Origin of the sequence: Pseudomonas sp. Irchel 3A5 (assembly GCF_900187575.1) — a bacterium.
Classification (GTDB): domain Bacteria; phylum Pseudomonadota; class Gammaproteobacteria; order Pseudomonadales; family Pseudomonadaceae; genus Aquipseudomonas; species Aquipseudomonas folii.
Map to the genome: position 1 here is coordinate 230,687 of NZ_FYDU01000006.1, position 115,343 is coordinate 346,029.

At 56.5% G+C, this 115,343-nt stretch carries 105 protein-coding genes, 1 pseudogene and 1 riboswitch (1 of these 107 cut by a window edge); of the genes and pseudogenes, 45 read left to right on the forward strand and 61 right to left on the reverse strand.

Features of this window, described 5'->3' with window-relative positions:
- From CKW31_RS12015 to CKW31_RS12025, 3 genes are all read right to left on the reverse strand, one after another.
- On the reverse strand, nucleotides 1-69 hold the start of the coding sequence (locus tag CKW31_RS12015; protein ID WP_095095184.1) for a nucleoside-diphosphate sugar epimerase/dehydratase. 1,926 nt of this gene lie to the left of the window's left edge; the window shows 69 of its 1,995 coding nt (coding positions 1-69); its start codon is at nucleotides 67-69; the stop codon falls past the left edge of the window.
- A gap of 91 nt (nucleotides 70-160) precedes the next feature.
- On the reverse strand, nucleotides 161-1,195 hold the full coding sequence (locus CKW31_RS12020; RefSeq protein ID WP_095094801.1) for a glycosyltransferase family 4 protein: 1,035 nt from the start codon (nucleotides 1,193-1,195) through the stop codon (nucleotides 161-163).
- Between the two features lie 47 nt (nucleotides 1,196-1,242).
- Nucleotides 1,243-2,199 (reverse strand): NAD-dependent epimerase/dehydratase family protein, encoded by a 957-nt coding sequence (locus tag CKW31_RS12025; RefSeq protein ID WP_095094803.1) that lies wholly within the window; start codon nucleotides 2,197-2,199, stop codon nucleotides 1,243-1,245.
- A gap of 327 nt (nucleotides 2,200-2,526) precedes the next feature.
- Between CKW31_RS12025 and CKW31_RS12030 the strand changes: the two genes are divergently transcribed.
- From CKW31_RS12030 to CKW31_RS12095, 14 genes are all read left to right on the forward strand, one after another.
- The gene (locus tag CKW31_RS12030; RefSeq protein WP_095095187.1) at nucleotides 2,527-3,351 is read left to right on the forward strand and encodes a 2OG-Fe(II) oxygenase; all 825 of its coding nucleotides are present in this window, start codon (nucleotides 2,527-2,529) and stop codon (nucleotides 3,349-3,351) included.
- Nucleotides 3,352-3,561: 210 nt separating this feature from the next.
- Nucleotides 3,562-4,545: a glycosyltransferase family 2 protein gene (locus CKW31_RS12035; protein ID WP_256582580.1), complete on the forward strand. Its 984-nt coding sequence runs from the start codon at nucleotides 3,562-3,564 to the stop codon at nucleotides 4,543-4,545.
- 43 nt (nucleotides 4,546-4,588) lie between these two features.
- Nucleotides 4,589-5,515: a glycosyltransferase gene (locus CKW31_RS12040; protein WP_095094807.1), complete on the forward strand. Its 927-nt coding sequence runs from the start codon at nucleotides 4,589-4,591 to the stop codon at nucleotides 5,513-5,515.
- 675 nt (nucleotides 5,516-6,190) lie between these two features.
- Nucleotides 6,191-6,739, forward strand: a complete 549-nt coding sequence (gene rfbC, locus CKW31_RS12045; RefSeq protein WP_095094809.1) for a dTDP-4-dehydrorhamnose 3,5-epimerase — start codon at nucleotides 6,191-6,193, stop codon at nucleotides 6,737-6,739.
- Entirely contained in the window at nucleotides 6,736-7,563 is an 828-nt protein-coding gene (locus tag CKW31_RS12050; RefSeq protein WP_095094812.1) for an ABC transporter permease, read from the forward strand. Before rfbC ends, CKW31_RS12050 begins: the two co-directional genes overlap by 4 nt.
- Nucleotides 7,553-8,911 (forward strand): ABC transporter ATP-binding protein, encoded by a 1,359-nt coding sequence (locus tag CKW31_RS12055; RefSeq protein ID WP_095094813.1) that lies wholly within the window; start codon nucleotides 7,553-7,555, stop codon nucleotides 8,909-8,911. Before CKW31_RS12050 ends, CKW31_RS12055 begins: the two co-directional genes overlap by 11 nt.
- Nucleotides 8,904-13,352: a glycosyltransferase gene (locus tag CKW31_RS12060; protein ID WP_095094815.1), complete on the forward strand. Its 4,449-nt coding sequence runs from the start codon at nucleotides 8,904-8,906 to the stop codon at nucleotides 13,350-13,352. Before CKW31_RS12055 ends, CKW31_RS12060 begins: the two co-directional genes overlap by 8 nt.
- Before the next feature lie 97 nt (nucleotides 13,353-13,449).
- Nucleotides 13,450-15,327, forward strand: coding sequence for a hypothetical protein (locus CKW31_RS12065; protein ID WP_095094818.1), 1,878 nt, complete (start codon nucleotides 13,450-13,452; stop codon nucleotides 15,325-15,327).
- A gap of 17 nt (nucleotides 15,328-15,344) precedes the next feature.
- Complete coding sequence (locus CKW31_RS12070; protein ID WP_176469865.1) at nucleotides 15,345-16,433, forward strand: DegT/DnrJ/EryC1/StrS aminotransferase family protein; 1,089 nt, start codon at nucleotides 15,345-15,347, stop codon at nucleotides 16,431-16,433.
- A 4-nt stretch (nucleotides 16,434-16,437) separates the two neighbouring features.
- A complete protein-coding gene (locus tag CKW31_RS12075) occupies nucleotides 16,438-17,379 on the forward strand; it encodes a glycosyltransferase family 2 protein (RefSeq protein WP_095095190.1) in 942 nt (313 codons plus the stop codon).
- Nucleotides 17,376-18,326 carry a WxcM-like domain-containing protein gene (locus CKW31_RS30210; RefSeq protein ID WP_095094820.1) on the forward strand — a complete coding sequence of 317 codons (951 nt, stop codon included), beginning with the start codon at nucleotides 17,376-17,378 and terminating at the stop codon, nucleotides 18,324-18,326. Before CKW31_RS12075 ends, CKW31_RS30210 begins: the two co-directional genes overlap by 4 nt.
- Nucleotides 18,323-18,730, forward strand: coding sequence for a GtrA family protein (locus CKW31_RS12085; protein WP_371856729.1), 408 nt, complete (start codon nucleotides 18,323-18,325; stop codon nucleotides 18,728-18,730). The genes CKW31_RS30210 and CKW31_RS12085 overlap by 4 nt, the downstream gene beginning before the upstream one ends.
- Nucleotides 18,731-18,923: 193 nt before the next feature.
- Entirely contained in the window at nucleotides 18,924-20,225 is a 1,302-nt protein-coding gene (locus tag CKW31_RS12090; protein ID WP_095094822.1) for a DUF2142 domain-containing protein, read from the forward strand.
- Nucleotides 20,225-20,803 (forward strand): hypothetical protein, encoded by a 579-nt coding sequence (locus CKW31_RS12095; RefSeq protein ID WP_095094824.1) that lies wholly within the window; start codon nucleotides 20,225-20,227, stop codon nucleotides 20,801-20,803. Before CKW31_RS12090 ends, CKW31_RS12095 begins: the two co-directional genes overlap by 1 nt.
- Before the next feature lie 860 nt (nucleotides 20,804-21,663).
- On the opposite strand, the gene CKW31_RS12100 is transcribed toward CKW31_RS12095, so the two are convergent.
- The 14 genes from CKW31_RS12100 to mtnA form a co-directional block, all read right to left on the reverse strand.
- Nucleotides 21,664-23,079, reverse strand: a complete 1,416-nt coding sequence (locus CKW31_RS12100) for a hypothetical protein (protein WP_218192150.1) — start codon at nucleotides 23,077-23,079, stop codon at nucleotides 21,664-21,666.
- A gap of 386 nt (nucleotides 23,080-23,465) precedes the next feature.
- The gene (gene rfbA / locus CKW31_RS12105) at nucleotides 23,466-24,356 is read right to left on the reverse strand and encodes a glucose-1-phosphate thymidylyltransferase RfbA (RefSeq protein WP_095094826.1); all 891 of its coding nucleotides are present in this window, start codon (nucleotides 24,354-24,356) and stop codon (nucleotides 23,466-23,468) included.
- A 200-nt stretch (nucleotides 24,357-24,556) separates the two neighbouring features.
- Nucleotides 24,557-25,633: a dTDP-glucose 4,6-dehydratase gene (rfbB, locus tag CKW31_RS12110; protein WP_095094828.1), complete on the reverse strand. Its 1,077-nt coding sequence runs from the start codon at nucleotides 25,631-25,633 to the stop codon at nucleotides 24,557-24,559.
- Between the two features lie 365 nt (nucleotides 25,634-25,998).
- Nucleotides 25,999-27,450 carry an MBL fold metallo-hydrolase gene (locus tag CKW31_RS12115; RefSeq protein WP_095094830.1) on the reverse strand — a complete coding sequence of 484 codons (1,452 nt, stop codon included), beginning with the start codon at nucleotides 27,448-27,450 and terminating at the stop codon, nucleotides 25,999-26,001.
- A gap of 413 nt (nucleotides 27,451-27,863) precedes the next feature.
- Complete coding sequence (locus CKW31_RS12120) at nucleotides 27,864-28,106, reverse strand: lipopolysaccharide assembly protein LapA domain-containing protein (RefSeq protein WP_095094832.1); 243 nt, start codon at nucleotides 28,104-28,106, stop codon at nucleotides 27,864-27,866.
- A gap of 9 nt (nucleotides 28,107-28,115) precedes the next feature.
- On the reverse strand, nucleotides 28,116-28,424 hold the full coding sequence (gene ihfB, locus CKW31_RS12125) for an integration host factor subunit beta (protein ID WP_087270849.1): 309 nt from the start codon (nucleotides 28,422-28,424) through the stop codon (nucleotides 28,116-28,118).
- Nucleotides 28,425-29,068: 644 nt separating this feature from the next.
- Nucleotides 29,069-30,760: a 30S ribosomal protein S1 gene (gene rpsA / locus CKW31_RS12130; protein ID WP_027902857.1), complete on the reverse strand. Its 1,692-nt coding sequence runs from the start codon at nucleotides 30,758-30,760 to the stop codon at nucleotides 29,069-29,071.
- A gap of 121 nt (nucleotides 30,761-30,881) precedes the next feature.
- Nucleotides 30,882-31,571: a (d)CMP kinase gene (gene cmk / locus CKW31_RS12135; RefSeq protein WP_027902856.1), complete on the reverse strand. Its 690-nt coding sequence runs from the start codon at nucleotides 31,569-31,571 to the stop codon at nucleotides 30,882-30,884.
- Nucleotides 31,568-33,775 carry a bifunctional prephenate dehydrogenase/3-phosphoshikimate 1-carboxyvinyltransferase gene (locus CKW31_RS12140; RefSeq protein ID WP_095094834.1) on the reverse strand — a complete coding sequence of 736 codons (2,208 nt, stop codon included), beginning with the start codon at nucleotides 33,773-33,775 and terminating at the stop codon, nucleotides 31,568-31,570. Before CKW31_RS12140 ends, cmk begins: the two co-directional genes overlap by 4 nt.
- A 28-nt stretch (nucleotides 33,776-33,803) precedes the next feature.
- Nucleotides 33,804-34,916 carry a histidinol-phosphate transaminase gene (hisC, locus tag CKW31_RS12145; protein WP_095094836.1) on the reverse strand — a complete coding sequence of 371 codons (1,113 nt, stop codon included), beginning with the start codon at nucleotides 34,914-34,916 and terminating at the stop codon, nucleotides 33,804-33,806.
- 328 nt (nucleotides 34,917-35,244) lie between these two features.
- On the reverse strand, nucleotides 35,245-36,339 hold the full coding sequence (pheA, locus tag CKW31_RS12150; protein WP_027902853.1) for a prephenate dehydratase: 1,095 nt from the start codon (nucleotides 36,337-36,339) through the stop codon (nucleotides 35,245-35,247).
- A complete protein-coding gene (gene serC / locus CKW31_RS12155; protein ID WP_095094838.1) occupies nucleotides 36,339-37,424 on the reverse strand; it encodes a 3-phosphoserine/phosphohydroxythreonine transaminase in 1,086 nt (361 codons plus the stop codon). The genes pheA and serC overlap by 1 nt, the downstream gene beginning before the upstream one ends.
- Before the next feature lie 224 nt (nucleotides 37,425-37,648).
- Nucleotides 37,649-40,441 carry a DNA gyrase subunit A gene (gyrA, locus tag CKW31_RS12160; protein WP_095094840.1) on the reverse strand — a complete coding sequence of 931 codons (2,793 nt, stop codon included), beginning with the start codon at nucleotides 40,439-40,441 and terminating at the stop codon, nucleotides 37,649-37,651.
- 306 nt (nucleotides 40,442-40,747) lie between these two features.
- Nucleotides 40,748-41,824 (reverse strand): S-methyl-5-thioribose-1-phosphate isomerase, encoded by a 1,077-nt coding sequence (gene mtnA, locus CKW31_RS12165; protein ID WP_095094842.1) that lies wholly within the window; start codon nucleotides 41,822-41,824, stop codon nucleotides 40,748-40,750.
- Between the two features lie 121 nt (nucleotides 41,825-41,945).
- On the opposite strand from mtnA, the gene CKW31_RS12170 reads away from it, so the two are divergent.
- The 5 genes from CKW31_RS12170 to CKW31_RS12190 all read left to right on the forward strand — a co-directional run bounded on the left by CKW31_RS12170 (nucleotide 41,946) and on the right by CKW31_RS12190 (nucleotide 46,810).
- Entirely contained in the window at nucleotides 41,946-43,277 is a 1,332-nt protein-coding gene (locus CKW31_RS12170) for a TRZ/ATZ family hydrolase (RefSeq protein ID WP_095094844.1), read from the forward strand.
- Nucleotides 43,278-43,340: 63 nt separating this feature from the next.
- Complete coding sequence (gene ubiG / locus CKW31_RS12175; protein ID WP_095094846.1) at nucleotides 43,341-44,039, forward strand: bifunctional 2-polyprenyl-6-hydroxyphenol methylase/3-demethylubiquinol 3-O-methyltransferase UbiG; 699 nt, start codon at nucleotides 43,341-43,343, stop codon at nucleotides 44,037-44,039.
- Between the two features lie 3 nt (nucleotides 44,040-44,042).
- On the forward strand, nucleotides 44,043-44,714 hold the full coding sequence (gene mupP, locus CKW31_RS12180) for an N-acetylmuramic acid 6-phosphate phosphatase MupP (RefSeq protein WP_095094848.1): 672 nt from the start codon (nucleotides 44,043-44,045) through the stop codon (nucleotides 44,712-44,714).
- Between the two features lie 214 nt (nucleotides 44,715-44,928).
- The gene (locus tag CKW31_RS12185) at nucleotides 44,929-45,669 is read left to right on the forward strand and encodes a YciK family oxidoreductase (RefSeq protein ID WP_095094850.1); all 741 of its coding nucleotides are present in this window, start codon (nucleotides 44,929-44,931) and stop codon (nucleotides 45,667-45,669) included.
- 208 nt (nucleotides 45,670-45,877) lie between these two features.
- On the forward strand, nucleotides 45,878-46,810 hold the full coding sequence (locus CKW31_RS12190; protein WP_095094852.1) for a GGDEF domain-containing protein: 933 nt from the start codon (nucleotides 45,878-45,880) through the stop codon (nucleotides 46,808-46,810).
- 2 nt (nucleotides 46,811-46,812) lie between these two features.
- Here the strand turns inward: CKW31_RS12190 and CKW31_RS12195 are convergent, their stop codons facing one another.
- From CKW31_RS12195 to CKW31_RS12230, 7 genes are all read right to left on the reverse strand, one after another.
- Nucleotides 46,813-47,565, reverse strand: coding sequence for a TenA family transcriptional regulator (locus CKW31_RS12195; protein ID WP_371856736.1), 753 nt, complete (start codon nucleotides 47,563-47,565; stop codon nucleotides 46,813-46,815).
- A gap of 65 nt (nucleotides 47,566-47,630) precedes the next feature.
- Complete coding sequence (locus CKW31_RS12200) at nucleotides 47,631-50,096, reverse strand: EAL domain-containing protein (protein ID WP_095094856.1); 2,466 nt, start codon at nucleotides 50,094-50,096, stop codon at nucleotides 47,631-47,633.
- 263 nt (nucleotides 50,097-50,359) lie between these two features.
- On the reverse strand, nucleotides 50,360-52,246 hold the full coding sequence (locus CKW31_RS12205; RefSeq protein ID WP_256582584.1) for an ABC transporter ATP-binding protein: 1,887 nt from the start codon (nucleotides 52,244-52,246) through the stop codon (nucleotides 50,360-50,362).
- Nucleotides 52,176-52,778: a DsbA family protein gene (locus CKW31_RS12210; protein ID WP_176469872.1), complete on the reverse strand. Its 603-nt coding sequence runs from the start codon at nucleotides 52,776-52,778 to the stop codon at nucleotides 52,176-52,178. Before CKW31_RS12210 ends, CKW31_RS12205 begins: the two co-directional genes overlap by 71 nt.
- Nucleotides 52,779-52,814: 36 nt before the next feature.
- Entirely contained in the window at nucleotides 52,815-53,780 is a 966-nt protein-coding gene (locus CKW31_RS12215) for a rhodanese-related sulfurtransferase (RefSeq protein WP_095094860.1), read from the reverse strand.
- Between the two features lie 984 nt (nucleotides 53,781-54,764).
- Nucleotides 54,765-55,058, reverse strand: coding sequence for a BolA family transcriptional regulator (locus tag CKW31_RS12225; RefSeq protein WP_095094864.1), 294 nt, complete (start codon nucleotides 55,056-55,058; stop codon nucleotides 54,765-54,767).
- Between the two features lie 12 nt (nucleotides 55,059-55,070).
- Nucleotides 55,071-55,598 (reverse strand): DUF2059 domain-containing protein, encoded by a 528-nt coding sequence (locus CKW31_RS12230; RefSeq protein ID WP_087272298.1) that lies wholly within the window; start codon nucleotides 55,596-55,598, stop codon nucleotides 55,071-55,073.
- A 169-nt stretch (nucleotides 55,599-55,767) separates the two neighbouring features.
- On the opposite strand from CKW31_RS12230, the gene CKW31_RS12235 reads away from it, so the two are divergent.
- Together CKW31_RS12235 and CKW31_RS12240 are read left to right on the forward strand one after the other, a co-directional pair.
- Nucleotides 55,768-57,162 carry a class II fumarate hydratase gene (locus CKW31_RS12235; protein ID WP_095094866.1) on the forward strand — a complete coding sequence of 465 codons (1,395 nt, stop codon included), beginning with the start codon at nucleotides 55,768-55,770 and terminating at the stop codon, nucleotides 57,160-57,162.
- Nucleotides 57,155-57,769 (forward strand): NAD(P)H-dependent oxidoreductase, encoded by a 615-nt coding sequence (locus CKW31_RS12240; RefSeq protein WP_095094868.1) that lies wholly within the window; start codon nucleotides 57,155-57,157, stop codon nucleotides 57,767-57,769. The genes CKW31_RS12235 and CKW31_RS12240 overlap by 8 nt, the downstream gene beginning before the upstream one ends.
- Here CKW31_RS12240 and CKW31_RS12245 read toward each other — a convergent pair.
- The 3 genes from CKW31_RS12245 to CKW31_RS12255 form a co-directional block, all read right to left on the reverse strand.
- The gene (locus CKW31_RS12245; RefSeq protein ID WP_095094870.1) at nucleotides 57,766-58,728 is read right to left on the reverse strand and encodes a DMT family transporter; all 963 of its coding nucleotides are present in this window, start codon (nucleotides 58,726-58,728) and stop codon (nucleotides 57,766-57,768) included. The two genes, CKW31_RS12240 and CKW31_RS12245, sit on opposite strands and share 4 nt — an antisense overlap.
- Before the next feature lie 94 nt (nucleotides 58,729-58,822).
- Nucleotides 58,823-59,437, reverse strand: a complete 615-nt coding sequence (locus tag CKW31_RS12250) for a tRNA-uridine aminocarboxypropyltransferase (RefSeq protein ID WP_095094872.1) — start codon at nucleotides 59,435-59,437, stop codon at nucleotides 58,823-58,825.
- Between the two features lie 9 nt (nucleotides 59,438-59,446).
- Nucleotides 59,447-60,340 (reverse strand): LysR family transcriptional regulator, encoded by an 894-nt coding sequence (locus CKW31_RS12255; protein WP_027902059.1) that lies wholly within the window; start codon nucleotides 60,338-60,340, stop codon nucleotides 59,447-59,449.
- 289 nt (nucleotides 60,341-60,629) lie between these two features.
- Between CKW31_RS12255 and speB the strand changes: the two genes are divergently transcribed.
- Together speB and CKW31_RS12265 are read left to right on the forward strand one after the other, a co-directional pair.
- A complete protein-coding gene (speB, locus tag CKW31_RS12260; protein ID WP_087272316.1) occupies nucleotides 60,630-61,580 on the forward strand; it encodes an agmatinase in 951 nt (316 codons plus the stop codon).
- A gap of 178 nt (nucleotides 61,581-61,758) precedes the next feature.
- Nucleotides 61,759-62,013 (forward strand): hypothetical protein, encoded by a 255-nt coding sequence (locus CKW31_RS12265; RefSeq protein ID WP_095094875.1) that lies wholly within the window; start codon nucleotides 61,759-61,761, stop codon nucleotides 62,011-62,013.
- Between the two features lie 115 nt (nucleotides 62,014-62,128).
- Here the strand turns inward: CKW31_RS12265 and CKW31_RS30215 are convergent, their stop codons facing one another.
- From CKW31_RS30215 to CKW31_RS12275, 3 genes are all read right to left on the reverse strand, one after another.
- On the reverse strand, nucleotides 62,129-62,260 hold the full coding sequence (locus CKW31_RS30215) for a PA1414 family protein (RefSeq protein WP_141230148.1): 132 nt from the start codon (nucleotides 62,258-62,260) through the stop codon (nucleotides 62,129-62,131).
- 572 nt (nucleotides 62,261-62,832) lie between these two features.
- Nucleotides 62,833-64,197, reverse strand: coding sequence for a DNA recombination protein RmuC (rmuC, locus tag CKW31_RS12270; RefSeq protein ID WP_176469873.1), 1,365 nt, complete (start codon nucleotides 64,195-64,197; stop codon nucleotides 62,833-62,835).
- A gap of 189 nt (nucleotides 64,198-64,386) precedes the next feature.
- A complete protein-coding gene (locus CKW31_RS12275) occupies nucleotides 64,387-64,809 on the reverse strand; it encodes a tetratricopeptide repeat protein (RefSeq protein ID WP_095094882.1) in 423 nt (140 codons plus the stop codon).
- A gap of 920 nt (nucleotides 64,810-65,729) precedes the next feature.
- Here CKW31_RS12275 and CKW31_RS12280 point away from each other — a divergent pair.
- From CKW31_RS12280 to CKW31_RS12290, 3 genes are all read left to right on the forward strand, one after another.
- Nucleotides 65,730-65,954 carry a hypothetical protein gene (locus CKW31_RS12280; protein ID WP_027902063.1) on the forward strand — a complete coding sequence of 75 codons (225 nt, stop codon included), beginning with the start codon at nucleotides 65,730-65,732 and terminating at the stop codon, nucleotides 65,952-65,954.
- A gap of 261 nt (nucleotides 65,955-66,215) precedes the next feature.
- Nucleotides 66,216-66,695, forward strand: a complete 480-nt coding sequence (locus CKW31_RS12285) for a hypothetical protein (RefSeq protein WP_095094885.1) — start codon at nucleotides 66,216-66,218, stop codon at nucleotides 66,693-66,695.
- 151 nt (nucleotides 66,696-66,846) lie between these two features.
- Nucleotides 66,847-68,112 (forward strand): OmpP1/FadL family transporter, encoded by a 1,266-nt coding sequence (locus CKW31_RS12290; protein ID WP_095094888.1) that lies wholly within the window; start codon nucleotides 66,847-66,849, stop codon nucleotides 68,110-68,112.
- A 94-nt stretch (nucleotides 68,113-68,206) separates the two neighbouring features.
- On the opposite strand, the gene CKW31_RS12295 is transcribed toward CKW31_RS12290, so the two are convergent.
- From CKW31_RS12295 to cobO, 13 genes are all read right to left on the reverse strand, one after another.
- Nucleotides 68,207-68,758 carry a glutathione peroxidase gene (locus CKW31_RS12295; RefSeq protein ID WP_095094890.1) on the reverse strand — a complete coding sequence of 184 codons (552 nt, stop codon included), beginning with the start codon at nucleotides 68,756-68,758 and terminating at the stop codon, nucleotides 68,207-68,209.
- A 74-nt stretch (nucleotides 68,759-68,832) separates the two neighbouring features.
- Complete coding sequence (locus CKW31_RS30065; RefSeq protein WP_256582585.1) at nucleotides 68,833-68,955, reverse strand: hypothetical protein; 123 nt, start codon at nucleotides 68,953-68,955, stop codon at nucleotides 68,833-68,835.
- Nucleotides 68,952-70,154, reverse strand: a complete 1,203-nt coding sequence (locus CKW31_RS12300) for an MFS transporter (RefSeq protein ID WP_095094893.1) — start codon at nucleotides 70,152-70,154, stop codon at nucleotides 68,952-68,954. Before CKW31_RS12300 ends, CKW31_RS30065 begins: the two co-directional genes overlap by 4 nt.
- Nucleotides 70,155-70,426: 272 nt before the next feature.
- Nucleotides 70,427-71,170 carry an adenosylcobinamide-GDP ribazoletransferase gene (locus CKW31_RS12305; RefSeq protein ID WP_095094896.1) on the reverse strand — a complete coding sequence of 248 codons (744 nt, stop codon included), beginning with the start codon at nucleotides 71,168-71,170 and terminating at the stop codon, nucleotides 70,427-70,429.
- Nucleotides 71,171-71,419: 249 nt separating this feature from the next.
- Nucleotides 71,420-71,995: an alpha-ribazole phosphatase family protein gene (gene cobC, locus CKW31_RS12310; protein WP_095094899.1), complete on the reverse strand. Its 576-nt coding sequence runs from the start codon at nucleotides 71,993-71,995 to the stop codon at nucleotides 71,420-71,422.
- A complete protein-coding gene (cobT, locus tag CKW31_RS12315; protein ID WP_095094902.1) occupies nucleotides 71,992-73,044 on the reverse strand; it encodes a nicotinate-nucleotide--dimethylbenzimidazole phosphoribosyltransferase in 1,053 nt (350 codons plus the stop codon). The genes cobC and cobT overlap by 4 nt, the downstream gene beginning before the upstream one ends.
- Nucleotides 73,041-73,562 (reverse strand): bifunctional adenosylcobinamide kinase/adenosylcobinamide-phosphate guanylyltransferase, encoded by a 522-nt coding sequence (cobU, locus tag CKW31_RS12320; protein WP_095094905.1) that lies wholly within the window; start codon nucleotides 73,560-73,562, stop codon nucleotides 73,041-73,043. The genes cobT and cobU overlap by 4 nt, the downstream gene beginning before the upstream one ends.
- A 191-nt stretch (nucleotides 73,563-73,753) precedes the next feature.
- Nucleotides 73,754-75,220 (reverse strand): cobyric acid synthase, encoded by a 1,467-nt coding sequence (locus tag CKW31_RS12325; protein WP_095094908.1) that lies wholly within the window; start codon nucleotides 75,218-75,220, stop codon nucleotides 73,754-73,756.
- Nucleotides 75,217-76,236: a threonine-phosphate decarboxylase CobD gene (gene cobD / locus CKW31_RS12330; protein ID WP_095094911.1), complete on the reverse strand. Its 1,020-nt coding sequence runs from the start codon at nucleotides 76,234-76,236 to the stop codon at nucleotides 75,217-75,219. Before cobD ends, CKW31_RS12325 begins: the two co-directional genes overlap by 4 nt.
- Nucleotides 76,229-77,137: an adenosylcobinamide-phosphate synthase CbiB gene (gene cbiB / locus CKW31_RS12335; RefSeq protein WP_095094914.1), complete on the reverse strand. Its 909-nt coding sequence runs from the start codon at nucleotides 77,135-77,137 to the stop codon at nucleotides 76,229-76,231. Before cbiB ends, cobD begins: the two co-directional genes overlap by 8 nt.
- Nucleotides 77,134-77,784 (reverse strand): 5,6-dimethylbenzimidazole synthase, encoded by a 651-nt coding sequence (gene bluB / locus CKW31_RS12340; protein ID WP_095094917.1) that lies wholly within the window; start codon nucleotides 77,782-77,784, stop codon nucleotides 77,134-77,136. The genes cbiB and bluB overlap by 4 nt, the downstream gene beginning before the upstream one ends.
- Nucleotides 77,781-79,076, reverse strand: a complete 1,296-nt coding sequence (locus CKW31_RS12345) for a cobyrinate a,c-diamide synthase (RefSeq protein WP_095094919.1) — start codon at nucleotides 79,074-79,076, stop codon at nucleotides 77,781-77,783. The genes bluB and CKW31_RS12345 overlap by 4 nt, the downstream gene beginning before the upstream one ends.
- Before the next feature lie 10 nt (nucleotides 79,077-79,086).
- Nucleotides 79,087-79,698 (reverse strand): cob(I)yrinic acid a,c-diamide adenosyltransferase, encoded by a 612-nt coding sequence (cobO, locus tag CKW31_RS12350; RefSeq protein ID WP_095094921.1) that lies wholly within the window; start codon nucleotides 79,696-79,698, stop codon nucleotides 79,087-79,089.
- 97 nt (nucleotides 79,699-79,795) lie between these two features.
- Nucleotides 79,796-80,014: riboswitch (cobalamin riboswitch) on the reverse strand.
- Nucleotides 80,015-80,116: 102 nt separating this feature from the next.
- Between cobO and CKW31_RS12355 the strand changes: the two genes are divergently transcribed.
- The 3 genes from CKW31_RS12355 (at nucleotide 80,117) to CKW31_RS12365 (ending at nucleotide 82,283) form a co-directional block, all read left to right on the forward strand.
- Complete coding sequence (locus CKW31_RS12355; RefSeq protein WP_095094924.1) at nucleotides 80,117-81,439, forward strand: sorbosone dehydrogenase family protein; 1,323 nt, start codon at nucleotides 80,117-80,119, stop codon at nucleotides 81,437-81,439.
- A 239-nt stretch (nucleotides 81,440-81,678) separates the two neighbouring features.
- On the forward strand, nucleotides 81,679-82,005 hold the full coding sequence (locus CKW31_RS12360; RefSeq protein WP_095094927.1) for a type II toxin-antitoxin system RelE/ParE family toxin: 327 nt from the start codon (nucleotides 81,679-81,681) through the stop codon (nucleotides 82,003-82,005).
- Complete coding sequence (locus CKW31_RS12365; protein WP_095094930.1) at nucleotides 82,002-82,283, forward strand: helix-turn-helix domain-containing protein; 282 nt, start codon at nucleotides 82,002-82,004, stop codon at nucleotides 82,281-82,283. Before CKW31_RS12360 ends, CKW31_RS12365 begins: the two co-directional genes overlap by 4 nt.
- A 17-nt stretch (nucleotides 82,284-82,300) precedes the next feature.
- Here the strand turns inward: CKW31_RS12365 and CKW31_RS12370 are convergent, their stop codons facing one another.
- From CKW31_RS12370 to CKW31_RS12395, 6 genes are all read right to left on the reverse strand, one after another.
- Nucleotides 82,301-82,837 (reverse strand): C40 family peptidase, encoded by a 537-nt coding sequence (locus CKW31_RS12370; RefSeq protein WP_095094933.1) that lies wholly within the window; start codon nucleotides 82,835-82,837, stop codon nucleotides 82,301-82,303.
- Between the two features lie 93 nt (nucleotides 82,838-82,930).
- Nucleotides 82,931-83,632 (reverse strand): C40 family peptidase, encoded by a 702-nt coding sequence (locus CKW31_RS12375; protein ID WP_095094936.1) that lies wholly within the window; start codon nucleotides 83,630-83,632, stop codon nucleotides 82,931-82,933.
- A gap of 77 nt (nucleotides 83,633-83,709) precedes the next feature.
- Nucleotides 83,710-84,474 (reverse strand): NAD-dependent deacylase, encoded by a 765-nt coding sequence (locus CKW31_RS12380; RefSeq protein WP_176469867.1) that lies wholly within the window; start codon nucleotides 84,472-84,474, stop codon nucleotides 83,710-83,712.
- On the reverse strand, nucleotides 84,468-85,172 hold the full coding sequence (hda, locus tag CKW31_RS12385; protein ID WP_027902380.1) for a DnaA regulatory inactivator Hda: 705 nt from the start codon (nucleotides 85,170-85,172) through the stop codon (nucleotides 84,468-84,470). The genes CKW31_RS12380 and hda overlap by 7 nt, the downstream gene beginning before the upstream one ends.
- Before the next feature lie 322 nt (nucleotides 85,173-85,494).
- Entirely contained in the window at nucleotides 85,495-86,568 is a 1,074-nt protein-coding gene (locus CKW31_RS12390; protein WP_095094940.1) for an AI-2E family transporter, read from the reverse strand.
- 38 nt (nucleotides 86,569-86,606) lie between these two features.
- Entirely contained in the window at nucleotides 86,607-87,674 is a 1,068-nt protein-coding gene (locus CKW31_RS12395; RefSeq protein ID WP_095094943.1) for a DUF2066 domain-containing protein, read from the reverse strand.
- Between the two features lie 330 nt (nucleotides 87,675-88,004).
- Between CKW31_RS12395 and purM the strand changes: the two genes are divergently transcribed.
- The 4 genes from purM to CKW31_RS12415 all read left to right on the forward strand — a co-directional run bounded on the left by purM (nucleotide 88,005) and on the right by CKW31_RS12415 (nucleotide 90,998).
- The gene (gene purM, locus CKW31_RS12400) at nucleotides 88,005-89,063 is read left to right on the forward strand and encodes a phosphoribosylformylglycinamidine cyclo-ligase (protein WP_095094947.1); all 1,059 of its coding nucleotides are present in this window, start codon (nucleotides 88,005-88,007) and stop codon (nucleotides 89,061-89,063) included.
- Nucleotides 89,063-89,713 carry a phosphoribosylglycinamide formyltransferase gene (purN, locus tag CKW31_RS12405; RefSeq protein WP_095094950.1) on the forward strand — a complete coding sequence of 217 codons (651 nt, stop codon included), beginning with the start codon at nucleotides 89,063-89,065 and terminating at the stop codon, nucleotides 89,711-89,713. Before purM ends, purN begins: the two co-directional genes overlap by 1 nt.
- A gap of 8 nt (nucleotides 89,714-89,721) precedes the next feature.
- Complete coding sequence (locus CKW31_RS12410; RefSeq protein WP_027899227.1) at nucleotides 89,722-90,435, forward strand: DUF3108 domain-containing protein; 714 nt, start codon at nucleotides 89,722-89,724, stop codon at nucleotides 90,433-90,435.
- A gap of 383 nt (nucleotides 90,436-90,818) precedes the next feature.
- Complete coding sequence (locus CKW31_RS12415; protein WP_095094953.1) at nucleotides 90,819-90,998, forward strand: hypothetical protein; 180 nt, start codon at nucleotides 90,819-90,821, stop codon at nucleotides 90,996-90,998.
- An 82-nt stretch (nucleotides 90,999-91,080) separates the two neighbouring features.
- Here the strand turns inward: CKW31_RS12415 and CKW31_RS12420 are convergent, their stop codons facing one another.
- From CKW31_RS12420 to cysM, 5 genes are all read right to left on the reverse strand, one after another.
- Nucleotides 91,081-91,623, reverse strand: a complete 543-nt coding sequence (locus CKW31_RS12420; protein ID WP_027899229.1) for a DUF2058 domain-containing protein — start codon at nucleotides 91,621-91,623, stop codon at nucleotides 91,081-91,083.
- A 30-nt stretch (nucleotides 91,624-91,653) separates the two neighbouring features.
- A complete protein-coding gene (gene mazG / locus CKW31_RS12425; RefSeq protein WP_095094956.1) occupies nucleotides 91,654-92,487 on the reverse strand; it encodes a nucleoside triphosphate pyrophosphohydrolase in 834 nt (277 codons plus the stop codon).
- 97 nt (nucleotides 92,488-92,584) lie between these two features.
- Nucleotides 92,585-94,828 (reverse strand): GTP diphosphokinase, encoded by a 2,244-nt coding sequence (relA, locus tag CKW31_RS12430; RefSeq protein WP_095094959.1) that lies wholly within the window; start codon nucleotides 94,826-94,828, stop codon nucleotides 92,585-92,587.
- A 158-nt stretch (nucleotides 94,829-94,986) separates the two neighbouring features.
- On the reverse strand, nucleotides 94,987-96,342 hold the full coding sequence (rlmD, locus tag CKW31_RS12435; RefSeq protein ID WP_095094962.1) for a 23S rRNA (uracil(1939)-C(5))-methyltransferase RlmD: 1,356 nt from the start codon (nucleotides 96,340-96,342) through the stop codon (nucleotides 94,987-94,989).
- Complete coding sequence (gene cysM, locus CKW31_RS12440) at nucleotides 96,342-97,244, reverse strand: cysteine synthase CysM (RefSeq protein WP_095094965.1); 903 nt, start codon at nucleotides 97,242-97,244, stop codon at nucleotides 96,342-96,344. Before cysM ends, rlmD begins: the two co-directional genes overlap by 1 nt.
- A 255-nt stretch (nucleotides 97,245-97,499) precedes the next feature.
- Here cysM and CKW31_RS12445 point away from each other — a divergent pair, with 255 nt between their 5' ends.
- The 4 genes and pseudogenes from CKW31_RS12445 to CKW31_RS12460 all read left to right on the forward strand — a co-directional run bounded on the left by CKW31_RS12445 (nucleotide 97,500) and on the right by CKW31_RS12460 (nucleotide 102,321).
- On the forward strand, nucleotides 97,500-100,253 hold the full coding sequence (locus CKW31_RS12445; protein WP_095094968.1) for a response regulator: 2,754 nt from the start codon (nucleotides 97,500-97,502) through the stop codon (nucleotides 100,251-100,253).
- A gap of 184 nt (nucleotides 100,254-100,437) precedes the next feature.
- On the forward strand, nucleotides 100,438-101,427 hold the full coding sequence (locus CKW31_RS12450; RefSeq protein WP_095094971.1) for a 2-hydroxyacid dehydrogenase: 990 nt from the start codon (nucleotides 100,438-100,440) through the stop codon (nucleotides 101,425-101,427).
- A gap of 55 nt (nucleotides 101,428-101,482) precedes the next feature.
- Nucleotides 101,483-101,920: a hypothetical protein gene (locus CKW31_RS12455; protein ID WP_087272417.1), complete on the forward strand. Its 438-nt coding sequence runs from the start codon at nucleotides 101,483-101,485 to the stop codon at nucleotides 101,918-101,920.
- Nucleotides 101,917-102,321, forward strand: a pseudogene (locus CKW31_RS12460) (META domain-containing protein). The gene CKW31_RS12455 and the pseudogene CKW31_RS12460 overlap by 4 nt, the downstream one beginning before the upstream one ends.
- 294 nt (nucleotides 102,322-102,615) lie before the next feature.
- Here the strand turns inward: CKW31_RS12460 and CKW31_RS12470 are convergent.
- Nucleotides 102,616-103,083, reverse strand: coding sequence for a TlpA disulfide reductase family protein (locus CKW31_RS12470; protein WP_095094977.1), 468 nt, complete (start codon nucleotides 103,081-103,083; stop codon nucleotides 102,616-102,618).
- Between the two features lie 116 nt (nucleotides 103,084-103,199).
- Here CKW31_RS12470 and arsC point away from each other — a divergent pair, with 116 nt between their 5' ends.
- The 4 genes from arsC to CKW31_RS12490 are packed head-to-tail and all read left to right on the forward strand — an operon-like array spanning nucleotide 103,200 to nucleotide 105,265.
- On the forward strand, nucleotides 103,200-103,553 hold the full coding sequence (arsC, locus tag CKW31_RS12475) for an arsenate reductase (glutaredoxin) (protein WP_027901857.1): 354 nt from the start codon (nucleotides 103,200-103,202) through the stop codon (nucleotides 103,551-103,553).
- Nucleotides 103,550-104,155, forward strand: coding sequence for an NAD(P)H:quinone oxidoreductase (gene wrbA, locus CKW31_RS12480; RefSeq protein ID WP_095094980.1), 606 nt, complete (start codon nucleotides 103,550-103,552; stop codon nucleotides 104,153-104,155). Before arsC ends, wrbA begins: the two co-directional genes overlap by 4 nt.
- Nucleotides 104,148-104,564: a DUF2069 domain-containing protein gene (locus tag CKW31_RS12485; protein WP_095094983.1), complete on the forward strand. Its 417-nt coding sequence runs from the start codon at nucleotides 104,148-104,150 to the stop codon at nucleotides 104,562-104,564. Before wrbA ends, CKW31_RS12485 begins: the two co-directional genes overlap by 8 nt.
- A 29-nt stretch (nucleotides 104,565-104,593) precedes the next feature.
- Nucleotides 104,594-105,265 carry a DNA-3-methyladenine glycosylase I gene (locus CKW31_RS12490; RefSeq protein WP_095094986.1) on the forward strand — a complete coding sequence of 224 codons (672 nt, stop codon included), beginning with the start codon at nucleotides 104,594-104,596 and terminating at the stop codon, nucleotides 105,263-105,265.
- A gap of 126 nt (nucleotides 105,266-105,391) precedes the next feature.
- On the opposite strand, the gene ttcA is transcribed toward CKW31_RS12490, so the two are convergent.
- Complete coding sequence (ttcA, locus tag CKW31_RS12495; protein WP_087272440.1) at nucleotides 105,392-106,216, reverse strand: tRNA 2-thiocytidine(32) synthetase TtcA; 825 nt, start codon at nucleotides 106,214-106,216, stop codon at nucleotides 105,392-105,394.
- Between the two features lie 303 nt (nucleotides 106,217-106,519).
- Here ttcA and CKW31_RS12500 point away from each other — a divergent pair, with 303 nt between their 5' ends.
- Together CKW31_RS12500 and CKW31_RS12505 are read left to right on the forward strand one after the other, a co-directional pair.
- Nucleotides 106,520-107,122: a Yip1 family protein gene (locus CKW31_RS12500; RefSeq protein WP_095094990.1), complete on the forward strand. Its 603-nt coding sequence runs from the start codon at nucleotides 106,520-106,522 to the stop codon at nucleotides 107,120-107,122.
- 180 nt (nucleotides 107,123-107,302) lie between these two features.
- Complete coding sequence (locus CKW31_RS12505; protein WP_027901851.1) at nucleotides 107,303-107,797, forward strand: SprT family zinc-dependent metalloprotease; 495 nt, start codon at nucleotides 107,303-107,305, stop codon at nucleotides 107,795-107,797.
- A 240-nt stretch (nucleotides 107,798-108,037) separates the two neighbouring features.
- Here CKW31_RS12505 and CKW31_RS12510 read toward each other — a convergent pair whose 3' ends face one another.
- The 4 genes from CKW31_RS12510 to CKW31_RS12525 form a co-directional block, all read right to left on the reverse strand.
- Nucleotides 108,038-109,396, reverse strand: a complete 1,359-nt coding sequence (locus tag CKW31_RS12510; protein ID WP_095095210.1) for a dicarboxylate/amino acid:cation symporter — start codon at nucleotides 109,394-109,396, stop codon at nucleotides 108,038-108,040.
- 444 nt (nucleotides 109,397-109,840) lie between these two features.
- Entirely contained in the window at nucleotides 109,841-111,187 is a 1,347-nt protein-coding gene (locus CKW31_RS12515; RefSeq protein ID WP_095094993.1) for an ATP-binding protein, read from the reverse strand.
- Nucleotides 111,184-111,861: a response regulator transcription factor gene (locus tag CKW31_RS12520; RefSeq protein WP_095094996.1), complete on the reverse strand. Its 678-nt coding sequence runs from the start codon at nucleotides 111,859-111,861 to the stop codon at nucleotides 111,184-111,186. The genes CKW31_RS12515 and CKW31_RS12520 overlap by 4 nt, the downstream gene beginning before the upstream one ends.
- 183 nt (nucleotides 111,862-112,044) lie before the next feature.
- Nucleotides 112,045-112,428: a hypothetical protein gene (locus tag CKW31_RS12525; RefSeq protein WP_095094999.1), complete on the reverse strand. Its 384-nt coding sequence runs from the start codon at nucleotides 112,426-112,428 to the stop codon at nucleotides 112,045-112,047.
- A gap of 186 nt (nucleotides 112,429-112,614) precedes the next feature.
- Between CKW31_RS12525 and CKW31_RS12530 the strand changes: the two genes are divergently transcribed.
- On the forward strand, nucleotides 112,615-113,409 hold the full coding sequence (locus tag CKW31_RS12530) for a dienelactone hydrolase family protein (RefSeq protein WP_095095002.1): 795 nt from the start codon (nucleotides 112,615-112,617) through the stop codon (nucleotides 113,407-113,409).
- A 194-nt stretch (nucleotides 113,410-113,603) separates the two neighbouring features.
- Nucleotides 113,604-114,347, forward strand: coding sequence for a 4'-phosphopantetheinyl transferase (locus CKW31_RS12535; RefSeq protein WP_218192151.1), 744 nt, complete (start codon nucleotides 113,604-113,606; stop codon nucleotides 114,345-114,347).
- Nucleotides 114,348-114,425: 78 nt separating this feature from the next.
- On the opposite strand, the gene fhuF is transcribed toward CKW31_RS12535, so the two are convergent.
- On the reverse strand, nucleotides 114,426-115,103 hold the full coding sequence (gene fhuF / locus CKW31_RS12540) for a siderophore-iron reductase FhuF (protein ID WP_095095007.1): 678 nt from the start codon (nucleotides 115,101-115,103) through the stop codon (nucleotides 114,426-114,428).
- Nucleotides 115,104-115,343 lie beyond the last annotated feature (240 nt).

A 115,343-nucleotide genomic window follows, 5' to 3' on the forward strand; every position in this document is an offset into this window, starting at 1 on the left:
GTCGGCACCGACTTGCAGCATTCGTTTGTTTTGGCGCGAAAGACCGAGCATTCGCGAGCGCAACGACATTTTCATCCCTCAACCACACTAAATCCATACGCTATTGTACGGACTGTCGTTGGACAGCGCTTAGTTGAAAACGACCTTTGTAGCATTTTTATTACAGACGGTTGGCATCACTCGATTCAAGCCCCCCCGCCCCTAGCACTAAAGCCAGTACCAACAACGGTACATATGCAATGACCAACAGGGTAGCGCCATCAAATCCCCAGACGCCTGTCGCCATGGCCAGCGGGAGCAGCCAGAGCACGTTGATAGCCATCACCCCCAAGGTAACCGGCAGATGCCGACCAAAACGACGTGACGCAAACTGGTAGGCATGGGAGCGATGCGCTTCGTATACCTTGTCACCGCGTACGAGGCGGCGAATGAGTGTTGCCGTTGCATCGACAATGAATACGCCCAGCAAAATCAGCCAGCTCCATAACAAGGACGGCTCAGCCCATGCGGCTTGCAGCGAAAGCAGCCCGACGATGACGCCGAGAAAGCCGCTACCGGCATCGCCCATGAAAATACGCGCAGGTGGGAAATTCCAGAACAGAAAGCCTGCCACGGCAGCAGCCAGCAACAGCGGTGAAGCGATCAATGACCCATGACCTGAAAGTACATAGATCAGACAGGCGCCCAGGCAAACGCAAATCGCCTCGACACTGGCGATGCCGTCGATGCCATCCATGAAGTTATAAAGGTTGAGCATCCAGACCAGATAGAACAACGTCAGGACATGCCCTACCCAACCGAGGTCGAACGTGGCGCCGAACAGGCTGAACGGTGGCAGGCCGCCCAACCAGTAAAGCCCCCAGACAGCAGCACCGAAATGCCCAAGCAACCGCCAGCGCGCCGCAATGTGGCCGTGGTCATCGAGGAAACCCAGAATTGCAACGGCCAGGCCGGCACCGCCCAAGGCCAGCGTTGCATGCCAGGCCCCGGGGCTTTCAATCTGCATAACCAGCAGCGCCAATAGAAAGCTCAGGACAATGGCGACGCCCCCGCCCCGAGGCGTGGGCAAACTATGGGAGCTTCGCGCGTTGGGAATGTCCATGAGGCTACGTGCCAATGCGTAACGCCGTAATACCCAGGTAAGCCCCGCCGATAACAAAACGATCGCAGGCACCCACCAGAAACTCAAGTCCATCAAACGCTTACATCCTTCGAAAAATGGCCATTCTATACGGTTCGGACTCAAGAACGGGACTGCAGCCATTGCCTGGCACTGTCGCGCAATGCATCGGCCGTACCAATCTCGGGCTGCCACCCCAACAAGTGACGTGCCTTACTGGCGTCTACCTGCAACGACCCGCACAGTTGCTGGCCCAGCCCTTTGCGGCCAAGCAAAGCAAGACCGCTACGCAATGCGGAGACCGGAACAGGAAGAAGCTTTGCGCGATGCCCCATGCCCTGCGCCAGAAACTCAACCAATTGGGTCGTCGAAACATCCTGCCCATCGGCGATCACAAACGTCTCATTGGCAGCCGCCGGATGCGTAAGACAAAGCTCAAGAAACCCCACCAGATTTTGCAGCGCGATCATGCTCCGGGCATTGCGAATGCGGCCCAGGGGCAGCGGAAACCGCTTGCCAACAAGTCCCAACAGGCGGGCGAAGTTACCGGGCGCATGAGCCGCGTAGACCAGCGGCGGACGAACTATTACCAATTCCATGGATTGCCCTGCCACCAGATCACGCAATGCCAGCTCGGCTTCAAGCTTCGACTGGGCATAAGCCTGCTGCGGGTCCGGAGTGGAAAGCTCAGTGAAAGGCTGACCCAGTGGGGTTTCAGGACCGTTAACACCAATGGAACTGATGAATACAAATCGTCGAACACCCGCGTCCATTGCCTGACGGGCCAAGGCCAAACTGCCTTCGACGTTGACCTTGCGAAATTGCTCAAGCGGATCCGCTTCTTGCTCGCGCAGAACGTGCGCTCTGCCTGCGGTGTGAACAACCACGTCACAATGGGTTAGCGCGGCAGCCCAATTGGTGTTGCGATCGATACTGGCGACTTGTATCCAGCCTTCAGCGCCGTTATCTGCGCGACGTGATGTACCGCGCACCGCCGCGCCTTGGTTACACAGGTAATCGAACAGAGCTCGGCCAATGAAACCGGTGGCGCCAGTGATTAGGTAAACGAGAGATTTCAAGGTAAGCCCGGTGACTGTATGAGTATTTTCAACAACAAAAGCACCTACCTGCGCAGGGGAAATTGGCTGTCAATGAAGTACTCAGAATACACAGCGTATCCGTAAAAAACTTCTATCTGTTTGGCCTGCCGGTTAACATTGGCCACATCACGCCAAAGACAGCGTTGGCACAAGCCGCGGTGATTAGTTAAAGGACCGTTCAAGGCAAGCCCCGCAGAGGGAATCGTGGACGCGACGACCATCTAATCCGACTGACGAAGACGGAGATGTCGACCTCTTCGAACCTTAGGGTAGTGCCCTGAATTCATGATGCGCATGGGAGTACTGATGGAAGTTGCGGAAATAGCAGAGATCATAGTCAAACGACTGGACAGCCTCAGCGATAAAATTCAGCTGCAATGGGATAATCCTGAAGGCACGCCCACGCGTCATTTTGTTGTTGATGACCTTCTGCCGAAGGAGACGGTGCAAGCTATTTATGCAGCCTTCCCACGCAATACCGAAGCTTTTCTGGATCGCGCGACTTTTCGCGAACAGAAGAAGACGCTGACGGATCTTTCCCAGCTCCCGCCGATTCTCGCGGCAATCACCTACGCAATGCAGCATCCGTCGGTCGTTTCAAAAGTCGCGGAGCTGACCCGATTCGAGCACATCGAGCCTGACCCGAGCCTTTACGCGGGCGGGTTGTCCATGATGTTCAAAGGCGGCTTTCTGAACCCGCACATTGACAACAGCCATGGCGCAGATCGTGACCTGTACCGACGCCTCAACCTTCTCTACTACGTAACCCCAGACTGGGCAATGGAAAACGGTGGGAATTTTGAGCTGTGGGACGAAAACGTGAAAACGCCTAAGACCATCGTATCGGCCTGCAACCGAATGGTGGTCATGGAAACCAACAAAGCGTCCTGGCATTCCGTCAGCGGGGTCGTCACGGACGACGTGCGCTGCTGCGTCTCGAACTACTATTTTTCCAAACAATCGCCAGACCACACTGACTATTTTCACGTCACCTCGTTCAGTGGCAGACCGGAAGAAACAGGACGACGCGTACTGGGCTTCTTCGACAACAGACTGCGTAACTTTGTCGCCAAGACACTGCGTATTGGTCGTAACCGCTCACTTGTGAACAAACAACCGTTAAAGAAGTGACAGATAGCGCGTAGGAAAAGGCGAATGTAGGGGTAGGAAAGTGATGAAAATTGATCGAGCTCAGCCTTAGTCGGTATCGCAAGGATAATATTGCCATTGCCCTAACGCCACCGGCAGCGGTCAAAGCCCCCTATGCTCGTACCGCATCGTTGCCTGGAACGGACACGATACTCACAGTAGCTTTCATTTAAAACGGCAGCATTGGTAACCATGGTAGATCAGTCACCTCCTCACTCAATCAAAGATCATCGCACCGCGCCATCCGATCTACTGAAGCCTCCGATGGTTGGGATATTGCTCTGCACCTACAATGGTGAAACTTACCTGAAGGGGCAAATTGAATCTTTTATTGCCCAAAGCTATGAGCATTGGCAATTGTTCGTGTCGGATGACGGCTCTACAGATGGTACGGGCAGAATTCTGCAGGACTACCAAGCGCTACTGGGCGAGGGCATGCTCGTTTTCAATGGACCCAGGATGGGTTTCGCTCAGAATTTCATGTCGTTGATTCGCAATAAAACGATCAATTGCGATTACTACGCCTTCAGCGATCAAGACGATATATGGCTGCCAGACAAGCTGGAAAGAAGCCTCGCTGCGCTGGCAAATAATGAGCAGAACGCTCCTTCTTTGTACTGCTCTAGAACACAGCACATCGACTCAGAAGGAAATTTGACGAGCGTAAGCCCTTCGTTCATTAAGCCCCCAAGCTTTAGCAATGCGTTGGTGCAAAGCCTTGCTGGCGCAAACACAATGTTAATCAACGAGTCGGCCCGAAAACTACTGGCACGAACAGATTTACAAGCCACCGTTATCGCCCATGACTGGCTCGCCTACTTAATCGTGAGTGGCTGCGGCGGGCTCATAGTTTTCGATCAGGAACCGACCCTGCTCTACCGTCAGCACGGCGCCAATATAATTGGTGCAAACACCGGCATCCAAAATCGTATCCGCCGTGTACGCGACATGCTAGGTGGCATGTCCAAATACTGGAATGAAAAAAACCTGCTTATCCTGAGAGAATACACATCCGAACTGACACCTCACAATCGCCTGCTTCTGGGCTATTTCGAGCAACTGCGGAAAAGTAATCTCTGGACGAGACTGTTCCTGGTTAAAAAGGCGCGTCTTTACAGGCAGACGCTTGCGGGGACCATTAGTCTTTACGTTGCGGTAGCACTGAATCAGCTCTGACAGAGCGATTGAATTCTCATCTTTATTTCGACGCAGAGGCAAGATGCCAGCCCCCCAGATTAAGATAGCAGTGCTGCTCGCAGCGTATAACGGCATGCAGTGGATCGAGGAGCAGATTGCCAGCATTCAGGCCCAAACGGGTGTCAAGGTCCATATCTTCATCAGCGTCGATGCCTCATCGGATGCTACACAGGCTTGGTGCGCCGACTATGCAGCAGGTCATGCGAATATCTCATTGCTGCCACCGGCTGAAGGAAATGGTGGAGCGAGTCGCAATTTTTTTCATCTCCTTCGTACTGTTGATATAGACGAGTTCGACTTCATAGCACTTGCAGATCAGGACGATCGGTGGCATCCCGATAAACTTTTACGCGCAGCTTATTATCTGTCCACATACCCGGTGAATTGTTATTCAGGCAACGTCACCGCTTTTTGGCCGGACGGCAATAGGCAGCTTCTCGATAAAGCGCAGCCGCAAGTCCGTTGGGATCACTACTTTGAAGCAGCAGGGCCTGGTTGCACCTACGTCATGCAAAAGGCATTCGTTCTCCACTTGCAGAGCCAAATTCGTCGCCAGTGGGACGCACTACAAAACGTTACGCTACATGACTGGTACATCTATGCATTTGCGCGTAGCAACGGATATCGCTGGTACATCGACCCCGCCCCCGGGATGGACTACCGGCAACATCAAGATAACCAGGTGGGTGCGAACGTAGGGGTACAGGCGCTGTTCGTGCGGTATCGGATGATTCGTAACGGCTGGTGGTTTGGGCAGGTAAAGCTGATTGAAGCACTGGTTAACGACCAAAAAGAATCGTCGACCAGACCCCATTGGCGAGCGCTCAATCGTATTGATTTGATGGCACTGGGGCTGGGCCCAAGTCAATGCCGACGACGTCTACGCGACCGATGCCTGTTCAGAATACTGTGCATCATCACCGCGATCATAGGTGCGCCAATCAAATGAATGAGCTCCTGCTATCTAGCGCATATGGCGACGAAGTAGCGTTTACACGTGGCCTCTCCATGATCGAAAGGGTGACGGGGCGAAAGAGCTCATGGCGACACCTCGGCCCCATGCCCTTAAACGCCTTAACCAAGGTGACGCCGTGCCGCGGGCATACATGGCTCATTCACCGGAATTCGATCAAATTCACCACTTCTTAGGCCTCGCCAGCATATGCCACGCTTTCGAAACATCCCCTGCAGGCATCCCTATCCAAGCTTTATCAGGTATTTCAAAACGACCGAAATCCACCTTTTGTGATAAGGTTGGCCGCTAATTTTTCGGTGGTCGAAATGCTCCTCCAGCGCGCTGCTTGTCAGCTCTCGCCGCTCCCAATACCTGGTGCTGGTCGTAATTGAATAACAAGAGTCCTGAATGAACGCGATACCCAGCCAGGCTTACTCGTCACAAACCAACTGCGGTGCTCCGTCAAAACCATCGACAGGGAACCCATTGAACATGACGTACCTGCCAACAACCAGGGCATGGGCGATAAGCCTTGACACCGCGACCATAGCGAAGCGTCGAGCTGCAGCCTTTGACGAATAATCTGAAAAATCGTCTGTCACTCCTGTGCTCCCTACCGCGTGGATTCGCGCCAACCACTCTGAATTTTTTCGTGGAGACAATGCGTTAATGAATGCGACACCTCTTGCGATACCTGAAGTCATTCTCTTCGAACCAAAGATTTTTGGCGATGACCGAGGGTTCTTCTACGAAAGCTTCAATCAGAAAGTATTTGAAGAAGCGGTGGGACGACCAATCAACTTCGTCCAGGACAACCACTCGAGCTCAATGCGTGGGGTGCTGCGAGGACTGCATTACCAGATCAAGCAGCCGCAGGGGAAACTCGTTCGGGTTTCCCAAGGTGAAGTCCTTGATGTCGCTGTAGACCTCAGAAAAAAATCACCTACCTTTGGCAAATGGGTCGCGGCGAAGCTCAGCGCGGCCAATCGACACCAGCTTTGGGTACCAGAAGGGTTTGCACACGGTTTTCTGGTGTTGTCCGAAAAAGCCGAATTCTTATACAAGACGACCGATTATTATGCCCCACAGTTTGAGCGAAGCCTGGCTTGGAATGATCCGGAATTGGGTATCGACTGGCAGCTTGACGGGCTGCCGACGTTATCGTCCAAGGACCAACTGGCCAGTTTGCTGAGTGACGCGGAGGTATTCGATCAGTGAATCCGCATTTGGCACCTTCTGCTGGCCCTCTGAGCATGGTCCGCAGCCTTTGGCACAATAAACAATTAATTGTTCAGATGACCAAAAGAGAAGTGATCGGCCGTTATCGCGGTTCGGTCATGGGTCTTGCGTGGTCATTTTTCAATCCGGTCCTGATGCTGGCGGTTTACACTTTTGTTTTTTCTGAAATTTTCAAAGCAAGGTGGGTGGGGCAGGACTTGGGGAAAGGTGGTTTCGCGATTCAGTTATTCGTCGGAATGATCGTCCACGGGATTTTCGCCGAGTGCGCAAACAGAGCCCCATCATTAATCATGTCCAACGCGAACTACGTTAAGAAGGTTCTTTTTCCGGTAGAAATCCTCCCTGCTATCTCGCTCGGCTCGGCGATTTTTCACGGGATCATAAGCCTGATTGTACTGCTACTCGCGCAATTGCTTCTTACCCACACGCTGTATTGGTCGGCGATTTTTTTCCCGTTGATAATGGTGCCGATGATTTTGGGAACCCTGGGGATCAGTTGGCTACTTGCGTCGCTGGGTGTCTACCTCCGTGACGTAGGTCAGATAATTGGTGTGCTTACCACGGTCTTGATGTTCCTTTCTCCCGTTCTTTACCCCACGGCAGCGTTGCCGGAAATCTACCGTCCCTGGATACAACTCAATCCACTGACATACATTATTGAGGAAAGCCGCAGCGTGTTGCTTATGGGGAATATGCCTCAGTGGGATCACCTCGGGATTGCCATGATCGTAGGGGTACTGATTGCGACATCAGGCTTCTGGCTTTTCCAAAAAACTCGTAAGGGATTTGCTGATGTCCTCTGATGAAATTGCAATCAGCGTGCAGGACGTCTCCAAGTGTTTTTACACTTACGAGAAGCCCTCGGACCGTCTGAAACAGTCATTTGTCCCTCGGCTACAGCGCCTTGTGGGCGACAGGATATCCACCTATGGGAAGGAGTTCTGGGCACTCAACAACGTCAGCTTCAGTGTCAAAAAAGGCGAGACCGTCGGGATTGTCGGACGCAATGGTTCAGGCAAATCGACGTTGCTGCAAATTATTTGCGGCACACTGATGCCTACGTCAGGGCAAATCGAAACCCAAGGCCGTATCGCCGCCCTGCTCGAACTGGGTTCAGGCTTCAATCCTGAGTTCTCCGGCCGAGAGAATGTCTACCTGAATGGCGCGGTGCTGGGATTGAGCAAAGACGAAATTGACGATCGGTTCGACGCCATCGCAGGATTCGCCGATATAGGTGAGTTTATCGATCAACCCGTCAAATTGTATTCCAGTGGTATGGCCGTTCGGTTAGCGTTTGCCGTACAGGCACAAGTAGACCCCGATATCCTCATTGTCGATGAGGCCTTATCGGTAGGCGATGCCCGGTTTCAAGCCAAATGCTTCGAACGGCTACGCCAACTGAAAGAAAATGGAACCAGTATTTTGCTGGTGACACATGCCAGTGAACAAGTCGTGACTCATTGCAACCGAGCGATCTTGCTGGAGCGCAGTCGTGTCGAGATGATCGGCAGCTCCCGGCCTGTTGTTAACCGTTATCTCGATATTCTGTTCGGCCGTGAAAAGCGGCCTGAAGAATCTGCCGCCCCGGATACAGCCCAATTGCCTGCCAATGTTCAGGAACCAGCTGCTGATGAGCTGCTGGATTTCGGGTCAGAAATGTTCCATACCCGCATCGGATACAACCCCCATGAGTACCGCTGGGGGGACGGCGGCGCTACGTTGCTCGACTACCACTACACAGCAGGAGGTAAGGCGTTCCCCCATAGCGTCGAATCTGGCGAAGAAGTCGTGCTCAATGTTGCAGTGCGTTTTAACCGCCTGATTGTCAATCCAATCCTGGGCTTTACCATCAAGACAAAAGAAGGGGTGACCGTTTATGGCACCAACTCCTTCATGCTTGAGTGCGAGGGTATGCAGAGCGTAGGTGGCGCTGGCACGTTCGCGCGCGGCAGTCTCAAATTCATCGCTCGCCTCGCGGCTGGCGACTATTTTATATCTCTGGGCATCGCGTCCCGTGAAGGTGAAGAAATTTTGCCCCATGACCGTCGTTATGACTCATTACATCTTGTAGTAGCCCCTACTCCGAAACTGCTTGGCCTGATTGATCTGGCTGTTTCAATGGAAATTGATCAGGTAAATAAAAATGTTTGATCTTGAACAGCAAGGTTATGCCCTTGATGAATCCACGAAGGTCTGGGGTCGCCCCAACTTTGCAGGAATCGCATACAGCGACGGCGATGCATCAGAAGTCAAGTTGGCCAAAATAATTCGTGAAGCCAATGATGTTTCGGTCTTGTCTCAAGAGCTGAGCCAGCACTGCACCGACTGGGCTACGCTTTACCACCTGAGTTCATCACGTGGCAACATCCTGCGCCCGTTCGAGTCTTACCTCGGCGGTAGCACCCTCGAAATCGGCGCCGGTTGTGGCGCAATTTCTCGTTATCTGGGTGAATGCGGTGGACAAGTCCTGAGTTTGGAAGGAAGCCCCAGGCGCGCGAAAATGGCCGCCAGCCGCACTCGAGATCTCGATAACGTTGTAGTGCTCGCCGAACGCTTCGATGATTTCAAAACTGAGCACAAGTTCGATGTCATAACCTTGATCGGCGTCCTTGAGTACGCGAGCATGTTTAGCTCGGCTGAAGACCCGGCACTTGGGATGCTGCAACGGATTCGAAGCCTGCTGAAGCCTGGCGGTCACCTGTTCATCGCCATCGAGAACCAGCTGGGTCTGAAATATTTTGCCGGTGCGCCCGAGGATCATTTGGGCGTCCCCATGTACGGGATTGAAGGCCGCTACATCAAAGGGCAGCCAAAAACGTTCGGCCGTCTGGAAATTGCTGCGCTAATCAAAAAGGCAGGGTTCAGCAGAACTGACTTTCTGTCACCAAGCCCCGACTACAAACTGCCCAACTCGATTACCACCGAGCGCGGACTCGCGTCCAAGTCTTTCGATGCGTCTGCGCTGGCATGGCAGAATGTCAAAAAAGATCCACAACTACCTGCCGAAACTTTCTTCAAGCTTGAACAGGCCTGGCCAGTCGTTATCGATAATGGTCTTGGCATGGACATGGCCAACTCATTTTTGATTTCGGCCGCGCTGGATGATAAACCAGCTTTACCCGCTGAAATATTGGCTTTTCATTACAGTACCGGCAGGAAGCCTGCGTACTGTAAGGAATCCTCGTTCGTCGAAACAGCTTCGGGTATTGAAGTTCAATATAGTCGCATACAACGCGCCTCCGCCGAGAAAGAGACAGGCGAGTTCAGATACATTCTCCCGGAGCGAGCATCTTATATTCGTGGTCACGTATTAAGTGGAGACTTTCTGAAAGTCGCGGCGACGCCTGACTGGACAATCCAGGATTTTGGAGAGTTCCTCAAGCGCTACGTTGATTGCTTGCAAGCATTACTGCTTGAACAGGGTATCGATACGCCGCTAGATAACGTATCCCAAATACTTCCAGGGTATTTTCTCGATGCAGTTCCGCAAAACATCGTCATCCAGGAAGATCAGACGCCGGCACTGATTGATATAGAGTGGGAGATGACCTCGGGATTACCTCTGGGTCACCTGCTCATGAGAGCGCTGCTACTTCTGATCGCTTCGGCAACCCCAGAGGTTACAAGCTCAGTGCCTTACAGCCGTCGTCAATTCATCATCGAAATTTTTGGCAGCGGTGGTCTACAGGTTACGAGCACCGAGCTCGATGGTTACATTGCCACAGAAGCTCAATTCCAAGAGCAAGTGACAGGCAGATCTGCCGAAACATTTCTGAACTGGGCGCCTGATGAGCCTATCAACCAGAAAAAACAGTCCGGTCGCGCTGATATGCAGGCGAAAATTTACTATAGTGATGAGCACGGTAATTTTTCTGAAGAATCTACTGAAGCAATAAAAATTGCTCCTGGAGTTCAGACAATCAGTTTTGACTTCCCGGACTTTGAGCAGGTGCCGAAGCATATCAGGATAGATCCGGTCGATACCCGCATATCTTTTTCCATCAATCATATGCGTTTGTTAAGCAATGGCCAGGTAGTCTGGACATGGAGCGGGCGATTGGATGAGCTGCGTAATACCTCCGGCCTGCTGCAGTTAGCTCGTCCTGATTGCTCCGGTTTTTTGCTGAGCATGGACGACGATCCTAGCTTTCAGCTGCCGGTAGATTTGACGAATCTGCAAACCAATGCGCAGTTTGCACTGGAGTTGGAGATCGTACTTCATACTGACGAGCGTGTAGCTCAGGAACTGAAGCTGGATAGCCAGATTGCCCCCCAAGAAATTATGCATGAGCCTCTGCAACTTCTACTGGGCATCAACAAGAAGCTCAACCACCTTCTCACAGACAAAGAGGCACGACTCAAGGAAGCGGCAGAAGAGATTGAAGCTTGCAGAGAGCATAATGACCAAGCGCTTAAAATGCAGGAAGAGCTGAATCTAAAAGCCACGCAACTGGAGCAGGCTCTTCAGAAAAAAATCATGGAAGACCAGGTGCTAAGCATCAGTGAGACTCACCTAGGCCAGTTGAATGATAAGGAGGTGCACATACAGAACCTTATCAGTGACCACGCCAGGCAATTGGCCGAGAAAGACACGCACATCCATAATCTGAATTTGCAGGCCATCGCGTGGCATTCATCCCTGAGTTTCAAGATAACCCGGCCGTTACGCTCTGCAGCTCGGGCTTTGCGAATGGCGAAACGCGCTACAACATTGCTAAGAAGCATAGTTCAGCGTAATGGTGGCCTAAGTAACGCGCTGAAAAAAGCCCTGAAGACACTTCGGTCTGGTGGGATTTCAGAGCTTAAAGCCAGAATTCTGAATTCACGCATCGGCTACGGTCAGACTGCGACAGCCAACAACCTGGACGAAACGCCAGAAGAAGGCTACGCCGCATGGGTGAGGGCTTTTGACACCCTTACAAATGAAGACAGAGACAAAGCGCGTACTGATATTGCGCAATGGCATAATGCACCACTGATTTCAATTTTGATGCCTGTCTACAACCCACCACTTGAGATGCTCGAAGAAGCAGTCAAGAGTGTGCAGACCCAGCTTTATACCAACTGGCAGTTGTGCATCGCAGACGACGCTTCGACCAACCCGCAAGTGAAGGCTTGTCTTAAACGCCTGAGCAAGACGGACAAACGCATCAACGTTGTGTACCGTGAAAAGAACGGTCATATCTGCAACGCTACCAACTCCACCCTTGATATTGCCAAAGGGGAGTATGTGGCACTTATGGATAACGATGACCTTCTGCCCGAGCATGCCCTCTACTGGATAGCCCGCACAGTCGTGGAAAATCCGGGGGTGGCGCTGATTTACTCCGACGAAGATAAAATCGACGTTCACGGCAACCGGTCCGCGCCTTATTTCAAAACAGACTGGAATATGTACCTCTTCCGCTCTCACAATATGATCAGCCACCTGGGCGCTTATCGCCGTGATCTGGTTGAACAGGTTGGCCGCTTCCGCTTAGGTATGGAGGGTTCTCAGGACTACGACCTCGCACTGCGTTGCGTCGAAAAGGTCAAAGACGAACAAATTGTACATATCCCCCGCGTCCTTTATCACTGGCGCATTCACGCTGGTAGCACTGCCCTGTCACCGGGTGAGAAACCCTACGCGCAACTGGCAGGCCAAAAGGCACTGGACGAGCATCTGCAACGTATTGGCGTAGCTGGAAATACTGAACTTCTGGACTTCGGCATGTACCGCGTCCACTACGACCTGCCACCGGCCGAACCGCTGGTAAGTCTGATTATTCCGACGCGCAACGCGCACGGGCTGGTCAAGCAATGCATCGACAGCATTGCTCAAAAAACCGCCTATAAGAACTATGAAATTATTCTCGTTGACAATGGTTCGGACGAAGTAGAAAGCCTCAACTATTTCAGTGAATTGGATCAGCAACCCAATATTCGGGTGATTCGTGACGATGGCCCATTCAATTACTCGGCACTGAATAACCGGGCAGTTGCAGTAGCCAACGGCGAACTGATTGGCTTGGTCAACAACGATATCGAGGTAATCAACGCTGAATGGCTCGGTGAAATGGTCTCCCTTGCGCTACAGCCCGGTGCAGGTGCTGTAGGCGCACGTCTATGGTATCCGGATGATACCCTGCAACACGGCGGCATTATTATGGGTCCGCTGACCCTCGCGGGGCACGCTCACAAACACATGCCTCGGGGACACCACGGATATTTCGGTCGTGCCTCTCTCATACAAGGCATGTCTGCCGTGACCGCTGCGTGCCTGGTCGTTCGCAAGGCAGTGTTCCAAGAGGTTGGCGGGCTAAATGAAAACGAGCTGAAAATCGCGTTCAACGACGTGGACCTTTGCCTCAAGATCAAAGGGGCTGGTTACCAGAACATCTGGACGCCCAATGCCGACCTCTATCATCATGAATCCGCAACGAGAGGGGTAGAAGACACTCCGGATAAACGCGAGCGGTTTATGAGTGAGGTACATTACATGCAGCAAAAGTGGAAGGACATCATTGCATGGGATCCGGTTTATAATCCGAACTTGAGCTTTGAGACAGAGGATTTTGGCATAGCCTCGGTTCCTCGGATCAGCAGGGTTTGAAGCGCCGCTACGGGGGGCAGTGCATACGCAGCCGCCCGTAGTGCACCCTGATGAGTTATAGGACTGAAAATCAGAAATTGCGAAACGGAATTAGTCAGTGAACGATACTATTAGCCATAAAGAAAATAACCGCAGAAGCGTAGTCCTTAGACTCATAACTATATTTTTAATCGCTATACCGGTTATAAGTCTGGCATTGAACATTGGCTCGTGGCTGAAGTATGGTATGGACATCCCCCTCTACGACGACTGGCGCCAGTACGATCACAACGACATGGGCCGCCTCGCCATTGGTTATCTCTTTACTCCTGTAAATGACACCATTTACGCCGTGGGCCTCTTTCTAGACTCACTAAATTTCAGATTATTTAACGGCAACACCGTTGTTTATCAGCTTTTATCACTTACTGCCGTGTTGGGAAGCGTACTAACCCTGCAATGGAAGCTAATTAAAAAAAGTACTGACAACCCAACCATAATTGCCGCATCATTTGCAATAACCGTATTTTTTGTGCAGCCGGACACTTACTGGGGATGGTCAAACCTTGCGTACCACCAAGGCTTACCTATTGTATTTTCTCTCGCAATCTTAATGATTACCTTTTCAGAAAACCTGCGATTAAAGCGAGCAATTCCTTTGGTTGTGGCGATGACATTTTTGTCAGGCTTTTCATATATCAGCGGGGCATTCGCTAATCTGACAGTGCTTTTAACCTTTACACTAATGCAACACCTTATATCCACCCCCTTAAAAGTAAGACTTAGGTGGATGATAATAGCGATGCTACCAGGCACCGCTATAACGACGGCGGCGCAGGCGTGGGTTATCATAGGAATACAGCATGGTACACATCGAGCCGATGCGCCGATGGCTTTCCCATGGCAGATAGATTTCTGGTTATTTTTCCTTGGCAAAATTGCAAGATCATTAATGTTACCTGCGGGACATCTGAAGCTGTCCTTGGTTATCACTGTGCTGGTCGTTTTGTTGACGGGCATCATGGCAGTTCGCGGACTTGTGAAAGTTTACAAGAATGAGACGACCGACCAGGAAAACAAAAATATCGCTATTTTTGTGGCGTTGATTACAACCGTCTTCGTGTACCTTTTGCTGATCTCAGCAGGCCGAACCAATTTACGGCCAGACAACATGAATGAACCATTGGATATTTTCGCAGCGGGATTTCAGCGATTTCATTTCATCTGGGTGACTTTATTATGGCCTTGGCTAGCACTCTCGATCATGAAGGCAATTCCAGATCAGTGGAGCCATAAAGGTACCGCGATTTTTTCTGCGATGATAGCCGCTTTGTTAGTGGGTGCGATCATGTATACACCCTTGATGGCCCACCCTGCGTTTTACCGAGCGACTCTAAACTACAGAACCACCGGTCTAACCTGCATTCTTCCGAAATTTCAAACGGGGGAAGCTATAAATTGTGAAACAATATACTTATCAGATCTCAGAAAGGGCTTGCACAACGGTCTCGCTGTTGGAGCGTCCTTCTCGCGCATCATACCGTTCCTTCCTATTGCTCTTGGCACGGATAACCCGGCTCCCCTCTTCAGGTTAAGCAATCAGTTAGCAAATATTAAACTCGTCAACATGTCCACCATACCAGGATCGGGCACCGAACTTTCCTATCTTTCAGGCAATGATCCAATGATGATTTTACCGCTAACAGGTAATTCCAGCATTGAAAACTGCAGCCACTTGACAGTGGTGGCAAAAATTCGAAGCACGACAGATAGTTTGGCCCAAGTTTTTTTTCTAACAAAAGAATCAAGTGGCTACGCGCAGGAGAACTCGCAAACCGTGGCTATCCATAATCAGGCTACATCACAGTTACTCCAATTTGATTTAAATAGCTCCAGCGGCTTCAAGAACGAAATAAGGTTCGACCCAGTCACTGAGCCTCAGAAATTCACAATAGATGATCTAGAAATTAGATGCCGGGCAGCGACAGCACGTTAATTTTTCAGGAGATGAACATGAACACTACAATTCCACTTTTTTCGGCTGTCAAGGTCAATCATGGTATTGACTTGATGAGCGCAATTGGCAATGTTTTGTCGCGCCACTGGTATGTGATGGGTGAAGAAGTAAACGGCTTTGAAACTGAGTTTGCCGAATACTTGAACGCCAAACACTGCGTGTCAGTGGCCAATGGTTCCGATGCACTTGAGCTTGCGCTCAAAGCCTTGGGCATCAACGAGACGTCCAAAGTAGTGGCCGTAGCCAACGCAGGATTTTATGGGAGCACCGCTATTCATGCCTTGGGTGCGTCTCCCATCTACGTTGATATTGACCCCCAATCACTAACAATGTGTCCTGTAGCGTTGAGCGAAGCTATAAGTCAGAAACCTGATGCAATTATTGTTACTCACTTGTACGGCCAATTGGCGAACATTGAAGAGATTGTCAGAATAAGCACCGCCGCGAACATACCGGTATTAGAAGACTGCGCTCAGTCTCACGGGGCCCGTAAGGACGGAAAACAAGCAGGCAGCTTCGGCACAGTCGCATGCTTTAGTTTCTATCCGACCAAAAATCTGGGAGCCTTAGGCGACGGAGGCGCGATCGTGACTGACGATGAGCAGTTAGCCTCAACCATACGTCAATTGCGCCAGTACGGTTGGTCTTCGAAGTACACCGTGGCAATCCCAGGAGGACGAAATAGCCGTCTGGACGAGATTCAGGCCGCCGTACTTCGGCTTAAGTTGCCACTGCTAGACAAGTGCAACGAGCAACGTCGCTCAATAGCGCAGCGTTACAATAATGCGTTTTCCAAGCTGCCTTTGCAGCTCCCACACTCAGTAGATGTGGACTACGTGGCCCACCTGTATGTGGTGCGCACCGATGATCGCGCAAAATTTTCAGCGTTCCTGAAAGATCAAGGGGTAACTACCGACATACACTACCCCATTTCGGACCATCATCAGCCTGCGTATCCAGTTAGCTTTGATCTGCCTGTTACCGAAAAAGCGTGTGATCAGGTAATATCGCTGCCTTGCTTCCCTGGCCTCACTGATGAGGAAGTGGACCGAGTTATCGCTGCGGTCACAAAGTATTTTTCATAAGGAGATAAGCTTGCTCACCCTCGTCATACCGGTATACAAAAATGAAGGATCAATCCCGGACCTGCTTAAGGCGGTTACGGGGCTGAACACCCAACTCGACGGTGAGCTTGAGGTAGTGTTTGTCGTGGACGGCAGTCCCGACCGGTGTTTTGAGCTGCTGAGCAGCGCCTTACCCACGCAGAGCTTTGTATCAAAGCTCATACTGCTTTCGCGCAATTTTGGCTCGTTCATGGCGATCCGTACTGGCCTTCAACATGGGACCGGTAGCCGTTTCGCTGTGATGGCCGCGGATCTGCAAGAACCTCCGTCGCTCGTCGCAGAGATGGATCGAATCCTGCGCACTGAACCTGTAGACGTAGTCGTTGGCGCTCGTGAAGGCCGCAAAGACCCTTTATTATCGCGAACTGCATCGCGCATTTTCTGGGGCTTTTATCGCCGCTATGTCGTCCCTGAGATTCCTCCTGGGGGCGTCGATATGTTCGGCTGCAATGTCGCGTTCCGGGACACTCTGCTAACGCTGGACGAACGTCATAGTTCATTGATTGCTCAGATCTTCTGGCTGGGTTATCGGCGCAAATGCATCACCTATTCGCGCAATGAGCGCGAACATGGCACATCCGCGTGGACCTTCCGCAAGAAGGTTAATTATTTGATGGACAGTGTCTTCTCATTCACCGACCTCCCGATTCGTCTTCTGATCCGTGTAGGCGGCGTAGGTGCAGGTTTGGCAGCAATGATGGGGATAATTGTGGCCATCGCGAAATTAAACGGAATGATCGAAGTGCCGGGTTATGCAATGATCATGCTGACCACTACCTTCCTGGGGTGTGCAAACCTCATGGGGCTGGGAATCGTAGGGTCGTATGCTTGGCGGACTTACGAGAATACTAAAAATCGCCCATTGGCTATTCCAATGCGCGTAGAGAGTTATGGGGTTAAGCAATGACTGAGTTGGCGCGTGATTTTTTCGTCCATTCCCATGCTCTGTGTGAGAGCAAGAATATTGGCAAGGGAACACGAGTCTGGGCGTTCGCTCATATTTTGCCGTCTGCAAAGCTAGGCGAAGAGTGCAATGTCTGTGATCAGGTCTTCATCGAGAACGACGTGATCATTGGCAATCGTGTAACCATCAAGTGCGGTGTGCAGATCTGGGACGGGATTGAAATCGAAGACGATGTCTTCATCGGTCCGAACGTCACATTCACCAATGATCGCTTTCCGAGAAGCAAGGTATACCCGGAAACCTTCTCAAGAACAGTGATACGCAAAGGCGCTTCGCTTGGCGCTAATTGCACTATCTTGCCCGGGATCACCATTGATACCAACGCGATGGTGGGCGCAGGTGCGGTAGTAACCCGGTCAGTACCCCCTAACGCGATTGTGGTGGGGAACCCCGCAAAAATCATAGGCTACGTTAATGCCAAGCCTGGCACTACCAAACAAGACACTTCCGCGCCAGCTAATCAGTCGTCACAGAACACCTCTGTTTCGGGTGTGACACTGAACTCACTGACGGAAGTCACCGATATACGCGGCAGCTTGTCTGTGGGTGAATTTGACCGCTCAATACCTTTCAAGGCTGAACGATATTTTCTCGTGTATGACGTACCCACTGCGGAAACACGTGGAGAGCATGCTCATCGTGTTTGCCACCAATTTCTCATCGCGGTTAAGGGAACAGTCCACGTAGTCGCAGACGACGGCACCAATCGGGAGGAGTTCATTCTGGATAAACCCAACGTCGGCATCCACCTGCCGCCGATGACTTGGGGCATCCAGTATCGATATTCAAGTGATGCCGTGCTTCTAGTCTTCGCATCCCACTACTACGACTCGTCAGACTATATACGCAACTATGACGAGTTCGTTGCATTGAAAAAATACCAATTGTGAAGATCAGCGGTGCTTTCGGGAAGCTGAGTCAGATCAGCTTCCTCCGTTTTTTGATGTCTGGCGGAGTTAATACCGCCGTAACCTACCTCGTCTACCTTTTAATGCTTCAGATGTTTAGTTATGCCGTAGCGTATAGCATTGCTTATGGCTTCGGTATCCTGCTCGCATTTGTACTGAACCGCTACTTTGTTTTTCAAAGTCACAGAGGTGCGAAAGCAGCTATCCTGTTTCCTTTCATATATCTGATTCAATACCTCGCGAGCCTTATGATTATCTGGCTGTGGGTTGAGAAGCTTGATCTAAATGCAATGCTGGCCCCCTTGGCATCAATTATTCTAACGATCCCAATCACGTACTCCCTTTCAAAGCTGCTATTCTCGCCCAAAAAAGTGGAGCGCATCTGAATAACTCGGAAAAGGAAGTATGTAGCTCGCGGGGGAGTTTGGGGCCTTGCTACTATGTTCTTACGTTCACGAATTCATGAATTCTTGCAACGTATCAGTTCATGCGAAAGAGAGACGCCCCCCCTTGCAGAGATGATAGAGGCTAAAGAATCAGCGGGGCGAGAGCCAGAAACTTAACGAGATGGTACACTAAATGATTGCAACCCCACATAGAACAGACAATGCCATCCTGACGAGTGTGGCAGCTACACAACAGGATGCGCGTTACAAGATAATGCTGGGGGTGAGCTACATATTACTGGTGATTATCTGGTCTTTCACTATTCCATTCAGTGGGGCACCTGATGAGTCCACCCACTTTTATCTTCTGGACTACATTTTCACGCTGCATGAATTCCCAACCACTATAAACACACCACAAGCCTTTTCAGGCGAATTGACACATCACACATGGCGAGCCGGTTCGTTCTGGTATCACGGCTTACCTTTCCCACATGTTGTCGGCGGTTTGATCACAACGACAATTGCTTCATATCTGTTACCTGAGAATCTACTGTATCTTGGTGCGAGAATATTTAACTGGACTTTGGCTGGACTGTTCATCACCGCACTTTACAGAATAGCGCGCGCCCACGAACTCCTGCCGCGGACGTCCGCTCTAATTGCTGTTGCAGTATCGTTAATACCACAAGTTAGCTTTATTTTTTCTTACTTTAATAGTGACGCATATGGCATCACCGTAATAGCTATGAGTTTGGCGGCACTTTTAGATCTAAATAGCAGGCCAACACTCAATAATGCGATACAGCTAGGAGCTTGCGTTGGCCTACTTTTACTTGCCAAGCTATATTTTTTACCGAGCATTGTCTTTATCGTCGCCATTATAATTTCCAGGCTATATTTTAAGGGGATCAATTTAAAATTAATGGCCGCTTTGCTGGCATCAGCCCTAATAGTAGCGGCGCCGATGCTCATATTTACCTATAGCACTTTTGGTGAAATCACTGGAGTATCAGGTCAAGTTGCATTTGTCGAAATGCATCGAAACGATCCGGGCTCAACTGCCGGCACATGCTATCTGATATGCGGTGATAAACTGATCAACTTTCAAACGCTCGCCCCTTGGCTTCGTATGTCCGCGATGAGCTATTTCTCCGTCACGGGATGGATGAATATCTATATTCAGTCATGGCAATATATGATCGCCGAGGTGGTTGGCTGCACGGCAATCGCAACAGCGCTTCTCTCTACTATCTTCAGCTATAAAAAACTTGAAAAGAAAGATTTTTATCTGGAGCATGCATTACCTTTAATAATGATACTAGGCATGATACCTTCGATAGTGATCTTAAGCATTATAGGTTCTCAGCTCGCAATGCCTCAGCCGCAGGGCAGATATCTATTCGTGACTATTCCCTTTATGGCTTACATGCTAGCTCTGACGTGTAGGGCATTTACTATGAAGTCAAAACTATCCGTCTCGGAGCATGCATAATGAATGCTCCAAAAATTGTGAATATTTTTCTAGTGGTTATAACGACATGGTTGCTAACAGCAAACATCATGGCAGTTAGCAAAAACCTTAAAGAAAATAACAATTTTATCGTTACCCCCTTGGTTACCGCTATTGATAACATTACTGAGGGAGCTTTAACTCAAGCTTATACTGCTACTACAGGACTAAGTGTAGCAGTAATCAAAAAAAGCCTACAGATGACCAACGATGGCGGCGCTCTACGTCTCTCGGGAGCTTTAACTCAGGCTCATGGCTATATTGATTCTTTTTCTGCGCAGGGTTCAACCACTATTGTCTCAGGCTGGGGATATGTAGACGAAAAATCTGAACAATCTCAGCAGTATCTGCTAATCGTTAAGTCCGGTGAAGTTATATCGGTAACACGTATTGACGGCCTGCGGTCTGATGTAAAGAAGATACTTGGCTTGCCACGCTCTGAACGCTCCGGGTTTAGCTTAATTCTAGATAACCCTGACAACTTATCCAAATGCGATTATAAGTATTATATACTCTCTGAGAGCATGCAAATTTACCCCTTTGAAGCGGCCTGCAGCTGATTTTGCCCAAGGATCAGCGAGCCACTGGCTATACTTGGCAAGTGTATTATCGGCGGCATCTCAAACTATCCGTAACGGCTTTCGGTTTGAGATGCCGATCTTTTCAGCCGCAGGATATGATCCTTAAGCCAAAGTTGCAAAAACTTTTACCATACAGCAAATAAACGCGGTCGGACAATCACGTTTGAATCGATCAAATGAGATCATCATCCTTAACTTCAAGCGAACATTGCCTTTATTAATATTTGAGTAACCTTCCCTGAATTTCGAGCTTATATCGCTCTCAACACTATTTCCCCCCGAATGTCATAGTGGCCGTCACGCCACTTGGATAGCCAACAACAGCAGCGCAACTACAATACTTTATCTGAATCGCACATATCTAAGATTATGCCTCATATTCACACGATAAAGTTAATACTTGATGCCTTATTAGCCAATCCGTAACTTTGCATCAAGTCACATAAGTCTTCCAATCCCATAATCGCCGCATGCACCGCGACTTCACTTACACTAACGTTATCTTGGTTTATGCTCGACTGCGAGACATTGATTGAAAACACCCACACGCCAATGTGTAGAGCAATCGGTTGGAAGTGGCTACTCACTTACACCTTTTTGTCTGGCATTAGCTGATAAAAATGGCTGGTGGTTGGCGGGCACGTTGCTCTATTAGTAGAACATCCACTTTTAGTATTCGCTAAGCAAAATTTAGTTCTCAGATTTAAGCAAGTCAACTTCCATGAATCGTTTGAATGCTAAACGCTTTGGTCTACTGATTATCGGTGTCCCTGCCTTCTATACGAGCCGTCCGAGCCGTTTCCGGCCCTAACATTCAGTCTCGCAACTTTAAATCATTTTCACTCGGGCGAGTTGATGGGTACTATCAAATAGGATTCTGGTCGCTGGTAGATAGGACTTTTGATCGAGTGCTGGACAAATGCATATACAGGAATAACAAACAGCACTACGACTAGCATTTGCAAAAGAAATTTTGACCTAACAATATTTTCTAACGAGATGGCACAATAAGCTAAACAATATACAGGAAAGAAAAATCTGGTTTCAATAGCCCCTGGAATTATCGCCACACTGGGAAGCAGAAGGACTATTCCAAATAAAAACTTTCTCACAAAGTTATTATAACCTTTGAATATAAAAGAAATCGCTAGCTGAGAAAGACCAAAAATAACAATAAATAAATACATTAATGATCGCGTAGACTTTTCAGCAGAAGGTCGTTGTGTATAGACTTCCCCATCTCGGGCATCGAGACCTGATGCTATGTGACGGACATAAATCCCAGAAAATACCAATGGATGCTCAATCATCATTTCAAGAAATCGGGAAATCGACAAAGAATCAAAACCGCCATGATTCCGAAGTATCTCTGCCCCAGCCTTATTTGCGTAGAACACAGGAGTACCCCGCACAGCTCCTGGCTCGATGTAGGTCTCGTACCTATCCACTATCATGCCCCAAGCCAACTGATGGACGAAGAGAGAGCCACCACCGAGGTCGGTTTCAACAAATGGGGAAAACGTCTTACTGTATTTGTAGTTTATTGCCATCTGAGGAGCAGACCCCAGCGACACACCTGCAAAAAATATGAACACAGCAATAAGTTTATACAGGGGGCCTCTTATAAAAAACACCAAAACCAACAGCGCTAAAGCGATGACTGAGAAGATATATATAGTTCGAGTGTTGTAAGAAAAATACGAAAGCAGCCCGGCTATCAGAATATATGAGAACGACCTCATGATCGATTGGGAAGCTAATGCCTTTACAACCATTACGGCCGATGCCACCAACATCCCGAATGCGGGAGCATCACTTAGTGGATAGGAGACAAGCCCGGGAAATATCAAAGCCACCAAAATTGGTGGGATTATTCGCCGTAGCGTAGATAAAGTGCCTCCAAAGACCGAATGATACAAATTCGGTAAAGCTATGGAAAATAAATATCCATACGCGACCGATTGTCCAATCTTTAGCGAAAATAGCCCGACTGATTCGGAAAAATCGAATAGGAAGCGGAACGGCACAAGCACCAAGGGGTAAAAATATCCCCTGATAGTCTGTGGATAGTCAAACTGCAGCAAATCGGCACTCAGAGACCAGTAAAGTCTTGCGTCACCTCTAAAATCGCGAGCATCTAATATCAGTTGAGCACAAAAGAAGATAATAAAAGCAGAGATGAAAGATACTAGCGTAGATTTTTCACCCAATAGTTTTATAACTCTAAATGGATGTGGTGTACCTACAGCTAGCATTGCGGACTACCCATTTTTGCGGTCTCATTATCAACCAAAGGACAAGAAGTGGCTCACATTGACCACTCTGACTGACGGAACCGCTGGAAACTGGCCAGCCATAATGTCAAAACACATGAAATAAAATATTAGCATCGTATACTATCGGGCTTTTCAGAGCATCTCATTAATAAACGCGAGAGTAAAAGTGAGAGACTGCACGGTTGTTTTTCCAGCAGCGTGATTTAGTCGCTTTGCTATAGAAGCCGGGCTAGAAAATGAGGTCCCAACAAAAACTCCAAGGACTGCGATCCATACCAATGGTACTGGACCGCACGATCAATGAATATGAGTACCATTATGTGCAATCAACCACAGAACAACAGCGAGACTATACTCACAGCGCCTTAACGACGATCTTCCTCTAATACCTTCAGAAGATACTGCCCATAACCCGTCTTCTTCAGCTTCTCACCTTGAGCGCGGAGCTGATCAGCGCTGATCCAGCCTGCGTGGAAAGCGATCTCTTCAAGGCATGCTACTTTCAGCCCTTGACGGTGCTCGATGGTATGCACGAAATGACTGGCCTCCAGCAAGGACTCATGGGTACCGGTATCCAGCCAAGCGAAACCACGGCCCAGCATCTGTACCGTCAGGGTTTTCTGTTCAAGGTAAGCACGGTTGACGTCAGTAATTTCAAGCTCCCCACGCTCGGAAGGCTTGATGTTCTTAGCAATATCCACAACGGTGTTGTCGTAGAAATACAAACCGGTCACGGCGTAGCTGGACTTGGGATTGGCAGGCTTTTCTTCGATACTCAGTGCGCGTCCGGTCGAATCAAATTCAACGACACCAAAACGCTCAGGGTCCGCTACGTGGTAGCCGAACACAGTGGCGCCTGTGGTTTGCTCGCTGGCGGCGCGCAGGTTGTCTGAGAAGTGCTGACCATAAAAAATGTTGTCGCCCAGAATCAGGCAGCAAGGATCGTTGCCGATGAATTCTTCACCGATGATAAATGCCTGGGCCAGGCCATCTGGCGTGGGCTGCTCCGCGTACGTGAGCTTAATGCCGTAAAGGCTGCCATCACCCAGCAACTTGCGAAAGCTCGGCAGATCCTCTGGTGTGGATATGATCAGGATTTCGCGCATGCCGGCCAGCATCAGCACTGACAACGGATAAAAAATCATCGGTTTATCGTAGATAGGCAGCATCTGCTTGGATACGCCTAAAGTCAGTGGATGCAGGCGCGTGCCTGAACCGCCAGCGAGGATGATGCCTTTACGGTTGATCGTGGTCATTATCGTAGATTCCCTAAAAATTCGGATCACCCCACGCTGCTACTCTGGCAACGCTTCCATGACAACTGACCGTGATTCAGAAGTGGATAATTAACTTCTAAAATCAGAGGGCAGAAGGGAGTGCGGTGCTGCTGCCCATCAGGGCGCGGCGTGGAGTATAGGAGCAGTCAAGAAGCCAAACGTTCCGGCGTTGGATAGCATTAAGCCTTTGCGGAACGTTCCGCGTAGTTCTGATCGATCCATAGCTGGTAGCTGCCGCTCTTCACGTGCGCTACCCACTCAGCGTTGCCCAGATACCATTCGACCGTTTTACGGATGCCGGACTCGAATGTCTCCTCGGGAGTCCATCCCAGTTCACGCTGGATCTTGCTGGCGTCAATCGCATAGCGTTGGTCGTGACCAGGACGATCCTGCACGTAGGTAATGAGGCTCGCATGAGGGCGGTAGGCCGAATCAGGGCACAGCTCATCCAAGAGCGCACAGAGGGTATGTACGACCTCCAGGTTCTGCTTCTCGTTGTGCCCGCCTATGTTGTAAGTCTCGCCAACAACGCCTTGCGTCACAACCTTGTACAGCGCCCGCGCATGATCTTCGACGTAGAGCCAGTCACGCACCTGATTGCCTTTACCGTACACAGGCAGCGGCTTCCCTTCGAGTGCATTGAGAATGACCAATGGGATCAGTTTCTCCGGGAAATGACATGGCCCGTAGTTGTTCGAACAGTTGGTTATCAATGTCGGCAAACCGTAGGTTCTGCTCCATGCCCGAACCAGGTGATCGGAGCTAGCCTTACTAGCTGAATACGGCGAGCTCGGCTGATAAGGCGTGGTTTCAGTGAAGAGCTCTTCAGGCCCTTCAAGATCACCGTAAACTTCATCAGTAGAGATGTGATGGAAGCGGAAGTCCGCTTTGCGCCCCTCGTCCATGTTCAACCAGTAGTGGCGTGCAGCTTCCAGCAGCGTGTATGTACCGATGATGTTGGTCTGCACGAATTCGGAAGGGCCCGAAATCGAACGATCAACATGAGATTCCGCTGCGAGGTGCATGATTGCATCAGGCTGGTGCTCATTGAGCACACGATCCACCTCTATTCGATCACAGATATCTACGCGCTCGAAGGTGTAGCGTGGGTCATTAGCAACTTCAGCCAACGACTCAAGATTGCCAGCGTAAGTGAGCTTATCAACGTTAATAACGGAATCAGCGGTGTTGGAAATGATATGGCGAATAACGGCTGAGCCTATAAAACCAGCGCCGCCGGTGACTAGAATTTTCACGCGAATCCGTATCCTGAGTGTTCGACAGCCTCGCCCCGTGCGTGCTATCCGATCCATGAAATAACGCTGCGTGATTACACGAACGTTGGCCAGTTCAAAACAGTATCTGTGCCAAATGCCTGAAATGCCCGAGCCGCGTATATAAAGCCCGGACAAATCTCTGACGTCGATATGAGGTTTCGCAGCCAACGGCCGCGAGTACGCACGTCGCAGACTCAACGTAAGCGCTCAAAATACGATCAGATCGCTAATTAGGGCGGCAGAATACCTTTCGACTGGCCAGTCAGCAACCTTGAGCAAGGTTCGTAAAGTCAAACATGCATACCTGCATTACGCAGATGGACCGGGTCCACGCCCTACTACCACTAGCGCGGAACATGCACTTTGATAGTTTTCTTCATGAGCGAATACTTCCTTTCCAGCACATCACCCAACGTCTTTTTCGCGTTTGCGTCTCCGTGAACGAGGGTTATTTGCTCAGGCCACTCTTTCATTCCAGTCACAAAGCTGACGAGCTCAGTCTGATCAGCATGAGCCGAGTAACCACCGACCGTGGTGATGCCGGCCTTTATCTTGAATCGCTCCTTGTCCAGTTCTACATAACCCTCTACCGGTCCGTATTTCTGTATCGCGGCGCCGGGCGTCCCTTTGGCCTGATAACCGACGAATACGACATTGTGACGAGGGTCGCCCAGCATGGCCTTCAGGTAGTTGACGATCCGCCCACCTGAGCACATTCCACTGCCCGCGATGACGATTGCCGGTCTGCCTGTGCTGGACAGGTAGTTCACCACCATCTGGTGCTTGTCATGACTATCGACTGTGATGAGTTGCTTGAACCCCAAAGGGTTGCGGCCTTCACTCAAGCGCTCTTGAGCTGCGGTATTCCAGTAGCCATTGAAGTCCTGGTAGACCTTGGTAAACCGGCTGGCCAGCGGGGAATCGAGGATGACGGGCAACTGCGGCCAATCAATGGGCAGGCCATCAGCATCAACGGCGTCAAACACGGGATCGCGGTCTTCGATCAGTGCTTTGCGGCGCAGGATATCTTCTATCTCAAACAGCAGCTCCTGGGTGCGACCGATGCTGAACGCTGGAATAAGGATCGTGCCGTGATCAGCTAACGCCTTGTCGATGATCTTTTCCAGGCGCGTCTGACGGCTACCGCGGTCCTCGTGCAGACGATCACCATAGGTGCTTTCAAGAACCAGCAGGTCTGCCTGCTCGGGTGGCTCAGGACTGATTAACAGAGGATTGAGGCGAGAGCCCAGATCGCCGGAGAATACGATGCGCCTCTGTCGCGACTCGGTAGGGTACTGAACATCGCACTCGACATAAGCAGAGCCGAGTATGTGACCCGCGCGCTGCAGCCTGACCTTCACAACCAGTTCCGGGGTATCGGTCAGTACATGCCAGGTATTGAAGGGCAACGCGATGGTCCGCTTCTGGACAATAGCCAGATACCGCTCAATCTGTTTGCTGTCATGAGCAAACTGATACTTCCAGGCATCCTCAAGGGTGAGCGGCAACATTTTTGCCGAGGGCTCGCTGCAGATTATCGGACCGGTGTAACCCGCGGCCAGCAGATCAGGGATACGCCCAACGTGATCCACATGGACATGAGTCAGCAACAAGGCTTTTATCGTGTCTATGGGGAAATCAATCTTCGCATCCCGCCCCGGCCCGGCGACCTCCGAAGATTCCAGACGCAAACCACAGTCAACCAGCATGCTGTGATGCTCGTCAAAGTTCACCTGATGACACGAACCCGTCACACTCTGGACGCCGCCATGATGGACAACTTTTGGATAACTCATGAATACCCTCTGACTCAAACGCAGCTAATGCTCGAACTCGAAATACATGCGTTCCGGCGTGTAATGTCGAATCCCAACCGATTAAACGGCCGCATTCTGCCGCGCTGAGAGTCCTTTGCAAGGGCGCAAATGGGTAACGGTTTGGCGTGAAAATCTCCCCAGCAGCCTGCAGCGCGAGGCCATTACCTCGCAAATGCGGGCTTTAGAGCTTGGGCGACTGTAAGCAGTGGATTTTTCCGACGGCACTAGGTAACAACTCCCACAAAACTTGATGGGGAGGACTACGAGCAGTGTCAGCAGGAATAAACGGAATGAACAAAGCTTCCAGCTGAGTACGACGTTCGTAGATTCAGCGCTGAAGAGCTTTGTTGATGATGATCAAGAGTAGCTACAGGGTTGCAGATAGCCTTGGATCAGATTGAGCGACGGTCCAGTTTCCGCTTTTTACGCAGTACGACGACCCACCCCAGGAGGGGACCGATCAGCATGCCCGCAAGCAGCGCAATAATGACGGGTACCGCGAGAAACAGCTCAGGCGAAGACCAACCCAAAAAGACCAGTGAGACTTTCTGCTGGTTCTCCAGAATAAAAACGATCGTCGACACGATAAGCGCCAGCGCGACCAGGGCCGCAATTACTCGTGTGAACATCCGCATCTGTTACTCCTATCGGGAGGCCAGGAGGCCCTCTTCTTCGTCTTCGTTTACGCGATCACGCAGCTCTTTACCCGGCTTGAAATGCGGCACGAACTTGCCGTCAAGGCTGACCGACTGACCGGTCTTGGGGTTACGCCCAACTCGTGGAGCACGGTAATGCAGGGAGAAGCTGCCAAAGCCCCGTATCTCAATGCGATCACCTGTCGCCAGGCACTGGGACATTTGCTCAAGCATGGTCTTGATAGCCAACTCTACATCTTTGGATGAGAGCAGCCCTTGATGGGTGACAATTCGTTCGATCAACTCCGACTTCGTCATATTTTTCCCTTCTTTTTCAAGCAGCTAGATAAGCGCTCCGAAGGTTTTAGCATGACCAGATGAATTTGAACAGCCCGAGTATTGACTTATGTGAGTTGGTCACAACTGAGGGGTATTAGCCGCCGAGCGCCAGGCCGCGGAATACAAGTGATGCGGCCAGTACAAGGGTCTTGAGGATATTTGCCTTGAAGCATTATTGATCGAACCAGTACTCCCTGAAACGAAGCGCAGTCATTGCGGGCAAGCCTTACACGCATAGACTGCTCTATTCCGCAGGACCGGGCTTAGCCGAGAGCAGTCCATTACATTCAACATGAATGGGTCGTCAGAAATAACGCCTTCCCGGCTAAAGCCGGTCCCACGTCGTTGGTCAGCTTGCGGGGAAACATCGAATTCCCCGCAGGCCTGCGCAATCCCGGATATTGGTGTGAAGTCGTGGGACTGGCTTTAGCCGGGAAGAGGCCGTTGCGGTCGATAAGAACGGGTCGTCAAAAATAACGCTTTCCCTGCTAAAGCCGGTCCCACGTCGTTGGTCAGCTTGTGGGAAACATCGACAGCATCGGTGCTGGAGCCTGTACCCCCTCAAATCGCGCCCACAAAAAAGGGCGACCGAAGTCGCCCTTTTTCTAATGGTTAACCAGAACTTAGTTCTGCTTTTCCATTTGAGCACGCAACAGGTCACCAAGAGTGGTAGGACCAGTGTTTTCTGCGGTCTCAGGCTTGCTACGCAGGCTTTGGATCGCTTCTTTCTCGTCTTCAACGTCTTTCGACTTGATGGACAAGCTGATCACGCGGCTCTTGCGGTCAACGCTGATGATCTTGGCTTCGATCTCTTCGCCTTCTTTCAGAACGTTACGCGCGTCTTCAACGCGGTCACGGCTGATTTCGGAGGCTTTCAGGGAAGCTTCGATGTCGTCGGCCAAAGTGATGATGGCGCCCTTGGCGTCAACTTCTTTAACGATACCGCGAACGATTGCGCCTTTGTCATTGACAGTGACGTACTCGGAGAACGGATCGCTTTCCAGCTGCTTGATACCCAGCGAGATACGCTCACGCTCTGGATCAACAGACAGGATCACGGTGTCGAGCTCGTCGCCCTTCTTGAAGCGACGTACGGCTTCTTCGCCCACTTCGTTCCAGGAGATGTCGGACAGGTGAACCAGGCCGTCGATGCCGCCGTCCAGACCAATGAAGATACCGAAATCGGTGATCGACTTGATGGTGCCGGAGATTTTATCGCCCTTGTTGAACTGGCCAGAGAAATCTTCCCATGGGTTAGATTTGCACTGCTTGATGCCGAGGGAAATACGACGACGCTCTTCGTCGATGTCCAGAACCATAACTTCCACTTCGTCGCCGACTTGTACGACTTTCGAAGGGTGGATGTTCTTGTTGGTCCAGTCCATTTCGGAAACGTGTACCAGGCCTTCCACGCCTTCTTCCAGCTCTGCGAAGCAGCCGTAGTCGGTCAGGTTGGTAACACGCGCAGTTACGCGAGTGCTTTCCGGGTAACGAGCCTTGATAGCAACCCATGGGTCTTCGCCCAGTTGCTTCAGACCCAGGGAAACACGATTGCGCTCGCGATCGTACTTCAGCACTTTTACATCGATCTCATCGCCAACATTGACGATTTCCGATGGATGCTTGATGCGCTTCCAGGCCATGTCGGTGATGTGCAGCAGGCCATCGACGCCACCCAGATCGACGAATGCGCCGTAATCGGTGAGGTTCTTGACGATACCTTTGACTTGTTGACCTTCCTGCAGGGACTCGAGCAGAGCTTCGCGCTCGGCACTGTTCTCGGCTTCCAGCACGCTGCGACGCGAAACAACAACGTTGTTGCGCTTCTGGTCCAGCTTGATGACCTTGAACTCGAGCTCTTTGCCTTCCAGGTGAGTCGTGTCGCGCACTGGGCGGACGTCGACCAAAGAACCAGGCAGGAACGCACGGATGCCGTTAACGTCGACAGTGAAGCCGCCTTTAACCTTACCGTTGATAACGCCCTTGACCACTTCTTCAGCTGCGAAAGCCGCTTCCAGAACAATCCAGCACTCGGCACGCTTGGCTTTTTCGCGGGACAGCTTGGTTTCGCCAAAGCCGTCTTCTACCGCGTCCAGAGCAACGTGAACTTCGTCGCCGATCTTGATGGTCAGATCGCCAGCGTCGTTGTGGAACTGTTCCAGCGGGATCAGGCCTTCAGATTTCAGACCGGCGTGAACCGTCACCCAGCCTGCCTGGTAATCGATATCAACGATGATAGCGGTGATGATCGAACCGGCCTGAAGGTTGAGGGTCTTTAGGCTTTCTTCAAAAAGTTCTGCAAAGCTTTCGCTCATTTTAATTCCTGTTGATCAAGGGCGAAGGATACGCCCATCTGCCACGTTCCAGACAACGTGGGTTACGTTCAAGTAAAAGAAAGCCTGCGGGACTATTTCTGGTCTCCCACATGCTTCTTTGTCACCCGGCAATATCGCGAAGCGCGATTTCACTCAGAATGCGTTCCAGCACCTGCTCGATGGACAATTCGGTGGAATCCAGCTGAATAGCGTCATGCGCTGGCTTGAGCGGGGCTACCGCTCGCTGGGTGTCACGCTCGTCGCGTGCACTTATCTCATCTAGCAGACTCGACAGACTAACATCATCCCCCTTGGCCTTCAACTGCAAGTAACGTCGACGGGCACGTTCCTCGGCGCTGGCGGTCAGGAAAATCTTCAGCGGAGCGTCCGGAAACACGACGGTTCCCATGTCGCGACCGTCTGCCACAAGGCCTGGCTCCTCCTGAAAAGCACGTTGGCGTTGCAGCAATGCATCACGCACCGCAGGCAATGAAGCCACCTGCGAAGCGCCGCTGCCGACCTGCTCATTGCGAATGGAGTGAGTGACGTCCTCACCTTCCAGAATGATCCGCTGCTCCTGCCCTGCCGTTCCGCTTACGAACTGCACATCCAGATGCGCAGCCAGCAACTTCAAGGCCTCTTCGTTGGTCAGGTCCACGCCGTGGTTGCGGGCGGCGAACGCCAGCAAGCGATACAGCGCGCCGGAATCGAGCAGGCTCCAGCCGAGGCGTTTAGCCAGCAGCCCTGCAACTGTGCCCTTCCCGGAACCGCTAGGTCCATCAATGGTAATTACCGGTGCTTGAATTTTCACAACTGCCCCTCTTGCGCTACACGCATGCCGACTTGAGCGCTAAGCGCGAGAAAATTTGGGAACGACGTAGCGACGTTCGCACAATCATGGATCTGAATCGGCGCCTGTGCACGCAGCGCCGCAACACTGAAAGCCATGGCAATACGATGATCGCCCTGGGCATCAACCACACCACCACCTATCTGACCGCCGTCAATGATAATGCCGTCCGGCGTAGGCTCGACACTGACGCCCAGCTTTAACAGACCGTCGGCCATGGCTTGAATACGATCCGACTCCTTGACGCGTAACTCTTGAGCGCCCCGCAACACCGTACGCCCCTGCGCACAGGCGGCGGCCACGAAGATAACCGGGAACTCGTCGATGGCCAGCGGCACCAACGCTTCCGGGATCTCGATACCTTTGAGTGACGCCGAGCGTACCCGCACGTCAGCCACAGGCTCGCCACCCGCCTCGCGCTGATTATCCAGCGTGATGTCCGCCCCCATCAGGCGCAGGATGTCGATGACACCTGTGCGCGTGGGATTGATGCCGACATGTTCGAGCACCAGGTCAGAGCCTTCGGCAATAGACGCAGCCACCATAAAGAATGCAGCAGACGAAATGTCGGCAGGTACTTCAATGCGCGCAGCCTTCAATCCAGAATCAGACGTCACCGAAACCTTCGCCCCATCAACCGATACCGGATGACCGAAGCCACGCAGCATACGCTCGGTGTGGTCCCGGGTCGGAGCGGGCTCGATCACGGTCGTAGTGCCCTGCGCGTAAAGGCCGGCCAACAACAGCGACGATTTGACCTGTGCGCTGGCAACTGGCATTTCGTAGTTCATGCCGTTGAGCGTTCGCCCACCCTTGATCTTCAAAGGCGGACGTCCCTCGGCGGCAGTTTCAATCACTGCGCCCATTGCCCGCAACGGCTCAGCCACTCGGCCCATTGGGCGTCGGGAAAGCGAAGCATCGCCGGTCAATGTGCTGTCGAAACTCTGCGCAGCCAGCAATCCTGCCAGCAAGCGCATGGACGTACCGGAGTTGCCCAGATAAATCGGTCCAGGCGCAGATTTGAGCCCGTGCAGCCCGACACCGTGAATCGTCAGGCGACCATGATGCGGGCCTTCGATCACGACGCCCATGTCACGGAACGCTTGCAGCGTCGCCAGCGCGTCCTCACCCTCAAGGAAGCCTTCAACTTCCGTGATGCCCTCGGCCAACGAGCCGAGCATGATGGAGCGATGGGAGATGGATTTGTCGCCCGGCACGCGAACGCGACCCGTAACGCTACCGCCAGGACTGGCGAGAAATACCAGGTCCTCAGCTTCCACGGGCTCTACGTAGGCACGCTGGGCAAGGATCTTACCGAAGTGCTCACGGGCCATTCGCGCGCGAGTGAACACACCCAACAGCTGATGACCATCACCCGCGACCATCGCGTCACGCAGCGCATCCAGATCCGTTCGAAAGGTATCCAGTGTGCGCAGCACAGCTTCACGGTTGGCCAGAAAGATGTCGTGCCACATCACCGGATCGCTGCCCGCAATACGCGTGAAATCGCGAAAGCCACCGGCCGCGTATCTGAAGATGTCGAGATTTTCGTTACGCTTGGCCAACGAGTCCACCAGGCCAAATGCCAATAGATGAGGCAAATGGCTGGTTGCGGCCAGCACCTCATCGTGACGTTCGACCTCCATGTGTTCCACGTCAGCACCCAGTTCGGACCAGAGTCGATCGACCACCGCCAGAGCTTCAGGATCAGTCTCGGGCAATGGGGTAAGGATTACTTTGTGTCGTTTGAACAACTGCGCATTGGAGGCTTCGACGCCGCTCTGTTCGGAGCCCGCAATCGGATGGCCCGGCACAAATCGCGCAGGCATTCCGCCGAAAGCCAAGCGCGCAGCGTTGACTACGTTGCCTTTGGCACTGCCGACATCCGTCAGCACGGCATCGCCCAGGTCGAAGGTTGCCAGCAGTGCCAGCACTTTTTCCATCGCAAGAATCGGCACAGCGAGCTGAATCACATCAGCATCACGGCACGCCACAGCCAGATCAGCTTCACAGCGATCTACGACACCCAGCTCAACGGCCAGCTTGCGGGACTGGGGATCGAGATCAACGCCAACCACCTCGCCACACAAGCCGCTTTCACGAATGCCTTTGGCAAAAGACCCGCCAATCAGGCCAAGCCCGACTACCACCAAGCGCCGAATCATAGGTGGATTTGGTTTCACTGAGATGACATCAATCACGCGCCAGAACCCTGGCCAATGCCTCAAGGAAACGAGTGTTTTCTTCCAACAAACCGATACTCACACGCAAATGATTGGGCATACCGTAGCCAGCGACGGGGCGAACAATCACCCCCTCGCGCAGCAAACCTTGATAAACCGGACCGCTGTCACGCCCCAGGTCTACCGCAATGAAATTGCCTTTGGAGGGAATCCAGCTCAGACCTAGCAAGCGCAAGCCACCCTCAAGCTGCTCCATGCCGACTTCATTCAACTGGCGACTTTTAGTCAGGTATTCAGCGTCATCCAGCGCCGCGCATGCGGCGGCCAAGGCAAGACTGTTGACGTTGAACGGCTGACGAACGCGGTTCAGCACGTCTGCCACAGCCGGAGACGACAAGCCGTAACCCACGCGCAATGACGCGAGACCGTAGGCCTTGGAGAAGGTACGCGACACCAGCAGGTTCGGGTACTCAGCCAGATAATCGAGGCCATCGGGCAAATCGCCGCCCTGGGCGTATTCGATATAGGCTTCGTCCAGCACTACCAGCACATGTTCAGGGACAGCGGCAAGAAAGCGGCTCAATGCATCCGGCCCGAACCATGTCCCGGTCGGGTTGTTCGGGTTGGCGATGAACACCACGCGGGTGTCGGCATCAATTGCCGCCAGCATTGCAGGCAGATCATGCCCCCATTCCCTGGCTGGCGTGACGCGGGCTGTCGCGCCGATAGCCTGGGTAACAATCGGATAAACCGCGAAAGCGAATTCGCTGAATACCGCATTCAGGCCGGGTGCCAGGTACGCCCGGGCGACCAACTCAAGAATGTCGTTGGAGCCATTGCCCAGCGTCACTTGATCGATCTGCACACCACAACGTTCTGCAAGGCGCTTTTTCAGCTCGAAGCCATTGCCATCCGGATAGCGCGTCAGCTCGGCCAACTCTTCGCGAATCGCAGCCAGCGCTTTGGGGCTGGGACCCAACGGGTTTTCGTTGCTCGCCAGCTTGATGATCTTTGCGGGATCGATGCCCAACTCACGCGCCAACTCGTTCACAGGCTTACCCGGAACATAAGGCGAAAGTTTTTGCACACCCGGCTGAGCCAGTGCGAGGAAGTCGCCAGTCATGTGTCGCTAACCTCTTATCAACAAAATGCAATCTACTGAATTGGAACAATCATCTGTAGGAGCTCACGAGCACCGCGAGGCAGCGATGGCGACCTGTCTGATACACCGCTATCGCGGCCTCGCGGTGCTCGTGCGCTCCTACAGGTCCATTGTCCGCCGCGCGACAACGCAGTGTCAGAGATACAGGGCCGCTGCTGTTAACAAAATGCAATCCTCTGAGTTGACCCAAATCCTGTAGGAGCTCACCGAGGTTACGAGGCCAGCGATGACGTAACCGCTATCGCTGCCTCGCGCTGCTCGTGAGCTTATATAGGTATCAGCTCAATCCTCAGAGAACCGCTTTCGGGTAAGAACCCAGCACCTTGAGCGCCACCGCTTCCTGACTGATCCGCTCCAACACCGCTTTGACCAATGGGTCGCGATGGTGGCCAACGAAGTCGATAAAGAACACGTAGGTCCATTTACCGCTGCGCGACGGGCGAGTCTCGATGCGGGTCAGATCCAGGCCGTTCTCATGGAATGGCACCAGCAATTCATGCAGAGCGCCCGGCTTGTTGCTCATGGATACGATGATTGAAGTCTTGTCGTCGCCAGTTGGCGGCACTTCCTGACTGCCGATGATCAGGAACCGGGTGGAGTTGTCCGGACGGTCTTCGATTTTTTCCGCGATGCGCGTCAAACCGTACAAGTTTGCACTCATATCACCGGCAATCGCTGCGGAGTTCCACTCACCTTTCACCCGCTTGGCAGCTTCGGCGTTGCTCGCAACGGCGATCCGCTCGACATTCGGGTAATGCGCATCCAGCCACTTGCGGCACTGAGCCAGCGACTGAGCGTGGGAGTAGATGCGGCTGATGCTTTCAGTCTTGGTGTTTTCACCGATCAACAGATGATGGTGAATACGCAGCTCAACTTCGCCACAGATCACCATGTCATGCTCAAGGAAGCTGTCCAGCGTGTGATTGACCGCGCCTTCGGTGGAGTTTTCCACCGGCACGACGCCAAAGTTCACAGCACCGGCCGCCACTTCACGGAACACTTCATCAATCGCGGCCATCGGCAGACTGATAACTGCGTTACCAAAGTGCTTGATGGCAGCAGCCTGAGTGAAAGTCCCTTCAGGGCCGAGGTAAGCGACCTTCAGCGGCTGCTCCAGCGCCAGGCACGAAGACATGATTTCGCGAAACAGACGCGCCATCTCTTCGTTGCTCAATGGACCACGATTGCGCTCCATAACCCGCTTGAGCACCTGGGCTTCACGCTCGGGACGGTAGAAAACCGGCACTTCGCCTTCAGCCAGATTGGCCATTTTTACCCGTGCTACTTCCTGGGCGCAGCGTGCACGCTCGCTGATCAACTCCAGGACTTTTTCGTCCAGACTGTCGATGCGGACGCGCAGCGCCTTGAGTTCTTGCTCGGACATTAGCCGTGTTCCTTCTCGAACTCTGCCATGTACGCCACCAGCGCGTTGATCGCGTTGATGTCCACGGCATTATAGATAGAGGCACGCATGCCACCGACCGAACGGTGACCTTTGAGATTGAGCAACCCGCGCGCATCAGCGCCCGCCAGAAATGGCTTGTCCAGACGATCATCAGCAAGGCGGAACGGCACGTTCATCCACGAGCGGTCAGACTTGTTGATCGGGTTGCTGTACAGGCCGCTGGCATCGATGAAGTCGTAAAGCGTGCGCTTTTTGACTTCATTGAGCTTGCCGATGGCTTCAACACCGCCCTGCTCTTTCAGCCACTCGAAGACCAGACCGGACAGGTACCAAGCCAGGGTCGGCGGCGTGTTGTACATCGAGCTGTTATCGGCCGCGACCTTGTAGTTGAGCATGGTCGGGCACAGCGAACGGGCGCGACCCAGCAAGTCTTCGCGGATGATCACGACGACGATACCGCTTGGGCCGATGTTTTTCTGGGCGCCCGCGTAGATCATGCCAAAGCGCGAGACGTCCACCGGACGGGACAGGATGTCCGAAGACATGTCCGCCACCAGCGGTACATCACCGGTCTCAGGAATCCAGTCGAATTCCAGACCGCCAATGGTTTCATTCGGGGCGTAATGAACGTAGGCAGCGTCTTCGGACAGCGTCCACTCGTTCTGGCCCGGAATGGCGAAGTAATCGTAAGGCTTGGCGCTGGCAGCCACATTGACGTGACCATAACGCGAAGCTTCTTCAATGGCTTTCTGCGACCAGATACCGGTATCGATATAGTCGGCAGAGCCGTTTTCAGGCAGCAAATTCAGAGGAATCTGGGCGAACTGCTGGCTTGCGCCGCCTTGCAGAAACAACACTTTGTAGTTCGAGGGGATGGTCAGCAGGTCACGCAGATCCTGCTCGGCCTTGTTGGCGATGGACGTGAACTCATCACTGCGATGGCTCATTTCCATGACGGACAGGCCTTTGCCATGCCAGTCCAGAAGTTCCGCCTGGGCACGCAGCAGAACAGCTTCAGGAAGCGCAGCAGGACCTGCGCAGAAGTTAAAGGCTCGCTTGCTCATATCCACTCTCACTACGCTCTGATTTTCTCAGGCTTGGGTCATCTGGAGTCGAAGATGGCAAAGGCCGCGACACAGTTCAGAACCGTTCGCAGCCTTTGGCTACTTCTGTCAAACAACGCAGGGTTGTCTGAATTTAACTGATCTCGGTAGGAGCGAACTTGTTCGCGAGAGGGGCTTGAATGACACACCGCCTCGCCAACAAGTTGGCTCCTACAGGTTACGCGTTACTCCTGCGGTTCTTCGTCGTCAGAAGCAGCGTCGGCTTGCAGCTCATCGGCGGAGGTATCCTCGTCAGCGATGCTCAGCGCTTCGCCTTCAATGATTTCGCCGTCTTCACCGATCACCAGCTCTTCGCCTTCGACTTCCGAAGGCTCCTGTACACGCTCCAGGCCAACCAGTTTTTCGTCGCTGGCCAGTTTGATCAGCGTCACGCCCTGGGTGTTACGACCCAGGCTGGACACTTCACTGACGCGGGTACGAACCAGGGTGCCCTGATCGGAAATCAGCATGATTTCTTCACCGTCGAGTACCTGTACCGCGCCAACCAGTCGGCCGTTACGCTCGTTGCTGACCATGGCGATAACGCCCTGACCGCCACGCTTGTACTCCGGGAACTCGGAAATCGCCGTACGCTTGCCATAACCACGCTCGGAAGCGGTGAGGATCTGGCTGCCTTCTTCCGGGATCAGCATCGAAATCAGCTTCTGCCCTTCTGGCAGACGCATGCCGCGCACACCGCGGGCAGTACGGCCCATGGCACGAACGTCGGATTCCTTGAAGCGTGTTACCTTGCCGCCGTCGGAGAACAGCATGATTTCCTGCTCGCCGTCAGTGATGGCTGCGGAGATCAGGATGTCGCCTTCGTCCAGCTCAAGGGCGATGAGACCCACGCTACGCTGACGGCTGAAGGCCACCAGCGGGGTTTTCTTCACGGTACCGTTGGCGGTGGACATGAAGATGAACGGGGCCTTCTTCTTGTCTGCAGCCTTTATGCGCGCTTTGCGCTCTTCTTCGGTCTCGTTGCTGTTTTCTGCTTCGTCGAGTTCGCCTTCGATGCCAGCCTCTTCTTCCTCGTCAGCCCGCTTGCGCATGGCTTCCAGGTCGACCGGCAACATGGTGGTGATGTACTCGCCGTCGCTCAGCGGCAGCAGGTTGACCAGCGGACGGCCACGGGCAGCGCGGGACGCTTCCGGGATCTCGTAGGTCTTGAGCCAGTAAACCTTGCCCTTGCTGGAGAACATCAGCAATGTGGTATGGCTATTGGCGACCAGCAGGTGAGCAATGTAGTCCTCATCCTTGATGCCGGTGGCCGACTTACCTTTACCGCCGCGACGCTGAGCCTGATAGACCGCCAGAGGCTGAGTCTTGGCATAACCGCCGTGGGAAATCGTTACGACGCGTTCCTCTTCAGGAATCATGTCGCCCAGTGTCAGGTCCAGACGCGCATCGAGAATTTCAGTACGACGCACATCGCCGTATTCGACGCGGATCAGTTCCAGCTCTTCGCGGATCACTTCCATCAGACGCACGGCGCTGTTGAGGATGCGCAACAGTTCGCCGATCTGGCTGAGGATTTCCTGATACTCGGTGAGCAGTTTTTCGTGCTCAAGACCGGTCAGGCGGTGCAGACGCAATTCGAGAATGGCCTGAGCCTGCTCAGGTGACAGGAAATACTTGCCGTCACGCAGACCGTACTGCGGATCAAGGTTTTCCGGACGGCATGAATCCGCACCGGCGCGCTCGACCATTTCCACGACTGCGCTGGATTCCCAAGGCGTCGAAATCAATCCGACCTTGGCTTCCGCAGGTGTTGGCGAGGCTTTGATCAGGGCGATAACCGGATCGATGTTCGACAGCGCCACTGCCTGACCTTCGAGCAAATGACCACGCTCGCGGGCTTTACGCAGTTCGAAGACGGTACGACGGGTGACCACTTCGCGACGGTGACGAACGAAGGCTTCGAGCAGATCCTTGAGGTTCAGGATGCGCGGACGGCCATCGATCAGTGCAACGATGTTGATGCCGAAAACGCTTTGCAGCTGGGTCTGGGCATAGAGGTTGTTGAGGATAACCTCAGGCACTTCGCCGCGACGCAGTTCGATCACGACGCGCATACCGTCCTTGTCGGACTCGTCGCGCAGTTCGGTGATGCCTTCCAGCTTCTTCTCTTTAACCAGCTCGGCGATCTTTTCGATCAGACGAGCCTTGTTCAATTGATACGGCAGCTCGGTGATGACGATCTGCTGACGGCCACCGACCTTGTCGATGTCTTCAACCATCGAACGGGCACGCATATAAATGCGACCGCGACCGGTGCGGTAGGCTTCGACGATACCGGCACGACCGTTGATGATCGCGGCAGTCGGGAAGTCAGGGCCCGGGATGAACTGCATCAGCTCATCAATGGAGATTTCCGGGTTGTCGATCAGCGCCAGGCAACCGTCGATGACTTCACCGAGGTTGTGCGGCGGGATGTTGGTCGCCATGCCCACGGCGATACCGCTGGAACCGTTGACCAACAGATTGGGAATACGGGTCGGCATGACCGCCGGGATCATTTCGGTGCCGTCGTAGTTCGGCACCCAGTCCACGGTTTCTTTATGCAGGTCGGCCAACAGCTCGTGAGCCAGCTTGGTCATGCGCACTTCGGTGTATCGCATGGCCGCAGCGTTATCGCCGTCGACCGAACCGAAGTTGCCCTGACCGTCTACCAGCAGATAGCGCAGCGAGAAAGGCTGGGCCATGCGAACGATGGTGTCGTACACGGCAGTGTCGCCGTGCGGGTGATACTTACCGATAACGTCACCGACCACACGGGCGGATTTCTTGTACGGCTTGTTCCAGTCGTTACCCAGTTCACTCATCGCGAACAGTACACGCCGGTGCACGGGCTTCAAGCCATCACGTGCATCGGGCAGTGCCCGCCCGACGATTACGCTCATTGCGTAGTCGAGGTAGGACTGCTTCAGCTCGTCTTCGATATTGACCGGGAGGATTTCTTTGGCCAGTTCGCCCATGAGAAGCTCGATTCCTTTTTCTGGTGAAACTTCGAACATCCATCCGGGAGGAACGAAGCTCGCCGTTACCGGCACGTTTGCCTGGCAACGACTTACGACAAATCAACGAGTTATGCACTGGATCTGCGCAGTAGGGACGACTACTGCGTGCGCCCCTGGAAACCGCCGGATGTTACCACAATCGCCGCTAAGCACCTATCCTTTGAAAGCCCTGAAAACGAGCTTGTCTGTCGCAAGACCGCTGAGAAGCGCTTACAGGCCCGCTTAGCGCCCTTGCGGCCAAACTTCCGCTCGTCTTCAAAGGGATCAGTGCAAGCGTTTGCGACACATCAATTGAGTCATTTTTGCGGTGTCCGGGCGCTCGACAATGCCCTTTTCAGTGACGATCACGTCAATCAGATCGGCCGGAGTGACGTCGAACACCGGATTGAATGCCTCGACATCCGCCCCCACCCGTTGACCGCCCACTTCCAGCAGCTCACGACCGTCGCGCTCTTCGATGACGATTTCGTCACCGCTGGCCATGTCCATATCAATCGTCGAGCTGGGCGCGACCACCATGAAGCGCACGCCGTGGTGCATGGCGGCGACGGCCAGATGGTAAGTACCGATCTTGTTGGCCACATCGCCATTGGCGGTGATGCGGTCGGCCCCCACGATCACCCAGGTAATGCCTTTGGTGCGCATCAAATGCGCGGCTGCCGAATCGGCATTGAGGGTCACGGGGATACCTTCGTTGGCCAGCTCCCAGGCGGTCAGCCGTGAGCCCTGCAACCATGGACGGGTTTCATCGGCGTAGACACGTTCGATCATCCCTTCCAGATGCGCCGCACGGATAACGCCCAGCGCGGTACCGAAACCACCGGTAGCAAGGGCCCCCGTGTTGCAGTGGGTCAGAACCGCCTGCAGGTTGCCCTGATTCTTGCGGATAAGGTCGGCACCCAGTTGCGCCATGGTCAGGTTGGCTTCGCGATCACTGAGGTGGATGGACACCGCTTCAGCTTCCAGCACGACGAGAGGGTCATCGCCTTTCTTGATACGCTGCAGACGTTCGCGCATCCGGTTCAGCGCCCAGAACAGATTCACGGCCGTGGGGCGCGAGTCTGCCAGCACTTTGAAATCTTCTTCCAGGGCCGCCTTCCAGTCACCACCGGCGGCGATACGGGCGCGAGCACCCAGGACAACGCCATAAGCCGCAGTGATGCCAATAGCCGGAGCGCCACGGACAACCATGGAGCGAATGGCCTCGGCCACCCCCGCCGCGTTTTGATAAGCGAGCCAGGTTTCCTCGAAAGGCAAGATGCGCTGATCCAGCAGATACAGAGCGTCATCCCGCCAATCGATGGCTTTCACCTTCTCAGCAGCCAACAATCGATCGCGCATTGCACACTCCATACTCAAAAAACCCAAACCGGACATCAAAAGCTGCCGATTATAGCGAGCCGTCGGCGAAGACGCTCGGGTATACTGCGCCGTCCCCATAATAAGCCCCGGAAGCCCAGTCATGCCTAACGCCGCTGCCCCGCTCGACCTCCTGCTCCTGCCCGCCTGGCTGGTGCCGGTCGAACCCGCTGGCGTGGTACTCAAGGATCATGGCCTGGGCATTCGCGATGGCTGCATCGTTTACATCGGCCCACGCGCCGAGGCCTTGAAGCAAACCGCTCTGCAAACCCTTGAACTGCCTGAAATGCTGCTCAGCCCGGGACTGATCAACGCCCACGGACATGCGGCCATGACCTTGTTCCGTGGCCTGGCCGACGATCTGCCGCTGATGACCTGGCTGCACGACCATATCTGGCCCGCAGAAAGCAAATGGGTGAATGAGGATTTCATTCGCGACGGCACGGACCTGGCCATTGCCGAGCAGCTCAAAGGCGGCATTACCTGTTTCTCGGACATGTACTTCTACCCCTCAGTGGCAGCGGACCGCGTGCACAACAGTGGAATTCGCGCACAGATCACCGTGCCGATTCTGGATTTTCCGATCCCTGGGGCACGGGATACCGACGAAGCCCTGCACATGGGCGTGCAGCTGTTCAATGACCTGGTCCATCACCCGCGCATTAAAATCGCGTTCGGTCCTCATGCACCGTACACCGTTGGCGATGAGAATCTGGAAAAAATCCGGGTTATTGCCGACGAGCTGGACGCGATGATCCAGATGCATGTTCACGAGACTGCCTTCGAAGTGGAGCAGGCTGTAGACCATTCAGGTGAGCGCCCGCTGGCGCGCCTGAACCGTTTGGGCATGCTCGGTCCGCGCTTTCAAGCCGTGCACATGACGCAGATAAACGATGAAGATCTGGAGTTGCTGGTAGAAAGCAACACCAGCGTGATTCATTGCCCGGAATCGAACCTGAAACTGGCCAGCGGTTTCTGTCCGGTCGAACGACTGTGGCAGGCTGGCGTCAATGTAGCAGTAGGCACTGATGGTGCAGCCAGCAACAACGATCTGGATCTGCTGGGCGAGACCCGCACCGCTGCGCTGCTGGCCAAGGCCGTGGCAGGCTCGGCTGCCGCACTGGATGCTCATCGCGCGTTACGCATGGCTACCCTGAATGGCGCACGGGCGCTGGGTATTCAGAACGAAGTCGGCTCGCTGGAGATCGGCAAGGCTGCCGACATGGTCGCTTTCGACCTGTCCGGGCTGGCCCGGCAACCGATTTATGATCCGGTGTCACAGCTTATATACGCCACTGGCCGCGACTGCGTCAGCCACGTCTGGGTAGCAGGCAAGCAATTGCTCGACGATCGCCGCCTGACCCGTATGGATGAACAGGCGTTGTGCGACACCGCCAAAGCCTGGGGCAAGCGTATTTCCGGGCGCACCGAATAAAGAACGGGCTGGTTGCTCATCAGCCAGCCCGCTGCACGTATTTTGAGTTCAAGAGGACATCCCATGAGCAACGTCGATCACGCAGAAATCGCCAAATTCGAGGCATTGGCCCATCGCTGGTGGGATCGCAACAGCGAATTCAAGCCGTTGCACGACATCAACCCGTTGCGGGTCAACTGGATCGACGAGCGCGTCAATCTGGCGGGCAAGAAGGTTCTGGACGTCGGTTGCGGCGGCGGGATTCTCTCCGAAGCCATGGCACTGCGCGGCGCAACCGTAACCGGTATCGACATGGGTGAAGCGCCACTGGCGGTCGCCCAGTTGCACCAGCTGGAATCGGGCGTGCAGGTTGAATACCGGCAGATCACTGCCGAAGACCTGGCCGAAGAAATGCCCGGGCAGTTCGACGTCGTGACCTGCCTGGAAATGCTTGAGCACGTACCCGACCCATCGTCGGTGATTCGCGCCTGCTACCGCATGGTCAAGCCCGGCGGCCAGGTGTTTTTCTCGACCATCAACCGCAACCCGAAGGCTTTTCTGTTTGCCATCGTCGGCGCGGAATACATCATGGGCCTGCTGCCGCGCGGCACTCACGACTTCAAGAAATTCATCCGCCCTTCCGAGCTGGGTGCCTGGAGCCGTGCCGCTGGCCTTCAGGTCAAGGACATCATCGGTTTGACTTACAACCCGCTGACCAAGCACTACAAACTGGCTTCGGACGTTGACGTCAACTACATGATCCAGACGCTCCGGGAGGCATAAACCATGCGCTTGAGAGCAGTTCTATTCGACATGGACGGTACCCTGCTCGATACCGCTCCGGATTTCATCGCCATTTGCCAGGCCATGCTTGCCGAACGCGGCTTGCCTGCAGTGCCGGACAAGTTGATTCGCGATGAGGTTTCCGGCGGTGCCAAGGCGATGGTTGCTGCGACTTTTGCCATGTCCCCGGACGCCGAAGGATTCGAGGCGCTGCGCCTTGAGTTCCTCGAACGCTACCAGCGTGACTGCGCCGTACACAGCAAGCTGTTCGATGGTATGGCGGAGTTGTTGGCCGATATCGAAAAGGCCAATCTGATCTGGGGGGTTGTCACCAACAAACCCGTACGCTTTGCGCAGCCGATCATGGACCAGTTGGGGCTTTCGCAACGCTCGGCCTTGCTGATCTGCCCGGATCACGTAACGCGCAGCAAACCCGATCCAGAGCCGCTGACCCTGGCCTGCAAGATGCTTGATCTGGACCCGGCGAGCGTGCTGTTTGTCGGCGACGATCTGCGAGACATCGAATCCGGCCGCGACGCGGGCACCAAAACCGCAGCGGTGCGCTATGGCTACATCCACCCTGACGACAACCCTGATCATTGGGGTGCCGACGTGGTAGTGGATCACCCGCTGGAACTGCGCAAGGTGCTGGATAACGCGCTGTGTAGCTGCTGAAGTCACTTCAGAACTGCATGCAAAGCGCTGACCTGTGGGAGACTCCATATGTGTGCGCAAACAGACGTGGGACCGGCTTTAGCCGGGAAGGCGGTATTTCTGACAACTGATTTTCAGTGACTGTACAGGCCTCTTCCCGGCTAAAGCCGGTCCCACGACATCGCGCCCAAAAGAGTCAGCTGTCACTCCGGATCATATTCACCCGAGGTAACCCATGTTCGATTACTCCCCTCGCCCCGACCTGCTCACTGGCCGGGTCATTCTGGTCACGGGTGCTGGACGCGGCATTGGTGCTGCGGCGGCGAAAACCTACGCGGCCCATGGCGCGACCGTCTTGTTGCTGGGTCGCACCGAAGCCAATCTGACTCAGGTGTATGACGAAATCGAAGCCGCGGGTCATGCCAAGCCAGCGGTCATCCCTTTCGATCTGGAAACTGCCCTGCCCCATCAATACGATGAGCTGGCAGCCATGATCGAAAAAGAATTCGGCCACCTCGACGGCTTGTTGCATAACGCCTCGATCATCGGTCCGCGCACGCCTCTGGAGCAGTTGTCCGGGGAGAACTTCATGCGGGTCATGCACATCAACGTCAATGCGATGTTCATGCTGACCAGCACGCTACTGCCGCTGCTCAAGCTGTCCAGGGATGCCTCGGTGGTTTTCACCTCCAGCAGCGTTGGCCGCAAGGGCCGTGCGTATTGGGGCGCTTACGGGGTTTCGAAGTTTGCAACGGAAGGCCTGATGCAAACCCTCGCTGACGAACTCGACACCGTGGCCTCGGTACGCTCCAACAGCATCAACCCGGGCGCCACACGGACCAGCATGCGCGCCCAGGCTTACCCGGCAGAAAACCCGGAGAACAATCCGACTCCGGAAGAGATCATGCCGGTCTATCTGTACCTGATGGGCCCGGACAGCAGCGACGTCAACGGCCAGGCCCTCAACGCTCAGTAATATCGCCCTGCACCCGCCGCGACGGAAAACCGTCGTCGGCGGGTGACTGACGGGTCCCGCAAGTCAAGGTTATGTCACGCAAGACCGCATATCGGCTTCAGCCCCCGCCCAAACCCTTGTATTTAAAGCGTTCTATTTAATTTTCAAGACTGGCACGACTTTCGCTCTGACTCAGCCAATCCAGCAATATGCGCTGAGGAATGACGCCATGATTTCTCCTAATCCACCTAAAGCTATTAATTTCGATGCAGCCAAATTGAAACGATTGGGCATGCATCAAAGACAGGTTCAGAACAACGCCCAGCCGACAGTTGGCTTGACGCAGCTGGTGCAGCAGCTCGGCCAGCAATTGCAAACCAGCCTGGAAGCGGAGCGAATCCTGGGGATGTTCTTTCGGGGTGTTCAACGTCTGGTCCCGCTTGACGGGCTCAACTACGAATACGCTGAAAGTGACCTTTACATGCAGATGGGCGAACGCGCTCCACACAGCGTCAGTTACAACCTGAGCAATGAAGGCGAAGTTCTGGGACTGTTTACCTTCGAGCGTAGCGTGCGCTTCAGCGAGGAGGAGTTTGCGGCGCTGGAATCCCTCATGACCTGCATACTGTTCCCGCTGCGCAACGCGCTGCTCTACCGGGCCGCCATGCAAAGTGCGTTGCGCGACCCGCTGACCGAGACTGGCAACCGTGTCGCCATGGACCAGACTCTGGCCCGCGAAATAGAACTCGCGCGACGCAACGCCCAACCGTTGTCAGTGCTGATGCTGGATATCGATCATTTCAAGCGCGTCAACGACACCTACGGCCACGCCACCGGTGACGATGTGCTCAAATCCATCGCCCAGGCGATCAAAAGCGAGTTGAGAAACGTCGACCAGATATTTCGCTATGGCGGCGAAGAGTTTCTGATCGTGCTGTCCAACACGGGTCGTGATGCGGCAGGTTTGATGGGGGAACGCTTGCGTCGGGCAGCTCAAGCGCTGATGCACCCAGGTCTGGATCAAACTATGGAACTGACAATCAGCCTGGGCGGCTCAACGCTGCTGCCGGCGGAATCCGCCGGCAGCCTCATGCGCCGCGCCGATATCGCTCTATATGTCGCTAAGCGGCAAGGACGTAATCGTCTCGCGATGGCAGGCTGAACTCAGGTTTCCAGCTCGGCCACTCGGGTGCGCGCTGACTTGGCCTTTTCCAACTGCATGCAATGCTCCAGAAAGAGATACATGTAGTCGTAGCTTTTAGTGACGGCCTGCCGCAGTTCAGTCTGCAATTGCACGCTTGGGTTATTGCCCGCCAGCGTGCAGATGATTTCCAGCGCTTCCCAAGGGTGCGAGTCGTCATACTGCGCGTGCATCTTCAACCACTTCATCGCACGCTTGCGCGACTCCTCGGGAAACCCGTCGGCATACACGTCCGAGGAGCACACGACAGCCGCCCACTCCCCAGTGGCCCCTTCAATAGCGTAGTTGGTTGCGGCCATGCCGACCACCAGTGAATCAGACGAACTGGTGTGCCAGCACCAGTGACTCAGCGCATGCAACTCGGGAGAAACATGCTGAGCCTTGAGGTCATCAAGGCTGACACCGTGGGCATCCGCCCAATTCACCCAATAGTCGGCATGATTAAGCTCCACGCGAATATTGCGCATCAACCAGCGGCGCGCCATGTCCTCGCCGGGATGGCGGGCAAAGCGGGTTTTCGCCAGGCTGTTGGCCATGTAGATGGCGAACTGCTCAACCACCGGCCAGCCACCAATCAAATAGTGACGCATGACTTTAGGGCTCAGGCACCCGTCACGCATGCGTTGATAAAGCTCGTGCTCGACGACTCTGGATTTGGCGAAACTGCAATCCTTGATCAACTGCTGTGCCCATGCCGGATAACTGCTGGCTTCCATGAGCGGACCGGTTCTGCTGAAAGTATCGATCACTGTGTAGCTCCTTTTTTCGTGAAGTTGATGGCTTAGCGGAATGTTCCTGGCGTGCTGAACAAAAGCGGGACGGCCCTTGAAGGGCGTGAATGAAGACTTTGGCACGTGAACAACTGAGGACGTTCAATCAGATATCCCTGAGCGAAGTCAACTCCAATCTCACGCAGTGCAATCTCGATCTGGGGCGTTTCGACGAATTCGGCAATGGTGCGTTTGCCCATGACATGGCCGATGTGATTGATCACCTCGACCATTGCGCGATTGATCGGGTTGTCGAGCATGTCTTTGACGAAGCTGCCATCGATCTTCAAGTAATCCACTGGCAGGTGTTTGAGGTAGGCAAACGACGACATCCCGGCGCAGAAGTCGTCGAGGGAGAACTTGCAGCCCAGCGACTTCAAATCGTTGATGAAACGGATCGCACAGCCCAGATTGGCAATCGCGATGGTTTCGGTGATTTCAAAACAAATCAATGACGGCGGGATGTTGTAAGTCCGGAATTGCTGCTTCAGGTAGTCGAGAAAGGCATCATCACCGATGCTCGCCCCGGAGAGATTGATCGCACACACCATCATGGGTCCGTGGTAACGCTCGTCGTCCCTGCACTGGGCGATGATCTCGAAAACATTGCGCACCACCCAGCGGTCCAGCTGGGTCATCAAACCATAACGCTCGGCGGCCGGAATAAAGTTCTCGGGCAAGATCATCCGCCCCGTCTCATCGCGCAGGCGCAGCAGGATTTCGATGTGCCCGCTGTCATCCTGGCCGTGCTGACCGATACTCGCGATCTGCTGGGAGAACAGGCAGAAGCGGTTTTCGTCCAGCGCCATGTGCAAGCGCTGCACCCACGCCATCTCACCAAAACGAATGGACACTTCGGAGTCCTCGGCATGATAGACCTGAACCCGGTTACGACCTTTTTCCTTGGCCATGTAACACGCCATATCCGCCGAACGCAGCAGCGCCTCCAGCGTCGTCGGAAGCTGGGAGATGTGCACCAGACCCACACTGACCGTGCTGACAAACGGCCTGCCCTTCCAGACGAAGTTCAGGCTCTGGACAGTCTGGCGCAGGGACTCCGCGATCGTTTCAGCCGTCTCCGGCGGGCAGTGCTCCAGCAAGATACCGAACTCGTCACCGCCTAACCGTGCAAGCGTATCGCCTTCACGCAAGCCCTGTTGCAGCAGTGTGCAGATATGCCGCAGCAACTCATCACCGGCCGCATGTCCGCTGGTGTCATTGACCAGCTTGAACTGATCCAGATCCAGGTACATCACCGAATGCTGACTGGCTTGCCGCCCCAGTTCATCGAGCGCCTGCTCAAGTCGATATTCAAACTCACGCCTGTTGGCCAGCCCTGTCAGAGCATCGTGGGTCGCCTGCCAGGAAAGATTGGCGATGTACTGCCGCTCCCGCGTCATGTCGTGCAGCACCAGCACGGTGCCGCTGACCTTGCCATCGGTAAAGATCGGCGAACCGACCAATGCCACCGAAACGGTGCTGCCATCCAGACGCTGGATCAGTTTTGAGTGCTCGCTGCCGCCGCTGAGCTGACCACTGAGAATATGCTCGATCAGGGTTGAGCTGTCCTTGCGGTCATTCTCGTCGAGCAGGTTGAACAACGCCGCAAGTGGAAGACCGCTGGCCTGAGCGTTTTTCCAGTGAGTCAGCCCTTCGGCAGCGGGATTCATGTAAACAATTGCGCCCTCGACGTCAGTCGTAATCACGCCATCACCGATGGACTCCAACGTTACCTGCGCACGCTCTTTTTCCACTTGAAGGGCATCTGCAAAGGCATGCCGCTGAGCCAGCAGTTTGTGCGTCCTGAGCAGCGCCAGGATAATCAGCACCACCGCCGTGGCCAGGTTGATGACCAGCAGCCACCGCAGAATCCCTCGAGAGCCTTCGCCCAGCGCGTCACTGAACGCTCTGGCAACCGGCGTGACGCGTTCATTGATGGCGGTGATCTGGCCACGCCACTCGGCAATATCCGCCTCGGTTGCCGCACCCGACGAAATACCCTCATGCATCCGATGAGCAAGCGTGTCCAGCTGCATCAGAAAATCATCGCCGAGCCGCCATTGGTCGACGGCTTTTTTCATGTAGCCAAGTTCACGAAAATTCACATACAGCCAAATGACGCCCGCGGCGTCATCAGGGTGATTACCCCCTTGCAGGAAGCCGTCTGTCGCTTTTTCGATATCCGGGACGGGCTTATCCAGGGCTATGCGTAGCGCATGGCCGCCTTTGGGAATAGAAATCGCCTGCTCATAGCGCTGGAAATTGATCTCATCGTGGCCGTCGGCATAGAGATTCAGGTAGTAAATGGCATCCTTCTGGCCCTTGGACCATAGACTTTCGCCGCCGACATAGCTGCGCACGGCCGAAAGCATATAAAGGCTGACACAGCCCAATAAGGCCTGAAACAGCGCGACAGCGATAAATGGCCATACGATGCCCAACAGGCGGGGCTTTTCGAGGATCCGCTTTTGCTTCATGGGTTCCCTTTCATAAGCGATGCCAGATGCTCAACCAGCTGTCTTCAATTCGTCCTGCCCAGAGCCTAGGTCAAATCTGTGAAACCGTTCAGGGAAATTTCTCGAATCCGAAACACACTACCGCCTCGCGTGTTGGAATCGCGATGCAGAGCACATAAAAGAGGAATCAGAGATTGTTAAGTTAGTGAGAGAACGCTGTTAACGCGCCATTACTTACTACCAAGAAAGACCCTTAATCGAGTCTTGGCAAGTAACCGGGGGAATTAAATGTGCTGCAGGTGACCGTAGAGTTTTGCGTAGAGCCCGCCTTCGGCAATCAATTGCTGGTGATCGCCCTGCTCTGCAATACGCCCGCCGTCGAAAACCAGCACCTTATCGGCCTGCTTCACCGCGGATAAACGGTGAGCAATGATCAATGTGGTACGGCCAGTGAGAAACCGCGACAGCGCCTGATGCAGGCTGTATTCCGTCGCAGCGTCGAGTGCCGAGGTGGCCTCGTCGAGGATCACCACGCAGGGATCGGCCAATACCATACGAGCGATAGCCAGACGCTGACGCTGGCCGCCAGACAATCGCACCCCCGAGCGGCCCACGACACTGTCGAGCCCTTGGGGCAAGCTGCGAATAGTCGATTCGAGCTGGGCAATTTCCAGCGCTCGCCAACACGCTTCGTCGCTACGCTCGCGCCCCATGGTGAGATTGGCGCGCACGGTATCGTTGAACAGCGCCGGATGCTGAAGCACCACCGCGACATTCTCCCGAACGGTTTCCAGACCGATCTCCTGCTGGGTGGCACCACCAAAGCTGATGGTTCCGGACTGTGGCGTGTACAACCCGAGCAGCAGCTGCACCAACGTACTTTTACCGCCGCCACTGGCGCCGACAATAGCGATCTTCTCACCGGGCGCAATCGTCAGGTTTAGTTGATCGAGAATGTTCTCCTCGCCATAACCGAAACTCAAACCACGCACTTCGATGCCCACGGTCTTCTGACCGGCGAACGGATTGACGCCGCCCGGATACTGCGGCTCATCGGCACGAGCGAGGAGTTCGTTGATTCGGGTCAGCGCCCCGCCTGCTGCGTAATAAGCATATTGCAGGTTCAGTAGCTGTTCCACCGGACCGATCATGAACCATAGGTAACTGAACACCGCCAACATGTGACCAATGGACAGGTCTGAAAACAGCACCGTCAGCATGGCAGCTGCGCGGAACACATCGATTCCGAACTGGAACAACAGCCCACTGGCGCGATTGGACGCATCGCTTTTCCATTGTGAAGCGGTGGCGTAATCACGGACTTCCCGGGCACGCACGCCCAGGCGACCGAGGAAATATCCTTGGCGGTTACCGGCGCGGACTTCCTGAATCGAGTCCAGCGTTTCGGTCAGTGCCTGGGTAAACCGCGAGGTGCTGTCGTTTTCCTGTTTTTTCAGGTGTTTGACCCGCTTGCCCAACTGCACCGTGGCGTAGATCACCAGCGGGTTGAACAGCAGAATCAGCAGCGCCAGCTTCCAGTGCATCCACATCAGAATCGACGCGGTGCCTGTCAGCGTCAGCATCGCCACCAGAAAACGGCTCAACGTATCGCCAATGAATTTGTCCAGCGTGTCCAGATCGGTGACGAGGTGCGCAGTGACCGTGCCGCCGCCCAGGCTTTCGTACTCCCCCAAAGAAATGCGCTTGAGGCGCTCGATCAGGCGAATTCGTACGCGGTAGACAATGTCTTTGGACAGCCGGGCGAACAGCTTGGCCTGCACCACGTTGAACACCAGTGCACCAAGGCGCAGACCGAAGGTGAACAGCAGCATCAGGCCAATGTAACCGGCAGGTTTTTGCAGGCTGTCGGGCAGGAAGTTGTTCATGAACTTCAACGCGCCGTCGCCATGCCCCAACAACACTTCATCCACCAACAAGGGCAACAGCAGAGGAATCGGCACGGTACACAGCGTAGCCAGCACCGCTACACCATTGGCGATCCACAGCGCTTTTTTATGCCGTGCAGCCAAACGACGAATTTGCGCCCAACTCAAGCGATTGAACGTCGTACCGGGCTCGTGCTGATCAGTGTTGAGAGGCTCAGGCACTGGCAGCACGCTCAAGCCAGCGACCCAGTAAAGGTGAGAGCTCTTCCAGCGGCTGATAGCCATTGGTCAACAAAGCCAGTTGACCGTTGCGCTCAGCCAGCAAGGTCGGGAAACCCGCAATACCCAAATCCTGGACCCAGGCGAAATCTGCCTGGGTGGCGGCCAACTGTTCAGCGCTGTCGAAGGCTGCGGCGAATTCGATACGCGGCAAGCCAGCCTGCTCGGCGAGTTCGGCCAGCACCGCTGCACGGGTGACGTCACGCCCCTGAACATAAAACGCCTGTTGAATCAGGCCGACCAGTTTCCAGGCAAACTCTGGCTCAAGATGGCGCGCGGCGACGATGGCCCGGCATGCGGGCTCGGTGTCATAGACAAAACCGTCGGGCAACGCATCGTCGAAACGGAACGTCTGCCCGGTGGCTTTCTCAACCGCTTGCCAGTGCTCGAGGATGTAACGCCGGGTGGTCGGATCAAGCGCCGCCCCGCTGCCGGTGCGCAAACCGCCCATCACCAGATGCAACGCCACACCACTCGCCTGCGCCTGCTGAACCAGCGCTTGCGCCACGGGAGCAAAACCCCAGCACCATGAGCACATGGGGTCCATTACATAAAGCAGGCGGGTGGACATGGATCAAACCTCGTCTGGCTGGCGGTCTTCTAAACGATAATTGCGACCGATCGGGTGCGGCTGATTACGCGCTTTGGCCAGTTCGATCTGCTTCTGGCGGTCGATGGCGCTGCGACGGGTTTTCTCACTCAGGCTGTCCCAGCAATACGGGCAACTGATGCCCGCCGAGTAATGCTCACTGGCACGGTCTTCAGCGCTGATCGGCGTACGGCATGCATGACATTGATCGTAGTCGCCTTCGGTCAGGTCATGGCGGACGGTGACACGATTGTCGAACACGAAACACTCGCCACGCCACAGGCTTTCATCCTGCGGGACTTCTTCGAGGTACTTGAGAATGCCGCCCTTGAGGTGATAGACCTCGCCGTAGCCTTCACCCAGCATGTAGCTGGATGCTTTTTCGCAACGGATGCCACCGGTGCAGAACATCGCGACTTTCTTGTGCACTTCAGGGTTGAAGTGTTCTTTGATGTACTCGGGAAACTCGCGGAAACTGGTGGTCTTGGGGTCAATGGCACCCTCGAACGTGCCGATGGACACTTCGTAGTCGTTACGGGTGTCGATGACCAGCACTTCCGGATCGCTGATGATGGCGTTCCAGTCTTTGGGTTCAACGTAGGTGCCGACGGCTTTGTTGGGGTCCACGCCTTCGACGCCCAGGGTCACGATTTCTTTCTTGAGTTTGACCTTGGTGCGATAGAACGGCTGTTCTTCGCAGTACGATTCCTTGTGATCGATGTCGATCATGCGCGGGTCATTCTTGAGCCAGGCCAGCAGGCCGTCGATGCCTTCACGGCTACCGGAGACGGTGCCGTTGATGCCTTCTTCGGCGATCAGCAAGGTGCCTTTGATGCCGTTGTCGACCATTGCTTGCAACAGCGGCTCGCGCAGTTGGACGTAGTCGCTGAGGGTGACGAATTTGTATAGCGCCGCTACGACGATCGGCTGATTCATCGGCTGTTGGGTCATGTGTATCTCCAGGTGGCGACCCTCGCAAAGGGCCTACCGGATAGAAAATAATTCAATAAAAACGCGCAGGGTGTGCAGCGCGGGGCGGATTCTAGCAAAGATGGGGGGATGGGTGGGATGAGAGACCCGCGATAAGCGTAGGATCCGCAGCATCTATATCTTTGTACATATCCGTTACCGTGGTCACGGCTACTATTGGTTGCGCTTTTACAGCGCCTCACTTTCGAAGAGCGCGAAAGTAAGCAAAGCGCTCTTACCCCACCACTCGGCACCTCGCTGTCGCTCGGTGTACCCGCCCACAGATCCTGAACCGTGGGCCGCCGCAACGGGCCATCCATGGCCCGGTGCGGCTAACCCGGCGTCCTGCCACTCTTCAACTCAAGAGCGCCCCACGCTTCAGAATCTGCGTTCGGCCAGCGTGGTTTAACAGGGCGCCTAAGATCAAAATCAAAAGCAGATCAAGAGCACGGCTCTGGATACACGCGGTTTTATGTGGGAGCGGTGCTTGCCCGCGATTCAGGCGCAGCGGTACGTCAGATATACCGCGGCGCCTGAATCGCGGGCAAGCCACGCTCCCACAAAGTCCGTGTTGATCGGAGCTGAGGTAGCAAGCTCACACAACAAGGTCGGCTCTCAGGCCGCCGCGCTTTTGATTTTGATCTTAGGCGCCCCGTTAAACCACGACGGCTGGAATTCGATATTGATGCGTGGGGGCTCTTGTTAAAGGAGGGGGCGGCAGGGATGCCGGTTTAGCCGCCTCAGGCCATGGATGGCCGGTGGCGGCGGCCCCACGCAGCAATGTCGGATTACGGGCATGCCGAGCGACAGCGAGGCACCTAGTGGTGGGGCAAGAGCGTTTCGCTTACTTTTGTCTGGGCCGGCTTCCGGATTTTCAAAAGTGAGGCGCTGTAAAAGCGCCACCAATGGATGCCTTTACCGCGACAACGGATATGTACCCAAAAATACGAGTACTAAATCACCGCATCACTCCCCACCCGCACAAACAGGCGAAACCGGCGCAGCGCCGGTTTTCGCCCACTCGACTGGCGTATAGGTGTGCAACGCCAGGGCATGAAACTCGCCCATCAAGCCGCCCAGGATGCCGTAGACCTTCTGGTGCCGCTTGACCGCGTTAAGCCCTTCGAATTGCTCACTGACAATGACAGCCTTGTAGTGAGTCTGCTCGCCACGGCTATGCATGTGACTCTCATCAAGCACCTGCAGATGCAAGGGTTGAAACACAGCCAGTGCTGACTCGATTCGCGTTTGCATAGTCATGACGGGCTTCGCTTATGGCTTTTTGGCAGGAGCAGGAGCTGCTTTCTTGGCAGGTTCCAGTTCAGTGGTCATGTCAGCCAGCAACTTGTTGACCACCGGCACAGCGCTTTCCAGCTTGCCCTGAGTCAACTGAGCAGACTGCTGAGTCAGTTCAGGCATCTTGGTCAGAACCTTCTTGCCCAGTGGCGACTGATAGAACGCAACCAGGTCCTTCAGCTCACTTTCAGTGAAGTTCGCCGTGTAAAGCTTGACCATGTCAGGCTTCAGCTTGTTCCAGCCAATGGCCTGGTCCAAAGCAGCGTTGGCTTTGGCCTGGTAAGTTTCAAGAACGGCTTTTTTCGCTTCTGGCGCTTTGGTTTCGGCGAAACGCTGAGCAAACATCTGTTGTACTTGCATGTACACCGGGGTGCCCAGCTTGTCGGCGTTAGCCAGTTTCAAGAAGGTTTCAGCGCTGGCGTTGTGGCTGGCGGTATCGGCAAGAACCTGGCCGCTGGCGCATACCAGAACAGCCGCAGTACAGATGGCGCGAAGACGGGTCATCGAATTTCCTTTCTAGCAGGCGAGGCAGAACCTCAGGGCCGACCATTCTGCGCTCATGTTTGCTAAAGGCTCAACCCCTGACTGCCCAAGCGGTTAAAAACGCGATTGGGGGAACCCAGATGGGATCACGCAGCCTAAACTGCGCATACAAACTTAAGGAGTGAGTCCAGTGAGCCGCACAGAAACCGATAGCATTGGTCCGATCGACGTTCCCGATGACGCTTACTGGGGAGCCCAGACTCAACGCTCACTGATCAATTTCGCCATCGGCGACGAGCATATGCCGTTGCCGGTGCTGCATGCCCTGGCCCTGATCAAGAAGGCCGCCGCCCGTGTCAACGACCGCAATGGCGACCTGCCCGCAGACATCGCCCGGCTGATCGAACAAGCCGCCAACGAAGTACTCGCAGGCGACCTCGACACGCAGTTTCCGCTGGTGGTCTGGCAGACCGGCAGTGGTACCCAGAGCAACATGAACGTCAATGAAGTGATCGCCGGACGCGCCAACGAACTGGCCGGTCAGGGCCGCGGCGGCAAGACGCCTGTCCACCCCAACGACCACGTCAACCGCTCGCAAAGCTCCAACGATTGCTTCCCGACCGCCATGCACATCGCAGCGGCGCAGGCCGTCAAAGAACAGCTTTTGCCTGCGATTGCAGAACTGTCTACCGGTCTGGCCGAGCAATCGGCGCGCCACATGAAGCTGGTGAAAACCGGGCGCACGCACATGATGGACGCGACGCCGATCACCTTCGGTCAGGAGCTGTCGGCCTACGTCGCGCAGCTGGATTACTCCGAGAAAGCGATTCGCGCCACCCTTCCGGCGGTTTACGAACTGGCCCAAGGCGGTACAGCGGTCGGCACCGGGTTGAATTCGCCCCATGGCTTTGCTGAAGCAGTGGCTGCGGAGTTGGCGGCGTTGTCCGGTCTGCCGTTTGTGACGGCCCCCAACAAGTTTGCCGCTCTGGCGGGTCATGAACCGTTGATGGCCTTATCCGGCGCGCTGAAAACCCTGGCCGGGACCCTGATGAAAATCGCCAACGACCTACGCTTGCTGGGCTCCGGTCCACGAGCCGGGTTTGCCGAGGTGAAGCTGCCTGCCAATGAGCCCGGCAGTTCGATCATGCCCGGCAAGGTCAACCCGACGCAGTGCGAAGCGCTGTCGATGCTGGCCTGTCAGGTGATGGGTAACGACGTCACTATTGGTTTCGCCGCCAGCCAGGGCCACCTGCAATTGAACGTGTTCAAGCCGGTTCTGATCCACAACCTGCTCCAGTCGATTCGCCTGCTGGGTGATGGCTGCCGTAACTTCAACGAGCATTGCGTAGCGGGCATGGAACCCGATGCCGAGAAAATGGCTGAACATCTTGAACGTGGCCTGATGTTGGTGACTGCGCTGAACCCGCATATCGGTTATGACAAGTCCGCGCAAATCGCCAAAAAAGCATACAGCGAAGGCCTGACCCTGCGTGAAGCGGCGCTGGCGCTGGGCTACCTCACCGATGAACAGTTCGACGCCTGGGTGCGACCGGAAAAAATGCTTGAGGCAGGCAGCAATGGTTGAGGCCAGACACGGCGCGACCCGGCTGGAAGGTGACGGCAAACGGATTCTGATGATTTTCGGTACGCCGAAAAGCGCCAGCTTCGGCCATGCCTTGGGCGAAGCTTATGCACAAGGTGCCCGCAGCGGCGGGCATGTGGTGCGTATGCTGAAACTGAGCGAACTGGATTTCGACCCGGTACTGCATAACGGCTATCAGCAAAGTCAGACGCTTGAGCATGATTTGCTGGAAGCTCAGCGGGAGATTCACTGGGCCGAGCATCTGGTGTTTGTCTATCCGGTCTGGTGGGGTGGCCTGCCGAGCCTGCTGACAGGTTTTCTGGACCGGGTGCTGATGCCCGGTTTTGCCTTCAAGAGCCACGGCCGCAAGAGCGCGGCCAACGAGTTGCTCAGAGGCCGCACCGCGGAACTGCTGGTCACCATGGACACACCGCCGCGCTACTTCCGCTGGGTATACGGCGCTCCGGCACACCGGCAGATGGTCCGCACGGTGCTGGCCTTCTGTGGCATCAAAACCAAACGTTTGAGTGAGTTCGCACCGGTGCAAACTTCGAGTGAAGAGCAACGCCAGCAATGGCTCAAGGAAGCCGAACAGCTCGGCAAACGTTAAGCCTGACTCGCCAGCCTGGCTTTGCGTGCGCGCAGGCCAGCCAGCAAAGACGGCCCCAGCGCTACCACGGCAGAACCCACTACCACCAGCACTGCCCCGCCATACCCCAACGCGTTGATCTCTTCATGCTTGACGAAATCCGGCCACAGCCAGGCGGCGACGGCAACCGATGCGAAGGTCACTAAAGGCGTCAACGCGAGGGTTGCACTGACCCGGGATGCTTCCCAATGCGCCAGCGCTTCAGCAAAAGCGCCATAGGCGACCAGCGTATTCAGGCAACATGCCAGCAGCAGCCAGCCCTGCACGGGGCTGAGTTGCAAGACTTCCATCGGGTGCGCCCAGGGTGTGATCACCAAGGCACAAAACAGGTAGATCACCATCATTACCTGGAATGAATTCCATACCGTCAGCAGTTGCTTCTGGCTCAGACCGTAGAACGTCCAGACCGTCGCCGCCAGGAAGGCAATCAGCACGCCTGTGGTGTATTCGCTCATGGATGTCAGCAGCTCTGCGAGCCGCTGATTGAAGAACAACGTGAAACCGATCAGCAGCACCGCCAGGCCGAAACCCTGAGCGATGGTAAAACGCTCCTTGAACAGGAACACGCTGCCAATCAGCAGCAGGATCGGGCCAACCTGAATGATCAGTTGCGCGGTGCCGGGGCTGAGAATCTGCAGACCCAGCAGGTACAGAATGTAATTACCGACCAGACCGAACACGGCCAGCGCTACGAGGGCTTTGCCGCGCACGCCCAGCACTTTGAAACTGGGCAGTTGCCGTTTTGCGGCCAGCCAGATGAACAACAACATCCCCGATACCATCAGCCGAAACCAGGTCACCGTGACCGGGTCCATCACCTGCAAAACCTGCTTGAGCTTGATCGGCAGAATGCCCCACAGGAACGCCGTGACCAGCGCCAGACACAGGCCATAGACCCAACGGCCAGAAGAAATATGCATGAAGAAGTCCCGGATATAAAGCAGAGCGACAGTCTAGGCCCTATGAGCCTGATGACACAGTTACAGTTGCGCAGTGAGAATGCTGACAAGTGTTTTAGTCAGCATCAGCTTTGCGCGGTTCAACGTGATTGCGTTGGTAGGTTTCATCGCCCATGGCTGCGATCTGCTGGTCGATCAGCGCCTCGAACGGCACCATCAAGGGCGCGAATGAACGCGGGGCTTCGATAATCTGCAAGGCATAGGTAATCGCCTCCAGGGTCGATAGCGCATCCGGTCCCGGTGCTTTTCGCAGGCGGTAGCGCGATTCAGGAGCGGTGCCCAGCGTCACTCGCGGCAACGCAGCCAGCTCCGGATTCAGATGCAACAGCTTGCGCGCCTTGCGCCAGGTCCCGTCAGGAACCACCAACAGAATCGGCAAACTGTCCGGCGGCTCAGCAACCAGATGCTGTGCGCCCTCCCCCGGAAACAACAGGCACGGCCGATAGCCCGGTGGATGAAGCAACGCGTGCAGATCCTCGAAAACCTCACCCACTATCCACTGCGAATTGTTCAGGCCCAGCGCCGCCAACCGCGCGGTATTCAGCGCATGGTTCACTTCACTGGGATGCTGCAAAATCAGTACACGCGTGCGGCTATCCAACTGCGGGATCAGTGAGCACAGGCAATGGCTTTCGGGACGCAAACAGCGTTCGCAACGCGGGCGGGACATCGGTGTTCCTTAGATCGGGTTGAGTTGCGCTTTGAGCAAATCGCGGAAGGTCTGAATCAATGGCTCGCGGCTGCGTCCGCGTCGCACGATCATGGAGAACGGTGCCTGATAGCCGAACGTCGCTGGCAGCAGAACGCGCAGGTGCCCGGAGTCCACCCAGGATTGCGCGTAGTGCTCCGGCAAGTAACCGATGTAAGCGCCCGACAGCACCAGGATCAACTGCGCCTCCATACTTTCCACGGTGGCAGCGCTGTGCTTGAAACCGTGTCGGGCCAGCTCGGCCTGGCTCCAGTAACCGCGTCCAACCATCCGTTGCTGGGCGATGACAGGCTCAGGGATACGTCGCTCGGTAAACAGCGGATGGCGATTACTGCAATACAGCCAGTGCTGCTCGCGATACAGCGGCTGATAAAGCAAGCCGTTCATGCGTGTGGAAAACGAACCAATGGCCAGATCCAGACGGTTATCCAGCACGCCCAGTTGTAACTCGTAAGGACTCATCACTGACAAATGCAAATGCACAGCGGGATGCTCGGCGCTATATGCACCGATCACTTCAGCAAACGGCAAAGCCCGGTCGCTGACGGTGGAATCCAGCACCCCGAGGTTCAAGGTACCGCGCAGTTCGCCCTTGAGCGCTGCGGCGTAGAGCTCGAAGCCTTCCAGCTCCCCCAAAAGACGCAGGGTTTCCTGATGGAACAGCTCACCTTTGCTGGTCAGGCTGAAGCCACCCCGGCCTCGATGACACAGGACGATGCCCAGCGCCGCTTCGAGTTGACTCATATAAGTGCTGATTGCCGAGGTCGACAGGTTCAACTCCTGTTGCGCACTGGCAAAGCCTTGATGACGCACCACGCTGGCGAAAATCCGCAGGAGTTTGAGGTCGGGTAAAGCGCTGGGCATGTGAGGGGTCCAGAATATATATTTTCGAAGTGATACCGGGTCTTTTGCGGCGAGTAGGCGGCAATTCGTCTTGCCCGCGAATGAGGGATCTGACCACTGATATTCGGTGGATGTGATAGCCAATTCGCGGGCAAGCCTCGCTCCAACAACAGCCCGGAACGCCATGCAGCTTAGCCCAAAACCCCTTTAGTTCTGAAATTCCTGAACTAAGTATTTCGCCCCAGCGATTGTTCCTCATCCCTATGCTTCGCAAAATCGACCTCATTGAAACCAACGCTGAGGCACTCTCGTGGACAAGATTTTTCACCAGCCACTGGGCGGCAACGAAATGCCGCGCTTCGCCGGTATCGCCACCATGATGCGCTTGCCGCATTTGCAAACCGCCGCAGGCCTGGACGCCGCATTTGTCGGGGTTCCGCTGGATATCGGCACTTCATTGCGCGCAGGTACTCGCTTCGGTCCTCGGGAGATTCGCGCCGAGTCGGTGATGATTCGCCCCTACAACATGGCCACTGGGGCTGCGCCGTTTGATTCGCTGTCCGTAGCGGACATCGGTGATGTCGCCATCAATACGTTCAACCTGCTGGATGCCGTACGCATCATCGAAGAAGCCTACGACGAAATCCTCAGCCATGACGTAATCCCCCTGACGCTGGGGGGCGACCACACCATCACCCTGCCGATCCTGCGGGCCATCCACAAGAAGCACGGCAAAGTCGGACTGGTGCATATCGACGCCCACGCCGACGTCAACGATCACATGTTTGGCGAAAAAATCGCCCACGGCACCACATTCCGCCGCGCCGTTGAAGAAGGTCTGCTGGATTGCGACCGTGTCGTGCAGATTGGTCTGCGCGCTCAGGGTTACACCGCCGAAGACTTCAACTGGAGCCGCAAACAGGGTTTCCGTGTGGTCCAGGCCGAGGAATGCTGGCACAAGTCGCTGGCACCTTTGATGGCCGAAGTGCGAGAAAAAGTCGGCGACGGCCCGGTTTATCTGAGTTTCGACATCGATGGCATCGACCCGGCCTGGGCACCTGGTACCGGCACCCCGGAAATTGGCGGGCTGACCACGATTCAGGCTATCGAGATCATTCGCGGCTGCCAGGGTCTGGATCTCATTGGTTGCGATCTGGTGGAAGTCTCTCCGCCTTACGACACCACCGGTAACACTTCTTTACTGGGTGCCAACCTGCTCTACGAAATGCTCTGCGTATTGCCGGGCGTGGCACATCGCTGATCTGCACTTCGCTACAAAAAGGATGCCTCAGGGCATCCTTTTTTATTTGCCCGCGAAGACGACGGATGACAAGGATATTGGCGAATATGAGCTAGCCTTAAAGGCATGATCGAATGGACACACCCTCTGTTTTTACGGAAGTCAGGGCTGATCTCCAACGACAGAACAGGGGATTATCATGGATCGAGACGAAGTTCGGCGGCATGTCGAGGGTGCCCTTGGGGTTATCCTCGTCGACAAGTCAGTGATTCGAGAGAGTCGAACGCTCGAAGACCTCGTTCTTGACGAAGAAGATATTGATGAGCTTTTCAAGAAACTTCACGAATCTGGAATCAACGTCAAGAAACGGGAAAAAGAGGAAGCGCTAAAGCACCCTGAGAGCACAACGGTGATGGCGTTGATTGATCACATCTTTGTCAGCCTGCAGAAATAACGGCGATGTGCATTATTCGTCGGCAAAAGCGCATTCAGGTAGTTTCAAGGTCATCAGACCTGAACACTGCTGCGGGACGCGGACGCGTCCCGGGAGGGATGTGGCGCGGTTATGACTACCGACGCTGAGGCTGACGGCGCCGCTTGTCGTCGTCGGTGCGCACCGGTACAGGTTGCAATTTAGGGCGCTCGATCAAACCCAGAGCAACCCCGAGATCATGAAGCCAATCTTGCAATTTAGTGTCCATATAGCCCCCCTTCAGGGAAATACTTAACGACCCTATTTTCAAGCCGCTTGTTACAGATAAATAGTAGTGCCAACTCACACTTTACGCCTGCTCGCGCAGTCTTGCGGAAAAACATCTTTCACGATGTGTTCAATGTGACATTTCTTGTGTCGATGCCGCGTATTTATGCGACAGACGGTGACACCGCGCAGCCCCCTCTCGCCAACAAGTTGCCTCCTACCCCAACAACCTGGCACCACGCCAAACGGTAGGAGCGAACTTGTTCGCGAGGCGTCATGCCTGAAACACCGCGCAGCCCTCTCGCCAACAAGTTGCCTCCTACCCGAACGACCGACACCGCGCCAAACGGTAGGAGCGAACTTGTTCGCGAGGCGTCATGCCTGAAACACCGCACAGCCCTTCTCGCCAACAAGTTGCCTCCTACCCGGACAACCTGACACCGCGCCAAACGGTAGGAGCGAACTTGTTCGCGAGGCGTCATGCCTGAAACACCGCGCAGCCCTTCTCGCCAATAATTGAGCGGCATTCCGACAATGAACGATGACGCGGTCAGCCATGAATAAACCACCACATCACTCCGGCAACTGCACCAGTCCCTCATCATCGGTCATGGCTCTCTCCAGCAAATCAGCAGGCAGGTTCTTGCTGGCGCGGGCGCCAAGTAATTTGAGCTGTTCACTGCGGCTTACCAGGTTGCCTCGCCCGTCAGTCAGTTTGTTACGGGCGGCGCTGTAGGCCTTGTCCAGTTGCTGCAAGCGGCTGCCGACTTCATCCAGGTCCTGGATGAACAACACGAACTTGTCGTACAGCCATCCGGCACGCTCGGCGATTTCCCGGGCGTTCTGGCTTTGACGCTCCTGCTTCCACAAGCTGTCGATAACCCGCAAGGTAGCCAGCAAGGTCGTCGGGCTGACGATCACGATGTTGCGATCAAAAGCTTCCTGAAACAGATTGGGCTCAGCTTGCAGGGCTGCGGAAAATGCCGCTTCTATCGGCACAAACAGCAGCACGAAATCCAGACTGTGCAGCCCTTCCAGACGTTTGTAATCCTTGCCTGACAAGCCTTTGACATGATTGCGCAGCGAGAGCACATGCTGCTTCAGCGCGGTCTGACCGATCACATCGTCGTCGGCACTGATGTACTGCTGATAGGCCGTGAGGCTGACTTTGGCATCCACCACCACTTGTTTGTCGCCGGGCAACATGATCAACACGTCAGGCTGAAAGCGCTCGCCGTCCGGTCCCTTCAGGCTGACTTGGGTCTGATATTCGCGTCCCTTTTCCAGACCGGCATGTTCAAGCACGCGCTCAAGAATCAGTTCACCCCAGTTACCCTGGGTCTTCTGCCCTTTTAGGGCGCGCGTCAGATTGGTCGCTTCATCGCTGAGTCGCAGATTGAGCTGCTGCAGGCGCTCCAGCTCTTTGCCCAGAGAAAACCGTTCACGGGCTTCGGCCTGATAACTCTCCTCCACGCGCTTTTCGAACGACTGAATACGCTCCTTGAGAGGGTCAAGCAGTTGGCCGAGCTGCTGCTGACTGGTCTCGGCAAAGCGCTGCTCGCGCTCGTCGAAAATCTTGCTGGCCATTTCCGCGAACTGAGCCCGCAGCTCATCCCGAGAACTCTGCAGATCGTTCAGGCGTTGTTGATGGTTTTCCTGTTGCTCGCGCAGTTCGGCAGTCAACGCCGCGCATTGCACATCCAGACGACGCAACTCCGCCTCTTTATTAGCGCGCTCGTGATTCCAGTCCTGGGCAGCGGCCTGAGCATTATCGCGCTCATGGCGCAGCAGCTCGACTTCACGACGCGTTGCGGCCAGGTCAGCTTGCTTGACGGAGTTGGCCTGACTCAGATCACTGATCTCATCGCGGCTGGCATCAAGCTGCGCATTCAATCCGTCCTGAGCCATTTGCGCAGTGCTCAGTCGCTCGTCGAGCAGCGCGGTGTCCGCTTGTTGCTGAGTCAGTTTGCGCTGCAGTTGCCAGGCCAAAGCCAACAATGGCAAAGCCGCTGCACCAAGCCCAAGTAGCAGGCTGTTCAAATCCATTGCCATAGGGACTCCAGATGCCGGATTCATGCAGCATTATGCGCGATGCAGCGTGTGCGTCAGCAGCGGATTGCGCGGGGCCTAGCGGCGGTCCAGTTGACCGAGCAAATGCCGGGCGTCCTGCGAGCCCTTGGCCGAGGCCAGTTCCAGCCAGTGGCGTGCCTGCTGCGGCTCGTTGATAGGCGCTTGAGCACACAGCCGACCGTATTCGAATTGAGCGCTGCAATCTCCGGCACGAGCCGCCTGCCGCAACAGCTCGTGGCCAATGCGACGGTCACGGGTGTTGCCGCAATCACGACAGAGCATTTGCCCCAAGCGGCTTTGTGCAACCACCACTCCGCTGCGCGCAGGTTGTTTGAGCAGGCGACCGGCGAAGTGTTTGATGCTGGGCTTTTGATTCAAGCGCGGGTTATCCAGCAACCATAACGCAACACGCAGGGAGAAACGTGCGGGTTCGCGGGCGACAGCTTGAGATTCGTGCGATGGATCAGGACGAGACTTCATAAACACAACGGGGGCAAATCAGGAGGCGCGCAACTCTACACTTTTTCTCACAGAGGTAAAGAGGCAGGCAGCGAAAGGTGCGTTGTAGAGCGAGCGCTCGGGACAATCCACAGAAGCTGTGGATAACTCAGTGGACAACCGCCCCTCGCGCCTCGCAAACATAGATAGAATGGGGCCTGCGCTCAAACTGACGATTTTTTCACCAGCAAAAAAATTTGATGTTTTTCATTGACTTAATAATTCACCACGCTAAATCAAGCCCTTAGAAGCGCATATGACAGTGATGTGGCAGCAGTTTGCGCCAATGTGCACAAGTCAATCGCGGGCCGGGATTTTTTTCCTGAAATCGCGCGACACGGTGCTCACAACTGAAAGTCGATCTCAACTGGAGCCATGGTTTGCGCGGGGTCGGCGACGAACGGACGCCCTTCTCTGTATATTTTTTCACCAGCGTACTTCCAATGCCTTGGCAACTCCGTTACCATCATCGCCGTTAGTACCAAGCTGAAAGTCAATTTTTTTGGTCGAAAAAGTCCCCCGGCAAACTTTCTTCAAAACGTAAGGAAGTTGCTGACAACAAGGGATCGACCACCTCGATGGTTTCCAGACATGGCCTGTATGCCGACTACCTTCAGACGGGAGTGGCAGTGCAATCACCCATGGCCTGACCAAACCAGCCTGCAATTGATCAGGATCTGCACCCAGAGCGTCGAACCTTTGCTCTTGTTGTGTTGCCTGCCCTCCTAAGTACCTACCGGTCAGCCCGAGCGCCATACGATAAAGTGCGCTTCAACTGGCTGCTTTTGTTCCAGACAGGTTCTTCGCCCAGCCATATCCTGCATATCAGGATCGCCCGCGTTTACTGGAACGTTTATTTTTGCACGGTAATGTTCCGTGTCGTTTTAGGAAACACCTTAATAATGACTACTCATCATCAGACTCAACACGCTATCCATACACTGACCAACGCTTTTGCCCCAATGAACTGCCTGATCATGGCCGCTCGCAAAGGCTGCTTCAGCTTCACCCTGGTCAACGAACACGGCATCGCTCGTCACACCGAGCGTCTGTACCCCGATCAGTACTCCAGCGCAGAGCCGCTGCAGGCCGTGATCGAGCGTACCCGTCAGGCCCTCATCGCCTGATACGCCGTTCGTTTTCGCTGGAATAAAAAGCCCCGCCCATCAAGGCGGGGCTTTTTTTCGTCCCGACGTTGCTCACACCCGCTATCGCCAAGGGCTATATAGGAGCCGATGACCGGCAGGAATTAACTTAAAAACAGTCCTTTACACGCGGAATATGACACTACACTTCAACTCAGGCGATAGAGATCGCTTCCGTCGGGCCCGATCCTGTTGTCGCTGCCATACGTCCGGGCCCGCCGGTCACTTCTTCCCGAGGATGTCATGGGAATCGATGCCAGAGATTTATCCCGCCACGTGATCCGGCCCACTTTGTTGTATCTGGGTCGGCATAGCCCGCGCGCCGAGTCATTCCTGCTCGCCGTCGCCGCCAGTCAATCCCATCTCGGTGCTGCGCTGGACAGCCGCCGCGGACATGGCCTCTACAGCATATCCGAAGGCCGTCATCGGCAGCTCTGGGATAACTATCTGGCGCTCGATCCCGAACTGGCCAGTCTGGTTCGTGGTCTGGCCAGTCAGCATGCTTTTCTCACCGGGCCGCACCTGGAGCTGACCGTCAATCTGCGTTACTCCACCGCCATCGCCTGGTTGATGGTCGAGGCTCAAGGATCTCGTCTGCCCGCCGATGAAGATCCCCGCATAATGGCCAAAATATGGCGCGAAATATTTCAGCCCCAAGGCCGTTTACGGGATTTCATGAGCGCGTGGCAAACCTGTGTGACCCCACTTTCGCACCCGGCGTGAATGACTTTAAAGCAGATATCAATACAAACAGATCGCGACATCTTCCGCGGATTGTCCTACAAAAAACGCTCTAGATCAGGCCATTCGGACTATGGCGCAATCTGAGAAATGTTGGTAGTTTTCGCGCGGTGATCAACATGGAGTTCTAATAATGAAAAAAGTAATGCTCAAGACCACACTTGGCCTCACCGTCAGCCTGGCTGCCTCTCAGCTGTTCGCCGCTGGCTTCGCTATCAACGAACAAAGCATCAGCGGAATGGGTACCGGTTTTGCGGGCCGCTCCTCCTCTGCCGATGATGCAAGCACGGTATTCGGCAACCCTGCCGGTATGTCCCGTCTCAAGCGCGAACAAGTCAGCGTTGGCGCAGCAGCAATCATCGCCAAGACCGATATTGATAACGCCAGCAGCTCTTTTGGCGGTAGCAATGATGGCGATATGGTACCGGTCGTCGGAGTTCCGATGGGGTATTACGTCAAGCCAATTGATGATCACTGGGCTTTTGGCGTGGGGGTTTACGTTCCATTTGGTCTGGTCACTGACTACGAAAGCAGCTTCGCCGGTCGCTATTTTGCGGATAAGAGCCACGTTCAGGTCGTCACCTTCCAGCCCACCATCAGCTATGCATTCAACGACAAGGTGTCCATTGGTTTTGGCCCAACCATCAACCGTATCGATGGCGAGCTGACCTCCTCAGCCCTTAACCGCGTAACCGGGCCGATCAACGACGGCAAGGTCAAGGTCAAAGGTGATGACACTGCGTTGGGTTTCAACGTGGGTATTCTGGTTCAGGCCACCGACAGCACCCGAGTGGGCGCTACCTACCACTCCAAGGTTAAATACAAGCTCGACGGCGACACCAAGATCTCCGGCCCTAACTTCGGTCCATTCAGCGGCCAGAAGTATGACGCCTCGCTGGATCTGACCACGCCTGAATCCGTCGACTTCTCGGTCACCCATGAGCTGGACGCAAACTGGACACTTTATGCGGGCAGTACCTGGACTCGCTGGAGTCGTCTGGAAAGCATCGACGTGAAAAACAGCGGCGTACCAGGCCCGCTGACCCCAACTATCGGCACCATCTCCGAGCCTCAGAACTGGCATGACACCTGGGCTCACGCCATTGGTGCCGCCTATAAGGTCAATAAGGAATGGACCTTGCGCACCGGTTTCTCGGTGGATCAATCGCCCACCAATAATGAAAACCGCTCGCCGCGCATTCCTACCGGTGACCGCAAAGCGATCAGCTTCGGCGCTGGCTGGAGCCCGAATGACAACTTGACCATCGATGTTGCGTACTCGTATCTGCGCGAAGATGAAGCGAAGATCCGCGATTCCAGCGCGCAAAAAGGCACTTACAACGCGGACTTCCGCAACACCGCTCACGGTGTGGGCAGCTCGATCACCTACCGCTTCTGATCCATCGACCGCAACGGGCTGACCCAGCCGTTTGCGAGTCAACAAAAAGCCCCGCAATCAGCAATGGTTGCGGGGCTTTTTCGTTACAACTGAATCAAGGTTTGGAGGCGATAGCCTTTTCCACGGCGGCAATCACCTCCGGGTCATCCGGGGTGGTCATGCTGGAAAAGCTGGCGACTACATTGCCTTTGCGATCCACCACGTACTTGTAGAAATTCCAGCGCGGCGCGTTGCTCTGCTCGGCCAGCACTTTGAACAGGTGGGTAGCGTCGTCGCCTCTGACGGGTTGTGGCTCGGTCATGGTGAAGGTCACGCCGTAATTGACGTAGCAAACCTTGGCGGTTTCTTCGCCATCCTTGGACTCTTGCTTGAAGTCATTGGAAGGCACGCCAAGCACTTCAAGGCCCTGCCCTTTGAAACGCTGATTCAATGCTTCAAGGCTTTTGAACTGAGGGGCGAAACCGCAAAAACTGGCGGTGTTGACCACCAGCATTGGCTTGCCGGCAAAGCGCTCGCACAGGTTGATATTTTCCTTGGCGCGCAGCTTGGGCAACTCGCCTTGCAGCAGCGCCGGACAATCGGCAGCCATGGCTGTGCCGCCTAAAGCGAACATAAGAACGGGCAGAGCAATCCAGCGAATGTGCATAAGGCATCCCGAGCGCCCGTGCGGCGCAGTCATTGTTGTCTATGGGACAAACTAACCCGCGCCCGGCCAAATGCCTAGAGGCAAGAACCCACGCCCAGTTGCAAAGCAGCGAGTCCGACGTTTTGCCACGCCCACCAGATCAGTGCCAGCGTCAGTGCCCCGGTCAGGCCTGCGCCCCAGAACCACAATCGGCTCATGCTGCGTGCGCCTGCAATCGGGCAACCGGGCGTTCACGCACGGGCCAGTTCAACCCCGCCGCCAGCAGGCTCAACAGTATCGACACTTGCCAGATCAAGTCGTAATTCCCGGTCCGATCGTACACAACACCTCCCAGCCATCCGCCGAGGAAAGCACCCAACTGATGGAACAGGAACACGATACCACCGAGCATCGACAGGTTACGCACGCCGAACAAGGTGGCGACGGTGCCGTTGGTCAGCGGGACTGTAGAGAGCCATAGCAGACCCATGGCCACGCCAAACAGATAAGCAGAGGTTTCACTGAGGGGCAGCGTGATAAACAACACGATCACCACAGCGCGCAGCAAATACAGCACGGTCAGTAAGCGCGGCTTGGACATGCGCCCGCCCAGCCAGCCTGCGGTGTACGTGCCGAAGATATTAAACAGACCGATCAGCGCCAGCACAGTGGTACCGACCTTGGCGGGTAGATGCTGATCCACCAGATACGCTGGCAAATGCACGCCGATGAACACTACTTGAAAACCACAAACGAAAAAACCCAGCGCCAGCAACCAGAAGCCCGAGTGCGAACAGGCTTCCTTCAACGCTTCACTCAGAGTTTGCTCGCCCCCCACAAGCGGCGCCGGGCTATCCCTGAGCATCATCACCAACGGCAGAATCAGCGCTACCAATACGCCAAGCACCAGCAAGGCACTGGACCAGCCCAGCCAGCCAATCAGCCCCAGAGTACCGGGCAGCATCGCGAACTGACCGAAGGAACCTGCTGCACTGGCGATCCCCATGCCCATGCTGCGCTTTTCAGCGGGCAGTGCACGGCCGACGACACCCAGGATCACTGAAAACGAAGTGCCGGACAGACCAATACCGATCAGCAGCCCCGCGCTCAATGACAGACTAAGCGGCGTGTCGGCCATGCTCATCAACATCAGGCCGACGGCATAAAGAATGCCACCGATGAATACCACTTTCGCTGCGCCGAAACGGTCGGCCAGCGCACCTGCGAACGGCTGCGCCAGACCCCACATCAGGTTCTGAAAAGCGATAGCAAACGCAAAGACCTCACGGCCCCAACCGAAGTCTGCACTCATGGGGGCGAGGAACAAACCAAAGCCATGCCGCGTACCCAACGACAGCGCCAGAATCAACGCACTGCCTAGCAGGATCCAGCCACTGGTACGCCACACGGATGTCATTGTTGTTCTCCCGCTCACACGCTGAAGCATTATTACGTGGATATACCCGTAACAGAATGTGTGAAAGCTACGCGGTGGGGGATGGGGGTGTCAATGTGATCGGGCTGGCTCTTTCCAGCAGGCACACAACTCTGCTGCTTGATTGGTAATGCGATCTCCTGTGGGAGCGGTGCTTGGTCTGGGCGGCATTCCGACGAAGAACGATAACGCGGTGTGTCTGTTGGACCGAGGCGTCTGTATCGCGGGCAAGCACCGCTCCCACAGGAATTGCATTACCAATCAGCAAGCGCCACTGCTAGCACGATCAAAACCGCCACTTCGAGTAACTCCAGCAATGCACCCGCCGTGTCTCCGGTGGTGCCGCCCAGGCGCTTGAGCATGAGGTGCCGCAGCCAGAAGAAACAGACAGCGGCGGCAGCCAGAACGTACAGGCCCGATAAACCGGCAACCAGCACGCAGCCCACCGCGCAGATCACCAGCACCTGTTTACCCGCCGAGCGCGGCAAATGGTCAGCCAGCGCCTGCCCCAACCCGCCAGCCCTGACGTAAGGCGTGCACAGAAACAGACCGAGCATGGCGCTACGGCCCAGCACTGGTGCCAGCAGTAACGCGATGGAGTTCTGACTTTCAATCAACGCCAGCAGCGCAGTGAATTTAAGCAGCAGCACCAGAATCAGTGTGACCACCGCAATCGGTCCACTGCGGGGATCTTTCATGATGGTCAAGGTGCGTTCGCGGTCGCCAAAACCACCGAGCCAGGCATCAGCGCTGTCGGCAAGACCGTCCAGATGCAGTCCGCCGCTGAGCAACACCCAGGCGGTCAAGAGCAATGCAGCATGAAGCATGACAGGCGCGCCACTGAGCAGCGTATTCAAGCCCAACAGCACCACACCGAACAGCACGCCCACCAGCGGATAGAACAGCAACGAACGCCCCATCTCCTCCGGCTTGGGCATGCCGGGCAAGGTGACGGGCAAACTGCTGAGGAACTGCAGAGCGATCCAGAACGGCAACATGTCAGGCTTCCCCGCTATCAAACCCATAACTAAAATTGGAATGCTGCCACTGTAGGAACTGCCCGCGCAGTCTCGCAGCAAACACGTAACCTGTAGGAGTGAGCTTGCTCGCGATAACGGTAGACCTGTTGAAAAATTACCGCCTGGCCTGACGCTATCGCGAGCAAGCTCACTCCTACAGGGCCCTATGTGCTGCGAGGCAGAGCGGTGTCAGGGGCACCGGGACGGCTTCTACAGGTCATCGATTTGCTATAAGGCCGGCTTCAACACACCACCAGCAGCAACATTAATCGCCAACAGCGCGCCATGCCCGACCGTGACTTGCAGCAGTTGCTCACGAGGCAAGCCGCGGGCCTTTGCCAGCAACAGGCGCATGACGCCGCCATGGCTGATCAACAAAACACGTTCGCCCGCATAGGCTTGATGCAGTTGTTCGACAGCAGCCAACACCCGCGCCGAAAACTCAATGACAGGTTCGCCATTGGGTGGCGTGAAGCCGTAAGGATCATTCCAGAACAGGCCCAGACCTTCAGCGTCGGTTTCCATCAACTGCGCGGCACTGTGCCCTTCCCAATCGCCGAAATGCAATTCCTGCAAGCCCGGCTCCAGGCTCAACGACAATGCCAGACGCTCGGCCAGTTCTTCAGCAAAACGCGCGCAACGTTGCAACGGCGAACTGACGATCCGGTCCCATGGACCCGCCTGCGCCACCGCTGTACGCATCTGCGCCCAGCCGATGTCGGTCAAGGCGTCGTCCAGGCTGCCACGCATGCCGCCGCCCAGTTCGGTCTCACCGTGACGCAACATATCAAGCTGCAGGATCATGCGGGACGATCTGCCACTGCGGCTTCAGCGAAAGTCGCCATGCCGTTGTGCAACTGACAGGCCAGACGCACCAGCGGCACCGCCAATGCTGCGCCGCTGCCCTCACCGAGACGCAAGCCCAGATCCAACAGAGGATCGGCCTGCAAGGTCTCCAGAAGGTGACGATGGCCCGGCTCAGCGCCGCGGTGACCGAACAACAGCCAGTCACGGCACGCAGGGTTCAGACGCACGGCGACCAGTGCCGCGACGCTGCAAATGAAACCGTCCACCAGCACGGTAATGCCTTCCTGAGCACAGGCCAGATACGCACCAACCAGCGCCGCAATTTCAAAGCCGCCCAGACAGAACAGACTCTGCAACGGATCGCCAGCCTGCTCGGCGTGCAACTTCAACGCTCGCTCGATGACGTCCGTCTTATGGCTGATGCCCGCTGCATTCAAACCGGTACCCGGCCCGACCAACAACTGCGCCGCGCACTCGAGCAACGAACAGGCCACAGCACTGGCCGCGGCGGTATTGCCGATGCCCATCTCGCCACCAACAAACAGTTCAGTGCCCACCGCCTTGGCCCGCAGCACGCTGTCGCGCCCGGCCTGCAATGCCAGAAGGCCTTGCTCTTGAGTCATCGCAGGGGCTTTGGCGAAGTTCGCGGTACCGGCACCGATGCGCAGATGGCGTACTCCCGGCAAATCCAACGGGCTGACAGTCCCCAGATCCACAACATCCAGTTGCGCCGACAACTGCTGGGCAAGCACGCTGATCGCCGCCCCACCGGTGACGAAGTTGTGCAGCATCTGCCCGGTGACTTCCTGCGGGTAAGCTGAAACGCCTTCCGCAACGACACCGTGGTCACCGGCAAAAATAGCGATCCACACCGCGTCGACCTTGGGTTTGACTCGACCTTGCAGACCGGCCAACTGCACCGCGACGCGCTCCAGTTGCCCGAGGGAACCGGTGGGTTTGGTCAGTTGTTGCTGACGCGCCAGGGCTTCCTCCCGGACCGGAACGTTGATCGCCTGCGCGGGCTCAAGCCACCACGAGTTACTCATAATGCGGATCCTTTCAATGTCAGTGGCAAACCGGCAACGGTCAGCACCACGCGCTGGCAACGCTCGGCCAGGGCTTGGTGCAACAGGCCCGCTTCATCGACATAACGACGAGTCAGCTCACCGAGGGGCACCACGCCCAGCCCGGTTTCGTTACTGACAAAAATGATTTCGCCCGGCAATTGCGCCAGGCAGTCGAGCAGCGCCTGGCGTTCTTGCACCAGACGCTCGGTGTTTTCAAGCATCAGCAAATTGGTCAACCACAGGGTCAGGCAATCCACGAGCAAGCAGCGATCGACGCTGGCGTTGTCACGCAGAACCCGCGCCAGCTCGATGGGTTCTTCGATCAGGCCCCAGGTGTCAGGCCGACGCTCGCGATGCAAGGCGACGCGTTGATTCAGTTCGCCATCTACCGGCTGGCTGGTGGCGATGTAAATCACTTCCAGCCCTGAGCCAGCGGCAAGGCTTTCAGCCAGCTTGCTCTTGCCGGAGCGTGCGCCACCGAGGATCAGCTGTTGCATGTGCGGGACTCTCTTAAGAAAAAATGCGTCCATCTCGATTGAAACGCAATACCGGTGGGAGCGGTGCTTGCCCGCGATAAGGCTGGGTGCGATCTAAAGTGAACCTCATCCAGCCTTATCGCGGGCAAGCACCGCTCCCACATAAATCGCATCCATTCAGTGATTTATATCGTGTTTGATAAAAACCACATTCAACCCACTACAGCATCCAATCCACACAACTCACGCAGCAACTTGCCATCCAGATGGTTCTCCACCAGATCCGCCAGCCGCTCGATGTCCCGCTCGCGTAATGCGTGGTAATCCACCTGCTGCACGTCCTGCAAACCGGCCCAGCGCAGTAAGGCACTGCAGGCCGCCGGGGTTTCGAACAGCCCGTGCAGGTAGGTGCCGAATATCTGCCCGTCGGCGCTTTGCGCTCCGTCGCAGCGGTCGTCGTCCAATAGCACGGCCGGGTTTTCCAGGGCTGCGCCGGTGGTCACGCCGGCATGGATTTCATAGCCGCTGACCTGCACGCCTTCCAGCAGCAGACGCCCTTTCACATTGCGCAATTGCTTCTCTTCTTCGAGCACCGTGCTCATCGCCAGCAAACCAAGACCGGCGCTGGAACCCGGCGCGCCTTCCAGGCCCAGCGGATCATGCAACTGCTCACCAAGCATCTGCAAACCGCCACAAATCCCCATTACCTTGCCGCCATAGCGCAGGTGCCGGGCGATGGCACTGTCCCAGCCATTGGCGCGCAGATAAGCCATGTCGCTGCGCACGCTCTTCGAGCCGGGCAGGATGATCAGGTCAGCCGAAGGAATGGCCTGACCCGGCCCGATAAATTGCAGATTGACCTGCGGATGCAGGCGCAGCGGATCAAAATCGGTGTGGTTACTGATGCGCGGCAGAATCGGCACCACCACGTTGAGCACTTGTTCGACCTTGTCGGTCTGGCGCTGATCGAGACCGTCTTCGGCCTCAAGATGCAGGTCCATCACGTACGGCAGCACACCGACTACCGGTTTGCCGGTCCGCGCTTCCAGCCAGTCCAGACCCGGTTGCAGCAGGGCAATATCGCCACGAAAGCGGTTGATGATGAAGCCTTTGACCCGCGCCTGCTCGCTGGGCGAGAGCAATTCCAGCGTGCCGACCAGATGAGCGAACACCCCGCCACGGTTGATATCGGCAATCAGCAGCACCGGGCAATCCACCGCTTCGGCGAAGCCCATGTTGGCGATGTCGTTGGCGCGCAGATTGATTTCGGCAGGCGAACCGGCACCTTCAACCATGATCACCGGATAGGTCTGGCCCAGCCGCTCGTGTGATTCAAGCACCGCCTTCATGGCGATCTCTTTATAGCCGTGATACGCCACCGCGTTCATGGTGGTAACCGCACGACCATGAATAATCACCTGCGCGCCGGTATCGCTGTTGGGCTTGAGCAATACCGGATTCATGTCGGTATGCGGCTGCAGCCCGCAGGCCTGGGCCTGAACCGCCTGGGCGCGACCGATTTCACCGCCGTCCGCCGTCACCGCGCTGTTGAGCGCCATGTTCTGCGGCTTGAACGGCACAACGGCCACACCCTGGCGCGTCAGCCAGCGGCACAGCGCCGTTACCAGCGTACTTTTGCCTGCATCGGACGTGGTGCCCTGCACCATCAACGTGGTCATGGCTGCTCCTGGCCTGGCAGGCTTTGATTGAACTCGACCAGCGCCTTTTCCAGACGCTGCCAGTGGGCTTCAGTGTCCGGCAGGCCGAAACGCAGACTGCCTTCGAGCGGATTATCGCTGACGAACAAACGCAACAGAATGCCGCGTCGGGCGCAGAATTCGTGCAGCGACTCCGCGAGCGGGGTGATCACCCGTTGAAACAGCGCGCAGCCGCCGTCCGGCTTTAGCCCGTGGCGAGTCAGTACCTGCACAAGACGGTCGCTGGCCTGATCGGTGCGGGCACGTTGCGCGAGGTGCCCATGGACATCTTTCAGGCACGCTTCGCCGATGATTCGCGTGGGACCGCTGACGGTCCAGGGGCCGATTTCCTGAGCCAGTGATTTGAGCAAACCCGGCTCAGCCAGGACGAACCCCAACCGCACACCGGCAAGCCCGAAGAATTTGCCAAACGAGCGCAGCACGATCAGACCGGCGAGGCCGGTGTGGGCTGCAAGGCTCAAGTCCGGCGTATTGTCCATGAAGGCTTCATCGACCACCAGCCAGCCGCCCCGCTCCGCCAGTCGCCCATGCCACTTCAACAAGCATTCCTGGGTGAGCATCAGGCCGGTCGGGTTATTCGGATTAACCACTACCAGCACGTCGAGGCTGTCGAGGAAGTAATCCACTTCATGCTCAAGCACTTCGCGCACCAGAAAACCCGCGCTGCGCCAGGCGTGAGCGTGCTCGGCATAACAAGGCGATAACACGCCGACCTTACCGGCAGAGCGTAAACGCGGCAGGGCCTGAATCGCTGCCTGGGATCCGGCGACCGGTAAGGCGCGCGCTGCGCCGTAATAAGTACAGGCGGCTTGCTCCAGTCCGTCATCGGCTTCGGGCAGGCGATGCCAGGCGGCTGCCGGGATCGCCGGAATCGGGAACGCCCAGGGCGCAATGCCGGTGGACAGATCCAGCCAGTCAGCTTCAGCAATGCCGTATTGCCTGGCTGCCCTGCGCAGGCGACCGCCATGTTCAAGCATAAAATTCGGCTCCAATGCACAACACCAACAACCATAACCACACACCGCGCTGCACCAACTGCCAGCCGCGATCAATGGAATTAGCGTCAGCGGGCACGCCTTCACCCAACTGCGGACGCTGATGCAGTTCGCCGTGATAAATCGCGGCACCGCCCAGTTCGACACCCAGCGCACCCGCGCCAGCGGCCATCACCGGCCCGGCATTTGGGCTGTCCCAAGTCGGGCCTTGAGTGCGCCAGCAGCGCAGGGCCAGACGGGTTTTGCCCAGCAACGCGTAAGTCAGCGCCACCAGCCTTGCAGGAATGTAGTTGAGCACGTCGTCAATCCTTGCCGCCGCCCAGCCAAAACGCTCGAAACGCTCGTTGCGATAACCCCACATGGCGTCCAGCGTATTGCTCAACCGGTACAACACCACGCCCGGCGCACCGGCAACGGCAAACCAGAACAGCGCAGCAAACACCGCATCGCTGCCGTTCTCCAGCACTGATTCAGTGGCGGCACGGGCGACTTCGGTGGCGTCCAGTTCCGAGGTCTGGCGACTGACCAGATAGCCGACGCGACGCCGCGCCTCCTCAATGTCATCCGAGCGCAGCGCCTGTGCCACGGGCTCAACGTGCTCGCCCAGACTGCGTAAACCCAGCGCGCAATACAGCGCGAGGATTTCCACCAGCCAGCCAATGTAAGGTAGCCAGCTCAACGCCGTGGCCAGCAGTGTCAACGGGATGACCGCAATGAACCAGGCCGTAACGCCATGACTGCGCCAGCCGCGACCGGCCGAATTGAAACGCCGCTCGATACGGTCAGCGTAACGACCGAAAGCCACCAATGGATGAGCGCGCTTCGGCTCGCCCAGCAACGCATCCAGCGCCACCCCGGCAACACTTAACAGCGCCACACTCATTGACCGACTCCCCATTGGTTTTCAAACAGCATTTCGTTCAACGGGCGCTCTTTACCCCAGCCTTCCATGACCAGCATCGGCACCGGATAGAACTCGGTCACCGGCCCCAGACACAGAATCGCCAAGGGTTTCGCGCCCTCGGGCATTCCTAGCAAGTCAGCCAGAGCCTGTGGTTCAAACAGAGAAACCCAGCCCATACCCAAACCTTCGGCACGCGCTGCCAGCCACATGTTCTGGATAGCACAGGACAATGACGCCAAATCCATCTCCGGCAACGTGCGACGGCCGAAGATGTGTTTTTCGCGATCATCCATCAGCGCGGCAACCAGCACTTCCGCGCAATCGCTGATGCCTTCGACTTTAAGCTTCATGAAGTCATCGGCGCGCTCGCCCAGCGCTTCGGCAGTCCGAATCCGCTCGGCTTCGACCTGCGCCTGAATACGCGTGCGCAACGTGCGGTCGGTGATGCGGATAAACCGCCATGGCTGCATCAGGCCCACACTGGGTGCCTGATGCGCGGCTTCAAGCAGACGCGTCAGCAACTCGGGCGCTACGCTGCCACCGCTGAAATGCCGCATGTCCCGTCGCTCGGCAATGGCGCGATAGACCGCAGCACGTTCTTCGGCGCTGTACGCGTGATCACTCATGGTTTGAAAAGCGCCGCAATCGCCTGGGGATTGGAAGGGAAATAGAAATGCACATAGGACGCCGTCATGCGCCCGTCGCGATAGACCGCCTCCGCGCCGCGCCCACCGTTAGGGCTCAAGCCCCGGGCGATTGGCTGCAACTCGGTGCTGGTCAATGAATGGTGATAAGTGTGGCCGCGCAGCTCGCCTTCGGGCAATGCGACGTTTTGTAGCGCCAGGGCTGCCAGACGTTTCTGCATCACGGCCTCGCCCTTCAGCAAGCCAACCAGTTCAACCCGCAGCCCGTCGACATCGGTCAAGGCATCCAGCAGATACAGCATGCCGCCGCACTCGGCCAGCAACGGTTTGCCAGCCTGGTGGTGTTCGCGGATCGCGGTCAGCATGGGCGTGTTCTGGCTCAAGGCGACGTGGTGCAGTTCGGGATAACCGCCGGGCAGATACAGGCTGTCCGCCTCGGGCAGAACGCTGTCGCGGATCGGCGAGAAGAACACCAGCTCCGCGCCCATTGCCCGGAACAAATCCAGGCTCGCGCCATAGGTAAAGGCGAAGGCCTCATCATGAGCGATGGCGATGCGTACACCTTCCAGCAGTGGTTCGGCGGGAATAATGTCCGGGGCGGCGAAGGTCACGGCGGGCGGCAAGGCCACTTCACAGGTGCTGGCCAAGGCATCTGCCGCAGCGTCCAGGCGCAGGTCCAGGTCATTCAGCTCGCTGGCCTGTACCAATCCGAGATGACGGCTTGGCAGTTCGATTCCGGTTTCCCGGGACAATGCGCCGTACCAGCGCAGACCTTCGGTAAGGCTGCCTTCAAGTAACTGCGCGTGCCGCACGGTGCCGACGCGGTTGGCCAGTACACCGGCGAACGGCAGGTCCGGCTGATAACGCGCCAGCCCCAAGGCCAACGCGCCAAAAGTCTGGGCCATGGCCGTACCGTCGATCACACCCAATACAGGGACACCAAAATGACGGGCCAGGTCAGCACTGGACGGCGTACCGTCAAACAGGCCCATCACGCCTTCAATCAGAATCAGATCAGCCTCGCCCGCGGCCTGCCACAACAGGCGACGGCTTTCATCAGCGCCCACCATCCACAGGTCGAGCTGATAGACCGGCGCACCGCTGGCCCGCTCAAGAATCATGGGGTCGAGAAAGTCCGGCCCACATTTGAACACGCGAACCTTGCGGCCCTGATTGCGATGCAGGCGAGCCAATGCGGCGGTGACAGTGGTTTTGCCCTGACCCGACGCGGGCGCGGCGATCAATACCGCCGGACAGTGACGCGGCTCGCTCATGACAGTGCGCTCACAGCTCAATGCCTTTCTGGGCACGAATACCTGCCTGGAAGGCGTGCTTGACCACGGTGATCTCGGAAACCGTGTCAGCCATGTCGATCATTTCCGGCTTGGCACCGCGACCGGTGACGATCACGTGCTGCATCGGCGGACGCGCCTGCAAGTCGCTGAGGACTCGCTCGATATCCAGATAACCGTGCTTGAGGGCGATGTTCAGTTCGTCCAGCACCACCAGGCCAATGGACGGATCGCGGAGCATTTCCAGAGACACTTCCCAGGCGGCTTCGGCTGCAGCGATATCGCGCTTTCGGTCCTGGGTTTCCCAGGTGTAGCCCTCGCCCATCACGTAGTAACGAACCTGTTCCGGGAAACGCCGAAAGAAGAACTCTTCACCGGTGCTGTGACTGCCTTTGATGAACTGCACAACGCCGCACTGGATGTCGTGGCCCATGGCCCGGGCGAGCATGCCGAACGCGGAGCTGCTTTTGCCTTTGCCATTGCCGGTCAAGACCAGCAGCAAACCGCATTCGTTAGGGGCGCTGGCAATGCGCTCGTCCATGACGGCTTTCTTGCGCAGCATGCGCGCCAGATGGCGTTCGTCACGTTCAGGGGATTCGTTCATCTCAGCTCTCCGCTTGAGGGCACGCGAAAGCAGACGGAGGGCGCAACAAAGACTGACAGCACGACCACAGGTCATGCGCAGAGCATCGCCCGCCGTGATGCTGTTGAATGGATCAGGCCGGTCTCCGGGCTCATGAGCGGGCGAACCCGGCTGCGCGCCTTCCCATGCCTGAGCACAGTGGCAGATTGCGCAGTTTTCACTCATTTACCGTTGCGGGGGCAGCGCCGGAATGGCTCGAAAAAAAGCGAACGCACCGGCTTCCCTGTTTCACTCAATCAGTCCGCAGACGTTGAGCACCTGAAACAAGCGCGCAGGTTAGAGCGTTGACCCGGGAGCGTCAATCAACACAGGGGTTGAACCTCAACAGAGTGAGGGCCTCTACCCCTTAATGCACCACTGCCCGTAACGGAGATCCACCATGTTCACGCTCAAACCGCATTACGCCGTCTTGCTCGTGCTTGCCGCTGGCCTCGCGGGCTGTGGCGAGTCCTCGACCTTGCAAGTCACCGACGGCACAGGCCCGTCTCCGAAGCTGCCGGAGCCCAACAAGACCCTGATCCCGACCGTCAACATTGCACCGGCCGTCGGCTGGCCGCAGGGTGGCAAACCTGTTGCGGCCCCGGGCACCCAGGTCGCCGCCTTTGCTGAAAACCTCGATCACCCACGCTGGTTGTACGTGCTGCCCAACGGCGATGTATTGGTCGCCGAAACCAATTCGCCGCCCAAGCCCGATGACGATCAAGGCGTCCGTGGCTGGGTCATGAAAAAAGTCATGGGACGCGCCGGAGCCGGCGTGCCCAGCGCTAATCGAATCACCCTGCTGCGAGACAAGGATCACGACGGCGTCGCAGAAACCCGTACCGTGTTTCTGGAGAACCTCAACTCACCGTTTGGCATGACGATGGTCGGCAACACGCTATACGTCGCCGACACCGACCGCCTGATCAGCTTCCCCTATAAAGACGGCCAGACGGCGATCACCGCGCAACCGACCAAGATCGTCGACTTGCCGGGCGGCACGCTGAATCACCACTGGACCAAAAACGTCATCGCCAGCAAAGACGGCAGCAAGCTCTACGTGACGGTTGGCTCGAACAGCAACGTGGCGGAAAACGGCATGGCAGCTGAAGAAGGTCGGGCGGCAATCTGGGAAGTGGACCCGGCGAGCAAAACCCATCGCATCTTCGCTTCGGGCCTGCGCAACCCGAACGGCATGGACTGGGAACCGACCACCGGCAAGCTGTGGACCGCGGTCAACGAGCGCGACGAAATCGGCAGCGACCTGGTGCCTGATTACGTGACCTCGGTTCAGGACGGAGCCTTTTATGGCTGGCCGTACAGTTATTACGGGCAGCATGTGGATGAGCGCGTGAAGCCACAAAATCCGGACCTGGTCGCCAAGGCGATTGCGCCTGACTTCGCGGTGGGTCCCCACACGGCTTCGTTAGGCCTGGTCTTCGCCGACGGCAAAACCTTACCTGCACCGTTCAATGAAGGGATGTTCATCGGCCAGCACGGCTCGTGGAACCGCAAGCCACACAGCGGATACAAGGTGCTGTTCGTGCCGTTCAAAGACGGCAAACCAGCCGGTACACCAATCGACCTGCTGAGCGGTTTCCTCAACGCCGACGAAAAAGCGCAAGGCCGCCCGGTTGGCGTGGTGAATGACCATCAGGGTGGGTTGTTGGTGGCCGATGACGTGGGCAACAAAATCTGGCGGGTGACGGGGGCGAAGCCTTAGCGGCCTGCCTCCGGACTTGAGGCGACCCAATCGCGGGCAAGCACCGCTCCCACATTAGATTTCATTTCCCCTGTGGGAGCGGTGCTTGCCCGCGACAAGGTCAGCCTAATGCTCTGACGTATACGCACTACCCCCCTACAAAACTCGCTGATTTTTCCTGACACCGATTCCGAAAGAGCTGCTAAAGTTTGTTATTGAAATCGATAACAATTGCTTCACATCCTTATCGGAAGTGAAGCATGAAGCCACTGATATTCTTGGGGGACTCTTTGGAGCAACTGCGGGAGTTTCCAATTCCAGCCCAGTCAATAGCGGGCTTCCAGCTAGACAGGGTGCAAAGAGGTATCGCGCCAGAGGATTGGAAACCTATGGCCAGTATTGGCGCGGGGGTACGGGAGATTCGAGTTCGAGAAATCTCAGGTGCATTCAGAGTGGTCTATCTGGCAACGCTGCCAAATGCCGTCTATGTGCTGCACGCTTTCCGTAAAACCACACAGAAGACAGCCAACAGGGATATTGCGCTTGCGACGCATAGACTAGGTTATTTGATGAGGAACAGAGCATGACCGAAGAACAAACCTTTGCCAGTGTCTGGGACGCTTTGGCGGATACGGCCCAAGAGGCTGCGCATCTGAAAGCTCGCTCGCAGCTCATGATTGAACTGAACGAACAGATCAGGCAATGGCCGGGTAACGACACGGTTAAGGCCAGTAGACTCGGTATTACCAAACCGCGCTTCTCTAATCTGAAAGCTGGCAGAGTCGATCTGTTTAGCCTTGATGCTTTGGTTGATCTGGCTGCGGCGGCAGGATTGACGGTTTCAATACACTTCGTAGCGGCTTGATTACCGCTTCCGTAGCGCTACTGATTGCGTGCCAGATTCGAAGGCTGAATCACTCGCTTGGCGTCCAGATAAGCCTTCTGCCAATAAGGCTTGTCCAAGCTATCGAGTTTCACGGTGCCGCCAGTAGCAGGTGCATGCACGAAGCGGCCTTCGCCCACGTAAATACCAGCATGACTGACTTGCGAACCACCGCCCGTGGCAAAGAACACCAGATCGCCAGACTGTAACTGCTGGCGGCCCACACTTGGCGCACGCATCACAATCATGTCGCGGGTCGACCGTGGCAAGGCGATACCCGCCGCATCACGATAAACAAAACCTATCAAACCACTGCAGTCAAAACCCGAGTCAGGGGTGTTGCCGCCCCATCGATAGGGCGTGCCCACGAGCCCAAGCGCGCGGAACAGCACATCTTCGGCAGCTGGATTGGTGTTCTCGGCGGGAGCAACGATTACCGGGCGTTGAACGACCCGTGGCTGAGGCGGCGGCGCACTGGCGCAAGCACCCAGTAACGCTGCAAGAGAAATGACCACAATACGTAGCGTAATCGACATAAACACAACAACCCGAGGTGGATGCGGCTTACTTTGCCGGGAGCCCGAAAAGCACAAGACAGGCTTATAGCCTGTCTTTGTACGGGACGCTAATTATTTGTGACTACGCTTTTTGACCGCAGGCGTCTTGAGCGTCGTCGCCGTCATCGCGGTGGTCTGAGCTGGCGCGGTTGGCGACTCCATCGCCAGGGCACGCTTGGCTTCGATAAAAGTCTTGCTCCAGTACACATCGTCCAGGCTGTCTACACGGACACCGCCACTGCGACGACTGCTGGAGTGGATGAACTGATTGTCGCCCAGGTAGATAGCGGCGTGGCTGACGCGACCGCGACCAGCAGTGCTGAAGAACAGCAGATCGCCTGGTTCGAGGTCATTGCGCTTAACCAGCGGTGCATCGATGTTGATCATTTCCCGCGAAGAACGCGGCAGGCTCATGCCCGCCTCTTCACGGAACAGATAACCAATGAAGCCGCTGCAATCAAAACCGGACTTGGTGGACGTACCGCCGAAACGGTAACGGGTACCGATCAGGGATTTGCCACGTTCAAGAATGCTGTCAGCCAGTACCGGCAACTGATAAGGCTTGTTGTCGGAGAAACGCGCCAGTTCAGCTTCTGTCGCCAGCTCTTCCTGCAAAACCGAGCGATCTGAACGCACGTTTGCATTGGGAGCGCTGACCGATCTGGCGGTTTGCTGCTGTACTTGCTGTTGTTGCGAGACCGGTGAATTGGCGGCGCAACCTATGAGCAGGGTGACAAGTGCGAGAGGCACGAGGGGTGCGAAGCGAGCTAGCATGGGCACGACCGTGGCTGTTAAAGATTAAGAAGCCGCGACTATGCCCACTCTCAAACTGATTTGCAAATTCAATCGAACTAAATGTGACTTACCAGATCGTCCATGACATGTACCGCTCGGCAGGCAAAAAACACGTCCATTTGGGCGCTATGATCGGTAGGCGTCAAATTTACTAGCGCCGTAAAACCGCCGCAAACCCTTGTTCTTACTACGGGTTCGTGGATGTAGGGGAAGCTTGCGGTGGTCCCGATACTCAACACTGCATCGAAGCCTTTAGCCATCTCATCATAGAGCGTTTGCATCGCTTGCTCGGGCAACATCTCTTGAAACAAAACGACGGATGGTCGCATTACGCCACCACAAAACGAGCAAAGTGGTGGAAGAGGTCGCTCCAGTTGCTTACTCAGCTCAGGATCTTTTGCACCGCATGACTGGCAAAAAAGCGGAGCCATCTGCCCATGGATTTCAATCAGTCGTTCAGGCGGACTACCCGCCGCCAGATGATAGCCATCGACATTTTGCGTGAGCACCCAGCATTCCGGCTTTTTGCGTTGCAGCTCGGCAATGGCGTAATGCGCGGCATTGGGCTGGCCGCCCAGGCACGCCCTTCCCAGTTGCGCGATGTACTTCCAGCACAGCGCAGGATCGCGGCGCAGCATGGGGCCTGATAAAGCCATTTCGATAGGAATACCGTCGTCGGTTTCGCCGTTATACAAGCCACCGACGCCACGATAGGTCGGTAACCCCGAATCCGCAGACAAACCTGCACCGGTAATAACCAGAATTCGCCGGGCATGACGCAACGCCGAGGCGGTTTGTAGCAGCAACGCGGGGTCTACCACCCAAGCGTCTCTTTAAGGAAGGGAATGGTCAGCTTGCGCTGGGCCTGCAACGAGGCCTGATCCAGGGTTTCCAGCAGATCGAACAGCGCGCTCATGCTGCGCGTACCGCGGGTCAGGATGAAATGCCCAACCTCGTCGGTCAGGTGCAAACCCCGTCGCGATGCGCGCAGTTGCAGCGCACGCAGCTTGTCCTCATCAGACAAACCACGCATCTGGAACACCAGCGCCATGGTCAGGCGTGATTTGAGGTCGGGAAGTTTGACCGGCAATTCGCGGGGAGACTGCGACGCGGCAATCAGCAGACGCCGACCGCTGTCGCGCAATCGATTGAACAGGTGAAAGAGTGCTTCTTCCCACTCAGGCTTGCCGACGATGGCTTGCAGGTCGTCGAGGCAGACCAGCTCGTACTGCTCCAGGTTGTCGAACAGCTCGACGCCTTCATCGATCACTTCAGCCAGTGGCAGGTAAACCGCCGGCTCGCCCATCTGCTCGAAACGCAGGCACGCGGCCTGCAACAGATGGGTACGCCCCACGCCGTCCTTGCCCCACAGATAAATAAGGCTTTCGGTCCAGCCCGCCTCGGCTTCGCACAGCCGCTCGACGTAGCCGAGTGCCGCAGCATTGGCGCCGGGATAGTAATTGATGAAGGTGGCGTCATCACGCAGACGCACACCCAGGGGCAGCTGAATAGGTTTCATGCTGGCTGAACGGTTCAAGTGAACCGCTAGGGGCCTCTGTGTAAAGTGCGCAAAGTTTATACCCGTGACGCTGGGGGCACAATGCGCCAGACCATAAGCAAAATCAAAGGTTTGCGTGAGCTGCGGGCATTTTCGGGTAAATGCTCAGAGATGATTGAGGGCTGGCACTCGTCTCACATGAGGTTGCAATCTCATTGTGGGAGCGGTGCTTGCCCGCGATACAGACGCTACGGTGTTCAGCAATACACCGAGTTATCGTTTATCGCGGGCAAGCACCGCTCCCACAGTTAGATCGCGACCACTTGCAAGAGCCAGTCGTTTTCTACAACTCCGGATCTTCCGCCCCGCCGTAAACATCCGACTCTTTATAGACGTCATGCGCATGGCGGACCAGAACCATGATCACCGCTGCCACCGGCAGCGCCAGCAGGATGCCGGTGAAGCCGAACAGCTCACCGCCCGCCAGAATCGCGAAGATCACCGCCACCGGATGCAGGCCGATCCGATCACCGACCAGCAGTGGCGTGAGCACCATGCCTTCAAGCGCCTGACCGACCATGAACACTGCCGCGATGCCCAGCAGCGGGTACAGATCGCCGCCAAACTGGAACAACCCGGCCACCAGCGCTGCGCCGATACCGATCACGAAGCCCATGTAAGGCACGATGGCGGCCAGACCGGCGATCACCCCGATCAACAGACCCAACTCAAGCCCGACCAGCATCAAGCCCGCGGCGTAGATTACGCCCAGACCAACCATCACCAGCAACTGGCCGCGAATGAACGCCCCCAGCACTTCATGACATTCGCCCGCCAGCTTGACGATCTGCTCTTCGCGATGGCGCGGCAACAGGCCACGAATCTTGGCCATCATCACGTCCCAGTCCCGCAGCAGGTAAAAACACACCACGGGTATCAGCACCAGATTGGTGACCCAACCGATCAGCGCAAGGCTGGAGGCCGTCGCCCTGGACAATACAGCGCTGACGATATCGCCGGTCTGGCCCATGTGCTCGGAAATCGCCGCCTTGACCTTGTCGAACTTCCAGAAGCCGTCGGCCAGACCGAACTTGGTCTGCACCCATGGCAAAGCGGTGTGCTGCAACCAGTCCAGTATTTGTGGCGCCAGCTCATACAGACGGAACAACTGCTTGGCGAGCATCGGTACCAGCACCAGCAACAAGCCCATCAGGATCAGCGTAAAGAGACCAAACACGGCCACCACGCTCAACGTCCGCGACAGCCCCATCTTCTCCAGCTTGTCGGTCAACGGGTCGCCCATGTAAGCCAACAACAGCGCCACCAGAAAAGGGGTCAGGATCCCGTGCAGCAAGAATACAAACAGGAACAGCAGAACAACCCCGCCAATCCAGAACCAGCGCCGTGTGTCAGTCATCAAAGTCCCTCGACTACTAATAGAGATGTCATGCGTGTTTACCAGCGGAAGTAAATCTGTGGTGTCGCCGTTGGCATAATTGTCGACCCCGGCGCCTGAACAGCTGCTGTAGCGTCAACCGGTGCCTCTGCCTGTGCTGCCTGTGCTGCCTCGGCCGCCGGAACCTCCTGCAGTTTGGCCAGCGACAGTTGCGAGCGCAGTTGTTCGGCACTGCCATTCACTTCATAAACGATGCGATCGCCTTCAACCCGTTTCAGACGCGCGCCGAACGGTTCGAGTAACGCCATCAGTTGCGCATAGCGTTCCAGATTCATGCCTTGCACCTGCATCAGCAATCCGCTGGAAGCGCCTGGCTTGGTCACGAAGCGCGGCGCCAGTCGTTCGCTGACGGCCAGCAACACAGCGTCAGCCAGGGCCTCGGAGCTGGCAGCCGTCGCGGTGCCCTGCTCGCGCTTGTCGCCCATCCATAACCGCCATTTGCCCTGCCATTGTCCGGCCTCTTCCTTGGCGTGTACGGCCAACAAGGCATCCGCGCCGTAACGCTCTGAAGCCTGCTTCAACGCAGTGGGATCAGTGCCTTCAATATTTTTCGCGGTGCCTACGCCCTGCTCTTCGAGATCCGCCAGGGGCAGACGCAATGGCAACGCACGGTGCTGGGCCGCACGCCGCAAGGGTTCGGCAGACGCCTGACCGTCGCCGACCAGATTGGAACCTTCGGTTGCGTCATTCAGCCACCAACCAAGGATAGTCGGCCGATTGCTGCCCCACAGCGAATAACCGGCCTGACGCAACGCACGATCAGTGCTGGCCGGGTCGAAATCCACCAGCAAGGTTTCCGGAGGTCCGGCGTCGTAGCCGTATTGACTGATGACCTGCTGCGGATCCTTGCGCAACTCGGTCAGCGACGAACTCTGCGGAGCACGAGCATCGCCGGTCAGGCGCAGGACCATGGTTTCCAGCGCAGCCTGGGTCGCACGTGCGCGTTCGTCAGGCGTCTGGCCACTCACGGTTTCACGGACCTGGTAAAGATTGTTAACGGTTTCAGCGAAGGTCGGCAGACTGAGCAGTGACAGGCAGCCGGCAAAAAATAGATTCGAAAGACGCATGGACAGTTCCCGAACGGAAAAGCGGCAATTAAAGAACCGCATCGAAATGACTGGCGTGAGTGAGACCGCAACATGCAGCTGAACATTCACAATACAGATAAAGGCTACACCTTATAGGGGCGACATCGAATCAACCAGTACACAGACACATCGGTTTTTTTACTTTCAATGCGCCAGCCCGTCGGCCTAAGGATGGCCGGTAAGGCCCAAGCCTGATAAAATCGCGCGCCTTCGCAGACTGGCGACGGTGGCGGCCCGAAAACTGGACACAGCTTTCAGCGGCCCCGCTGTTTCGGTCGATCCCCCGAATCCCCCCTAAAGGCCTGGATTATGAGCAAGCAACCCTCCCTGAGCTACAAAGACGCCGGTGTAGACATCGACGCCGGTGAAGCATTGGTCGAACGCATCAAGAGCGTCGCCAAGCGCACCAAGCGGCCGGAAGTCATGGGCGGCCTGGGTGGCTTCGGCGCCCTCTGCGAAATCCCGGCTGGCTACAAGCAGCCTGTGCTGGTTTCCGGCACCGACGGCGTTGGCACCAAACTGCGTCTGGCGCTGAACCTGAACAAGCACGACACCATCGGCATCGATCTGGTCGCCATGTGCGTCAACGACCTGGTGGTTTGCGGCGCAGAGCCGCTGTTCTTCCTGGACTACTACGCCACCGGCAAACTCAACGTCGACACCGCTGCTGACGTGGTCACCGGCATCGGCGCTGGCTGTGAACTGGCGGGTTGCTCGCTGGTGGGCGGCGAAACCGCTGAAATGCCGGGCATGTACGAAGGCGAAGACTACGACCTGGCCGGCTTCTGCGTCGGCGTCGTGGAAAAGGCAGAGATCATCGACGGTTCGAAAGTCGCTGCCGGTGATGCTCTGCTCGCCCTGCCGTCTTCCGGTCCGCACTCCAACGGTTACTCGCTGATCCGCAAGATCATCGAAGTCGCCGGTGCCGATATCGAAACCATCCAGCTGGACGGCAAGCCGCTGACCGAACTGCTGATGGCGCCAACCCGCATCTATGTCAAACCTCTGCTCAAGCTGATCAAGGACACTGGCGCTGTCAAAGCCATGGCCCACATCACTGGCGGCGGTCTGCTGGACAACATCCCCCGCGTTCTGCCCGCTGGTGCCCAGGCGGTCGTCGACGTGGCGAGCTGGCAGCGTCCAGCCGTATTCGACTGGCTGCAGCAACAAGGCAACGTCGCTGAAAACGAAATGCACCGCGTGCTGAACTGCGGCGTTGGCATGGTTATCTGCGTTGCTCAAGAGCACGTTGAAACCGCGCTGAACGTACTGCGCGAAGCCGGCGAGCAGCCTTGGGTGATCGGCCAGATCGCCACGGCTGCCGAAGGCGCTGCGCAAGTCGAGCTGAAAAACCTCAAGGCGCACTGATGCCTGCAACCTGCGATGTAGTGGTGCTGCTGTCCGGCACCGGCGGCAACCTGCAAGCCATGATCGACAGTTTCAAGGGCGGTGATCACCCCGCCCGCATCCGCGCGGTGATTTCCAACCGCGCCGATGCCTTCGGTTTGCAGCGCGCCAGAGACGCAGGTATCGATACCTGCGTTCTCGATCACAAGGATTACGACGGTCGCGAGGCATTCGATGCCGCGCTGATCGAAGTGATCGACACCTATCAGCCGAAGCTGGTTGTCCTCGCCGGCTTCATGCGCATCCTGACTGCGGGCTTCGTCCGGCACTATCAAGGACGCCTGCTGAACATCCACCCTTCCCTGCTTCCTCTCTATAAAGGCTTGCACACCCACCAACGGGTGCTGGATGCTGGCGACGCCGAGCATGGCTGTACCGTGCACTTCGTCACCGAGGAACTCGACGGTGGACCACTGGTCGTACAATCAGTGATTTCGGTGGAGCCCGACGATACGCCGGGCACCCTTGCCCAGCGTGTTCATGTTCAGGAACACCACATCTACCCACTGGCTATTCGCTGGTTTGCCGAGGGCCGCTTGAGCCTTGGCGCAGAAGGCGCATTATTGGACGGGCAGTTGATCGCCGCCAATGGCCACTTGATTCGAACCTAGGAGATATTATGCGTCGCGCTTTGCTGTTCGCTTTCGCTCTGCTCGCATTGCCTGCCACCCAGGCCGCAGACCTGCAACCCTTCTCCGCCAGCTACACCGCCGACTGGAAACAGCTGCCCATGAGCGGCACGGCTGAACGTAGCCTGACCTCCGGCCCGAACGGTGTCTGGACCCTGAATTTCAAAGCTTCCATGATGATCGCCAGCCTGAGTGAAGTCAGCACGCTGAAGGTCGACAAGGACACCATGCTGCCGCAGACCTACAACTTCGAGCGTGGCGGTCTGGGCAAATCCAAGAAAGTTGACCTGGCGTTTGACTGGTCCACCAAGTTCATCACCGGCACGGATCGCGGCGACGCCGTCAAGCTGCCGCTGAACCGTGGTGTTCTGGACAAATCCACTTACCAGTTGGCCCTGCAGCACGATGTGGCCGCTGGCAAGAAGACCATGACCTATCAAGTCGTCGACGGTGACGAAATTGATACCTACGACTTCCGCGTGCTGGGCTCCGAGAAGGTCGCCACCAAGGCTGGCCAGATCGACGCCATCAAGGTCGAGCGCGTGCGCGACCCGACGCAAAGCAAGCGTATTACCGTGCTCTGGTTCGCCAAGGACTGGGACTACCTGCTGGTTCGCCTGCAACAGGTGGAAACCGACGGCAAGGAATACAACATCATGCTGCTGGACGGCACGGTGAATGGCAAAGCGGTTAAAGGCAGCTGATAGCCGCCCGACTGCAATCAAAAAGCCCCGCCATTGAGCGGGGCTTTTTTTGTGCGGTCCGCGACATCACCACTTACGGTAGGAGCCAACTTGTTGGCGAGGCGGTTAGACACGCGACGTTCATCTATTGTCTGTACCTGCCCCTCGCGAACAAGTTCGCTCCTACCGGGATTACGCGTCGGTCTGAACCTGTGCGCGCCCACATGAAATAATCTTCATTTACCTGACAGACCCGCTGTAGCCCTCATAAATCAAGGCCTCCAGCATCCCGCCCGCTGCCGCAACCGAACATGAAAAAAACCAACTATTTACGTAGTCAGCTAACAAATTCTATAACTGAGGCCTGCGACAGATCGCCGCAGTCCAAGTCAGGAGTTTGAATCATGACCGTAACCGTAACTGAACGCGATGACGCCCATATCTCCCACGAAAGCATTGCCGATGGCATTCAAATCTGGGACGTTTACCAGCAGGATCAGCTGGTTGGCATGTTTCATATAGAGTCCGATGCGCAGCGCTACAAGATGGAACTCGAAGCACAGGAAAATCAACGCAGCCAGTAATCCGCCTTCATGCCGGATGACAGGCAGAATCGCTCAAAAAACAAAACCCGCACTTGGCGGGTTTTGTTTGGGTGAAACTTGATTACCACATCAGATCGTCAGGGATCTTGTAAGCCGCGTACGGATCGTCACCGTCGGCTTTCTCCTCAGTCGGCTCGCTGAGCATCACGATGCGACGCGGGTCGCGCTCCTGAATCTTCAGTGCCGCCTCACGGGGAATCACTTCATAACCCCCACCATGACTGACGATCGCCAGCGAGCCATTGCTCAGCTTGCTGCGCATCAGGTTGTTGACCGACAGGCGCTTGACCTTCTTGTCATCGACGAAGTTGTAGTAGTCCTCGGTGGTCAGCTTCGGCAGGCGCGACGATTCGATCAATTGCTTGACCTGAGCGGCGCGGGCCTTCTGCTCGACCTTCTCCTGCTGCTGGCGATTGAGCTCCTGATCGCGCTTGACCTTCTCGGCCGCGGCTTCCTGAGCGGCACGCTTTTGCGAGTCGTCGATTTCGATCTGGCCTTTGTGGGCCAGGCGCTGTTCTTTCTGCTTGTCTTTGCTGACCTGTTTGGCCTGCTTCTGGTTGACCAGGCCTGCCTTGAGTAACTGATCGCGAAGGGAAATGCTCATTCTCTACTCACTTATGCAGATGCAGCGGGCTCAGCCACAGCTGGGCGCGTTCTTTTCCTGACGTTTGGCTTCGCCCCACAGAGCGTCCATTTCTTCGAGGGTGCAATCTTCCATGGGACGCTGGGTGTCGCGCAATGCCTGTTCGATAAATCGGAAGCGGCGCTCGAATTTGCGATTGGCAGCGCGCAGGGCATTTTCAGGATCGACCTTGAGATGCCGAGCCAGATTCACTGCTGCGAACAACAGATCACCGACCTCTTCTTCAATACCCGCAGCGTCGTTGTCAGCCATGGCCTCCAACACTTCATCGAGCTCTTCGCGGACATTGTCGACCACGGGCAAGGCTGAAGGCCAGTCGAAACCTACCTGCGACGCACGTTTTTGCAACTTGGCGGCACGAGACAATGCAGGCAACACGGCGGGGACGTCATCAAGCAGTGACAATTGCTCGGGAGCCCTGGCCTTACCGGCACGCTCCTGAGCCTTGATCTCCTCCCAGCGCTGCTTGACCTCTTCGTCGTTCAGGCGCGGGGTTTCCAGCGGCGCATACAAATCGCCGGAAGGAAAAACATGAGGGTGACGACGAATCAGTTTGCGCGTGATGCCGTCGATCACGCCGTCAAACTCGAATCGCCCTTCTTCCCTGGCCAGTTGGCTGTAATAAACCACCTGAAACAGCAAATCACCCAACTCGCCCTTGAGATCATCGAAGTCACCGCGCTCAATGGCGTCGGCCACTTCGTAAGCCTCTTCAAGGGTGTGCGGCACAATGCTGGCGTAATTCTGCTGCACGTCCCACGGGCAACCGTATTTCGGGTCACGCAGACGGGCCATGAGGTGGAGCAAGTCCTGGAGAGAGTACATGGGGTTCCCTTCGGTCACAGCTTTAAGCTACAAGCCCCAAGCTACAAGTTGTCCGCGTCCAGCTTGCGGCTTGTAGCTTAAAGCTTGCAGCTACGCCTCAAGGCGTTCTATTTCGCCGCGTCTCGATAATGTTCGGCAATTGCGAGATCCGCCCCAACAATCGGCCCAAAGCATCCAGCCCTGGAATCTCGATGGTCAGCGACATCAATGCAGTGTTGTCTTCCTTGTTCGAGCGGGTGTTGACCGCCAGTACGTTGATCCGCTCGTTGAGCAGGATCTGGGACACGTCACGCAGCAGACCGGAACGGTCGTAGGCGCGGATGATGATGTCCACCGGATAGGTGAGCACCGGCACCGGCCCCCAACTGACCTGAATGATCCGCTCCGGCTCGCGACCGCCCAACTGCAGTACCGAGGCGCAGTCCTGACGGTGAATGCTCACGCCACGGCCTTGAGTGATATAGCCAACGATGGCATCGCCCGGCAGTGGCTGGCAGCAACCCGCCATCTGCGTCATCAGGTTGCCGACGCCCTGGATCTGAATGTCGCCGCGCTTGCCAGGCTTGTAGCCAGTGGCTTTGCGTGGGATCAGTTCCAGTTGCTCGTTGCCGCGCTCCGGCTCGACCAGTTGTTGCGCCAGATTGACCAGTTGAGTCAGACGCAGATCGCCCGCACCCAAGGCCGCATACATGTCGTCGGCGGCGCGCATGTTGGCTTTTTCAGCCAACCGCTCGTGATCCACCGCCGGCAGCGCCAGACGCGCCAGCTCCCGTTCAAGCAAGGTTCGACCGGCCGCAACGTTCTGGTCACGCGCCTGCAATTTGAACCAGTGAACGATCTTCGCCCGCGCCCGGGAAGTGGTGATGTAACCCAGGTTCGAGTTCAGCCAGTCGCGGCTCGGCGTACCTTGCTTGCTGGTGATGATCTCGACCTGCTCACCGGTCTGCAGACTGTAGTTGAGCGGTACGATCCGCCCGTTGATCTTCGCGCCCCGGCAGTTATGGCCGATTTCGGTGTGTACCCGATAAGCGAAGTCCAGCGGGGTAGCGCCCTTGGGCAAGTCAATGGCGTGGCCGTCCGGGGTGAAGACATAGACGCGATCCGGCTCGATATCCACGCGCAGCTGTTCAGCCAGCCCGCCGATATCGCCCAGTTCTTCGTGCCATTCCAGCACCTGACGCAACCAGGAGATTTTCTCCTCGTAGTGATTGGAACCGGATTTGACGTCGGTGCCCTTGTAGCGCCAGTGCGCACAAACCCCCAGCTCGGCTTCTTCATGCATGGCATGGGTGCGGATCTGTACTTCCAGCACCTTGCCTTCCGGCCCGATGACCGCAGTGTGCAACGAGCGATAGCCGTTTTCCTTGGGGTTGGCGATGTAGTCGTCGAACTCCTTGGGAATGTGTCGCCACAAGGTGTGCACGATACCCAGCGCGGTGTAGCAGTCGCGCATTTCCGGAACCAGCACGCGCACGGCGCGAACGTCGTAGATCTGGCTGAAATCCAGACCTTTGCGCTGCATTTTGCGCCAGATGGAATAGATGTGTTTGGCCCGGCCACTGATGTCGGCTTTGACGCCGGTGGCCAGCAGTTCGTTGTCCAGTTGCGACATCACTTCGCTGATGAAACGCTCGCGATCAAGGCGACGCTCATGCAGCAACTTGGCGATCTGCTTGTATTGCTCAGGCTCCAGGTAGCGGAAGGACAAGTCCTCCAGCTCCCATTTGATATGGCCGATGCCCAGGCGGTGGGCCAGCGGCGCGTAGATATCGAAGACTTCACGCGCCACGCGATTGCGTTTTTCTTCGTCGGCATTCTTCACTGCACGGATTGCGCAGGTCCGCTCGGCCAGCTTGATCAACGCAACGCGAACGTCGTCGACCATCGCCACCAGCATCTTGCGCAGGTTTTCCACCTGCACCTGAGTGCCCAATACCAGCGACTGGCGCGGGCTGAGGCTGGCGCTGATGGCTGCCATGCGCAGTACGCCATCGATCAGGCGGGCGACGGTTGCGCCGAAACGCTGCTCGACATCCGGCAAAGGAATCTTGCCTTCGCGCACGCCCCGGTACAAAACCGCTGCAACCAGCGAATCCTGGTCCAGCTTGAGGTCCGCAAGAATCTCGGCGATTTCCAGCCCCGTATGGAAACTGGACGTGCCTTCGGCCCAGAGATTCTTAGCTGCATTGTCCTGCTGCTCGGCTTGCCGAACAAACTCACAGGCCTCTTTCAGCGCCTGTCGGTCCACTATGAGGTCGACGCTGACCACATGATCAAGCCACGCGTCGAGATTGATACTGCCGTCTGTGTTTATCGGCTGGTGTGCTCTCACCTGTACCATGTTGCTTACCTTCCCTAAGGCGCGATGAATAGCGCCTACAGTCGCTGACCTTCTTGAGCGAACACTCCTCACCGGGCAAGCGAGGACTGGTGTCCGCGGGTCAGTCGGATTAAACGAGACTCCGTGTAAACAGCCGACTCGATTCCCTGGGCCGCTGCTTACTTACTCGCTTCAAATAACGCCATCGCCTCGACATGTGCCGTCTGTGGAAACATATCGAGGATACCGGCACGTTTTAATCTGTAGCCCTGACTGAGCAATTCGACAGTGTCACGAGCCAAAGTTGCCGGATTACATGAAACATAAAGTAACCGGCGGGCGCCTAATGTCTTCAGCTTGCGCACCACTTCAAAAGCACCGTCACGCGGCGGGTCCAACAGCACCGCAGTAAAGCCTTGCGCTGCCCATTCCGCCTTGTCCAGGGGCTGCGAAAGATCCGCCTGGAAAAATGCCACGTTGTGTAGATCATTACTCATTGCATTGCCGGTGGCACGCTCGACCATGGTCGCAACCCCTTCGACCGCCACCACCTCTTTGACCGTTTTCGCCAGTGGCAGGGCAAAATTGCCCAGCCCGCAAAACAGATCCAGTACCCGCTCATCGGCCTGAGGTGCCAACCACTCCAGCGCCTGTTCGATCATCGCGGTGTTGACCGCCGCGTTGACCTGAATGAAATCTCCCGGCCGGTACGCCAGCTCCAGGTTCCAAGGCTCCAATCGATAGCCCAGAGATTGCGAGGCGTCTACCGGTTGCGGATCACCGTCCCCATGCAACCATAGTTGTGCGTCATGAGTATGGCAAAATGCTTTCAAATTGTTCAGATCGTTTTCAGCCAGTGGCGCGGTGTGACGAACCAATACAGCGCTCGACGTCCCCCAGAACAATTCGACATGCCCCAACACCTGAGGCTTGCTGAAGCTTTTCAGCACCTGCGGCAGCTGCATCATGATCGGTTGCAAGGCCTGTACCAGCACCGGGCATTCGTCGATGGCGACGATGTCCTGACTGGCCGCCGCACGAAAGCCCACGTCCAGCCGTTTCGCCTTGGCGTCCCAGCGTACCGCGACCCGGGCGCGCCTGCGGTAGGCGAACTCCGGACCGGTCAGCGGCGCTGCCCACTGCTCTGGCTCAACGCCCGCGACCCGCTGCAACTGCTCGGCGAGCATGCGCTGTTTCAGGGCGAGCTGTTCAGTGTGGGGCACATGCTGCACGCTGCAGCCGCCGCAGCGACCAAAATGCACGCACGGCGCAGGACGACGCATCGCGCTGCCCTGAAACACACGTTCGGTGCGCGCTTCAACGATCTTGCCGTGGGCATTGAGCACCCGCGCTTCAATTTCTTCGCCGGCAAGGCTGCCCGCGACGAACCAGGTCTTGCCTTCGAAAAACGCGATTCCACGTCCGTCGTTCGCCAGGCGCTCGATGGTCAGCCGCTGTTTCTTGCCCGTCGGGATCTGGGTTGCCCGGGTACCGCCTGCTGGCTGGAAGCGCAGGCCTCTTTCATGTTTGGCCATCAGTTGGGCGCGTCGTAAACGCCGGTCGACAAGTAACGGTCGCCACGGTCACAAATGATCGCGACTATGACCGCATTTTCGACTTCACGGGACAGACGCAACATGCCCGCTACGGAACCGCCCGAGGACACGCCGCAGAAAATACCTTCTTCGCGGGCCAGACGGCGCATGGTGTCTTCGGCCTCGATCTGGGCCATATCAATGATGCGGTCCACCCGATCAGCTTCATAAATACGCGGCAGGTACTCTTGCGGCCAACGACGAATACCCGGAATCGCTGCGCCTTCCATCGGTTGCAGTCCGACGATCTGCACATTCGGATTCTGTTCTTTCAGGTAACGCGACACGCCCATTATGGTGCCTGTGGTCCCCATGGAACTGACGAAATGGGTGACCGTGCCGCCCGTCTGCTGCCAGATTTCGGGGCCGGTGCTGGTGTAATGCGCCTGCGGATTATCGCCATTGGCGAACTGGTCAAGAACCTTGCCGCGACCTTCGCGCTGCATCCGCTCGGCCAGGTCCCGGGCACCTTCCATGCCCTCTTCCTTGCTGACCAGAATCAGCTCGGCGCCATAGGCGGTCATCGCCGCCTTGCGCTCGGCACTGGAGTTGTCCGGCATGATCAGGACCATCTTGTAACCCTTGATCGCAGCGGCCATGGCCAAGGCAATGCCAGTGTTACCAGAGGTCGCTTCGATCAGGGTGTCACCAGGATGAATCTGACCACGCAGTTCGGCACGGGTAATCATCGACAGCGCAGGACGATCCTTGACCGAACCGGCAGGGTTATTCCCCTCCAGTTTCAGCAGGAGCGTGTTGCTGGTATGACCCGCCATGCGCTGCAGGCGCACAAGCGGGGTGTTGCCGACGCAATCGGCAATGGTTGGGTACTGCAGGGTCATGGCGTATTCGCAATCCAGACTGCGGGGGCGCCTATCATAACGGCAAACGCCTAAAGCCCATATCACGCAAAGTGCGGGTCTTATCGCCAAATGGAATAACGCATGATCAGCGAGGCAAGCCACCCTCCACCCGGTAGGGGTAATATGCCGCGATTGCGTTCGGTTAAATAGCTACACTGCCTGACATCAACCTGCCATCGCCACTCTAAAAGCCTGTGTACATCACCGGCCATCTGGCCCGCTGGAGAAACAAGTGTGCTGAAAAAGCTGGGTATCAAAGGCCGCGTCTTGCTGCTGACCGTCGTGCCAGCCATTCTCATGGCAACGCTGCTGGGGGGATATTTCACCTGGATGCAGTTGCATGACTTGCAGGCGCAGTTGTTACAACGCGGCGAAATGATTGCCGAGGAACTGGCGCCTCTGGCCGCCCCAGCCCTGGACCGCAGTGACAGCGCGTTGCTTGAGCGTATCGCGGTCGAGACACTGGAAGAGAACGATGTGCGTTCGGTGTCGTTTCTCAGCCCGGACCGGACACCGCTGGCCCATGCCGGACCCAGCATGATCAACCCGCCCCCCGAGGGTAACGGCAAAAAACTCCTGCAACGCACGGGCAATGACGCGACACGCTACTTGCTCCCGGTGCTCGGTCGCGAACGCCACCTGACCGGCGAAATAATTCCTGATGAAGCCGACCGCCTGCTGGGCTGGGTCGAGGTCGAGCTGACCCATAGCGGCACGCTGCTGCGCGGTTATCGCAGCATGTTTTTCAGCCTGCTGCTGATTCTGGGTGGCATAGCCCTGACCGCAGTGCTCGCGCTGCGCATGAGCCGGACCATCAACGGCCCCATCAGCCAGATCAAACAAGCTGTCTCCCAGCTCAAGGACGGTAATCTGGAAACCCGTCTGCCACCGTTGGGCAGTCTGGAACTGGACGAACTGGCCTCGGGCATCAACCGCATGGCCTCCACGCTGCAAAACGCCCAGGAAGAACTGCAACACAACATCGAACAAGCCACTGAAGATGTAAGGCAGAACCTGGAAACCATCGAGATCCAGAACATCGAGCTGGACCTGGCGCGCAAAGAAGCGCTGGAAGCCAGCCGGATCAAATCGGAATTCCTGGCCAACATGAGCCATGAAATCCGTACGCCGCTCAATGGCATTCTCGGCTTTACCCATTTGCTGCAAAAAAGCGATCTCACCCCGCGTCAGTACGATTACCTGAGCACTATCGAAAAATCCGCCGACAGCCTGCTGGGCATCATCAACGAAATCCTCGACTTCTCTAAGATCGAAGCCGGCAAACTGGTTCTCGATAATGTGCCGTTCAACCTGCGTGATCTGCTGCAGGACACCCTGACCATCCTCGCCCCCGCAGCCCATGCCAAGCAGCTGGAGCTGGTCAGTCTGGTGTACCGCGACACGCCGCTGTCACTGCTGGGCGACCCGCTGCGCCTGAAACAGATCATGACCAATCTGGTCAGCAACGCGATCAAGTTCACCCGGGAAGGCACCATCGTCGCCCGGGCCATGGTGGAAGACGAAAACGAAGACAGCGCCCAGTTACGCATCAGCGTGCAGGACACGGGTATCGGCCTGTCCAGCCAGGACGTGCGCGCCTTGTTTCAGGCCTTCAGCCAGGCTGACAACTCATTGTCCCGCCAGCCCGGCGGCACCGGATTGGGTCTGGTGATTTCCAAGCGGTTGATCGAGCAGATGGGGGGCGAGATCGGCGTCGACAGCGAGCCCGGCGAAGGGTCGGAGTTCTGGATCAGCCTGCGCTTGCCCAAAGCCCGTGACGATATCGAAGACGCACCCGCCCTGCCGTTGCAAGGGCTGCGGGTCGCGGTGCTGGAGCATCACGATCTGGCGCGTCAGGCCCTTGAGCATCAACTGGAAGACTGCGGCCTGCAGACGCTGGTTTTCAACAATCTGGAAAACCTGCTCAACGGTGTCACTGCGGCGCATCAAACGCCCGCAGCGATCAGCCTCGCGGTATTGGGCATCACCGCTCACGAGCTGCCGCCTGAACGCCTGCGCCAGCACATCTGGGATCTGGAAAACCTCGACTGCAAGGTTCTGGTGCTGTGTCCAACCACCGAACAGGCGTTATTCCAGCTCGCGGTCCCGGACATTTATACCCAGTTGCAGGCCAAACCGGCTTGCACCCGCAAACTGCGCCGTGCCCTTTGCGAGTTGGTCAGCCCGGTGGCCCAGCGCAGCGATACCACCGAACCTCTGTCGAGCCGACCGCCACGTCTGCTGTGTGTGGACGACAATCCGGCCAACCTGCTGCTGGTGCAAACCCTGCTGGAAGACATGGGCGCCGAAGTGACTGCCGTCGACAGCGGCTATGCGGCGCTGCATGCCGTGAAGACCGAGACTTTCGACCTGGTGCTCATGGACGTGCAAATGCCCGGCATGGACGGGCGTCAGACCACCGAAGCGATCCGCGTCTGGGAGACCGAGCGTCAGAGCTCGTCACTGCCTATCGTCGCGCTGACAGCCCACGCCATGGCCAATGAAAAGCGTGCGCTGTTGCAAAGCGGCATGGACGATTACCTGACCAAGCCCATCAGTGAGCGACAACTGGCCCAGGTGGTACTCAAGTGGACGGGCCTGGCCCTGCGCAATCAGGCACCGGAGCGTCAAGCCGAAAACACTCACCGCAGTGCTGATATGCATGTGCTCGATCACGCCGAAGGCTTGAAACTGGCCGCTGGCAAACCCGACCTGGCCGCCGATATGCTGGCCATGCTGCTGGCATCACTGGAAGGCGACCGCGAAGCGATTCGCTCAGCCCGTGAAACCGATGACCGGGAAGCCCTCATCGAACGTGTCCATCGTCTGCACGGCGCAACCCGATATTGCGGAGTTCCGCAATTACGTGCTGCATGTCAACGCAGCGAAACGCTACTCAAGCAAAATGCACCGCAAGTCCACGATGCTCTGGATGAACTGGAATCAGCCATCAAACGCCTGGCTGATGAAGCGCGGGTGAGTGCCTGATCGACGGGTTTGAGCCCACGGTCCATGGCACCGCGCTGGCTCGCGCCAAATATAGAACTGTAGGAGCGCACGAGCACCGCGAGGCCGCGATGGCGGTTTATCAGACAGACCGCTATCGCTGCCTCGCGCTGCTCGTGAGCTTCTACAGGATCCGGTATCTCTCCAACACTACAAGGAACCGTAGATGCGCACTCTGATCTTCAGCAGCCAGACTTACGACCGCGACAGCTTCCTTGCCGCGCGTCTGCCTGAATCGCTGCAACTGCATTTCCAGCCTGCTCGCCTCACTCCGGAGACCGTCGCACTCGCGGACGGCCACGAAGTCGTCTGTGCGTTCATCAATGACGACCTCAGCGCGCCCGTGCTGGAACGTCTGGCTGCCGGTGGCACTCGACTGATTGCTCTGCGTTCAGCCGGCTACAACCATGTCGACCTGCCGACCGCGCAGCAACTGGGCCTCAGCGTAGTGCGGGTGCCCGCCTATTCACCCCATGCCGTGGCCGAACACGCCGTCGCCCTGATCCTGGCTCTCAACCGTCGTCTGAATCGCGCCTACAACCGCACCCGCGACGGCGACTTCAGCCTGCATGGCCTGACCGGCTTCGATCTGGTGGGCAAAACCGTCGGCATCATTGGCACCGGACAGATTGGCGCAACCTTCGCCAAAATCATGTCAGGCTTCGGTTGCGAGTTGCTCGCCTACGACCCCTTCCCCAATCCACACGTTGAAGCCCTGGGCGCTCGCTACCTGAGCCTCGACGAACTGCTGAAACAGTCGCAGATCATCAGCCTTCACTGCCCGCTCACGCCGCAAACCAGACACTTGATCAACGCCCGGTCGCTGGCGACCCTGCAGCGCGGTGCGATGCTGATCAATACTGGACGTGGCGCGCTGGTCGACACCCCGGCCCTGAGCGAAGCCTTGAAAAGCGGTCAGTTGGGTTATCTGGGGCTGGATGTCTACGAAGAAGAAGCGCTGCTGTTTTTCGAGGATCGTTCCGACCACCCGCTGCAAGATGACGTGCTTGCCCGTCTGCTGACGTTTCCCAATGTGATCGTGACCGCTCATCAGGCTTTTCTGACCCACGAAGCCCTGGGTGCTATCGCGCAGACCACGCTGGACAACATTCATGCCTGGGCCAGCGGCAAGCCACAAAATCTGGTGGCAAGCTAGCGGGAGGAGAAATGCCACAACTGCGTGATAGGATGCGCGCAATTTGGAGGACCTCATGGCCGAACACGATTTTCGCTACAGCATGCTCAACCCGCAACACACCCTGACCGAGTGCCGCACCCTGGCACCGGGCCGCTACCAGGTGACTGGCAACGGCGGTTCGATTCACGATCGTGACGAACTGCTGGTGACCATCAAAGGCAGCAAAACCCTGCACATGCGCCTGCAGGTCGAGAAGGTCCGCCACCTGATCAATCCGCCCGGCCAATGGATCGCCGTCGCCAAAGGCCCGGTGTTCGACGAACTGGCCATCCATCAATGGAAGGTCAATTGCGACAGCTGCGGTGTGGTGCTGGACTTCGAGTTCATGGTCGACGCCAAGGCTGGCGTTGCCGCACAGAAACCCGCCGCCTCAGCACGCATTGCCGAGCTGGGCTGGAAATCCGAAGGTGAGAAACACCTGTGCAAGAAGTGTCAGGAGAAAGCTGCATGAAACTGGTTGCCCTGTCAGCACTCGTCGGTGCTGCCTTGCTGGTCGGCTGCGCGGCAAAACCGCTGCCGATCAAGCATGACCAAAGCTATGTGCTGGAATAGATCGGCGAACGTCCGCTGATCGACAACAGTCACTTGACCATGACCTTGGGTGCCGATGGCCGCGCCTATGGCAATGCAGGCTGCAACCATTGGTTCGCGTCGTACACCCTGCAGGACGAGACCATCACCTTTGGCGCCGTCGGCAGCACCCGCAAAATGTGCGCCCCCGCTCTGATGGAGCAAGAACAACGCTTCCTGCAAGCGGTTGGCAAAGTCCAGCGCTGGGACATCTCCCCCATCGACCAACTGCGCCTGTGGCCTGCCGAAGGCAAGCCGTTGAGGTTTTGGGAAGAGGGTTGATCCCTGGGTTGCACCATTTCCGGTAGGAGCGAACTTGTTCGCGAGGCGGTTTGCCTGGATAACAGCGTCAGGCCCTCTCGCCAACAAGTTGCCTCCTACCAGAACAGCCTGACACACGCTCATCGATAGGAGCGAACTTGTTCGCGAGGCGGTTTGCCTCAATAACCGCGTCAGGCCCTCTCGCCAACAAGTTGCCTCCTACCAGAACAGCCTTTGACACGCGCTGATCGGTAGGAGCGAACTTGTTCGCGAGGCGATGGTGCAGCCGATAGAGGTTTTCCTGCCTATTGGATTTCACCCCTCCCCGCGCAGCGCCTTCAACTTCGCCGCCACACCGGCTGCGGTCTGCTCGCCCAGCAGTTGCTCACGCATCTTGCCCTTGTCATCGATGATGTACGTCACCGGCAAGGCTTCGCTCGGCGGCAGGTCATATTGCGCAGCCGGGTCCTGAGCCAGCACCGTGAACTTGATGCCCAGCGCATTGCTGGCGGTTTTCAGTTCTTCGCCCTGCAAGTTGTCAAAGTTGACCCCAAGCACCGTCACCTTCTGATCCTTGAGTTCTTCCGACAGGTGATTGAGCTCCGGGATTTCGACCCGGCACGGGCCGCACCATTCAGCCCAGTAATTGATCACCAGCCAATGCTTGTCGATACGCTCGCTGGCAACTTTCTGACCATTCTGATCCGTCCCCAGATCCACGCCACACCCCGCCAGCAACACACTGCCGACCAATGCCACTACCGCTGCCAATCGCCTCGCCATGTTGTTCCTCACAGTCATCAAATGCTTCAAACCTGCGACCGATCACCGCTTGGTGTTTAGCCGCTGTTACATGCCGGGTAGAATAGCCGCCACCTTACGCCAGATGCGACCTGCAAATGACCGACCTGACGCTTTATCACAACCCGCGCTGCTCCAAATCACGCGGCGCGCTGGAACTGCTGCAAGCCCGAGGCCTGAGCCCGTCCATCGTGTTGTACCTGGAAACCCCGCCCGACGCCGGGCAATTGCGCGACGTACTGAACAAGCTGGGCATCAGTGCCCGCCAACTGCTGCGCACCGGCGAAGACGATTACAAAACCCTCAACCTCGCGGACCAAAGCCTGAGCGACGACGCATTGATCGACGCCATGGTCGCGCATCCCAAACTCATCGAGCGGCCGATTCTGGTCGCCGGTGACAAGGCCGTCATCGGCCGCCCACCGGAAAACGTCCTGGAGCTTTTGCCATGAGCACCCCGTACATCCTGGTCCTGTTTTACAGCCGCAACGGCTCAACCAGCGAAATGGCCCGGCAGATCGCCCGCGGTATCGAACTGGGTGGTATGGAGGCGCGCTTGCGTACCGTGCCCGCGATCTCCACCGAATGCGAGGCCGTGGCGCCGAACATCCCGGAAAGTGGTGCGCTGTTCGCAACCCTGGATGACTTGAAGAATTGCGCCGGTCTGGCCCTCGGTAGCCCGACGCGCTTCGGCAACATGGCTGCACCGCTCAAATACTTCCTCGACGGCACCAGCAACCTGTGGCTGACCGGCGCACTGGTGGGCAAACCGGCCAGCGTGTTCACCTCCACCGCCAGCCTGCACGGCGGCCAGGAAACCACCTTGATGTCGATGCTGCTGCCGTTGCTGCACCACGGCATGCTGATCACCGGCCTGCCTTACAGTGAATCCGCACTGGTGGAAACCAGCGGCGGCGGCACGCCTTATGGCGCCAGTCACCACGCCGGGCCGGACGGCAAGCGCCCGCTTGATCCTCATGAAACCCAATTGTGTCGCGCACTCGGCCAGCGTCTGGCGAAAACCGCCCTGCTGCTGGACCCGTCGCGTGGCTAAAAAGCCGAAAGTCCTGCCTGCGCTGGACTGGCTTGAACCGCGAGCAAAAATCAGCCGCCTGATCAGCCTGAGCAGTTTTTTCGGGCTGATCGTGCTGCTGAGCATTTATTACCTGTGGATTGCCGACCTGCACGGCGCAAGACCCTGGGTGATTCTGCTGATCGAACTGGTACCGCTGCTGTTGTTCGCACCGGGGATTATCAGCGGCAGCCCGCGCGCCTATTCGTGGCTGTGTTTCGTGGTCAACCTGTATTTCATAAAAGGTGCGCTGGCGGCGTTCGATCCCAACCGAGCGCTGTTCGGACTGTTGGAGATGCTCGCCAGCCTCGCGGTGTTCGTCAGCGCGCTGCTGTACATCAGATGGACTTTTCAGCGAAACCGTAAACTTGCAGGCGAAGGCCAAGTCTGAGGCTGTACGCATCATTTTCTGGAGCAGTAATGCACGACTACAAATGGCTGAATGAGTACTGCCTGAACCGCTTCGGCTCGGCCAAAGCCCTCGAATCACATTTGCCGACTCCCAAGACCGCTAAACAACTGCAAGCCATCGGCGATGACCGCTACCTGTCGACCATGGCCTTGCGGGTGTTTCGCGCCGGTTTGAAGCACAGCCTGGTGGACGTCAAGTGGCCGACCTTCGAGGAAGTCTTCTACCGCTTTGATCCGGAAAAAGTCGTACTGATGGGCGCCGACCATCTTGAGCGGCTGATGCAGGATGCGCGGATCATTCGCCATCTGGGCAAGCTCAAGAGCGTGCCGCGCAACGCGCAACTGGTGCTGGACATCGAAAAGGAACACGGCAGTTTCGGTAACTTCATCGCCCAATGGCCGGTGGACGACATCACCGGGCTCTGGCAATACCTCGCCAAACACGGCAACCAGATGGGCGGACTGTCTGCGCCGCGTTTCCTGCGCATGGTTGGCAAAGACACCTTTATTCCGACCTGGGACGTGGTGGCCGCGCTCAACGCCCAGAAAATCGTCGACAAAGTGCCGACCAGCAAACGCGATCAGGCCATCGTCCAGCAGGTGTTCAACCAATGGCAAAGCGAAAGCGGCCGACCGCTGTGTCAGTTGTCAGCGATGCTGGCGTTTACGGTGAATCACTGAGTCCTGTCGCAGACACAGTGGGACCGGTTTTAGCCGGGAAGAGGCCGGTACACCCCAAACATATGTATCGTCATGAATGCCGCCTTCCCGGCTAAAGCCGGTCCCACGTCGTGAATGGGGGTGATTTTAGATATTCACCACATTCACAAACCGCGACGCAGCTGTTTCGTCGATACGCAGGCTGGTGAAGTCGAACAGATTGCGGTCAGCCAGCTGTGACGGGATGACATTTTGCAAGCTGCGGAAAATACTGTCAGTCCGGCCGGGCGTCTTGCGTTCCCACTCCTGAAGCATGTCCTTGACCACCTGACGCTGCAGGTTTTCCTGAGAACCACACAGGTTGCACGGGATGATCGGGAAATTCTTGAAGTCGGAATACGCCTGAATGTCCTTCTCATGGCAGTACGCCAACGGCCGGATCACCACGTTGCGCCCATCATCAGCGCGCAGCTTCGGCGGCATGGCTTTCAACGAGCCATTGAAGAACATATTCAGGAAAAACGTTTCGACGATGTCATCACGGTGGTGACCCAGCGCCATTTTCGTTGCGCCAATCTCGTCGGCGAAGGTGTAAAGCGTGCCGCGACGCAGGCGTGAACATAGCGAACAGGTGGTCTTGCCCTCGGGGATCAGCTCCTTGACCACCGAGTAAGTGTCTTTCTCGACGATGTGATACTCGATGCCCAGCGTTTCCAGGTAGGCAGGCAGCACATGCTCAGGAAAGCCCGGCTGCTTCTGATCCATGTTCACCGCGACGATATCAAACTTGATCGGTGCGACCTTCTGCAGGTGCATCAGCACGTCGAGCATGGTGTAGCTGTCTTTGCCGCCGGACAGGCAGACCATGACCTTGTCACCCTCTTCAATCATGTTGAAGTCGGCCACGGCTTCACCCGCCAGGCGACGCAGGCGTTTCTGCAGTTTGTTCTGATTGACTGAAAGGGTGCCCATGGCGCTGGTATCCGGTTGCAATGACAAGGAGAAAAGCCCGGCATTTTACGCATAAATACGGCGCGGGGCTAAAGCTTGCTGCTTACTGCCTGAGGGTATTAACAGCGGCGTGGAGATCGCCAATTGCTCTAACGGGCTGCTCTTTGTGGAGGTCAGGCTTCCTATACTGAAACACAGCGTGGTCGTGGGACCGGCTTTAGCCGGGAAAGCAGTATTTCTGACGATACAAATATCTCGGCTGTACTGGCCTCTTCCCGGCTAAAGCCGGTCCCACGTCTTTAATAAAAGGAAGGAGTACTCCACATGATCCATCATGTCTGGGGGTTGTTTACCCATCCTGATCGGGAATGGCAGGACATCCGTGGCGAGGAAGAAGAGAGCATCGGCCACGTATACCTCACGCATACGCTGATCCTGGCGGCGATCCCGGCTGTTTCGGCGTACATCGGCACTACGCAGATGGGCTGGGCGATTGGGGATGGAGTACCTGTCATGCTCACCCACGAGAGCGCGATCTGGATGGCCATCATGTCGTACATCGCCATGCTCGCCGGCGTTTCGATCATGAGTGGTTTCATCCACTGGATGGCCCGCACCTATAATGCGACGCCAAGTCTGGCACGCTGTATCGCCTTCGCTACCTACACAGCGACGCCGCTGTTCATCGGCGGTCTGGCTGCGCTTTACCCACACATGTGGCTAGGCATGATGATCGGCACGGCAGCCGTCTGCTATACGGTTTACCTGCTGTACGTCGGCGTGCCGACCTTCATGAAAATCCCGGCGGACGAAGGCTTCATGTTCTCAAGCTCCATACTGGCAGTGGGATTGGTGGTGCTGGTGGCGATCATGGCGTTTACGGTGGTGCTGTGGGGCATTGGTGTGGGGCCGGAGTACACCAATTGAACGCCCCTTATTCTCTGTAGGCGCCGCAGAAGGCTGCGAATCGATTTCCATGACGCTCCGCTTCGCAGCCTTCGGCAGCTCCTACAGGGATATGCGTCTGTACATGACCATTCGGCAGCTTGAGTTTTCGATACCCGGCCCTTTTACGGCATACTCGGTGTCTCTGGAGACCCATGAAGCATGCTCGAGCCACTCAACACCCGTGTCGAAGTCTGTTACCAACAAGCCGAAGCCTTTTTCAAACGCCCTTTCACACGCCCGGTAGTCAGCCTCAAGCTGCGCGGCCAGAAAGCCGGTGTCGCGCATTTGCATGACAATATGCTGCGCTTCAACCCACAGTTGTACCGGGAAAACAGTGAAGACTTTCTGCGCCAGACAGTTGCCCACGAAGTCGCACACCTGATCGCCCACCAATTGTTCGGTGACCGCATCCAGCCTCATGGCGAGGAATGGCAACTGATCATGCGTGGCGTCTACGAATTGCCGCCCAACCGCTGTCACACCTACGCCGTCCAGCGCCGCAGCGTGACGCGCTACATCTACCGCTGCCCGTGCCCGGGAAGCGAATTCCCGTTCTCGGCCCAACGTCACCAAATGGTCCGCAAAGGCCGCCGCTACCTGTGCCGCAGTTGCCGGGAAACGTTAGTGTTCAGTGGTGAGACGCGGGTGGTGTGAGCTTCTTTGCCCACCTGCAAGGTAATGTGACGTGGGACCGGCTTCAGCCGGGAAAGCGGTATCTCTAACGACACATTTTCAGTGTCTGTCCCGACCTCTTCCCGGCTGAAGCCGGTCCCACGCCGTGACATTAGCTTGGGGACAGAGAATCTCCCATTGCCCTGAAGATAGTGGCGGCTAGCCGCCAGTCCATAAAAAAACCCATCCGAAGATGGGTTTTTTCATTCACGCGGTCTGTGGTTAGACAGGCTTGCGCGTCGGGATCGGGCGGGTCAGTGGCTCTTCAGCCAGTTCAGCAACACCCAGATCATCTACTGGAGCGGTGTTGTCGATACTACGGCCACCGGACGCCAGCTCGGTTTGCAGCTTGTCGGTGTCCAGCTCGCCAACCCACTTGGCAACCACGACGGTGGCAACAGCGTTACCCACCAGGTTGGTCAGTGCGCGGGCTTCGGACATGAAGCGGTCGATACCGAGGATCAGCGCCAGACCGGCAACCGGCAGGTGGCCGACAGCCGACAGGGTTGCAGCCAGTACGATAAAGCCGCTACCGGTCACGCCAGCAGCACCTTTGGACGACAGCAGCAGAACCAGCAGCAGGGTGATCTGGTGCGTGATGTCCATGTGAGTGTTGGTCGCCTGAGCGATGAACACTGCAGCCATGGTCAGGTAGATCGACGTACCGTCCAGGTTGAACGAGTAGCCAGTCGGGATCACCAGACCTACTACCGATTTCTGTGCACCCAGGCGTTCCATCTTGATCAGCATGCGAGGCAGTGCCGATTCCGAAGAGGAAGTACCCAGTACGATCAACAGCTCTTCACGGATGTAGCGGATCAGCTTGAGAACGCTGAAGCCGTGAGCGCGGCAGATGCCGCCCAGTACGATCAGCACGAACAGTGCGCAAGTGATGTAGAAGCAGATCATCAGCTGACCCAACTGCACCAGCGAGCTCACACCGTAAGCACCGATGGTGAACGCCATGGCACCGAAGGCACCGATAGGCGCGAGCTTCATGATCATGTTGATGATGTTGAACATCACGTGGGCGAAGCGATCGATGAAGTCCAGAACCGGCTTGCCGTAAGCACCCAGGCGATGCAGCGCGAAGCCGAAGATCACCGAGAACATCAGGACTTGCAGGATATCGCCGTTAGCGAAGGCGCCAACGATGGTGTTCGGGATTACGTTGAGCAGGAAGCCAACGATGCTCTGGTCAGCGCCTGCACTGACGTAGGCAGCGATTTTGGACGCATCCAGCGTGCTCACGTCGATGTTCATGCCGGCACCCGGCTGAACCACGTTGACCACGATCAGACCGATCAGCAGGGCAATGGTCGATACGATTTCGAAGTACAGCAGCGCGTAGCCGCCAGTCTTGCCTACCGACTTCATGTTCTGCATGCCAGCGATACCGCTAACCACAGTACAGAAGATGATCGGGGCAATGACCATTTTGATCAGTTTGATAAACCCGTCGCCCAGCGGCTTCAGAGCCTTGCCGGTATCAGGATAGAAGTGGCCGATAAGAATACCGATCACGATTGCTACGATGACCTGGAAATACAGGGATTTGTAAATCGGCTGACGAGTCGTCATGAAATCATCCTCAAGGGCGTTGTCGGCACCATTCATGTGATGCGCGCAATGCCTAACGAGCTAACCCTCCTGCAACTGGAGGGATTTGTTTTGTCGAGCTGCACGAGGCAGACCTCTTATCTGTATCGCAAGGCTCGTGCCACTTTTGAGAAACACGCTGAACAGCATGTAAAACGGTGTGTTGGAGTTTAGTCGGGGTTTGAGCATCCGCTCAGAGTGGCGGATTTCCGCCGATTAGCGGAAGAAAATCAGGAAGAGTGGCGGGTATCCGCCGACCCGCCATCAGATCGCCACCCCATGACTTATAGACTAATAATCGGAATGCGCGGAGGTTTGTTGGAGCGAGGCTTGCCCGCGAGTCAGTCGATGAGGTGAATCAGGAAGACCGCGTCATCGGTTTTCGCGGGCAAGCCTCGCTCCAACTACCACGCGCGCAGCAGCGGCCTAACCCGCGAAAAAATGAATCCTGAACGCAGCCCCGCCCAGCGGCGAGTCGTCCAGGGTCAAGCGGGCGTTGTAGCTTTCGATGATGTCTTTGACCACCGCCAGACCGATACCCTGCCCCGGGTTCTGGCGGTCCAGCCGTTCGCCACGCTGCAAAATACGTTCGCGCTGGCTTTCCGGCACGCCGGGACCATCGTCCTCAACGCAAAGCTCATCGCCCGACTCGGACGGGCGCAGGCTGACCCGCACCTGCCCCAGACACAGCCGGTAGGCGTTCTCCAACAGATTGCCGAGCATTTCCAGCAAAGCGCCCTCCTCCATCGGCACCACGCATTCGTCGGGCAAATCCAGCGTCACCTTGACCTGTTTATCGCGGTAGACCTTCTCCAGCGTATTGCACAGGCTTTCCACCACAGGCCGCAGCCTGACGTGATGACGCACCAGCCCGCTCTTGCGCAGGCTGGCCCGTTGCAGCTGATAGCCGATCTGCTGACTCATGCGCTCGATCTGCGATTGGAGAATGCGCGCCTGCTCCACGTCTTCAGGTCGCTTGGCGATGTTTTCACTGACACCCTGCAACACCGCCAGTGGGGTTTTCAGGCTGTGAGCCAGGTCGTCGAGGGAATCCCGGTAACGAATCCGCTGCTCGCGCTCGCTGCTCAGCAGACGGTTCAACGAGCCGGTCAGACGCAACAATTCACTGGGATGGTTTTCACTGAGGCTCTCGCGCTGGCCTGACTCCACCTGATCCAGCTCCTGACTCAAACCGCGCAAGGCACGCAGCCCCCAGGTCAGCCCCAGCCAGAGCAGCGCGAGCAATACCAGCAACGCCGCGCCAAACCCCAGATACAGTTTTTGCCGCAACTCGGTCACGGTTTCCTGATAACCGCGCACCGGTTGCAGGGCCACGATGCTGAAGGCCGCATTACGGCCGCCGAGCAATTTGATTTCTACGTCATAGACGAAAAACTCTTCGCCGTTGGATTCCCTGATCGTCGTGAACTCACTGCCCTTGCCGTCGTAACGCGGCTGGTAGTCGATGAACTCATCTTCAGTGGCCAGGGAACGCCAGACCAGATCACCCTGGCGGTTATAGATGTAGCCCAGCAAACGCGACCCCGGAAGGTTGAATTGCTCGCCTGGCAGCACCGACGGCATCAACAGACGGCCATTCTCGACTCTGGCGGCGGAAATCAATGTGGTCACATCGGACGCCAGCCGTTGCTCGATGGAGCCGCGCAACGCGAGGCTGAACGCGCCCTGCAAGGCAGGCAACATGAGCAACATGAAAATCACTGCAAGGGTCGCTGCGCCAATCATCAGGCGCAGGTGCAGCGAACGAATCATGTGCAGCGCTCGTTGAACAGATAGCCCAGCCCGCGCACGGTTTCAATGGGTTTGAAGGCCACGGCACCTTCGATCTTGCGCCGCAGACGACCGACCAGGACCTCGATCACATTCGGATCGCGCTCTTCGTCATCGGGGTAAAGTTGCTCCATCAGGCGCTCTTTGGCCACCACCTGCTGATGATGGCGCATGAGGTATTCGAGAATCCGGTATTCGTAGGCGGTCAGCGGCAGCGGTTGCTCTTCCAGCGTTGCCTGTTTGCGGTTCAGGTCCAGCGACAATGGCCCGGCAATAATCGTCGAGTGGGTAAAACCGCTGGCCCGACGCAGCAACGCATTGAGTCGCGCTTCCAGCTCTTCGAACTGAAACGGCTTGACCACGTAATCATCAGCCCCGGCGGCCAGACCTTCGACCTTGTCCTGCCAATTGCCACGGGCGGTCAGAATCAGAATCGGGAACGCCTTGCCAAGAGTGCGCAACTGACGAATCAGCTCCAGGCCGCTCATGCCCGGCAACCCAAGGTCGATCACCGCCAGGTCATGGTTGAACTGCCCCACCTGATACAGCGCCTCTTCGGCATTGGCGACCGACTCAACGATATGGCCAGCCTCGGTCAATCGGGTTTGCAAGTGATGACGCAACAGCGCCTCGTCCTCAACCACCAGCAACTTCATGACGCTCTCCTGGGTGATGTTTCACGTTCTAAAATCAACAAACCGCAATCCGGCATTTCAAAGACGATAAACCCGTAGGAGCGGCTTCAGCCGCGAGGAAGCAAGTACACTCGCCGCATTTCTATTATCAGGAATGCCATCCTCCCGGCTAAAGCCGGTCCTACGAACCGTGATGACCAACTATCAAAGCCCCTGCTGCACCGGTTTCCAGCGTTGCGAATCACCCTCTTCAGCACTGAACCCCAGCGCATGAGCCTGCCGCAGATCATAGTGCCCCGACAGTGTTTTCTGCGCGACCGGCACGCCGTTATACGTTCCCGACAGGCTGTCATACGCTGCCGAATAATATAGCCGGTCGGCGTGAGGCTGGTCATCGCCCTGCTCGCTCAAGCCCTGACTCCAGACTCCATCACCAAGCGACCTGCCGCTCTCGCCAAACCTGTCGACCCGCTCACCACTCTTGTTCAGCGGTGCTCGGGAAACTTCATTGCCGCTGTCCGCCGCTTGCGCTGCAGCACTGCCGCCCAGAAAAGCCAAAGCCAGGAAAAACTTGTTGAGTGTCGTCATGCTGTAGTCCTCTTGCGCCGGGCGCTGTTCAGGTACGACACCAGACTAGTCTGCACGCCCTGAACCGGCCCTGAACACCCACTGAACCTGCGCTGAATAACTATCTACCGCACACATTAAAAAACACCCGTCACAATGCGCTAATCTTTCTCCCCATTCCCAACCGCTATATAGAAGGTGTTGATCATGCGTTTCTGGATTGCGTTGCTGATGATGGGGCTGGCCGGAATGACACAGGCGGCCATCAAGACCGAACAGATCAACTATAAAAGCGCCGACGGCACACCGCTGGTGGGTTATTACGCCTATGACGACGCCATCAAAGGCCAGCGTCCCGGCATCATCGTGGTCCACGAATGGTGGGGGCTGAACGATTACGCCAAACGTCGCGCCCGTGACCTTGCAGCGCTTGGCTACAGCGCCATGGCCATCGACATGTACGGCGAAGGCAAGAACACCGAACACCCGAAAGACGCCATGGGCTTCATGCAGGCGGCGTTGAAAGACAGCGAAGCGGCCAACAAGCGCTTCGATGCAGGTCTCGAGCAACTGAAGAAACAACCGCAGACCGATCCGAAAAAAATCGCCGCTATCGGCTACTGCTTCGGCGGCAAGATCGTTCTGGATGCGGCACGTCGCGGCGAACCGCTGGCGGGCGTGGTCAGCTTCCATGGCGCGCTGGTCACCAACACCCCTGCCAAAGCCGGTGGCGTGAAAGTCCCGATGCTGGTGGAGCACGGCGCTAAAGACAGCATGGTCACCCCGGAAAACGTCGCTGCCTTCAAGAAGGAAATGGACGATGCAGGTGCCGACTATAAATTCGTCAGCCTCGCCGACGCCAAACACGGCTTCACCAACCCTGACGCCGACCGCCTGAGCCACGGCGAACACGGCGGCCCGGACATCGGCTATAACAAAGCCGCTGATGAAAGCTCGTGGAAAGATATGCAGGCGTTCTTGAAGAAGGTGTTTGGCGCGTAACCCGCCCAGGATGAACCACAATCCTGTAGGAGCTCACCGAGGTTACGAGGCCAGCGATAGCGGTTTACCTGACACTCCGCTATCGCTGGCCTCGTAACCTCGGTGAGCTCCTACAGGTGTGGTGTTTGTCGGGCGAATGCCGTATCTGGCAAACAGCCTTCCCAGCACCGCATTCCCCCGGCAAAATGCCGCCCATGACTCAAACCCCGCACCTGCCCACTTGCTGCCCCGCCCTCCATCACCATTGGCCATTGCCCCATGCCTTGGCGAATGTGGCGTTGGTCAGCGGTTACTTCGACCCAAAGCAGCTGGCCGATGGCGATTTTCAGCGCTGCCTGATTACACCTCCCGCCAGCATTCAGCGCTCCGTCGCCAAACGGCAAACCGAATTTCTCGCCGGTCGTTTATGCGCCAGGGCAGCGCTGCAGCATCTGGACGGTCGTGACTGGGTCCCGGACATCGGTGAAGACCGCGCGCCCGTCTGGCCGCCCGACATATGCGGTTCAATCACCCACAGCACCGGCTGGGCCGCGGCCATCGTCGCGAACAAACAGCATTGGCGTGGCCTGGGGCTGGACACTGAAAACCTGCTCAGTCACGAGCGCGCCACGCGTCTGGCCGCGGAAATCCTCACGCCGTGGGAAATGCAGCAAATGGCCGCTGGGCCAACTGAACAGGTCGCGCTCCATGTGACGCTGACCTTCTCTATAAAAGAAGCACTGTTCAAGGCGCTGTACCCCATCGTCAATAAACGCTTCTATTTCGAAGATGCGCAACTGCTGCACTGGTCCGTCGACGGCAAAGCCCGCCTGCGCCTGCTGACCGACCTGTCCAGCGAATGGCACAACGGCAAGGAACTGGAAGGGCAATTCAGCGTGGAGGGCGAGCATCTGTTGAGTCTGGTGGCAGTGCCTGCCAGTCAAAAACAGGATTTGTAGGAACTGCTGGAGGCTGCGAAAGCGATTTGTCTGACACACCGCTTTTCGCAGCCTTCGGCAGCTCCTACATTGACCTGGCTAATCTGCTCCAATCGGACAATGCTCACACCGCCCCACCCACGCCACCTGATGACTCAAACAACAGCTGCGCCGCTGCCGACGTGGTGGTTCGCCCACATAACGAATGGCATCGAACAGCGGATTGCGTTGCCCATCGCTCAAGGTCTTGCTGCGCAACAACTCATAACCTGCGTTCAGCGAGATATCGGTCAACGTGCCCAATTGCCCAAGGCACCGCTCAAGGTAATCCCCGGCGTTGCCCCACAGAACCGCCGCCGATACATCGCCCTGCCTACTGAGCGCATTAATGAAAGGATGCAGGTTGTCATTCATCAGCTCGGTAAAACTCACAGGCTGAACCGTGCCAACGCCGAGAAACCGCAACCCAACCGGCACGCCGCGTTCAACCAGCGCCACAGCGATCTGATCCAGCTGCAACGGCCAGCGCCAGCCATGCACCAGACCTGCCGCCACCACCGGCGGGATCACCTGCATGAAGTAATACTTGGACCACTGCGACATCAACACCGACCGATGGCTGGCCAGCAATTCAGGCCCATAGATGTTCAGCAATAGCGCATCCAGCGCCTCAGCCTGCAAGAGCTCCGGCAAAGCCCGCACCGGACGCAGGTCGTCGTCCGCCAGCAGGCCTTGGCCGAAGCACTCAAATGCGCCGCTGAATAATGGGTGACTCATCAGGCTTCCTGATTGGGAAAAGGGGATTCCGCAGCCTTCGGCAGCTCTTGTCAGACAAAACGCAATCCCTTGATCTGGAATACTTTTCTGTAGGAGCTCACGAGCACCGCGAGGCAGCGATGGCGGTCTGTCTGATACACCGCTATCGCGGCCTCGCGGTGCTCGTGCGCTCCTACAGAAGCAACATCTGCATCGAGGGAAGGACAGCTCCCGAACCAAAACCCCACAATTCTAACCACC

Excerpts from the sequence above, each read along its gene's own strand:
- rfbC (WP_095094809.1), top strand. The coding sequence starts at position 6,191 with ATGAATGCGACACCTCTTGCGATACCTGAAGTCATTCTCTTCGAACCA.
- CKW31_RS12240 (WP_095094868.1), top strand. The coding sequence starts at position 57,155 with ATGGTTGAGGCCAGACACGGCGCGACCCGGCTGGAAGGTGACGGCAAA.
- CKW31_RS12245 (WP_095094870.1), bottom strand. The coding sequence starts at position 58,728 with ATGCATATTTCTTCTGGCCGTTGGGTCTATGGCCTGTGTCTGGCGCTG.
- CKW31_RS12055 (WP_095094813.1), top strand. The coding sequence starts at position 7,553 with ATGTCCTCTGATGAAATTGCAATCAGCGTGCAGGACGTCTCCAAGTGT.
- cysM (WP_095094965.1), bottom strand. The coding sequence starts at position 97,244 with ATGACCCTGCAGTACCCAACCATTGCCGATTGCGTCGGCAACACCCCG.
- cobT (WP_095094902.1), bottom strand. The coding sequence starts at position 73,044 with ATGAGTAACTCGTGGTGGCTTGAGCCCGCGCAGGCGATCAACGTTCCG.
- CKW31_RS12325 (WP_095094908.1), bottom strand. The coding sequence starts at position 75,220 with ATGACCACGTTGATGGTGCAGGGCACCACGTCCGATGCAGGCAAAAGT.
- CKW31_RS12415 (WP_095094953.1), top strand. The coding sequence starts at position 90,819 with ATGACCGTAACCGTAACTGAACGCGATGACGCCCATATCTCCCACGAA.
- CKW31_RS12470 (WP_095094977.1), bottom strand. The coding sequence starts at position 103,083 with ATGGCGAGGCGATTGGCAGCGGTAGTGGCATTGGTCGGCAGTGTGTTG.
- ihfB (WP_087270849.1), bottom strand. The coding sequence starts at position 28,424 with ATGACGAAGTCGGAGTTGATCGAACGAATTGTCACCCATCAAGGGCTG.
- CKW31_RS30065 (WP_256582585.1), bottom strand. The coding sequence starts at position 68,955 with ATGAGCCGATTGTGGTTCTGGGGCGCAGGCCTGACCGGGGCACTGACG.
- CKW31_RS12410 (WP_027899227.1), top strand. The coding sequence starts at position 89,722 with ATGCGTCGCGCTTTGCTGTTCGCTTTCGCTCTGCTCGCATTGCCTGCC.
- CKW31_RS12370 (WP_095094933.1), bottom strand. The coding sequence starts at position 82,837 with ATGTCGATTACGCTACGTATTGTGGTCATTTCTCTTGCAGCGTTACTG.
- CKW31_RS12505 (WP_027901851.1), top strand. The coding sequence starts at position 107,303 with ATGCTCGAGCCACTCAACACCCGTGTCGAAGTCTGTTACCAACAAGCC.
- CKW31_RS12490 (WP_095094986.1), top strand. The coding sequence starts at position 104,594 with ATGCACGACTACAAATGGCTGAATGAGTACTGCCTGAACCGCTTCGGC.
- CKW31_RS12230 (WP_087272298.1), bottom strand. The coding sequence starts at position 55,598 with ATGACCCGTCTTCGCGCCATCTGTACTGCGGCTGTTCTGGTATGCGCC.
- CKW31_RS12360 (WP_095094927.1), top strand. The coding sequence starts at position 81,679 with ATGAAGCCACTGATATTCTTGGGGGACTCTTTGGAGCAACTGCGGGAG.
- CKW31_RS12255 (WP_027902059.1), bottom strand. The coding sequence starts at position 60,340 with ATGCCCAGCGCTTTACCCGACCTCAAACTCCTGCGGATTTTCGCCAGC.
- CKW31_RS12525 (WP_095094999.1), bottom strand. The coding sequence starts at position 112,428 with ATGACGACACTCAACAAGTTTTTCCTGGCTTTGGCTTTTCTGGGCGGC.
- CKW31_RS12290 (WP_095094888.1), top strand. The coding sequence starts at position 66,847 with ATGAAAAAAGTAATGCTCAAGACCACACTTGGCCTCACCGTCAGCCTG.
- CKW31_RS12140 (WP_095094834.1), bottom strand. The coding sequence starts at position 33,775 with ATGATTCGGCGCTTGGTGGTAGTCGGGCTTGGCCTGATTGGCGGGTCT.
- CKW31_RS12535 (WP_218192151.1), top strand. The coding sequence starts at position 113,604 with ATGACTCAAACCCCGCACCTGCCCACTTGCTGCCCCGCCCTCCATCAC.
- CKW31_RS12035 (WP_256582580.1), top strand. The coding sequence starts at position 3,562 with ATGGTAGATCAGTCACCTCCTCACTCAATCAAAGATCATCGCACCGCG.
- arsC (WP_027901857.1), top strand. The coding sequence starts at position 103,200 with ATGACCGACCTGACGCTTTATCACAACCCGCGCTGCTCCAAATCACGC.
- CKW31_RS12020 (WP_095094801.1), bottom strand. The coding sequence starts at position 1,195 with ATGGACTTGAGTTTCTGGTGGGTGCCTGCGATCGTTTTGTTATCGGCG.
- ubiG (WP_095094846.1), top strand. The coding sequence starts at position 43,341 with ATGAGCAACGTCGATCACGCAGAAATCGCCAAATTCGAGGCATTGGCC.
- CKW31_RS12280 (WP_027902063.1), top strand. The coding sequence starts at position 65,730 with ATGACTACTCATCATCAGACTCAACACGCTATCCATACACTGACCAAC.
- rfbA (WP_095094826.1), bottom strand. The coding sequence starts at position 24,356 with ATGACCACGATCAACCGTAAAGGCATCATCCTCGCTGGCGGTTCAGGC.
- CKW31_RS12200 (WP_095094856.1), bottom strand. The coding sequence starts at position 50,096 with ATGAAGCAAAAGCGGATCCTCGAAAAGCCCCGCCTGTTGGGCATCGTA.
- CKW31_RS12515 (WP_095094993.1), bottom strand. The coding sequence starts at position 111,187 with ATGATTCGTTCGCTGCACCTGCGCCTGATGATTGGCGCAGCGACCCTT.
- CKW31_RS12090 (WP_095094822.1), top strand. The coding sequence starts at position 18,924 with ATGATTGCAACCCCACATAGAACAGACAATGCCATCCTGACGAGTGTG.
- CKW31_RS12530 (WP_095095002.1), top strand. The coding sequence starts at position 112,615 with ATGCGTTTCTGGATTGCGTTGCTGATGATGGGGCTGGCCGGAATGACA.
- CKW31_RS12210 (WP_176469872.1), bottom strand. The coding sequence starts at position 52,778 with ATGTGCTCATGGTGCTGGGGTTTTGCTCCCGTGGCGCAAGCGCTGGTT.
- cobU (WP_095094905.1), bottom strand. The coding sequence starts at position 73,562 with ATGCAACAGCTGATCCTCGGTGGCGCACGCTCCGGCAAGAGCAAGCTG.
- CKW31_RS12395 (WP_095094943.1), bottom strand. The coding sequence starts at position 87,674 with ATGCGTCTTTCGAATCTATTTTTTGCCGGCTGCCTGTCACTGCTCAGT.
- gyrA (WP_095094840.1), bottom strand. The coding sequence starts at position 40,441 with ATGGGCGAACTGGCCAAAGAAATCCTCCCGGTCAATATCGAAGACGAG.
- CKW31_RS12455 (WP_087272417.1), top strand. The coding sequence starts at position 101,483 with ATGGCCGAACACGATTTTCGCTACAGCATGCTCAACCCGCAACACACC.
- cobD (WP_095094911.1), bottom strand. The coding sequence starts at position 76,236 with ATGCTTGAACATGGCGGTCGCCTGCGCAGGGCAGCCAGGCAATACGGC.
- relA (WP_095094959.1), bottom strand. The coding sequence starts at position 94,828 with ATGGTACAGGTGAGAGCACACCAGCCGATAAACACAGACGGCAGTATC.
- CKW31_RS12095 (WP_095094824.1), top strand. The coding sequence starts at position 20,225 with ATGAATGCTCCAAAAATTGTGAATATTTTTCTAGTGGTTATAACGACA.
- hisC (WP_095094836.1), bottom strand. The coding sequence starts at position 34,916 with ATGACTGGCGACTTCCTCGCACTGGCTCAGCCGGGTGTGCAAAAACTT.
- rpsA (WP_027902857.1), bottom strand. The coding sequence starts at position 30,760 with ATGAGCGAAAGCTTTGCAGAACTTTTTGAAGAAAGCCTAAAGACCCTC.
- wrbA (WP_095094980.1), top strand. The coding sequence starts at position 103,550 with ATGAGCACCCCGTACATCCTGGTCCTGTTTTACAGCCGCAACGGCTCA.
- ttcA (WP_087272440.1), bottom strand. The coding sequence starts at position 106,216 with ATGGGCACCCTTTCAGTCAATCAGAACAAACTGCAGAAACGCCTGCGT.
- CKW31_RS12265 (WP_095094875.1), top strand. The coding sequence starts at position 61,759 with ATGGATCGAGACGAAGTTCGGCGGCATGTCGAGGGTGCCCTTGGGGTT.
- CKW31_RS12195 (WP_371856736.1), bottom strand. The coding sequence starts at position 47,565 with ATGGAAGCCAGCAGTTATCCGGCATGGGCACAGCAGTTGATCAAGGAT.
- CKW31_RS12285 (WP_095094885.1), top strand. The coding sequence starts at position 66,216 with ATGGGAATCGATGCCAGAGATTTATCCCGCCACGTGATCCGGCCCACT.
- CKW31_RS12355 (WP_095094924.1), top strand. The coding sequence starts at position 80,117 with ATGTTCACGCTCAAACCGCATTACGCCGTCTTGCTCGTGCTTGCCGCT.
- fhuF (WP_095095007.1), bottom strand. The coding sequence starts at position 115,103 with ATGAGTCACCCATTATTCAGCGGCGCATTTGAGTGCTTCGGCCAAGGC.
- purM (WP_095094947.1), top strand. The coding sequence starts at position 88,005 with ATGAGCAAGCAACCCTCCCTGAGCTACAAAGACGCCGGTGTAGACATC.
- CKW31_RS30210 (WP_095094820.1), top strand. The coding sequence starts at position 17,376 with ATGACTGAGTTGGCGCGTGATTTTTTCGTCCATTCCCATGCTCTGTGT.
- CKW31_RS12070 (WP_176469865.1), top strand. The coding sequence starts at position 15,345 with ATGAACACTACAATTCCACTTTTTTCGGCTGTCAAGGTCAATCATGGT.
- cbiB (WP_095094914.1), bottom strand. The coding sequence starts at position 77,137 with ATGAGTGTGGCGCTGTTAAGTGTTGCCGGGGTGGCGCTGGATGCGTTG.
- CKW31_RS30215 (WP_141230148.1), bottom strand. The coding sequence starts at position 62,260 with ATGGACACTAAATTGCAAGATTGGCTTCATGATCTCGGGGTTGCTCTG.
- mtnA (WP_095094842.1), bottom strand. The coding sequence starts at position 41,824 with ATGCGCGATCGATTGTTGGCTGCTGAGAAGGTGAAAGCCATCGATTGG.
- CKW31_RS12420 (WP_027899229.1), bottom strand. The coding sequence starts at position 91,623 with ATGAGCATTTCCCTTCGCGATCAGTTACTCAAGGCAGGCCTGGTCAAC.
- CKW31_RS12275 (WP_095094882.1), bottom strand. The coding sequence starts at position 64,809 with ATGAAGTCTCGTCCTGATCCATCGCACGAATCTCAAGCTGTCGCCCGC.
- CKW31_RS12300 (WP_095094893.1), bottom strand. The coding sequence starts at position 70,154 with ATGACATCCGTGTGGCGTACCAGTGGCTGGATCCTGCTAGGCAGTGCG.
- CKW31_RS12170 (WP_095094844.1), top strand. The coding sequence starts at position 41,946 with ATGCCTAACGCCGCTGCCCCGCTCGACCTCCTGCTCCTGCCCGCCTGG.
- hda (WP_027902380.1), bottom strand. The coding sequence starts at position 85,172 with ATGAAACCTATTCAGCTGCCCCTGGGTGTGCGTCTGCGTGATGACGCC.
- CKW31_RS12225 (WP_095094864.1), bottom strand. The coding sequence starts at position 55,058 with ATGACTATGCAAACGCGAATCGAGTCAGCACTGGCTGTGTTTCAACCC.
- cobO (WP_095094921.1), bottom strand. The coding sequence starts at position 79,698 with ATGAACGAATCCCCTGAACGTGACGAACGCCATCTGGCGCGCATGCTG.
- CKW31_RS12115 (WP_095094830.1), bottom strand. The coding sequence starts at position 27,450 with ATGAGTTATCCAAAAGTTGTCCATCATGGCGGCGTCCAGAGTGTGACG.
- CKW31_RS12345 (WP_095094919.1), bottom strand. The coding sequence starts at position 79,076 with ATGAGCGAGCCGCGTCACTGTCCGGCGGTATTGATCGCCGCGCCCGCG.
- CKW31_RS12295 (WP_095094890.1), bottom strand. The coding sequence starts at position 68,758 with ATGCACATTCGCTGGATTGCTCTGCCCGTTCTTATGTTCGCTTTAGGC.
- CKW31_RS12250 (WP_095094872.1), bottom strand. The coding sequence starts at position 59,437 with ATGTCCCGCCCGCGTTGCGAACGCTGTTTGCGTCCCGAAAGCCATTGC.
- CKW31_RS12450 (WP_095094971.1), top strand. The coding sequence starts at position 100,438 with ATGCGCACTCTGATCTTCAGCAGCCAGACTTACGACCGCGACAGCTTC.
- CKW31_RS12390 (WP_095094940.1), bottom strand. The coding sequence starts at position 86,568 with ATGACTGACACACGGCGCTGGTTCTGGATTGGCGGGGTTGTTCTGCTG.
- mazG (WP_095094956.1), bottom strand. The coding sequence starts at position 92,487 with ATGTACTCTCTCCAGGACTTGCTCCACCTCATGGCCCGTCTGCGTGAC.
- CKW31_RS12190 (WP_095094852.1), top strand. The coding sequence starts at position 45,878 with ATGATTTCTCCTAATCCACCTAAAGCTATTAATTTCGATGCAGCCAAA.
- CKW31_RS12100 (WP_218192150.1), bottom strand. The coding sequence starts at position 23,079 with ATGCTAGCTGTAGGTACACCACATCCATTTAGAGTTATAAAACTATTG.
- cobC (WP_095094899.1), bottom strand. The coding sequence starts at position 71,995 with ATGATCCTGCAGCTTGATATGTTGCGTCACGGTGAGACCGAACTGGGC.
- CKW31_RS12305 (WP_095094896.1), bottom strand. The coding sequence starts at position 71,170 with ATGTTGCCGTTCTGGATCGCTCTGCAGTTCCTCAGCAGTTTGCCCGTC.
- CKW31_RS12060 (WP_095094815.1), top strand. The coding sequence starts at position 8,904 with ATGTTTGATCTTGAACAGCAAGGTTATGCCCTTGATGAATCCACGAAG.
- rlmD (WP_095094962.1), bottom strand. The coding sequence starts at position 96,342 with ATGGCCAAACATGAAAGAGGCCTGCGCTTCCAGCCAGCAGGCGGTACC.
- CKW31_RS12520 (WP_095094996.1), bottom strand. The coding sequence starts at position 111,861 with ATGAAGTTGCTGGTGGTTGAGGACGAGGCGCTGTTGCGTCATCACTTG.
- CKW31_RS12040 (WP_095094807.1), top strand. The coding sequence starts at position 4,589 with ATGCCAGCCCCCCAGATTAAGATAGCAGTGCTGCTCGCAGCGTATAAC.
- CKW31_RS12365 (WP_095094930.1), top strand. The coding sequence starts at position 82,002 with ATGACCGAAGAACAAACCTTTGCCAGTGTCTGGGACGCTTTGGCGGAT.
- bluB (WP_095094917.1), bottom strand. The coding sequence starts at position 77,784 with ATGAGTGATCACGCGTACAGCGCCGAAGAACGTGCTGCGGTCTATCGC.
- CKW31_RS12120 (WP_095094832.1), bottom strand. The coding sequence starts at position 28,106 with ATGCGGATGTTCACACGAGTAATTGCGGCCCTGGTCGCGCTGGCGCTT.
- CKW31_RS12375 (WP_095094936.1), bottom strand. The coding sequence starts at position 83,632 with ATGCTAGCTCGCTTCGCACCCCTCGTGCCTCTCGCACTTGTCACCCTG.
- CKW31_RS12030 (WP_095095187.1), top strand. The coding sequence starts at position 2,527 with ATGGAAGTTGCGGAAATAGCAGAGATCATAGTCAAACGACTGGACAGC.
- CKW31_RS12205 (WP_256582584.1), bottom strand. The coding sequence starts at position 52,246 with ATGGCTATCAGCCGCTGGAAGAGCTCTCACCTTTACTGGGTCGCTGGC.
- mupP (WP_095094848.1), top strand. The coding sequence starts at position 44,043 with ATGCGCTTGAGAGCAGTTCTATTCGACATGGACGGTACCCTGCTCGAT.
- serC (WP_095094838.1), bottom strand. The coding sequence starts at position 37,424 with ATGAGCAAGCGAGCCTTTAACTTCTGCGCAGGTCCTGCTGCGCTTCCT.
- CKW31_RS12185 (WP_095094850.1), top strand. The coding sequence starts at position 44,929 with ATGTTCGATTACTCCCCTCGCCCCGACCTGCTCACTGGCCGGGTCATT.
- purN (WP_095094950.1), top strand. The coding sequence starts at position 89,063 with ATGCCTGCAACCTGCGATGTAGTGGTGCTGCTGTCCGGCACCGGCGGC.
- CKW31_RS12215 (WP_095094860.1), bottom strand. The coding sequence starts at position 53,780 with ATGACCCAACAGCCGATGAATCAGCCGATCGTCGTAGCGGCGCTATAC.
- pheA (WP_027902853.1), bottom strand. The coding sequence starts at position 36,339 with ATGTCCGAGCAAGAACTCAAGGCGCTGCGCGTCCGCATCGACAGTCTG.
- CKW31_RS12500 (WP_095094990.1), top strand. The coding sequence starts at position 106,520 with ATGATCCATCATGTCTGGGGGTTGTTTACCCATCCTGATCGGGAATGG.
- CKW31_RS12510 (WP_095095210.1), bottom strand. The coding sequence starts at position 109,396 with ATGACGACTCGTCAGCCGATTTACAAATCCCTGTATTTCCAGGTCATC.